At 55.9% G+C, this 115343-nt stretch carries 107 protein-coding genes, 1 tRNA gene and 2 pseudogenes (1 of these 110 running past the window's edge); 51 read left to right on the forward strand and 59 right to left on the reverse strand.

The window, feature by feature from the left end; all coding sequences use genetic code 11:
* Positions 1-92: 92 nt before the first annotated feature.
* The 4 genes from GOV90_RS17180 to GOV90_RS17195 all read right to left on the reverse strand — a co-directional run bounded on the left by GOV90_RS17180 (position 93) and on the right by GOV90_RS17195 (position 3913).
* Positions 93-545 carry a GNAT family N-acetyltransferase gene (locus GOV90_RS17180; protein WP_170353132.1) on the reverse strand — a complete coding sequence of 151 codons (453 nt, stop codon included), beginning with the start codon at positions 543-545 and terminating at the stop codon, positions 93-95.
* Between the two features lie 55 nt (positions 546-600).
* Positions 601-2667, reverse strand: a complete 2067-nt coding sequence (locus GOV90_RS17185; RefSeq protein ID WP_170463994.1) for an FAD-dependent oxidoreductase — start codon at positions 2665-2667, stop codon at positions 601-603.
* Between the two features lie 75 nt (positions 2668-2742).
* Positions 2743-3348 carry a TetR family transcriptional regulator C-terminal domain-containing protein gene (locus GOV90_RS17190; RefSeq protein WP_256367987.1) on the reverse strand — a complete coding sequence of 202 codons (606 nt, stop codon included), beginning with the start codon at positions 3346-3348 and terminating at the stop codon, positions 2743-2745.
* A 235-nt stretch (positions 3349-3583) separates the two neighbouring features.
* Entirely contained in the window at positions 3584-3913 is a 330-nt protein-coding gene (locus GOV90_RS17195) for a DUF6614 family protein (protein ID WP_171096778.1), read from the reverse strand.
* A gap of 77 nt (positions 3914-3990) precedes the next feature.
* Between GOV90_RS17195 and GOV90_RS17200 the strand changes: the two genes are divergently transcribed.
* Positions 3991-5283: an FAD-binding oxidoreductase gene (locus tag GOV90_RS17200; protein ID WP_170747559.1), complete on the forward strand. Its 1293-nt coding sequence runs from the start codon at positions 3991-3993 to the stop codon at positions 5281-5283.
* Positions 5284-5602: 319 nt separating this feature from the next.
* Here the strand turns inward: GOV90_RS17200 and GOV90_RS17205 are convergent, their stop codons facing one another.
* Complete coding sequence (locus tag GOV90_RS17205; protein WP_170494734.1) at positions 5603-6241, reverse strand: TetR family transcriptional regulator C-terminal domain-containing protein; 639 nt, start codon at positions 6239-6241, stop codon at positions 5603-5605.
* A 70-nt stretch (positions 6242-6311) separates the two neighbouring features.
* On the opposite strand from GOV90_RS17205, the gene GOV90_RS17210 reads away from it, so the two are divergent.
* Genes GOV90_RS17210 through GOV90_RS17225 form a run of 4 tightly spaced genes read left to right on the forward strand, consistent with a single transcriptional unit; the run spans position 6312 to position 12112 of the window.
* Positions 6312-8018, forward strand: a complete 1707-nt coding sequence (locus GOV90_RS17210; protein ID WP_254429089.1) for an NAD(P)/FAD-dependent oxidoreductase — start codon at positions 6312-6314, stop codon at positions 8016-8018.
* Complete coding sequence (locus GOV90_RS17215) at positions 8015-9547, forward strand: NAD(P)/FAD-dependent oxidoreductase (RefSeq protein ID WP_171096780.1); 1533 nt, start codon at positions 8015-8017, stop codon at positions 9545-9547. Before GOV90_RS17210 ends, GOV90_RS17215 begins: the two co-directional genes overlap by 4 nt.
* Positions 9544-10719, forward strand: a complete 1176-nt coding sequence (locus GOV90_RS17220; RefSeq protein WP_170463977.1) for an aminomethyltransferase family protein — start codon at positions 9544-9546, stop codon at positions 10717-10719. The genes GOV90_RS17215 and GOV90_RS17220 overlap by 4 nt, the downstream gene beginning before the upstream one ends.
* Positions 10720-10732: 13 nt before the next feature.
* Positions 10733-12112: an aminotransferase gene (locus GOV90_RS17225; RefSeq protein WP_170556619.1), complete on the forward strand. Its 1380-nt coding sequence runs from the start codon at positions 10733-10735 to the stop codon at positions 12110-12112.
* Positions 12113-12145: 33 nt separating this feature from the next.
* Here the strand turns inward: GOV90_RS17225 and GOV90_RS17230 are convergent, their stop codons facing one another.
* Entirely contained in the window at positions 12146-12925 is a 780-nt protein-coding gene (locus GOV90_RS17230; protein ID WP_170463981.1) for a class I SAM-dependent methyltransferase, read from the reverse strand.
* 186 nt (positions 12926-13111) lie between these two features.
* On the opposite strand from GOV90_RS17230, the gene GOV90_RS17235 reads away from it, so the two are divergent.
* Complete coding sequence (locus GOV90_RS17235; protein WP_171096781.1) at positions 13112-15571, forward strand: FAD-dependent oxidoreductase; 2460 nt, start codon at positions 13112-13114, stop codon at positions 15569-15571.
* A 24-nt stretch (positions 15572-15595) separates the two neighbouring features.
* Here GOV90_RS17235 and GOV90_RS17240 read toward each other — a convergent pair whose 3' ends face one another.
* The 5 genes from GOV90_RS17240 to GOV90_RS17260 form a co-directional block, all read right to left on the reverse strand.
* Entirely contained in the window at positions 15596-16228 is a 633-nt protein-coding gene (locus GOV90_RS17240) for a TetR/AcrR family transcriptional regulator (RefSeq protein WP_171096782.1), read from the reverse strand.
* Position 16229: 1 nt separating this feature from the next.
* Entirely contained in the window at positions 16230-17072 is an 843-nt protein-coding gene (locus GOV90_RS17245) for an ABC transporter permease subunit (RefSeq protein WP_170352665.1), read from the reverse strand.
* Complete coding sequence (locus GOV90_RS17250) at positions 17073-17966, reverse strand: ABC transporter permease subunit (protein ID WP_217350786.1); 894 nt, start codon at positions 17964-17966, stop codon at positions 17073-17075.
* Between the two features lie 65 nt (positions 17967-18031).
* Positions 18032-19174, reverse strand: coding sequence for an ABC transporter ATP-binding protein (locus GOV90_RS17255; protein WP_170352663.1), 1143 nt, complete (start codon positions 19172-19174; stop codon positions 18032-18034).
* Positions 19175-19262: 88 nt separating this feature from the next.
* Entirely contained in the window at positions 19263-20372 is a 1110-nt protein-coding gene (locus tag GOV90_RS17260) for an extracellular solute-binding protein (RefSeq protein ID WP_170352662.1), read from the reverse strand.
* Between the two features lie 466 nt (positions 20373-20838).
* Here GOV90_RS17260 and GOV90_RS17265 point away from each other — a divergent pair, with 466 nt between their 5' ends.
* The 4 genes from GOV90_RS17265 to GOV90_RS17280 all read left to right on the forward strand — a co-directional run bounded on the left by GOV90_RS17265 (position 20839) and on the right by GOV90_RS17280 (position 24933).
* Positions 20839-22044, forward strand: a complete 1206-nt coding sequence (locus tag GOV90_RS17265; RefSeq protein WP_170352661.1) for an aromatic ring-hydroxylating dioxygenase subunit alpha — start codon at positions 20839-20841, stop codon at positions 22042-22044.
* Positions 22041-22304 carry a hypothetical protein gene (locus GOV90_RS17270; protein WP_256367988.1) on the forward strand — a complete coding sequence of 88 codons (264 nt, stop codon included), beginning with the start codon at positions 22041-22043 and terminating at the stop codon, positions 22302-22304. The genes GOV90_RS17265 and GOV90_RS17270 overlap by 4 nt, the downstream gene beginning before the upstream one ends.
* Positions 22305-22431: 127 nt before the next feature.
* Positions 22432-23697, forward strand: a complete 1266-nt coding sequence (locus GOV90_RS17275; RefSeq protein WP_170463992.1) for an NAD(P)/FAD-dependent oxidoreductase — start codon at positions 22432-22434, stop codon at positions 23695-23697.
* A gap of 288 nt (positions 23698-23985) precedes the next feature.
* The gene (locus GOV90_RS17280; RefSeq protein ID WP_254429090.1) at positions 23986-24933 is read left to right on the forward strand and encodes a DMT family transporter; all 948 of its coding nucleotides are present in this window, start codon (positions 23986-23988) and stop codon (positions 24931-24933) included.
* A gap of 234 nt (positions 24934-25167) precedes the next feature.
* Here GOV90_RS17280 and GOV90_RS17285 read toward each other — a convergent pair whose 3' ends face one another.
* A complete protein-coding gene (locus GOV90_RS17285) occupies positions 25168-25875 on the reverse strand; it encodes an IS6 family transposase (RefSeq protein WP_170747563.1) in 708 nt (235 codons plus the stop codon).
* Positions 25876-26150: 275 nt separating this feature from the next.
* Between GOV90_RS17285 and GOV90_RS17290 the strand changes: the two genes are divergently transcribed.
* Positions 26151-26447 carry a hypothetical protein gene (locus GOV90_RS17290; RefSeq protein WP_171172874.1) on the forward strand — a complete coding sequence of 99 codons (297 nt, stop codon included), beginning with the start codon at positions 26151-26153 and terminating at the stop codon, positions 26445-26447.
* A 156-nt stretch (positions 26448-26603) separates the two neighbouring features.
* Positions 26604-27524: a hypothetical protein gene (locus GOV90_RS17295; RefSeq protein WP_171091433.1), complete on the forward strand. Its 921-nt coding sequence runs from the start codon at positions 26604-26606 to the stop codon at positions 27522-27524.
* Positions 27525-27754: 230 nt separating this feature from the next.
* Here the strand turns inward: GOV90_RS17295 and sstT are convergent, their stop codons facing one another.
* The 5 genes from sstT to GOV90_RS17320 form a co-directional block, all read right to left on the reverse strand.
* Positions 27755-28984, reverse strand: coding sequence for a serine/threonine transporter SstT (gene sstT / locus GOV90_RS17300; RefSeq protein ID WP_171091435.1), 1230 nt, complete (start codon positions 28982-28984; stop codon positions 27755-27757).
* 224 nt (positions 28985-29208) lie between these two features.
* Entirely contained in the window at positions 29209-29487 is a 279-nt protein-coding gene (locus GOV90_RS17305) for a hypothetical protein (RefSeq protein WP_171091438.1), read from the reverse strand.
* A gap of 216 nt (positions 29488-29703) precedes the next feature.
* The gene (locus GOV90_RS17310; protein ID WP_371732485.1) at positions 29704-29901 is read right to left on the reverse strand and encodes a DUF2892 domain-containing protein; all 198 of its coding nucleotides are present in this window, start codon (positions 29899-29901) and stop codon (positions 29704-29706) included.
* A gap of 72 nt (positions 29902-29973) precedes the next feature.
* Entirely contained in the window at positions 29974-30564 is a 591-nt protein-coding gene (locus GOV90_RS17315; protein WP_171091440.1) for a Crp/Fnr family transcriptional regulator, read from the reverse strand.
* A gap of 221 nt (positions 30565-30785) precedes the next feature.
* Positions 30786-31631 (reverse strand): LysR family transcriptional regulator, encoded by an 846-nt coding sequence (locus GOV90_RS17320; RefSeq protein ID WP_171091442.1) that lies wholly within the window; start codon positions 31629-31631, stop codon positions 30786-30788.
* An 86-nt stretch (positions 31632-31717) separates the two neighbouring features.
* Between GOV90_RS17320 and GOV90_RS17325 the strand changes: the two genes are divergently transcribed.
* The 4 genes from GOV90_RS17325 to GOV90_RS21090 all read left to right on the forward strand — a co-directional run bounded on the left by GOV90_RS17325 (position 31718) and on the right by GOV90_RS21090 (position 35137).
* On the forward strand, positions 31718-32185 hold the full coding sequence (locus GOV90_RS17325; protein ID WP_171091444.1) for a cytochrome c: 468 nt from the start codon (positions 31718-31720) through the stop codon (positions 32183-32185).
* A gap of 13 nt (positions 32186-32198) precedes the next feature.
* Positions 32199-33107, forward strand: a complete 909-nt coding sequence (locus tag GOV90_RS17330) for a cytochrome c (RefSeq protein ID WP_256367950.1) — start codon at positions 32199-32201, stop codon at positions 33105-33107.
* A gap of 165 nt (positions 33108-33272) precedes the next feature.
* Entirely contained in the window at positions 33273-34154 is an 882-nt protein-coding gene (locus GOV90_RS17335) for a cation diffusion facilitator family transporter (protein WP_171091448.1), read from the forward strand.
* 158 nt (positions 34155-34312) lie between these two features.
* The gene (locus GOV90_RS21090; RefSeq protein WP_217352341.1) at positions 34313-35137 is read left to right on the forward strand and encodes a hypothetical protein; all 825 of its coding nucleotides are present in this window, start codon (positions 34313-34315) and stop codon (positions 35135-35137) included.
* 74 nt (positions 35138-35211) lie between these two features.
* On the opposite strand, the gene GOV90_RS17350 is transcribed toward GOV90_RS21090, so the two are convergent.
* The 3 genes from GOV90_RS17350 to GOV90_RS17360 all read right to left on the reverse strand — a co-directional run bounded on the left by GOV90_RS17350 (position 35212) and on the right by GOV90_RS17360 (position 37761).
* The gene (locus GOV90_RS17350; protein ID WP_171091450.1) at positions 35212-35859 is read right to left on the reverse strand and encodes a response regulator transcription factor; all 648 of its coding nucleotides are present in this window, start codon (positions 35857-35859) and stop codon (positions 35212-35214) included.
* Complete coding sequence (locus tag GOV90_RS17355) at positions 35856-37259, reverse strand: sensor histidine kinase (protein ID WP_171105583.1); 1404 nt, start codon at positions 37257-37259, stop codon at positions 35856-35858. The genes GOV90_RS17350 and GOV90_RS17355 overlap by 4 nt, the downstream gene beginning before the upstream one ends.
* A gap of 103 nt (positions 37260-37362) precedes the next feature.
* Positions 37363-37761 carry a MerR family transcriptional regulator gene (locus tag GOV90_RS17360; protein ID WP_171091453.1) on the reverse strand — a complete coding sequence of 133 codons (399 nt, stop codon included), beginning with the start codon at positions 37759-37761 and terminating at the stop codon, positions 37363-37365.
* 99 nt (positions 37762-37860) lie between these two features.
* On the opposite strand from GOV90_RS17360, the gene GOV90_RS17365 reads away from it, so the two are divergent.
* From GOV90_RS17365 to GOV90_RS17375, 4 genes are all read left to right on the forward strand, one after another.
* On the forward strand, positions 37861-38184 hold the full coding sequence (locus tag GOV90_RS17365; RefSeq protein WP_171091455.1) for a hypothetical protein: 324 nt from the start codon (positions 37861-37863) through the stop codon (positions 38182-38184).
* A 4-nt stretch (positions 38185-38188) separates the two neighbouring features.
* Positions 38189-38407, forward strand: coding sequence for a GDCCVxC domain-containing (seleno)protein (locus GOV90_RS21240; protein ID WP_253284643.1), 219 nt, complete (start codon positions 38189-38191; stop codon positions 38405-38407).
* Positions 38408-38875: 468 nt separating this feature from the next.
* Complete coding sequence (gene rsgA / locus GOV90_RS17370; RefSeq protein ID WP_171091457.1) at positions 38876-39958, forward strand: ribosome small subunit-dependent GTPase A; 1083 nt, start codon at positions 38876-38878, stop codon at positions 39956-39958.
* A 4-nt stretch (positions 39959-39962) separates the two neighbouring features.
* Positions 39963-40733 (forward strand): VOC family protein, encoded by a 771-nt coding sequence (locus GOV90_RS17375; RefSeq protein WP_253284644.1) that lies wholly within the window; start codon positions 39963-39965, stop codon positions 40731-40733.
* Between the two features lie 154 nt (positions 40734-40887).
* Here GOV90_RS17375 and GOV90_RS17380 read toward each other — a convergent pair whose 3' ends face one another.
* The gene (locus GOV90_RS17380; RefSeq protein ID WP_171091461.1) at positions 40888-41850 is read right to left on the reverse strand and encodes a PLP-dependent cysteine synthase family protein; all 963 of its coding nucleotides are present in this window, start codon (positions 41848-41850) and stop codon (positions 40888-40890) included.
* A 229-nt stretch (positions 41851-42079) separates the two neighbouring features.
* Positions 42080-42967: a LysR family transcriptional regulator gene (locus GOV90_RS17385; RefSeq protein WP_171091462.1), complete on the reverse strand. Its 888-nt coding sequence runs from the start codon at positions 42965-42967 to the stop codon at positions 42080-42082.
* Positions 42968-43069: 102 nt separating this feature from the next.
* On the opposite strand from GOV90_RS17385, the gene GOV90_RS17390 reads away from it, so the two are divergent.
* The 3 genes and pseudogenes from GOV90_RS17390 to GOV90_RS21410 all read left to right on the forward strand — a co-directional run bounded on the left by GOV90_RS17390 (position 43070) and on the right by GOV90_RS21410 (position 45049).
* Positions 43070-43960 carry a TauD/TfdA family dioxygenase gene (locus tag GOV90_RS17390; RefSeq protein ID WP_217350779.1) on the forward strand — a complete coding sequence of 297 codons (891 nt, stop codon included), beginning with the start codon at positions 43070-43072 and terminating at the stop codon, positions 43958-43960.
* Between the two features lie 135 nt (positions 43961-44095).
* Positions 44096-44404 (forward strand): annotated as a pseudogene (locus tag GOV90_RS21405) (alcohol dehydrogenase catalytic domain-containing protein); the annotation flags it as partial.
* A 138-nt stretch (positions 44405-44542) separates the two neighbouring features.
* Positions 44543-45049 (forward strand): zinc-binding dehydrogenase, encoded by a 507-nt coding sequence (locus GOV90_RS21410; protein WP_371732490.1) that lies wholly within the window; start codon positions 44543-44545, stop codon positions 45047-45049.
* 359 nt (positions 45050-45408) lie between these two features.
* Here the strand turns inward: GOV90_RS21410 and GOV90_RS17400 are convergent, their stop codons facing one another.
* The 4 genes from GOV90_RS17400 to GOV90_RS17415 are packed head-to-tail and all read right to left on the reverse strand — an operon-like array spanning position 45409 to position 49490.
* The gene (locus tag GOV90_RS17400; protein WP_171091464.1) at positions 45409-46320 is read right to left on the reverse strand and encodes a glycosyltransferase family 4 protein; all 912 of its coding nucleotides are present in this window, start codon (positions 46318-46320) and stop codon (positions 45409-45411) included.
* 13 nt (positions 46321-46333) lie between these two features.
* On the reverse strand, positions 46334-47320 hold the full coding sequence (locus tag GOV90_RS17405; protein WP_170636897.1) for a glycosyltransferase family 2 protein: 987 nt from the start codon (positions 47318-47320) through the stop codon (positions 46334-46336).
* 20 nt (positions 47321-47340) lie between these two features.
* Positions 47341-48255 carry a glycosyltransferase family A protein gene (locus GOV90_RS17410; protein ID WP_171091465.1) on the reverse strand — a complete coding sequence of 305 codons (915 nt, stop codon included), beginning with the start codon at positions 48253-48255 and terminating at the stop codon, positions 47341-47343.
* Entirely contained in the window at positions 48252-49490 is a 1239-nt protein-coding gene (locus GOV90_RS17415) for an oligosaccharide flippase family protein (RefSeq protein WP_171091466.1), read from the reverse strand. The genes GOV90_RS17410 and GOV90_RS17415 overlap by 4 nt, the downstream gene beginning before the upstream one ends.
* A 194-nt stretch (positions 49491-49684) precedes the next feature.
* On the opposite strand from GOV90_RS17415, the gene GOV90_RS17420 reads away from it, so the two are divergent.
* Positions 49685-50914 (forward strand): polysaccharide biosynthesis/export family protein, encoded by a 1230-nt coding sequence (locus tag GOV90_RS17420; RefSeq protein ID WP_171091468.1) that lies wholly within the window; start codon positions 49685-49687, stop codon positions 50912-50914.
* Between the two features lies 1 nt (position 50915).
* Here GOV90_RS17420 and GOV90_RS17425 read toward each other — a convergent pair whose 3' ends face one another.
* The 4 genes from GOV90_RS17425 to GOV90_RS17440 form a co-directional block, all read right to left on the reverse strand.
* Entirely contained in the window at positions 50916-53453 is a 2538-nt protein-coding gene (locus GOV90_RS17425; RefSeq protein ID WP_171091470.1) for an ATP-binding protein, read from the reverse strand.
* A 45-nt stretch (positions 53454-53498) separates the two neighbouring features.
* A complete protein-coding gene (locus tag GOV90_RS17430; protein WP_171091472.1) occupies positions 53499-54005 on the reverse strand; it encodes a molybdopterin-dependent oxidoreductase in 507 nt (168 codons plus the stop codon).
* Between the two features lie 101 nt (positions 54006-54106).
* The gene (locus GOV90_RS17435) at positions 54107-54988 is read right to left on the reverse strand and encodes a UTP--glucose-1-phosphate uridylyltransferase (RefSeq protein WP_171091474.1); all 882 of its coding nucleotides are present in this window, start codon (positions 54986-54988) and stop codon (positions 54107-54109) included.
* A 20-nt stretch (positions 54989-55008) separates the two neighbouring features.
* On the reverse strand, positions 55009-56382 hold the full coding sequence (locus tag GOV90_RS17440) for a WecB/TagA/CpsF family glycosyltransferase (protein ID WP_253284645.1): 1374 nt from the start codon (positions 56380-56382) through the stop codon (positions 55009-55011).
* A gap of 252 nt (positions 56383-56634) precedes the next feature.
* On the opposite strand from GOV90_RS17440, the gene GOV90_RS17445 reads away from it, so the two are divergent.
* The 6 genes from GOV90_RS17445 to mgrA all read left to right on the forward strand — a co-directional run bounded on the left by GOV90_RS17445 (position 56635) and on the right by mgrA (position 62527).
* Positions 56635-57249 carry a response regulator transcription factor gene (locus tag GOV90_RS17445; protein ID WP_171091476.1) on the forward strand — a complete coding sequence of 205 codons (615 nt, stop codon included), beginning with the start codon at positions 56635-56637 and terminating at the stop codon, positions 57247-57249.
* A gap of 114 nt (positions 57250-57363) precedes the next feature.
* Entirely contained in the window at positions 57364-58845 is a 1482-nt protein-coding gene (locus tag GOV90_RS17450) for a hypothetical protein (protein WP_171091478.1), read from the forward strand.
* Entirely contained in the window at positions 58842-60119 is a 1278-nt protein-coding gene (locus GOV90_RS17455; RefSeq protein ID WP_171091479.1) for an O-antigen ligase domain-containing protein, read from the forward strand. Before GOV90_RS17450 ends, GOV90_RS17455 begins: the two co-directional genes overlap by 4 nt.
* Before the next feature lie 204 nt (positions 60120-60323).
* Positions 60324-60593 (forward strand): HlyU family transcriptional regulator, encoded by a 270-nt coding sequence (locus GOV90_RS17460; protein WP_170636887.1) that lies wholly within the window; start codon positions 60324-60326, stop codon positions 60591-60593.
* Positions 60594-60809: 216 nt separating this feature from the next.
* Positions 60810-61334 carry a hypothetical protein gene (locus GOV90_RS17465; protein WP_253284646.1) on the forward strand — a complete coding sequence of 175 codons (525 nt, stop codon included), beginning with the start codon at positions 60810-60812 and terminating at the stop codon, positions 61332-61334.
* Positions 61335-61459: 125 nt separating this feature from the next.
* Complete coding sequence (gene mgrA, locus GOV90_RS17470) at positions 61460-62527, forward strand: L-glyceraldehyde 3-phosphate reductase (protein ID WP_170636885.1); 1068 nt, start codon at positions 61460-61462, stop codon at positions 62525-62527.
* A gap of 193 nt (positions 62528-62720) precedes the next feature.
* Here mgrA and GOV90_RS17475 read toward each other — a convergent pair whose 3' ends face one another.
* The 9 genes from GOV90_RS17475 to GOV90_RS17515 all read right to left on the reverse strand — a co-directional run bounded on the left by GOV90_RS17475 (position 62721) and on the right by GOV90_RS17515 (position 68771).
* Positions 62721-63071 carry a hypothetical protein gene (locus tag GOV90_RS17475; RefSeq protein WP_171136123.1) on the reverse strand — a complete coding sequence of 117 codons (351 nt, stop codon included), beginning with the start codon at positions 63069-63071 and terminating at the stop codon, positions 62721-62723.
* Between the two features lies 1 nt (position 63072).
* Positions 63073-63567: a hypothetical protein gene (locus GOV90_RS17480; RefSeq protein ID WP_171091485.1), complete on the reverse strand. Its 495-nt coding sequence runs from the start codon at positions 63565-63567 to the stop codon at positions 63073-63075.
* Between the two features lie 354 nt (positions 63568-63921).
* Complete coding sequence (locus GOV90_RS17485; protein WP_171091487.1) at positions 63922-64263, reverse strand: HNH endonuclease; 342 nt, start codon at positions 64261-64263, stop codon at positions 63922-63924.
* A 148-nt stretch (positions 64264-64411) separates the two neighbouring features.
* Entirely contained in the window at positions 64412-67126 is a 2715-nt protein-coding gene (locus GOV90_RS17490; RefSeq protein WP_171091489.1) for a phage/plasmid primase, P4 family, read from the reverse strand.
* A 67-nt stretch (positions 67127-67193) separates the two neighbouring features.
* Entirely contained in the window at positions 67194-67559 is a 366-nt protein-coding gene (locus tag GOV90_RS17495) for a hypothetical protein (protein ID WP_171091491.1), read from the reverse strand.
* The gene (locus GOV90_RS17500) at positions 67559-67909 is read right to left on the reverse strand and encodes a hypothetical protein (protein ID WP_171091492.1); all 351 of its coding nucleotides are present in this window, start codon (positions 67907-67909) and stop codon (positions 67559-67561) included. The genes GOV90_RS17495 and GOV90_RS17500 overlap by 1 nt, the downstream gene beginning before the upstream one ends.
* A gap of 91 nt (positions 67910-68000) precedes the next feature.
* The gene (locus tag GOV90_RS17505; RefSeq protein ID WP_171091495.1) at positions 68001-68180 is read right to left on the reverse strand and encodes a hypothetical protein; all 180 of its coding nucleotides are present in this window, start codon (positions 68178-68180) and stop codon (positions 68001-68003) included.
* Complete coding sequence (locus GOV90_RS17510; protein ID WP_171091497.1) at positions 68177-68554, reverse strand: hypothetical protein; 378 nt, start codon at positions 68552-68554, stop codon at positions 68177-68179. Before GOV90_RS17510 ends, GOV90_RS17505 begins: the two co-directional genes overlap by 4 nt.
* Before the next feature lie 19 nt (positions 68555-68573).
* Complete coding sequence (locus GOV90_RS17515) at positions 68574-68771, reverse strand: hypothetical protein (RefSeq protein ID WP_171091499.1); 198 nt, start codon at positions 68769-68771, stop codon at positions 68574-68576.
* Positions 68772-68932: 161 nt separating this feature from the next.
* On the opposite strand from GOV90_RS17515, the gene GOV90_RS17520 reads away from it, so the two are divergent.
* The 3 genes from GOV90_RS17520 to GOV90_RS17530 are packed head-to-tail and all read left to right on the forward strand — an operon-like array spanning position 68933 to position 70934.
* The gene (locus GOV90_RS17520) at positions 68933-69478 is read left to right on the forward strand and encodes a hypothetical protein (protein ID WP_171091501.1); all 546 of its coding nucleotides are present in this window, start codon (positions 68933-68935) and stop codon (positions 69476-69478) included.
* Positions 69478-69795: a hypothetical protein gene (locus tag GOV90_RS17525; RefSeq protein ID WP_171091503.1), complete on the forward strand. Its 318-nt coding sequence runs from the start codon at positions 69478-69480 to the stop codon at positions 69793-69795. The genes GOV90_RS17520 and GOV90_RS17525 overlap by 1 nt, the downstream gene beginning before the upstream one ends.
* Positions 69795-70934 (forward strand): site-specific integrase, encoded by a 1140-nt coding sequence (locus tag GOV90_RS17530; RefSeq protein WP_171091505.1) that lies wholly within the window; start codon positions 69795-69797, stop codon positions 70932-70934. The genes GOV90_RS17525 and GOV90_RS17530 overlap by 1 nt, the downstream gene beginning before the upstream one ends.
* A gap of 94 nt (positions 70935-71028) precedes the next feature.
* Here the strand turns inward: GOV90_RS17530 and GOV90_RS17535 are convergent.
* Positions 71029-71104 (reverse strand) — tRNA-Trp (locus tag GOV90_RS17535).
* Between the two features lie 142 nt (positions 71105-71246).
* Here GOV90_RS17535 and GOV90_RS17540 point away from each other — a divergent pair.
* Positions 71247-71951 carry a DUF374 domain-containing protein gene (locus GOV90_RS17540; RefSeq protein ID WP_171091507.1) on the forward strand — a complete coding sequence of 235 codons (705 nt, stop codon included), beginning with the start codon at positions 71247-71249 and terminating at the stop codon, positions 71949-71951.
* Here GOV90_RS17540 and GOV90_RS17545 read toward each other — a convergent pair.
* The 5 genes from GOV90_RS17545 to GOV90_RS17565 all read right to left on the reverse strand — a co-directional run bounded on the left by GOV90_RS17545 (position 71948) and on the right by GOV90_RS17565 (position 79121).
* Positions 71948-72193: a MoaD/ThiS family protein gene (locus tag GOV90_RS17545; RefSeq protein WP_171091509.1), complete on the reverse strand. Its 246-nt coding sequence runs from the start codon at positions 72191-72193 to the stop codon at positions 71948-71950. The genes GOV90_RS17540 and GOV90_RS17545 overlap by 4 nt on opposite strands.
* A complete protein-coding gene (locus GOV90_RS17550; RefSeq protein WP_171091511.1) occupies positions 72186-74441 on the reverse strand; it encodes a xanthine dehydrogenase family protein molybdopterin-binding subunit in 2256 nt (751 codons plus the stop codon). The genes GOV90_RS17545 and GOV90_RS17550 overlap by 8 nt, the downstream gene beginning before the upstream one ends.
* Positions 74441-74920, reverse strand: a complete 480-nt coding sequence (locus GOV90_RS17555; RefSeq protein WP_171091513.1) for a (2Fe-2S)-binding protein — start codon at positions 74918-74920, stop codon at positions 74441-74443. The genes GOV90_RS17550 and GOV90_RS17555 overlap by 1 nt, the downstream gene beginning before the upstream one ends.
* Complete coding sequence (locus tag GOV90_RS17560) at positions 74917-75783, reverse strand: xanthine dehydrogenase family protein subunit M (protein ID WP_171091515.1); 867 nt, start codon at positions 75781-75783, stop codon at positions 74917-74919. Before GOV90_RS17560 ends, GOV90_RS17555 begins: the two co-directional genes overlap by 4 nt.
* Positions 75784-75908: 125 nt before the next feature.
* A complete protein-coding gene (locus GOV90_RS17565; RefSeq protein ID WP_171091517.1) occupies positions 75909-79121 on the reverse strand; it encodes a reductive dehalogenase in 3213 nt (1070 codons plus the stop codon).
* Positions 79122-79196: 75 nt separating this feature from the next.
* Here GOV90_RS17565 and GOV90_RS17570 point away from each other — a divergent pair, with 75 nt between their 5' ends.
* Entirely contained in the window at positions 79197-80099 is a 903-nt protein-coding gene (locus GOV90_RS17570) for a LysR family transcriptional regulator (RefSeq protein ID WP_171091519.1), read from the forward strand.
* On the opposite strand, the gene GOV90_RS17575 is transcribed toward GOV90_RS17570, so the two are convergent.
* Positions 80090-80941, reverse strand: coding sequence for a LysR substrate-binding domain-containing protein (locus GOV90_RS17575; RefSeq protein ID WP_171091520.1), 852 nt, complete (start codon positions 80939-80941; stop codon positions 80090-80092). The genes GOV90_RS17570 and GOV90_RS17575 overlap by 10 nt on opposite strands.
* 103 nt (positions 80942-81044) lie before the next feature.
* Here GOV90_RS17575 and GOV90_RS17580 point away from each other — a divergent pair, with 103 nt between their 5' ends.
* The gene (locus GOV90_RS17580) at positions 81045-81746 is read left to right on the forward strand and encodes an SDR family oxidoreductase (protein WP_171091522.1); all 702 of its coding nucleotides are present in this window, start codon (positions 81045-81047) and stop codon (positions 81744-81746) included.
* Positions 81747-81748: 2 nt separating this feature from the next.
* On the opposite strand, the gene GOV90_RS17585 is transcribed toward GOV90_RS17580, so the two are convergent.
* The 3 genes from GOV90_RS17585 to GOV90_RS17595 all read right to left on the reverse strand — a co-directional run bounded on the left by GOV90_RS17585 (position 81749) and on the right by GOV90_RS17595 (position 85049).
* Entirely contained in the window at positions 81749-83020 is a 1272-nt protein-coding gene (locus GOV90_RS17585; protein ID WP_171091524.1) for an FAD-binding oxidoreductase, read from the reverse strand.
* A 167-nt stretch (positions 83021-83187) separates the two neighbouring features.
* Positions 83188-84345 carry an acyl-CoA dehydrogenase family protein gene (locus tag GOV90_RS17590; protein ID WP_171091526.1) on the reverse strand — a complete coding sequence of 386 codons (1158 nt, stop codon included), beginning with the start codon at positions 84343-84345 and terminating at the stop codon, positions 83188-83190.
* A gap of 140 nt (positions 84346-84485) precedes the next feature.
* A complete protein-coding gene (locus GOV90_RS17595; protein WP_171091527.1) occupies positions 84486-85049 on the reverse strand; it encodes a TetR/AcrR family transcriptional regulator in 564 nt (187 codons plus the stop codon).
* Between the two features lie 305 nt (positions 85050-85354).
* Between GOV90_RS17595 and GOV90_RS17600 the strand changes: the two genes are divergently transcribed.
* Together GOV90_RS17600 and GOV90_RS17605 are read left to right on the forward strand one after the other, a co-directional pair.
* A complete protein-coding gene (locus GOV90_RS17600; RefSeq protein WP_171091529.1) occupies positions 85355-85819 on the forward strand; it encodes a nuclear transport factor 2 family protein in 465 nt (154 codons plus the stop codon).
* A gap of 11 nt (positions 85820-85830) precedes the next feature.
* Positions 85831-86451 (forward strand): pyridoxamine 5'-phosphate oxidase family protein, encoded by a 621-nt coding sequence (locus GOV90_RS17605; protein WP_171091531.1) that lies wholly within the window; start codon positions 85831-85833, stop codon positions 86449-86451.
* A gap of 214 nt (positions 86452-86665) precedes the next feature.
* Here GOV90_RS17605 and GOV90_RS17615 read toward each other — a convergent pair whose 3' ends face one another.
* A complete protein-coding gene (locus tag GOV90_RS17615; RefSeq protein ID WP_171091535.1) occupies positions 86666-87328 on the reverse strand; it encodes a TetR/AcrR family transcriptional regulator in 663 nt (220 codons plus the stop codon).
* A 65-nt stretch (positions 87329-87393) separates the two neighbouring features.
* Here GOV90_RS17615 and GOV90_RS17620 point away from each other — a divergent pair, with 65 nt between their 5' ends.
* The 8 genes and pseudogenes from GOV90_RS17620 to GOV90_RS17655 all read left to right on the forward strand — a co-directional run bounded on the left by GOV90_RS17620 (position 87394) and on the right by GOV90_RS17655 (position 98370).
* Entirely contained in the window at positions 87394-88710 is a 1317-nt protein-coding gene (locus GOV90_RS17620; protein ID WP_171091536.1) for an NAD(P)/FAD-dependent oxidoreductase, read from the forward strand.
* A complete protein-coding gene (locus GOV90_RS17625; protein ID WP_171091538.1) occupies positions 88707-89609 on the forward strand; it encodes a bile acid:sodium symporter family protein in 903 nt (300 codons plus the stop codon). The genes GOV90_RS17620 and GOV90_RS17625 overlap by 4 nt, the downstream gene beginning before the upstream one ends.
* A complete protein-coding gene (locus GOV90_RS17630; protein WP_171091541.1) occupies positions 89606-90538 on the forward strand; it encodes an SDR family oxidoreductase in 933 nt (310 codons plus the stop codon). The genes GOV90_RS17625 and GOV90_RS17630 overlap by 4 nt, the downstream gene beginning before the upstream one ends.
* Entirely contained in the window at positions 90535-91299 is a 765-nt protein-coding gene (locus GOV90_RS17635) for an SDR family oxidoreductase (RefSeq protein WP_171091544.1), read from the forward strand. Before GOV90_RS17630 ends, GOV90_RS17635 begins: the two co-directional genes overlap by 4 nt.
* Before the next feature lie 78 nt (positions 91300-91377).
* Complete coding sequence (locus GOV90_RS17640; RefSeq protein ID WP_171091546.1) at positions 91378-93846, forward strand: heavy metal translocating P-type ATPase; 2469 nt, start codon at positions 91378-91380, stop codon at positions 93844-93846.
* On the forward strand, positions 93843-94232 hold the full coding sequence (gene cueR, locus GOV90_RS17645) for a Cu(I)-responsive transcriptional regulator (protein WP_171091548.1): 390 nt from the start codon (positions 93843-93845) through the stop codon (positions 94230-94232). The genes GOV90_RS17640 and cueR overlap by 4 nt, the downstream gene beginning before the upstream one ends.
* 75 nt (positions 94233-94307) lie before the next feature.
* Positions 94308-95195, forward strand: a pseudogene (locus tag GOV90_RS17650) (NAD(P)-dependent oxidoreductase); the annotation flags it as partial.
* Positions 95196-95304: 109 nt separating this feature from the next.
* Positions 95305-98370 (forward strand): aminotransferase class III-fold pyridoxal phosphate-dependent enzyme, encoded by a 3066-nt coding sequence (locus GOV90_RS17655; RefSeq protein WP_171091551.1) that lies wholly within the window; start codon positions 95305-95307, stop codon positions 98368-98370.
* A gap of 50 nt (positions 98371-98420) precedes the next feature.
* Here the strand turns inward: GOV90_RS17655 and GOV90_RS17660 are convergent, their stop codons facing one another.
* On the reverse strand, positions 98421-98897 hold the full coding sequence (locus tag GOV90_RS17660) for a hypothetical protein (RefSeq protein WP_171091554.1): 477 nt from the start codon (positions 98895-98897) through the stop codon (positions 98421-98423).
* A complete protein-coding gene (gene hemP, locus GOV90_RS17665) occupies positions 98894-99061 on the reverse strand; it encodes a hemin uptake protein HemP (RefSeq protein WP_083445319.1) in 168 nt (55 codons plus the stop codon). The genes GOV90_RS17660 and hemP overlap by 4 nt, the downstream gene beginning before the upstream one ends.
* Before the next feature lie 206 nt (positions 99062-99267).
* On the opposite strand from hemP, the gene gph reads away from it, so the two are divergent.
* Entirely contained in the window at positions 99268-99927 is a 660-nt protein-coding gene (gph, locus tag GOV90_RS17670; protein ID WP_171091556.1) for a phosphoglycolate phosphatase, read from the forward strand.
* A 322-nt stretch (positions 99928-100249) separates the two neighbouring features.
* Entirely contained in the window at positions 100250-101950 is a 1701-nt protein-coding gene (locus GOV90_RS17675) for a SulP family inorganic anion transporter (protein ID WP_171091558.1), read from the forward strand.
* 10 nt (positions 101951-101960) lie between these two features.
* Here GOV90_RS17675 and dld read toward each other — a convergent pair whose 3' ends face one another.
* The 4 genes from dld to GOV90_RS17695 form a co-directional block, all read right to left on the reverse strand.
* Entirely contained in the window at positions 101961-103640 is a 1680-nt protein-coding gene (gene dld / locus GOV90_RS17680) for a D-lactate dehydrogenase (protein ID WP_171091560.1), read from the reverse strand.
* 19 nt (positions 103641-103659) lie between these two features.
* Entirely contained in the window at positions 103660-104811 is a 1152-nt protein-coding gene (locus GOV90_RS17685; RefSeq protein WP_171091562.1) for an alpha-hydroxy acid oxidase, read from the reverse strand.
* 12 nt (positions 104812-104823) lie between these two features.
* The gene (locus tag GOV90_RS17690; protein WP_171091564.1) at positions 104824-106887 is read right to left on the reverse strand and encodes a TRAP transporter large permease subunit; all 2064 of its coding nucleotides are present in this window, start codon (positions 106885-106887) and stop codon (positions 104824-104826) included.
* Positions 106888-107003: 116 nt separating this feature from the next.
* The gene (locus tag GOV90_RS17695; RefSeq protein WP_171091566.1) at positions 107004-108053 is read right to left on the reverse strand and encodes a TRAP transporter substrate-binding protein; all 1050 of its coding nucleotides are present in this window, start codon (positions 108051-108053) and stop codon (positions 107004-107006) included.
* Positions 108054-108387: 334 nt separating this feature from the next.
* On the opposite strand from GOV90_RS17695, the gene GOV90_RS17700 reads away from it, so the two are divergent.
* The gene (locus GOV90_RS17700) at positions 108388-109161 is read left to right on the forward strand and encodes a FadR/GntR family transcriptional regulator (protein WP_171091568.1); all 774 of its coding nucleotides are present in this window, start codon (positions 108388-108390) and stop codon (positions 109159-109161) included.
* A 14-nt stretch (positions 109162-109175) separates the two neighbouring features.
* Here GOV90_RS17700 and GOV90_RS17705 read toward each other — a convergent pair whose 3' ends face one another.
* Positions 109176-109658, reverse strand: a complete 483-nt coding sequence (locus tag GOV90_RS17705) for an Lrp/AsnC family transcriptional regulator (RefSeq protein WP_171091570.1) — start codon at positions 109656-109658, stop codon at positions 109176-109178.
* A gap of 108 nt (positions 109659-109766) precedes the next feature.
* Between GOV90_RS17705 and putA the strand changes: the two genes are divergently transcribed.
* Positions 109767-113165, forward strand: coding sequence for a bifunctional proline dehydrogenase/L-glutamate gamma-semialdehyde dehydrogenase PutA (gene putA / locus GOV90_RS17710; RefSeq protein WP_171172875.1), 3399 nt, complete (start codon positions 109767-109769; stop codon positions 113163-113165).
* A gap of 42 nt (positions 113166-113207) precedes the next feature.
* Positions 113208-113951 (forward strand): rhomboid family intramembrane serine protease, encoded by a 744-nt coding sequence (locus GOV90_RS17715; protein WP_171091573.1) that lies wholly within the window; start codon positions 113208-113210, stop codon positions 113949-113951.
* Between the two features lie 12 nt (positions 113952-113963).
* Here the strand turns inward: GOV90_RS17715 and GOV90_RS17720 are convergent, their stop codons facing one another.
* Both GOV90_RS17720 and GOV90_RS17725 read right to left on the reverse strand, forming a co-directional pair.
* Complete coding sequence (locus GOV90_RS17720; RefSeq protein WP_171091575.1) at positions 113964-114749, reverse strand: inositol monophosphatase family protein; 786 nt, start codon at positions 114747-114749, stop codon at positions 113964-113966.
* 98 nt (positions 114750-114847) lie between these two features.
* Positions 114848-115343, reverse strand: the 3' portion of a protein-coding gene (locus tag GOV90_RS17725) for a LysR family transcriptional regulator (RefSeq protein ID WP_171091577.1). 410 nt of this gene lie beyond the right edge of the window; only the last 496 of its 906 coding nucleotides appear in the window; the start codon falls outside the window, past its right edge; its stop codon occupies positions 114848-114850.

Consider the following 115343-nt stretch of genomic DNA (forward strand, 5'->3'; position numbering starts at 1 on the left):
GCAAAAGCTACGCAACCGTCCTGCCTGCCTCAAGACAAGTTCTTCTGACAAGACCAGCGCTAAGACGAGTTTTCCTGGCAAGTCGCTACCAATTATTCATCTTTTTCATAAACTATAAATGGCGTTCTCTTAGCGACTTTGTCGTACAGAACTCGACCGGGATAATTAAATTCTTGAGTTGTCCAGTAGGTGGTCGGAACACCGTCCTGCTTGGCGATCTGGAAGACAGTTTCGATTAGAGCTCGACCAACACCTTTTCCTCTAACCTGCTGATCAGCGAAGAGATCCATCAAATAACAGGTATCCTCCACCGACCACATGAACCTATGGTAAAGGTAGTGCGCTAGTCCAACCGGTTTCCCTTCTAACTCAGCGATGAGGCAATTGTATTCACCTGCATCTGTTGACAACAATCTGTTGAACGAAACCTCGTAGACTTCTTCTGAGACAGAGGTCTCGTAGAAATCCAAGTATGCCGTCCATAAGCGCCGCCACTCTTCGTTGTCTTTCAATTCAAGCGGACGGATGATTAAGCCTTCCGGCATGGGTGATTTCTCCTGCGTTCCCTTGAGTGCGTACAACCGAGTTCGTCCAGCGCAGTCAAATCGGCTGCTGCCGGACATCCAGACGATCATGTCTAAGTGGAATGTCCTCATCCACTGCTTCGTCCAATTCCTGCGCGTATCGATGGCCTGAATAAACCGCTGCCGCAATTATCGCCGGAGCGTCGCAATCTCCTATGCGACGAAGGCTGAACGGCAAATCCTCGGAACTCGCCCGCCCCAGTAATCCCCTGTAGAGACCATCATTTGGCTTCCGAGCAGTAACCATCACTATGTTGGCAACCGGAACATTCACATTTGGACCGCCATAGGCGCACTCCAACTCTGCGATTTCGCCATCAAATTGCTTAAGCGACTTTGACGGCAGGACCTCGACCCCTAAGCGAAGCAAATGCGTTCTGATGCGCCAACGTTCGGACGTATTTCTTGCCCAGTCAGAAACACTGTCAAACGGTGTGACCAGCGTGACGGCATGTCCCTGCGTTCTGATTTTTTCAGCAACAACACTGGCCATGTAGTAGCCATCACCATCAAAAACGAGCGTTGGTCCAATGGGAAGATTCCCATCCATGATGTCATCGGGAGTAAAGACCCGACCTAAGGCTGACCCTTTTGCGACCGGGGCGAAACGTTCTTCGTCAAAATACTCTTTTCGCCAAGTCGCGCCGGTTGCGATCGCAACGTGGTCAGCATCGACGGCCAAGATATCGTCAACTGTCAGCGGGCTTTCACGGTAGATTTCAACGTTGGGCATCTCCATCAATTGCTGCTCGCGATAATCTTTGACGCGAATGTACTCGCTCATTCCAGGCAGAGCCGCTTCGCGCGAGACCCTGCCACCCAACTCACGAGTAGCTTCCGCCAATTGGACATCATACCCACGCACGCCAAGTGCCCGTGCCGCTTCCAGTCCGGCAGCGCCTGCCCCGACAATCAAGACGCGCGCATCTGAGGATTTCTTACGAATGATTTCAGGGTGCCAGCCTTTGCGCCACTCCTCTCCCATTGTTGGGTTCTGAGTGCATCGAATAGGTACCCCTATCGAGTCACTGGCGTAACAAACATTGCATCCGATACACTCGCGGATCGCGGACAAGCGTCCTTCTTCGATCTTCTTTGGAAGGTAAGGATCAGCGATTGAGGGGCGTGCAGCCCCAATGAAATCCGTAATCCCCCGCCTGACTTGCGAGACCATGGTATCAGGTGACGTGAAGCGACCAACGGTCACGACGGGCTTATCCGTCACGGACTTGACCCAATGCATATAGGGTTCAAGAGCAGCTTCTTTAGTAAAACGGGAGACACCCATCTCAACCGAGTAATCTGCGATGTTGATATCCCACAAATCCGGAAGATCGGAGAGCATCTCAAACATCTCTCGTCGCTCACCATAGATTGGCTGGCCATCCTCGCCGATCTCTTCGTCAGCCGAGAACCGAACGGCCACGGCGCACCGGTCGCCAACGGCGTCCTTGGTTTCCTGAATCAATTCTCGGGTGAGACGCACCCTATTTTCTAAGTTGCCACCATATTCGTCACCGCGCGTATTCACGCGCGGATGCAAAAAATTCGAGATCAGGTATCCGTGCGTTGCATAGACATAGACAACGTCAAATCCAGCGTCCCGTGCCCTCAATGCGGCCTTTCGATGCCAGCGGCGTAGATCCCGGATGTCCTGCTTGTCCATTGCACGGGTCTGAAAAGGGTGCCCTTTCGTATTGGGACGGCTGTCGACGTCCATGCTCGGCAACCGGGAAAACAAGTTGTTCGAGTTGGCGCCTCCGTACCAAAGCTCAGCACCTGCCAGGCTACCGTATTCGTGTACGGCATCGGTCATAAGTGTGTGCGCCCGAACATCACTTTCATCCCAAAGCGAAGCATAAGGATGCGGTAGGTCATCAGACGACGGGTGGATCGAGTTATACTCTGTGCATATGACGCCCCACCCCCCTTGCGCCTTCACTTTTCGCATTGCAGCAAGAGTACGCGGATATTGCCAACCCATACCTGTACAGTGCGGCACCTGATAGAACCGATTTGGCGCAGTAACTGGCCCGATTTGAACCGGTTCGAAAAGGATATCGTAGCGAGGGTCCCTATCCATTTTTTGATCCCTGGTTGGCTGCGCCATGCGCTGGCTGATCTTGTCTGGAGTGTCCGGTTTGAAAGCCGCTCTGTTTCAACCACCGTTTTTGAACGCGGGCATTCGAAAGTGATCTGGGTAGACCTTGGCAAGAAAGGCGGCAATGTGATCCCGGGCAACCGAACGTTGAAAGTTCTCGGGATAGGTCAAAAGCTCCAACCAGATTCCGTCGTACAGAGATTCCAGAATATTGACGACTTGCCTTGGCGGCATGTCCTTGTATCCACCGTCTTCAGCAATCTCTGAACACAGTCTCAGTGCTACGTCGTACCGCTCCTGATCGATGTCATTGATCAGACTGCGATAGACTTCGCGCCGTCCTGCCTCTCCAAAAAACGCAAACCAAACAGCTAGCTTTTTTGGCGTGCAAATCTGAGGGTAAAAGTGCGCATCGACGATCGCCAACAATTTTTCAGGCGCTGACAATCCTGCATTGTCAAAGGCTTCCAACCACTGTTTGTGGTGCTCCTTTGCTAGAAACAGCAACGTTTCTTCCAGCAAGTTCTGCTTACTTTTGAAGTGGAAGTTGACGATGCCCAATGACAAACCTGCAATCTCGGTCACTGTGGACATGGTCGTTCCACCAATCCCGTTTTCGGCAATCGAGTCGATTGTCGCATCGATGAGTTGTTGTCTCCTCACCTCCTTGGACTCGGTACGACGCCGTCCCTCAGGGTTTGTTTTTTCGATTGGCGATTGTCTCACCAAAATGCATCCCATCTACTAAGCACTTCTTTTGTCTTGCCTGCCCCCAACAGCCGTTCTCACTCAGCGTGTGGACGATTGACATCTAAGCGATAGATGCCATTGATTGAACGATCATTCAATGGAAAAGAGAAAATGATGTGAAAACATCCGGACGTACGCAATCGCAGATCTAGAGTTCCGACCAAAAAGTGAAAACCGGATCGTGCACCAAAGAAATAACTCTACGATGCAAAGCCCCCAAAGGCTCAACGCGGCCTTTAATGGCGGCCCAAGCCGCGTCTGCCTGCGATTGATCCCTGAACTCTACAACAGCCATAAGCGTATGGTTGCGCAGCTCGTCGGTATCGTAACCACTTGCGGGGATGCGCCTGCACAAAGGCGTACCCTCGGCGGCAAGGTCCGTCTTGATCAAGTGTTCGACAAACGCGTTCCACGCCTGCTCGAATGCATCGAGCTCGACGGTTGGTTTCAATTCGAATTGGTTCAAAAGTCTGGGCATTCGTCACATAATATCCGGCAAGTATCACGAGCCAAACCTACGTAGTTCCCCCCACAAGGCAAGCGCGAGGCCACTAGATGATCCGAAACGAAAACCCAGTCATTGCAAATAGCCTGTGGTCAGCAACAGCAGGCTATTCGTCAGAATGTCCACAATTGGTTGGCGAACAGCACTCTGACGTGACCGTGATTGGCGCCGGGTTTACCGGGCTTTCGGCAGCACTTCACCTGGCCGAGAAAGGCGTCAAAGCTGTTGTCATCGATGCGCATCATCCGGGCTGGGGAGCTTCTGGACGTAATGGCGGTCAAATCAATGTAGGCCTAAAGGACGGGCCGACGGGCATCAAAACCAAATTTGGTGACATCTGGGGAACCAGAATGATCCGAATGGCCGGTGACGCCGCCGATCTTGTGTTTGACTTAATAACTCGGCACGGGATTGAGTGCGACGCAAATCGTCCTGGCTGGCTGCGCGCGGCGCATAGTAAAAAAACACTCAGTGAACTACACAAACTAGCCGAGGATTGGGACAACCACGGCGGGGGTATGGTATCGCTTGATCAAAGCGAAATGCAGCGACTGACCGGGACCGAAGCTTACCTTGGCGGCGTTCTGGATCGCCGCGGCGGTGTTTTGCACCCGTTAAACTATGCACTTGGGCTGGCCGAATCAGGTCGCCGCAATGGCGTGCAAATTTTCGGTGGAACGCCTGCCAAGCAGATTTTGTCAGAGGCCGGTCGCTTTCGGATTGAAACCCCCAAAGGAGCGGTTATCTCAGAAAAAGTGCTGATCTGTACGAACGCCTATTCTGGAGATCTGCATCCGCGCTTGGCTAAATCCGTTTTGCCCGTTCGCTCGGTCCAAGTCGCTACGGCGCCCCTGTCCGACAATGTCCGCCAGTCAATTCTGCCAGAAGGCAACGCTTTGTCAGACGCACGACGCCTGCTTCTGTACTTCAGGCAAGACGCGGAAGGTCGCTTTCTTATGGGAGGACGCGGTACCTACAACGACAAGTCCACTCTCAAACAAATTGAGCGGTTGAAACGCATTTCTGTTGAACTTTTCCCCCAATTATCTGGAGTTCAGTGGGAATACGAGTGGGGCGGCTTTGTTGCTTTGACTAAAGATCACTATCCGCATCTGCATGAGCTCGCACCAGGGATTGTGACAGGTTTGGGATACAATGGGCGCGGCGTTGCCATCGCCACGGCAATGGGGCGCGTCCTCGCCAAATGGGCGACTGGAACCAAATCAGACGAGCTGGAATTTCCTGTCACCCCTCTCAGACCACTGCCTTTTTCCTTCGCGAAAGAGACTCTGGTCGAAGCAGAAATCCTGCGCCTGAAACTCTTAGACAAGTTGGGCCTTTAGAAGGCCCGCAAACAGCGCCGCCTAGCGGTTTTGGGAAAAGAAGCGATAGGTCAACGCGATAGCGGCCGTAGAGCGCTGAATAGAAAATGATCAGCACCGAGGCCGTAATTGAGACCGCCGCCAGAGGAAGTGTGCCCAACGGGGCCACCATCACTGTGTCAACGACACCAATCAAAGCAGCAGCAGCAAGAGAAATGACTATCGGAAGAGCAAGCCGCGCAAGGTAACGCGCCTCTTTTAAGATCGCACCCCAGGATGGCCGAGGCTGCTGCGATATCCGCACTCGCGTCATATTGCTGGGCCTTTCAGTCGAAATTGACTAAGCCGTATCTCCAAGTAATTCTGGAACCAAACGAACAAGGCATCCCCAGGCAGCTTGCTCCGCCTGCTTTCGGCTCAGGCCTTCCGGAGCGAGATGCAATCGTTGCCAATAGCCATCCGTTAATGTCTCCATCCATTCAGCCATTTGATCTGCTGAAGTAACGTCGTCTGCTGAGAGCAATTCTTTCCAGATCAACCTCAAGGTCTCTCTTCGACGTGTCTCAAAATGCTCGGCAACTTCATCATACTGCAGTTGAAATCGAAGCTCGCCCCAGAATGCATACCAAAGGGGTAAGACATCCGGACCACACGCATCAGGGTGGAAGTCAGCTTTTATCAAAGCCCTTATCTTTTCGGCGGGCTTGTCCCCTGCTCGCTCTAAAGAAGCTGTCCAGTGCTCCTCGTAACGCTGGTACAGGTCACGCAAAGTTTCGGTCAGAAGACCTAGCTTTGATTTGAAATAAAATGCCGCAACACCCTGAGAAAGCTCTGCCTCAGACGCGACTGTTGCAAGCGTCGTTTTTGCCAATCCATGGGTCAATATTGAGCGGCAAGCTGCGTCCAGCAGCTGCCGGCGACGACGATCTGCGTTCTCCTTCCTCTCTTTGCGAGGACGTTTCCGCTCAGCTTCGACCAATTGTCGCTCCTCCTACGAATGCAGCCATCTACAGCGCGCAAAAAAGATGCGTCAATAGCTTGAAATTTATTTGAGCGCTCAAATAAACTTTACGAACGCGCACCCGATCTGTAAACGGGAGAGAAGGGGATGGAGAAATTTGACGGTTGAGAACAGATACGATGTGATTGTGGCCGGCGCTGGTCACAACGGATTAACCGCTGCAGCCTATTTGGCGCGCGCTGGCATGCGTGTTTTGGTGGTCGAAAAGAACGACTGGATCGGTGGCGCCGCAGTCAGCCGGTCGCTACACGAGGGCTGGACATACTCGAATTGCTCATACGTTTGCTCTCTTTTGCGGCGCGAGATTGCCAGGGACCTTGAGCTACCAAAATACGGACTTCAGGTAATTCCGTATGAAGGCGGCGCGAGCTTTACGCGCGATGTGGATTACTTCGCCTACTATTCCGATCACAACGCACTGAAGCGTGAGATGGCACGTCATTCCGCAAAAGATGCCGACGCCTATCGCCGCTATTCGCGAGCCATCATGCGGCAATGCCGTTTTATCCGTCCGTTTTTACTTCGGGACGCACCGGACCCCGCTTCTCTCCATCCGCGCGATCTCGGCGAACTGGCGTACCTCGTAAAAAAAGCACATGGTTTGGGCAGTCGGGAGCTTGGTGAAACGCTGAAATTCTGGACAATGTCCATTGGTGACTTTCTGGATGAGCATTTCGAAAACGACTTGATTAAGGCCCATTTGGCAGGCTCAGGCATTATCGGCACCGGCCTCGGAGTGTACTCACCCGGAACGGCATATGTGCTGCTGCACCACTACATGGGTGACATTGACGGCGGCATCGGAGCATGGGGCTTCGCGCGTGGAGGGATGGGTGCAATTTCGAATGCCATTGCTGCCTCTTTCAAGGATCACGGCGGCACTATCCACACAGGTTCGGGGATTGAGAAAATCCTCAGCAAAGACGGACGCGTTGAAGGCGTAGCTTTGGAGGACGGCAAGGTTTTTCATGCCCCTGTCGTTGCCTCCAATATGGATATCAAACGCACAATTCTGCACCATTTAGATATGGCCGAGTTGCCGGATGATTTCACCAAGGCGGTGCGAAACTTCAAAATTCGGGGGTCCTCGGCAAAGCTCAATATTGCGCTTGACCGCTTTCCAAATTTCCCTGCAGCACCCGAGCACACCAGCTTCCTCAGGGGTGATTTACATGTGTCGCAGAGCCTCTTTGAACTTGAAAAGGCCTATGATGATTGGAAAGTCGGACGCTGGTCGGAAAAGCCTTATATCGACATGCTCATCCCAAGCCAGATTGATCCGACTATGGCGCCGACAGGTGCCCACATGATGACGGTTTTCGTCCAATATGCGCCTTATGACTTAGTAGTCGACGGCGTTAGATCTGCCGAGAATTGGGACGACAAACAGCGCAACGCGATGGCAGAAACTGTACTCGACCAGATGTCTGTGGCGTGTCCCGACATTCGCGAGCGCGTTGTTCATATGGAAGTTCGTTCACCATTGGAAATTGAGCGCGAGGTCGGTCTGACAGAGGGCAACATTTTCCAAGGCGAACTAACTTTTGATCAGCTTTTCTTCAATCGGCCCGTCCCGGGTTGGTCGCAGTACAATTTACCCATCAAGGGGCTTTATCTGTGCGGGTCGTCCGCCCATCCCGGCGGTGGGGTTATGGGGGCCCCAGGTGCAAACGCTGCCCGCGCTATTCTCAGGAAAGAAACACGGCATGGCCGAATGAAGGGGTATGCCGCATGAGCCAATTTGATGCGATTGTCATTGGCGGCGGTGTAAACGGCCTGATTGCCGGAACACTCCTTGGTCGACGCGGCAAGAATGTCTGTATCATTGAGAAATCCGACAGGTTCGGCGGCATGGCGTCTTATTCTGTGGACGGCGGTCCGACCCTTGCACATTCGCTATACAACCTGAGCCCGCGGGCATTGGGTGACATCGGCATAGATATTCAACACCCTGTCCTGTCCAGCAAACCCGTCTCCACGGTCTCTCTGTCTGAGGATGGGCGGCACATCGTCTTCAAGAACGACGGCGTGTATTGGAGCGACGGGACAAAACACCGGGAATCAGATGCCTGGTCTGATCTGACACGCCAGCTGATTACATATGGAGACCTTTTGCGCCAACTCGCCGAGGCTCCACCTCCCGGGGGGCAAAAGGCCATCCTTTCCCGGGGTGCGCTCAACGAGTTCTTGCGCCTGGCGAAACTGGGCATAGGCCTGAAAAAGCTGGGCAAATCTGAAATGCGGCGTTTCCTGCAGGTCGTCTTATCTAATGTCCACGACATTATCCTAGATGACCTGTCGGAAGGACCGGTGGCTGGAATGCTTGCTGCTGATGCAATCTGGGGGACAGCCACTGGTCCAAGATCTCCGGGCACTGTGTTCAATCTGATCTATCGTTTGGGTCACGGAGGGACCATCACTCAACCAGCAGGCGGGATGTGCGCGTTAACCTATTTGATGGTGGAAGCTGCGCAAAAGGCAGGTTGCCTGCTGATGCCGGACACTGAAGTATCCCGCATTCTGTTGGACAACGATGCAGTCTCCGGAGTGGAAACCACCGATGGACGAACCATTGCCGCGCCTAATGTGCTCAGCAGCCTTGCCCCGAAACTAACAAACCGAATGACCGGTCCCTCTGCCTTTGACATCGAAACGATGCGGCGAGTGCGAAATATACGGGCGCGTGGAACAACGGCTAAGGTCAATCTACGGCTCAAGGATAGCTCCGCCCTGCCCAGCCTGAGTGACGAATTGGCACACGAACGTCTGATCTATGCTCCTTCTGTGGAATACGTCGAAGCTGCGTTCAATCCGGCTAAGTATGGTCAAATGTCCAAAGCACCTGTGATTGAAGCTTTCAAAATGCAGACAGCCGACGGGGCAAGCTGGCTGTCAACCATAGTGCAATATGCGCCATCTGACCTTGAAGGCGGCTGGACTGAGACTGCAAAGGAACAGCTTGCGGAAATTGCAGTCGAAACTCTTAGCCGCGCCCTGCCCGGCTTGGGTGATCAAATTGCAGGTAAGCAGGTCATAACACCGGATAAAATCGAAAGCGCAACCGGAGCGCCCGGCGGGCACTGGCACCATGCAGAAATGTCTTTGGACCAGCTCCTGACACTTCGGCCCACGAACGGGATGTCCAGATACTCCATGGGGCCGAAAGGGCTGTTCCAATGCGGTGCAGCAACGCATCCCGGTGGCGACGTCATGGGCCTCGCTGGTCGCAATGCGGCCCTGGCGGCGCTGGAGGCTCAGCCATGAGCATCTTTACCGATCCAAAACTCGGTTTGATACCCGGGCCATTTCACAAAAAACTCGAAGAGCAAAATCGCGCACAAAATTGGTACGATTGGGCCGGTTATGCTGCCCCGGGTGTGCTGGACAGTGTCGAGTTCGAGTACTTCGCGCTGCGAAATCAGGCCTCTTTGTTTGATATCTCACCAATGCACAAGTACCGATTGACCGGGCCGGACACGACCGCGATGCTCAATCGCCTCGTGACACGGGACGTCCGAAAAATCAGCGTTGGTCGCGTGGGGTACGCGGTCTGGTGTGATGAAGAGGGTATGGTCATCGATGACGGGACTCTTTTCCATCTTGGCGACAACGATTGGCGCCTTTGTTGTCAGGAACAAATGCTGACATGGCTACTCGACGCTGCATGGGGTTTTGACGTTTCAGTCGTCGACGAAACTCACAGTGTTGCTGGACTTTCGCTGCAAGGGCCGACCTCTTATGCAGTTTTGGAAGCCGCTGGTTTAGATGTCAGCAAGCTGAAGCCATTCGATCTCGCTCAAATTGAACACAGTCTCATGATCTCGCGGACGGGTTTTACTGGTGACTTAGGTTACGAGCTCTGGTGCGACTGGGACAAGGCAGAAGCGCTTTGGGACAGAATTTGGAAAGGTGGCACACATCAGGGACTCCGCGCCATTGGATACGAAGCTGTAAACTTGGCCCGCATCGAAGCCGGTTTTCTGACCGCAGGTGTGGATTTTCAACCGGTTCATGCGACCGAACGGTTGCACCGAGGCCAAACACCCTTCGAACTTGGTCTGGGTCGGCTAGTCGATTTCAACAAAGGACATTTCAATGGCCGGCGAGAGCTGCTGTCCAAGCGAGAGAATCCAAGAAGCCTCCTCCTACGTTTCGATGTCGAAGGATTCAAACCCTCGGAAGGGTCGTTGATCTACAATCGACGCAAAAAAGAAGTTGGGCACATAACATCCGGGATATGGTCACCGACCGCCAAGCGCAGCATTGCGTTGGCCCATGTCCGTATGCCGGATGCTGGCCGGTCATCTGGCTTAAAGGCCGAGATTTACACTCTGCAAGAAGGCAAATGGCGCACCAGGATGGCGCGCCTCACTCCTGTCACCAAAGCCTTTTTCGCACCGCCCCGCGCACGAGCTACGCCACCGGCCCGCACCTAAAGGAGAAGCAGACGTGAACACCCTGGATAATACACCAACCGACGGCGACCTTGTCGCTTGGGATCGCGACCATCACCTACATCCTTGGGCCGGAACCGACGGCTTTGGGTCCGACGAGTACATGCGGGTAAATACAGCGGATGGTATCTATCTCTGGGATGCTGCCGGGAAGCGATATATTGATGGCCCTGGCGGAATGTGGTGCACACAGATCGGATACGGGCGTCAAGAGATGGCCGATACCATTTCCCAACAGGTTATGAAGATGCCCTATGCGTCGCCGTGGTCGTTTACGACCGAACCCGCGGCCGTTCTGGCGCGAATGATCGCGGAACGTACACCAGGCGATCTGAACACGGTGCACTTCACGACCGGTGGGTCTACCGCCGTTGACACCGCACTGCGGACCGCACTTTTCATGAACAATCGGCTTGGCCGACCGGAGAAGAGGATCGTGATCGGCCGGGAAAAAGGCTACCACGGATCAACCTTTCTCGCCGCGACTGTCACTGGAAAAGAACGTTTCGAAACAAGCTTTGAAAAAGCTCAGGATCTGGTGCGTTTTCTGCCCGACGTGAATCCCTACCACCGGCCAGAAGGCATAACAGTTGATGTATGGTGCGACGCCAAAGTTGCTGACCTTGAGAGCCTGATTGCTGACGTAGGCGCCGACCGTGTTGCCGCCTTTATCGCGGAACCGATCCTGTGTTCCGGTGGCGTGATCGTTCCACCTCCGGGTTATCACAAGCGCACGCTCGAAATTTGCCGGGCAAACGACATTCTGTACATTTCGGATGAAGTCGTAACCGGCTTTGGTAGGTTGGGACACTGGTTCGCCTCAGAAGACGTCTTTGGCATCGTCCCTGACATTATTACCTGCGCAAAAGGTTTAACCTCGGGCTATCTGCCGTTAGGTGCCTGCATAATCTCGGACGCAGTAATGAAACGCATTTCAGACGCACCGGGCGACGATGTTTTCTACAACGGCTACACATACTCCGGGCACCCTGTGAGCTGCGCGGCTGCCATTAAGAATATTGAAATCATGGAGCGCGAGGACATTCTAGGACACGTTCAACGCGTCACACCGCATTTCCAGGACCGCCTAAATCAAATAAAGGAGAAGTTTCCGATAGTTGGGGATGTGCGCGGTGACGGGCTCCTCGGGTGCATAGAATGTCGCCCTGGACTGAACGTCGAGAGTTACGAAGCGCATGTGAAGTTTGGACAGAAACTGGACGATGCGTGCGAGGAGATGGGACTCCTCTTGCGACCATTTGGAAACATGGCCGTGTTCTCGCCCCCTCTGATCATAACTCCGTCGCAGATAGACGAAATGTTCGACATCATGGAAGCTGGTATGGCGCAGGTCAGCAAGGACTACGACGCATAACGGTCATCGCGTCCATTCAAAGTTCCAGTCAGATCAGGCAGGTTTCCGACCACGGATGTGATGCGGGCAATGCTCTCCGGTTTTCAACACTGGCTGCATAGCGTCCCAGATCTCGATCTGATGTTCAATAAACTCCTCACCATGACGAGCTTCCCAGTCGGCTCGGTTTGGCCCGGTCAATTCCTCCAGCTCATCAGCTGATACCTGAGCATACCAAGCGTTGCGGTTGACTAACTCTACGTCTTCAAAGCCAGCCAGCTCCATAGCAGCTCGGTACTTAGAGGGCGACGCCATCTGAAACTCCAAGGCTTCCATCTTTACGTAGTGCGCCATTTCCGGTGACATCTCACCATCATGATTGGTCAGCCAGTCAGAAGCAGCGAAATAACCGCCTGGTTTAAGCACACGATAAGCTTCCGCAGCCATCGCTACTTTGTCGGTGATATGGATGATCGAGTCCTTCGAAAACACTACGTCAAAAGTACCATCTTCGAATGGCATTGGACCTGGAGTGACCTGTTTGATATCGACCTTTCTCTCCAGATCCGCCTGCCCAACTCGCTCTTTCGCAGCCGCGCAAACCGGGGCCTCTACATCAATCCCCGTAACTCTAGCGGCGCCGAACTCCCGTGCCATCAACACTGCAATGGCCCCAGATCCGCATCCGATATCAAGGATATGCTTATCTTTCAGATCAATCCCTTTAACAACACGCGCAACTTCTTCAGGGCCTCCCGGTGAAAGAAACCCCTCTCCCCAGAGCTCCTCCAGAAAGCTGATTGCCTGTTGGTCATATAGGATCTCGTCTGACATAGGATTCCCCCGCATCTGATTGTCAGTCAGTCACTGCAGTGAAACCTTTTCTCTCATCTCAGACAAGCTTTATCGCGAAATCGCAGGTCATAGATTCAGCTATAATTGAATGATCATTCAGTCAGTAGACGGCAAGTGATTTGGCTGGTATTCGGAGAAAAGAACGCCTAAAAGGATTTTCTCGCAATGGCTGACACCCTACCGACGCATGCCCAAACCGTGATTATTGGTGGGGGGTCGATCGGCGCGAACACGGCCTATCACTTGACTAAGCTTGGCCATACCGATGTTGTCGTTCTGGAACAGGGACAACTGACATCAGGGACCACTTGGCATGCCGCCGGCCTGATAGTAGCCGGCCTTCTCAAATCCGAAGCTGAGTGCGCTATCTACACGCACGGTCGAGACCTTTATGCGAAACTAGAGAAGGAAACCGGTATATCCACAGGTTTCCGCGACGTTGGATATCTGCAGATTGCAACCAATGAAGAACGCCTGCATGAGATGCGTCGCGTCGCAGCCTTCATGCGGCGTTTTGGGATAAACAACCACGAAGTCTCAGTAAAAGAAGCGCAGGATATGTTCCCTATAGGGGACCTCTCAGACGTCGTTGGAGCGTTCCTCATTCCGGAGGACGGTCGGGCCAACCCGGTGGACGTGACAATGTCTCTGACCAAGGGAGCCAAAAACAGAGGCGCACGTTTCTTTGAAGGTGTGCGGGTTGAAGAGATTTTAGCCAGGAACGGCACTGCGACCGGGGTCCGCACTGCGAACGGTCATACTATAACAGCCGAAAACGTTGTGATCTGCGGAGGCATGTGGTCTCGCCAACTTGGTGCAAAACACGGTGTAAATCTACCGCTCCAGGCGGCTGAACACTACTACCTGATAACGGAAAGTATCCCGGGCCTACCTCGCGATCTACCCGTTCTCGAAGACCCTTCCACCTACACTTATTACCGTGAAGAAGTCGGCGGGATGATGTTAGGGCTTTTTGAGCCCGGCGCTGCGGCTTGGAAGCTCGATGGTATCCCGGATGAATGGCAATTCGGAGAGATTGAACCAGATTGGGAACGTGTTGGGCCCGACCTGGAGAAAGCCTATTCGCGCGTGCCTGACACCATGAACTACGGTGTCAAAAAACTATTCTGCGGCCCTGAGAGCTTTACGCCTGATCTTGCGCCGCTTGTTGGCCCGACGCCTGAACTGCGCAATCTCTGGGTTGCATGTGGGATGAACTCACTTGGCATCCTGAATGGCGCGGGTACGGGAATGGTTTTGGCCCATTGGATGGTGGACGGCTTGCCGCCCATCGATGTTACCGGCATCAACGTCAATCGCTTTTCCCGTGAAATGGCGACACCGGCCTTTCGACGCGACAGAACACCTGAGTTGCTGGGAAAGCTCTTTGGTCAGCACTACCACAATGAGAACTACAAAACGGCCAGGAACGTTAAGCGTTCAATGCTCTATGACCGTCTCAAAGCGGCCGGAGCCTTTTTCGGCGAAGGAAATGGTTGGGAACAACCTGATTGGTTTGCTCCGACGCCCGAAGAGGCCAAAGTCGAGAAATACAGTTGGCATCGCCAAAATTGGTTTGAATGGCACGCTGAAGAACACCGGGCAGCACGCGAGGATGTCATCGTAATGGACATGACATCAATGGCGTGTTTCAGCGTCGAAGGACCGGATGCCTGCGCCCTCCTCTCTCGCCTTTCCTGCAATGACGTTGATGTTGAACCCGGTCGCGTCGTCTACACGGCCTGGGTAAATGAACGGGGTGGGTTTGAGGCAGACCTTACGGTTACCCGGCTATCCGATCGGAAATACTGGGTCATCGTGGGAGAAAACTCGACGGGTCATACCGAGATGCGCATGCGACGGCACGTCCTGGACAACGAGAACGTTGTTATAACAGACATCACCGCAGGGCGCTGCCAAATCAACGTTCACGGCCCAAAGTCGCGTGAACTATTGAGCAGAATATCCGGAGCTGATTTGTCGGACGAAGGTTTTCCCTTCATGACGGCGCGTGAAATCGACATCGGGTACGCCGTAGTTATGGCCTATCGCGTGACGTTTATTGGCGAACTCGGCTGGGAACTTCACGTACCGGCCACTCAGGCCATTCAGACCTACGATCTGATTATGGAAGCAGGTCGAGATCTGGGTGTTCGCAATGCTGGAATGCAAACTCTCAACTCCCTACGGCTAGAGAAGGCTTATCGTGATTTCGGAATTGACGTGGACAACACGGACAACCCAATTGAGGCCGGGCTTGGTTTTGCCGTCAAATTGGACAAACCCGGTGGCTTCATCGGCAGGGAAGCACTCGCCACGATCAAGGCGAAAGGCACGCCCAACAACCGGATGTTGCAGTTCCTGCTAAAAGACCCAGAGCCTCTCATGTACGGCAATGAGATGATTTATCTAAACGGCAATGAAGTCGGATATATTCAAGTTGGCGGATATGGGCACACGCTCGGCGCTGCCGTCGGCATTGGTTTCGCCGAGATTGACGAACCGTTGACCGCGGACATAGTCGCAACTGGGCATTGGCAGATCGAAATCGCAGACGAGAAATACGACGCGGCAGCCTCGTTAAAGCCGCTCTATGACCCCGGCATGCACAAAATAAAGCGCTGAAGCCATATTGTTCGATGCTTTCGCTCAGACTGGAAAGTGTTTTGGGAAGAACCGCGACAGCGAAAGCATGCAAACATCCCTGAATTCCCGACGATCAGCCACTTTTGGATACAACATCAAACTTAGCCAGGCCCCGTCTGACATCGCCTCTACGGCCCGAGCTGTTTTTTCTGGATCAAGATCGTCGTAGCCGCCGTCGGCAATCAATTCACCACATAGGTGCAAAATTCTATCATATCTTTCGTTGTCATATTTATTATGAATCTTCAAGTAATTAGGCCGATACTTCGCTTGCCCCCAGAAGGCAAACCAGACGGCCAACCGCTTGTGGGTACAAATGCTCTTGTCAAAGTCCGCTCGAACAATCGCAGCCAGCCGATGTGCGGCTTTAGGTTCCGCAGCCTCATAGTATTTGAGCCAATTTTCATAGTGTTCTTGTGCAAGGAAACCCAGCGCGGCGTCATACAAAGCTTCCTTACTGTCGAAGTGATAATTCACCACGCCATGGGACAGATTGGCTGTTTCTGTCACGTGTTTAAGCGTCGTGTCAGAAAACCCGCGTTTCGAGATCGAGTCTATGGCGGCCATGATCAACTGTAAGCGACGAACTTCGGGAGGTTCGGTGCGTCGTTTTTTCTGAAGCTCATGCGTCTCCAATTTAACTCTCCTCTCGTTCAGCCATTTGCCTGTCCAACAAATCCGCTCTCTGTTGCCGGAACATAATTATTGCTGCGATAGCGACACAGATAGCGATCACAAGAATCATGATGGTTGCTAGCGCGTTGATGTCCGGCCTGAGGCCCAGTCGAATGCGCGAAAAGATCAAAATTGGCAAGGTATTTGCGCCTGGGCCGGTAACAAAACTTGCTATGACCAAGTCATCGAGAGACAGCGTGAAGGCCAGCAACCATCCCGAAATTAGTGCCGGCGTCAGCTGTGGGATCGTTATGGCCGTCAGAACTTTGAACGGTTTTGCGCCAAGATCGGCGGCGGCTTCTTCCAGTGTTTGCCCCACACCGGTTAAGCGTGCCTGAATTGTTACCGCCACATAGGCCATGGAAAAGGTAATATGCGCGATCGTAATCGTCGCAAAGCCGCGCTCAGCAGGCCATCCGATCAGCTGGTTCAGCGAGATGAAGAAAACCAGCAAGGACAATCCGGTTATCACCTCGGGCATCACCAAGGGCGCGACCAACATGCCACCGAACAAGGTCCGCCCCTTGAACCGTCCAAAGCGCACCATAGCCAGACCTGCCAAGGTGCCAAGCGCCGTGGCAAAAGTAGCGTTGACAACGGCAATCTGAAGACTGAGTGAAACAGCGCTCCAGACTTCCGCAGATTGAAAAAGCTCTTTGTACCAGCGCAACGACCATCCACCCCAAACCGGTACCAGCTTGGAGTAGTTGAATGAGTAAATAACCAACAGGATCATTGGGATGTAAAAGAATGCCAGTCCCAAGGTCAGCATGATGGTTAAGAAACGGGAGCGTTTGGCGTACATCTATTGCTCCTCCGCTGCTTTGCCTTGGTAGTGCTGGAAAACCATGATTGGCAGCACCAGTATGAACAGCAGAACAATCGCAACTGCGGCGGCCACTGGCCAATCGCTGTTTCTAGAGAACTCATTGTAGAGAACCCGCCCAATCATCTGCACGTTGCCGCCACCTAACAGATCGGGGATAACGTACTCGCCGGTCGCAGGGATAAAGACCAGCAGTGAACCAGCGACAATTCCAGGCATCGTCAGAGGCAATGTGATTTTGAAGAAAGTGTTCGTTGGTTTGGAACCAAGGTCGGCGGCCGCCTCGTTCAGGCTGTTGTCCAGCTTCTCCATATTCGCGTACAGCGGCAGGATCATGAACGGCATATAGGTGTAGACGATCCCGATATAGACGGCGAATTCCGTGTAAAGCATGCGGATCGGCTCATCGATCACCCCCAGCGCTATCAGAAGGTTGTTGATCGTGCCTTGATCCGCAAGCAGGCCCATCCACGAATAGACCCGCAACAAGAAAGACGTCCAAAACGGAAGAATGATTGCAAACAACAAGAGCGGCTTCGCAACCGGCCCCGATCGTACAATTGCATAGGCAATAGGGTAGCCAAACAAGAGGCACAAGAACGTACACGTTACTGAAATCTTGAGTGAATTTACGTAAGTGTCAAAGTACAGGCTGTCTTCCCAGATGTAGACAAAATTGTCGAAGACCAGGCGGATTGTTATGATCCCGTCACCTGTCCACTCAATTAAACTTGTGAATGGCGGGCTCGCAATCGCCAGTTCAGCTAAGCTTATCTTGGCGACAATGAAGAACGGTGCCAGAAAGAATACAAGCAACCAGAAGAACGGTATGACGGTGACGATCTGACGCCATCTGCTATGGATACGCCGCATCACTAAACGGATCATGGGTTGTCGTTCAACCTGCGGCGGTTCGAACATATCCTCGGTGAAATCCGTCATGAGTGGAGCAACATGGCGCTAGACGGATCCCAGCTGATATTTACCTTGTCTTCCCAGGTTAATCGCTGCGCAGCATGCGTCGGACGTGACTGGTTGGGCTGAGTGACGTCGAAGATTTCGCCATTGGGAAGCCTTACCTTGTAGATCGATGTCTCTCCCAAATACCCAACATCGTCGATAACGGCCGCTGTCTGGTTCGCGCCCTCAGCAATTGTATCAGATTTCTCAAGTCGAATTTTCTCGGGCCTCAGCGCAACCCAAATCTTGCTGCCAGCCTTAACAGAATGACCGTGATCAATATAAACTTCGCAGAACTCGGTTTCGACCCGAACATGGTCGACCCCATCCTCGGTCACCCTGCCCTCAAAAATATTTGCTGATCCGATAAAGTCAGCCACAAAGCGGGATTCTGGAAACTCGTAGATCTCTGTCGGAGTTCCAATCTGTTTGAAGCGACCCGCGTCCATAACGGCCATTCGCGAAGACAGGGTCATTGCTTCTTCCTGATCGTGAGTCACGACGATGAACGTGACGCCGACCTTGTCCTGAATGTTGGCAAGCTCAAACTGCGTTTGCTTACGCAGTTTTTTGTCCAGAGCAGCCAAAGGTTCATCCAGGAGCAGCAACTTGGGACGTTTGACCAAGGCCCGCGCCAATGCAACACGCTGGCGTTGCCCACCGGACAATTGTTTAGGTTTTCTCTTTTTGAAATCTTCCAACTCAACAAGCTTGAGGATGTCGTGAACTCTGTCCGCAATGTCTAGCTTGGGGACATGGTCTTGCTCCAACCCGAAAGCCACGTTTTTTTCGACGGTCATATGCGGAAACAGCGCATAGCTTTGGAACATCATATTTGTCGGACGTTCGTAAGCTGGCACATCGGCCATATCGACTCCGTCGATAGTGATTGTACCACTGTTCAAATCCTCAAACCCAGCAAGCATTCGAAGTAGTGTCGACTTTCCACATCCAGATCCGCCTAAAAGGCAGAATAACTCTCCTTTGTAGATATCCAGATCAACGTTATCGACAGCAGTCACTGCACCGTATTTTTTGGTTACGCCTCTGATTTTGACCAGAGGTTCCTGTTCTTTTTGATCGAGCCATGGTTCTGGGCTGACAGCCGTGGAAACAGTCAATTTGGGCCTCTTAGTCTGCCAGTCGGGATCTGGGGATGCAGTAGCGAACCGGTCTGGTCCGCTACTTCATTTGCCAGTGTGAGTGGATTTAGTTTCCGGCCTTAAAGTCAGTCCAGGTACGTGTCTGCAAGCGCTCGACCTTGGGAGGAAGAACGGCAGTCGTGTACATCTTGGCAACCTGATCCGATGTTGGGAACGCGGCTGGGCTGGAGGTTACAGCCTCATCAACCATGGGCTTGGCCGTCAGGTTGGCGGTCGCATACCAGGTGAAGTTACTATCATTGGCCGCAACCTCGGGGCGCATCATATAGTTCAGGAAAAGATGAGCGTCTTCTTTGTTCGCGGCGTCTTCCGGGATCAGCCAACCATCAATCCACAGCTGCGCTGTACGATCACCTTCGGGCAGGAAGAAGTCTAGCACTACACCAGTGTCGGCTTCCGCTGCGCCAGACATGGCAAGGAGACCGTCAGGGCCCCATGTGGTTGAGACACAGAACTCTTTCTGAGGCATCCGTTGATAAGCATAGTTATCGAAGGTTTTGATGTATGGCCTGATTTCCGCCAACATCTCCCCAACCTTCTCATAGTCTTCCTTGTTTGTGGAGTTCGCATCCAGGCCCATATGCGCTAAAGCCATCGGAATGATGTCGCCCGGGGAATCCAGGAATGAAACTCCACACTTGGACAGCTCTTTCATGTGAACAGGATCGAAAACCATATCCATCGAGCCTATGGGGGCATCTGGATACGTCTCTTTCACCAATTCTTCGTTGTATGTGACGCCGTGCGTTCCCCACATATAAGGAATGAAGTGTTGGTTGCCTGGATCCCATTCACTTGACAACTGCTCCATGATTGCCGGGTCGATGTGCTTGATATTGTCCAGCTTCGACATATCCAACGGTGCAACAATTCCCGCCTTAATCAGACGAGCCGTATCACTGCCGGCATGACTAACCACATCATATCCGCTGTTTCCCGCGAGTAGCTTGGCATCAATTGCTTCGGCAGAGTCATACGGATCATAGATCACCTTGATACCGTATTCTTTTTCGAAGTTCTCGATTGTGTCTTCAGCGATGTATTCTCCCCAATTCGTAACCTTCAACACACGCTCTTGCGCGTAAGCCGATCCCGAAACTGCAGTAGTAGTTGCTGCTATAACTGTAATTCCGGCGATTTTCCTGATTGAGTTCATAACTTCGCTTCCTCTCCCTGAGTGGTGGCTGAATTTGTCTTGCCTTGTTTGCTAGTCTGTCTTCTCGAATGATCGCGCCTGCGTTGCGGGCGCGATCACCAAGCACCCCATTCCCCCAAGTCGCTATGTTTTTATCTGACTGGTCATTCAGAACGGTAGTCCGCTGAAATCTGCACTGTCAAGCTTGGCTGAATGAATTTTGATCATATCTCTACGTATCACTGGTTTTGCACCTGATTTGAGCAGGTAAATCGAAACCCATCGACCAAGGAAACCTCACAGGCGTGACTAGCAGCACATTTCTGAATGATCATTCAGTCAGAAAAAGTTGACGAGCAAGTCAATTTAAGCGACACCTACACTCAGTCGAAGAGTGGCGGATCCAGCAAGGCCAAATTTTCACTCCTGGATACTGTCCCCATCTGAGACCCAAACTGACCAAACCAAAACTATGCGGGTTGTTCCGATGCGCGACGAAGTAAGAAACACAGAAATTCCTACCAATTGGGACCGTCGCGGGTTGCCCGGTTGGTGCTATCACAGCAATGCCCTTCTTGAACTTGAGAAGAGCGAACTTTTCAAAACGCATTGGCAAATCGCGTGCCATGTTTCGGATGTTCCGGAACCCGGTAATTTTCTATGTTTTGACATGTGCGGTGAGCGCGCCCTGATCTTGAAGGACAGCAACTCGGACATCCGCGCGTTTCTAAACGTTTGTCGTCACCGCGGTTCTCGGCTGGTCTCGAAAGAGCAAGGAAAATGTGCAAACGCTCTAGTCTGCCCATTTCACGGCTGGGTTTACAATCTTGATGGAACGCTACGCGGCGCCGCCCGTCCGGAGTCGTTCCCCGATCTAGACAAGCACGAGTTTGGCCTGAAAGAGATTGAAATGGAAATCTGGCAGGGTTTTGTCTTCGTCCGATTCAAACCTGGACCCCAGCCATCAGTAGCCGAACTGCTAGCCCCGATTGAACAGGAAGTCTCTGCCTACAAAATGGCCGAACATGTCCCGACGGACGGAATCTGGACCGAGGAGACTCCTGTAAACTGGAAATCGATCAGAGATGTCGACAACGAAGGGTATCATGTCCCGCTCGCGCACCCTGCCCTTCAGGATCTGTATGGCTCGACCTATTCAGACGAACCATATGTCGATGGTATCTCACGTTCTGACGGAAAATTCACTCCGACAAAGGGCCGGAGGTGGGCCGTTCGCAACTACAAGAAATTCACTAAACCACAGCCTCACCTGCCAGAACACTTGCACAAAACTTGGCTTTACTACGGCATTTTTCCAAATGCGGTCATAGCCGTCACACCTGAGACGACCCTCTTTTATCAAGAGTTTCCGATCACGACGGATAAATCCATTCTACGGAGCGCGACATACCGAAACCCGAACGAAGACCGCCAACAAAGAGCGGCACGCTACCTTGCCGCCCGGATTGATCGAGAGACAGTGGAAGAAGATATTCAGCTCACGATATGGTCCAATGAAGCCATGGCTTCGGAGGCGTTTGAAGGCTTCTATCTTTCTGATCTCGAGTACGGCGTGCGCTCTCATCATGACCATCTCAGGAACATTCTGCCAATCTACAACTCTGAATCAGCGCCTGGAGAAGATGAAGTTGCCGCGTTGAATGATGCGATGTCCGCTGAGCCGAAATCGTGACTAAAGGTATATTCAAAGTGGAGGAAGCAGAAGCTCAAACGCAGTTCCTGGTAACAGCCATCGGAAAACCTGGCTCTGGCGCCACAAGATATGCTGCCGCGATGTATTTTTTTAAGAGCGGCGAGCTTTCTGCCGAGATGCTGGAAATCTACCGAAGATGCAGCAAGCTTGACACGGAAGATCCGCTCGATCTGGCTGGATACGAGGGCGTTTCAATTCCAGAATTCGTTTGCAATCTAAACTCAAGAACCAATCAATGACTGCTTCCGCGCAAACGACAAAATCCTTGGATAACTCAAATCCTTGTAAATTCTCAAAATGTAAGGAAAGCGCAAACCCACTCCGAAAACCATCTCTCATGCCAATCTCATTTCTGGAGCGAAAGCATTGAAAGTTCACGACTTTGACGTCGTTGTCGTTGGCGCCGGAGCAGCAGGAATTGCAGCTACTCACGCTCTCAAATCCGCGGGACTCTCAGTAGTCTGCATCGAGGCATCCAACCGCGTCGGGGGGCGCACACACACGGACACGGAAATCTTTGGCGTCCCGTTCGACATGGGTGCGCACTGGATGCACACCGAACATGCAAACGCTCTGAAAGCTCCAGGTCTCGCACTCGGCCTTGATCTCTATGCAGCCCCAGACAACGCGGTGACATATGGCTTGGAGGATGACGCTGTTCTGTGGGACGAAGTCGACGAGCTTCATAGCGCGATCACTGAAGCGGCGCGCATCGATGCAGAAATTGAAGCAAGTACCGGAATTCCAACAGACCGGTCCTTGGCAGACATTTGGCAGAACAAAGGGCATTGGTCGTTCACGGCAGCGATGACATTTGCCTTGTCGATTGCCAGAGATTTGCCGGATACATCTCTGCGAGACATCAGTGCCTGGGAGGGCGGAGACGATTGGTTTTGTCGCGAAGGCTTCGGACACCTAATTGCATGCACTGCAAAGGGGCTGCCAATTAAATTGGCCACTCCGGTCACAGAAATAAAATCTCTCACTGAAGGGGTGCAGATAACTACGGCCACTGGCAAGATCAAAGCTCGAACCGTAATTGTTACAGTTTCCGTCGGCGTCCTAGCCGAAGACATCATCCACTTTGATCCCCCGCTAGAATCCGACCGACGCTCAGCGCTCGAGCTCATCACTATGGGAGACTACAATCACGCTGGCCTCCTTTTCCGCTCCGGAGCTTTGCCAGTGCAACCCGATACTTGGTTGACGTACCACTTAGAACCCGACGCCAACGGGGTAGCCCGCGGAGGCGGTTTTCTTTGCAACATCTCAAACACCGGCCTTACCAGCTTTGAAAGTTCTGGAAGCTTTTCCAGACTTTTGCAGGACGCGGGGCCTGAAAGCGCCATAGAGCACGCGCTCGAAACATTGGTTGGCTTTTTCGGCACAACAGTCAGAAAAGCCTTCATCAAAGGCCACGCTACCGCTTGGCGAAATGAACCCTATGTGCGTGGTTCTTACGCTGGAGCCAAGCCGGGAGGCCACAACAAACGCGCTGTCTTACGCCAGTCTCATGCTGAGCGGGTGCACTTCGCCGGTGAAGCTACACATCCTAACCAACAATGCTCGGTCAGCGGAGCCCACCTAGAAGGATTAAGGGCCGCGGAAGATGTGTTGGCGCAGCTACGCTGAACACCTGGCGATCAACTTGCTCCAGCAAGTGGAACAGTCTTAGAATTTCGAATGAACCTTTGACTATAAGTCACAAGGCCAAGTTCATCTTTCGCATGCTCCGCGACCAGTTCAGGGTAAGCTAGCTGCCCTTTGGCCGGGCCACCTGATGCGGCTGTGCGGCCCTTCAGAGGAGACATTCGCCACGAGCGCTATATCTAATTCAACTCGAACTCTTGGATTGCCGGACTTTTGCCTGTCGTCGTATTGAGAACAGACACGCATTTGGCGACATCTCTAAATGAAACGATGACTTCTGCTGAACCCATACCTCAATCTCCGGATCGCACCCTTGTCGGCGTTGCGCTGATGCTGGGGTTTTGCCTAACCGCTCCTTTGCTGGACGTGTCTGCGAAACTCGCGTCGACCAGTGTGCCGGTTGGGCAGATTACGGCTGCGCGGTTTGTGGTGCAATGCGCGCTAATGGCGCCCTTCATCTGGATAATGGGACTGTCGTTGCACGTGGCGAAAGGTCAGGTGATGGTGCTGATTTTCCGCTCATTGCTGCTGGTGTTCGCAACATTTTGCTTCATTGCCGCAATCCGAGTGATGCCCCTTGCCGATGCGCTGGCAATCGTGTTCGTGGCCCCGTTCATCGTCTTGTTGGTTGGTAAGTTCTATTTTGGTGAAGATGTCGGCCCGCGTCGCGTCGGCGCGGCGCTTGTGGGGTTTGTCGGGGTGTTGTTCGTCATCCAGCCCAGTTTCGCAGCTTTCGGCGCGGTTGCCATTATTCCGCTTGGCACAGCAGTTGCCTTCGCTTTCTACATTCTTTTGACCCGGGGGTTGTCGCGTCGGGTGCACCCTGTGACCCTGCAATTTCACACCGGCCTGATCGCCAGCCTGTTTTGCATTCCAGCACTATTTGTTGCGCAAGGTTCCGGCTCTGATTTGTTTGATCCCGTTTGGCCGACAGACATCGCGTTATTGTGGCTTTTAGGCGCTGGCTTTTTCGCGACGGTGAGCCACATGATGATGACCTATGCGCTGTCTTTTGCGCCTTCCGTCACGCTGGCACCGCTGCAGTATTTTGAGCTGCCGGTCGCGACCTTGTTCGGCTATCTTGTCTTCAATGACTTCCCGAACACGCTTAGTCTGCTTGGCATTGCCATCATCATCGGTGCGGGGCTGTATATGATACATCGTGAAAGGGTGGCGGCCAGACAGTTGGTCGCCGTGCGTGCCGTGCCTCCAATCTAAGGCTACACGCCCGGCCCTAAGCTGCTGTTGGCTGCCTGTTGGTGATGCTGCGACGCATCCCTTCGAAGCTGCCATTCGCTAAGGGAGCGAAAACTTTAACGCTAAGCACCCACATACTTCAGTGTTATAGCAAATTGACATTATCTCACGTGCTTCGATGAAAGTAGCTAACCAACAAAAAGTTGCTGTCAGACGAATTCGAACCAGTCTCATTTTGCCGCGGAAACCGCGAACCTATCCGGAACAAAGTTGACGCCACTCGGCGAGAGCGTCGGCGCGTGTCAGCTTGAAGGAGTCTCTGCTGGTGAGCGATCTTTCCTGGTTGAAGTGGTTGTAGACAGATGAGTGGACGGCGGCGAATTTCTGTAGACTTCGCATGCGCCTGAAACGCTGCATCGCGCGTTCGCGTCGTCGGAAAGGAAGGTGTGAATTCTCGACGCGGTTGTTGAGCCACCTGCCCGTTTGTTGTTTTTCGAGAGCACCCAAATCTCTGAGCGCCGCCTTGTACGATGCGAAACGGTCTGTGACGATCTCTTCGGCGCAACCGTGCCGCTTCACCAATTTCCTGAGGAATTTAAGTGCTGCAGCCTTGTTTCGGCGTTTGGTGACAACAGCTTCCAGCACCTCGCCTTCGTGATCAACAGCCCGCCAAAGATAATGCCGCTTGCCATTCACGTTCACGAAAACCTCATCCACGTGCCACTTAAATTTTGAGAATGCGCGCAGCTGCTGAACACGCTTCTGTCTGATCTCAGCAGCAAACATCGGGCCAAACCTGTTCCACCAATATCGGACGGTTTCGTGGCTCACGTCGATGCCGCGTTCGTGCAGCAGATCTTCGACATTCCGAAGCGAGAGCGGGAAACGGATGTATAACATCACTGCAAGGCGGATGATCTCGGGGCTGGTTTTGAAGTACTTGAAGGAGGCAGGTTTGGTCATGGGCAAAAGCTACGCAACACCCCTGCCCGCCTCAAGCAAAGTTCTTCTGACAAGACCCTTTGCCCAACAGTCAGTCGTTCCTGTTCCCGGAAACAGGGCACGGGGCCCTTGTGTTCAGTCAATGCGCCCGCGATATTGGCGAAGCGTTTCTGGAAAACCCCGGGGCAGGCATCGATGGCACATGCGTCTCGAATCTAAGGCTACCGTATTTGATGCCGGACGGCAGCATGCATAGTGTCGAGAATTGAAGACTGCGTAAGCAAATGGAGACTCCAATGAAGGCCCTGATCACAGCAACGATTTTGGCGGTTGGCTTTGCATCGTCTGCCCATGCATTTGATCGTCAAACGACTGACGCGCTTCAACTGTGCCACGACTATTTGTGGGATGTACCCAAATATGCTGACCTGCCAAACGCCGCGATTTCCGTATTTCCGGGCATTTTGAACGATCAAAGTATCGTCGTTTTCTGGAATGTGTATTGGGACGACCCAACAATACGCGCGGCAGGTAACTGTACGATCATTGACGGCGCGGTGAAGGGTTTTGAAGATTATCTGGCGCAGGAATAGGACAAGACCCGTGCCGTCTTTTGCAAAAACGTGGCGCGGGTCGGGGACTTCATGAAGCGGTCAGCGTTTCTCTGGCTAGCGGCTGCGCTTCTTATAGCGGCGGGCACGATTTGGCTTGTATCTCGCCCTCTTTTACGGATTGAAACACTCAGAGACTTGGCGGAGGCAGTACCTCCTGAACCGGCGCTCCTGAACGCATCAGAGTTGGAGCAACGCCTTCTGGCAGTCGGCCTTCACCCGACCGGTCAGCTAAGCGATCTCGGCGTCGATGACCACCTTGCTCGGCTGGAAGCCGACAAGGTCGACGCAGCTACACTGAGCGCGTATGCCGATGCCATAGGGGAATTGTCGGCAGTCAGCGCGGATCGCGGTCAAGCCTTGCCACCGACGCTTTGGGATGTGAGCACGCCAGCGCTTCGTGAGGCGGGCTGGACTGTATACACACTCACCGAAGCAATGGCATCAGATGCCGGAGCAATTCACGTCGCACTTCTATCTGATGCTTACGCGGCTTTTCTCGAGCGCAAGCCCAATGCATTGGAAGGCGCATTGGCGCTGCTGCCGCTTTCCCGTAACTATGTCGAAACGCTGCCAGAGAGTGCGCGAGCAGAGCGCGAACGCCATGCCAAGACAGAGGGACAGGCCACTCTGTTGATCTGGCAAGCTCTGTTATCAGGCACAAGCAGGTACAATCCCTTAACGCACCGCCCCCTGTGGAGCCACGGCTATATCGGCCACTTTAGTGTGCCTCACATCCATCAATATGCAACGGGCGAAGGCCTTACCGCGAGCCAGGTTTGGGGAGTTGACGGGTTCAATCCCGCGTTCGTCGGCCCCCCTACTAATAGCAATCAAGTGGAACATTTAGGCATTAGCGCATTGCTACAGGGCGTGGCGCATGTGCCGGGCGCAGTCTTAACCGCCACTGAAGCATTCGAAGTCTTCGTCGATCACGATGAGCCAGCCGCTGCCCAAGCGGATAGGGCATTGAACGACGTCGTGAGAACAGTACTTCTCCCCCGCATGGAGGAAGATCCGAACGCGCTGGTCTCTGCATTGACTAAAGCACTCCAATAGCGTTGCCACTTTGTCAGGCCGACTTTGATGCCGTTAGCCGCATTATCGAGATAGTCTGTTTCTTTACCCTGGGCGGCAGTCCGGAAGCGGACATTCGAAATAGGTGCAGCAATCTGCCGCTTTGGGCTCGATACGATCGTTCAGTGACTTGCACCCGATGCCTGTCTTGCGTACCGATCCGTTCTTCAACCGCCGACCAGTGCCAGCGGTTGAAGTCTTTCGGGCAGTGCCTAAGCGGGTAGCTGTGCCTCGGCCAGCTTTCGTGGGTAAGGATCTCCTTGTTTGTACGATCCCGCCGCGGTGAACAGAACGTCGGTCGATGAGTTCAGGCCGGTCTCCGCAGAGTCTTGCAACACGCCGATAATGAAGCCGATGCTCACCACTTGCATGGCCGTTGCGTTGTCGATGCCGAACAAGCTGGCGGCCATAGGGATCAGCAACAGTGATCCTCCAGCCACCCCCGAAGCCCCGGTGGCGGCAATCGAGGCAATGATGCTCAGGAACACGGCTGAGATGAAATCAACCTGAATACCCATTGTATGAACGGTGGCCAGCGTCATGACAGTAATGGTGATCGCAGCGCCAGCCATGTTGATGGTAGCACCGATTGGAATCGTGACCGAGTAAGTCTCTTCATCCAAGTCCATTCGGCGGCAAAGATCCATGTTCACAGGAATATTTGCGGCCGAGCTGCGCATGAAGAATGCGGTAACACCGGACTCTTTCAGGCATGTGAAAACCAGCGGATATGGGTTTTTACGGATGCGCAGGAACACGATCAGCGGGTTAACAACCAGCGCCATGAAAACCATGCAGCCAAGCAACAACGCCAGAAGTTGGCCATAGCTGGCAAGTGTGTCAAAGCCGGTCTCAGCAATAGTCGAAGCCACGATGCCGAATATACCGATTGGAGCCAGCCGAATGATTGCTGCGACGATCTTGGTAATCGCGCCGTCCAGATCCGACATCAGGGTCTTGGTCGAGTCACTGGCGTGACGAAAAACAAGCCCGAGACCAACGGCCCAGGCTAGAATGCCGATGTAATTAGCAGTCGCCAGAGCATTCACTGGATTGTCCACGATTTTAAGCAAGATATTCTTAACTACCTCGGCAAGACCGCCCGGTGCTTCCAAAAGCTCGGGCGCGCCGGTCAGATGCAAAGTAACCGGAAACATGTAGCTCGCCGCAACCGCAACCAGAGCAGCTGCGAAGGTTCCGATTAGGTATAACAGCACCACGGGGCCCATACGGGCATCGCTGCCCTTTTTGTGGTTGGTGATCGCAGCGCAAACCAGGATCAGCACCAGAACGGGTGCAATTGCTTTTAATGCGTCGACGAAGAAATCGCCAAGCAAGCCGACGGCTGACCCGGCTGAGGGCCAAACGGTGGAAAGCAGAACACCCGCGACTAGGCCGATGGTGATTTGGGTAACCAGGCTACCACGCAGAATAAAATTCATGGGGACCATCCTGTTTGAGTAGGGGCCATACGGACGAAGCTCACGCCCGCGCAGGCACAGTTGAAGTTCAAAGGCTGATGGCTATTTGGAGGTCTCGGCTAAAAATAAAACATCTCTAGATGGCTTAGGACTTTGCCGCACATTTCTGAAGTGGTTGTTTTTGCGATCAAAAAGAGTCTGATTTGTTGATGCATTACAAAGGCTTACCTTGCGTCAATTTGATCTCAAAATCCACCTAAATATAAATGTTTATTAATGAATTCCCCGAAGTTCTTTTTCTCCAAAACGGGCTCTAACTTGCCCTTCTGGCCAAATGATGAGCCCGTGACTGGATTGGCAAAGACGGTGTGCTGAAGTCTATTTTGGAACTGCGCCAACCCTTCTTTGACTGCCATAAGCCTTAGCAAGGAAAGCATGCCAAAAACGTCCGCTTTGGGCTCGGAGCAACCGTTCGCTGCGCCGTTCATCAATGTCTGCTCTGCGGACATAGCTGCCGTTTGCATTCTTGCTCTTAAGGGCTGCAGTCAGCCCGAAGCGGACATTCAAAACAAGACCCTGCGAATGTGGCTTCGCGGGACGAAGCGGACTTACGAGGTTCGCAAGATTCTGAGATCGCCCTCAGTCCAGTTGGGATCGACAACGCCAAGGTGAACTGGGCTTCAACTTGAGAATCTATGAGGGCGTGACGTCGCCCCCAATACCGAGATATGCAGCTTCCATTAGTTCGTTTTCACGCTGCACGTTTTGATCCCTAGAGCGGAGTAGATCGGGCAAACGCCAAATAGACCTGTGATGAGTGGGATGATGCCAATAAGCCCCCACATCGTCTGAGGACCGACAAAGATCAAAGACAGCAGCACAAGGCCGAGAATGATACGCAGTGAGCGATCAAGTGTTCCTTCATTTCTGGACATCATTAAATCCTCCTTGGTTGATTGATGCCCAATTCTAACCTTTTGCGTCGTCGACAGACGGTGACAGAGTCACCGTTAACCTGCGGCAACATGTTCCAGTTCCTTGCGATCAAGTATGGCGATGCCGTCCTCATGCTGCTTTACCCAGCCTTTCTTCGCGAACGCCGCCAATCTGCGAGTAACGTAGGCGCGACCTGAGGCTGTTTCGCTTGCGAGTTCGGAGTGGGTTGCTTTCACCCTGCCTTTTGAAGAGGCAAGCCTTATCAACGCCTTGGCGAGCCGCGCATCGAAGTTCGTAAGCGCCACATCTTCAATCAACTGCTGGTACTCCGAAAACCGCGAGGAAACGGACAACATAATCATATCTCGGAACTCAGCGTCCTCGGCGAGCTTTTTTCGAAACTCGTGCGCTAGCACGAGTTGCCCGGTCAGGTCGGTCTCTGCAACACCTTCGGCGCCGTAGGCCTCGTCCTTTATCAGGCATGACAAAGTCTGGAGGCATACATCGCCCGGCGTGACACGATAAAGGACCGCTTCGCGTCCGCTCGGGCCTGTAAGCGTTACACGAATTGATCCCTCTGACAGAATGATGAAGCCTGGACATGCTTGACCTGGTTGAAAGACTGTTGCGCCCCGTGACGCGGCAAAACTGCGGAGGATACTCATTCTCGCAAATCTCCCAAATTCCCGAAGATTAGAAACTTGTGAATCGATCAATTCAAGCCGGATCGCCTTAGATTCTTCTCGTGTGCAGTTTGGGCTCAGTTTTGCCGTTCTCCGTAGCAATCATAGTTGATTGGAGTAGCCCAATGCGAACGTTTCCGACTGGGCTTTGCAAACTTGGAAAGTCAAAAATTTAAGAACTCGAAAGTCTCAGTTGCCCAAAATCACTTAGCTAGCGCTTCCGATATGCGTTCGACTAGTGCCTTCTGAACTACAGCAAACCTTGGAGTTTTCGAGATTTCTTCTAACGTTGCGACCCACAGCGGAACCTCGATCTTAGGATTCACGTCCTGTGACCGTTTAAGGCGGGTATCCACGTTGCCAAAAAATGACGGCAGAAAGGTTTTACCAGCTCCCGAGGCCGCCATCTGCTGTAGCACCAGAAAACTGTCTGCTCCATTGGTCATTTCGTCGGCGCTTACATTCTGCGCCAGCCATTTGGCAGGAAGTGAACGACTCAACGCCCCGTCTAGCCTCATCCACCTGCGATTGGGGCTACCATCGTCAAAGACACCGAAGGACAGCGTTCCTGCACGCTCCCCAATCAGCCCTTCCCCGAGCTTTATCGAAGGGCGCACAGCAATGTCTGCTGTCAGTCGGGAAAGATCATGGTGGCTGTTCTGGCTTAGCAGAGTCAGGTTCAAACCTGGGTAAAGGCGTGAGATTTCGTTGAGTATTCTAGGGAGAACAATCTGACAAAGACTATCGGTAGACGTAATTCGCACGTGACCCATAGGAGACCGGTTTGCCCCGACAACCGCTCGCTCCACCGACAGCACTGCGTCTTCGACGCTTCCCATTGCAGAAAAGATCGCACTAGCTTCGGGCAGAACGGAATATCCTGACGGGTTTTTTTGAAAAATCCGGCAGCCATTGCGCTCTTCGAAAGCGGCCACTCTGCGCAAGACTGTGGCGTGCGTGACGCCCATGGCTGTTGCGGCTGCATTAAGTGAGCCGTATTTGCTTACCGCCAGCGCGTATCGAATGTCGTCCCAGTTTTCGTTGTTCATAAATTAACAAGAGACGACCAATAACAAACAATTACAAGAAAATTCGTTCAAGCTAACATTCGGAGCATTGAACAGGGAGACACATCATGATGAAGCAGTTCTCAATCTTCGCGGCGGGTCTTTTGTCATTGACCGCAATTGGCACAGCCATCGCCCACGAAAGTGAAAACCCGGCTGTGAAAGCTCGAACCTCAATCATGCAGCTCTATGCCTTCAATCTTGGTACGCTTGGCGGCATGGCCAAAGGCGAGGTGGATTATGACGCCGAGGCCGCAACACGGGCTGCAAACAACCTTGTTGTACTAACGCAGATCGACCAATCCGCAATGTGGCCACAGGGATCTGACAATGTTTCTGATCCGTCCTCCCGAGCGCTTCCTGCGATCTGGGAAAACTTCCCTGACGTTGGTGCGAAAGGGCAGGCCATGGCAGACGCCGCTGTTGCGATGCAGGCTGCGGCTGGCCAAGATGTTGATGCCCTGAAAGCGGCTATGGGCGATCTGGGTGGAAGCTGTTCGGCATGTCACAAAGCGTACAGAGCACCGAAAGACTAAATGGTAGAAAGCTGTGAAGCGGTTTTTCCTTTTCACTGCTTTCGTTGCACTTTTGGTTGGGTTGGCCGGTCTGGTGCTGACCCGACCACAAAGAATGGATCGATCTCAACTTGACGGTTTGAACCCAGATCTCGCCAGAGGTGAAATCGTTTTCCACGCCGCAGGATGCGCATCCTGTCATTCAGCGCCGGACGCGGTTGGTGAAGAAAAGCTCATGCTCTCCGGTGGTCGCCAGTTTGAGACGGAGTTTGGCACTTTCATCGCCCCCAACATTTCCAGTCACCCACAAGTCGGTATTGGGTCCTGGTCAGCCATGGATCTGGCCAACGCCTTGATCCATGGGACCGGAGCCGAAGGGCAGCACTATTTTCCAGCGTTTCCCTACACATCTTACGCCAACATGTCAGCGGATGACATCGTTTCGCTTCACGCATTCCTCAGCACTCTGCCACCAGCCACAACTGCAAGCGTTCCGCATGAGGTTCACTTTCCCTTCAACATTCGACGCGGACTGGGGGGATGGAAGCTTTTGTTCATGTCGCCAGGCTGGGTAGTCGAAGGTGATCTGACCAACCAACAAAGGCAAGGCCGGTATCTGGTGGAGGCGTTGGGTCACTGCGCCGAATGCCACACGCCGCGAAATGGCTTAGGTGGTCTGAAACGAGACCTTTGGCTGACAGGTGCACCAAATCCAAACGGGAAAGGTCGAATCCCAGGCCTCACCTCAGACCAGCTTGATTGGTCCGAGGCTGACATCGCCGAGTACCTGAAATCCGGTTTCACGCCGGATTATGACAGCGCAGGTGGTGAGATGGTGGACGTCATCGAAAACACATCGCGTCTCACGGATGAGGATCGTCTGGCGATTGCTGCCTATCTCAAAGCTGTTCCTGTTTCGTCAACGGGGTTTCCATCCGAGTAACAGTCGTTTGGTGCCATGCTGCGGGGACCAGATGCCGTTGCCGATCGCCAGTTGGAAGCTGTGAGGCCTATTCCCTTTTCACCAAACACCTGTTTTACGTTTTTAACATCGGAGCTCACCAATCCCCCGAGTTTCTGTTCATGATTGACTGAGGGTCGCGGCCAAATGACACAAAAAATCGCTCTTTGGTCCATTCCGATATCCATTGCGGTACTGGCCCTAAAACTGTTGGCTTGGTGGCTGACAGGCTCGGTGGCACTATTGTCGGACGCGATGGAATCTACCGTAAATGTTGTTGCGGCACTGCTGGCGTATTTTGCGGTTCGGATTGCCAACATACCCCCTGACGAAAACCACCCCTTTGGTCACAAAAAAGCGGAGTATCTTTCCGCCGTCGCCGAGGGCGTACTGATTGTGCTGGCGGCGTTTTTGATCATCAGAGAAGCCGTACTGGCGCTCCCAAACCCACATCTTGAGGATGCGCCGCTTCTTGGAATCGTCGTCAATGTCATTGCAACGGGCGTCAATGGCGCATGGGCCTACCTTTTGCTCAAAACCGGCAGGCGCGAGGGTTCGCCTGCATTGGAGGCAAGCGCCCGGCACATTTTCACAGATGTCATGACCTCAGTTGGTGTCATCGCAGGTCTGATACTGGCGCTTGCCACCGGCTGGTTGATCCTCGACCCGATCCTGGCAATTCTTGTTGCGCTGAACATCTTGTGGGAGGGCTGGAAAGTTATTCGGTCGTCCGTCGATGGCCTGATGGATGTGACACTTTCGGACCATGACTTGCAGACTGTTTCCAACGCAATCGAAGCAAATCTTGGCGCCGCCTTAGAGTACCACGACCTCAAAGGGCGCAGATCCGCAAATGTCATCTTCGTAGAGTTTCACCTTGTTGTGGACGGCACCATGCCAGTCAGTGCAGCGCACGATATATGCAATGACATTGAGGAAGAATTGGATCGTTTGTATCCGGGTTCGGTCTTTGTCATTCACCTCGAACCTGATGACGAGTTGAAGGGTGACGGGGTTAGTTCCCACTGAACTGGTCAAATGGCTCAGCGAAACTCTCTAGGATTGACTGATCAGACTAAGACGTTCGGCTTGAAATTCGTCAGACCTAAGCCCGATGTGGGAAAGCCGAACCAGAAGTAACCTGTCTTCAATGTCACGAAGCGTGATGATCAGAATTGGAGGCGAAAATGAAAATTCAAAGAAAGCTGGGTCAACTTCTTAGTACAGCGGCGTTGGCTTCGTTGATTGCGGCGACACCTTATGTGCCAGCGTTTGATGCCGATGGTCGCCTACACTTTGAACCGTCATATGCCTTTGCCAAAAGCGGCAGGGGAAGCGACGGGGATGGTCGCGACGACAGAGATGATGACCGAGACGACAACTCAGGGTCCGGTAGCAGCGGCCGAGACGATGACCGGGATGATGATCGTGATGACGATAGAGATGATGATCGCGACGACGACAGAGATGATGACCGTGATGACAATTCGGGGTCAGGAAAAAGTGGTCGCGACGACGACGATGATGATGACGATGATGACTCCAAACGTTCCAATGAAGGTAGCGGAAAGAAGGATCGGTCTCAAGCAGGGGGCAAACCGTCGGGTTCGGCGGGGATAACGAAGGTCGAAACAAGCGCTAACGGCATTGAAGTGCGTTACGCCGACGGAACCAAGGAAGAGATCGAAAACGGTCGGTATGAGAGAAAGAATGCTCAGAACCGAACTGTTGAGGAGCGCCCCGCGACTGGCGCTGACGTCTCTAGGCTTCGGTCTTTGGCGAATGGTATCTCAATCGACAGCGTGCGTTCCTCTGGGCAAGGCGGCACTGCCGGAAGTCGGCCCACGAAAGTGGAAATCCAAGGCAACAACATCGAAGTTAACTATGCCAATGGTTGGAAGGAAGAGATCGAGTTCGGGCGCTACGAGTTGAAAGACCCGTACAACCGGACTGTTGTTGAGAGAAACGCAACGGCATCTGATCGCCGGAGGCTACAGGCGGTTGCTAACTGAACAGCAACTCCAGTCGAAGATTCGTTGGCGGCTTCTCTTGGTGAGGGCCGTCATCGTCTTGAAAGAAAAAGAAGTTATTCTGCTTTGTTCCATACATCATGGGCGATGATTGCAGCCTCTACCCGATTTCGCGCATGAAGCTTGGACAGTATTGCCGTCATGTAGTGCTTCACGGTCTTTTCCTGAAGGTCTAACTCGTCAGCGATTTCACGATTGCTCAGTCCTTTGGCCACGCGTCGAAGTATTTCTTCCTCACGATGCGTAAGGTCATCGAGAATGCTGCTGTTAATAGACATGCCGGTGTCAGCATTGATTTGCAGCAATACCCGCGAGGCCAAGCCCGGAGAAACGAACCCTTCACCTGCGGCGATGCTGCGTAAGGAAGCGGTTAGTTCGCTCGCGGTTACTCCCTTCACAATGTACCCAATAGCGCCCGCCTCCAAGGCGTCCGCGACATCGCTGCTGTTCTCTGAGACCGTCAAGATTGCAATGACGGGTGGATTTTCCATTGCCGCAATTTTACGTGTCGCGCTTATCCCGCCTCCGGGCATCGAGAGGTCGAGAATAGCTATGTCCGGCTGATGCGTGCCGACCAGCGACACTGCCTCTTCAGCATTGGAACCGGCAGCCAAAACTTTGAAACCATCAGCTTCATCTAGTGTGCGTCGCAAACCATCCCTGAATATCGGGTGATCATCAGCTATTACGACGGATGTAGTCATGATGTGCCTAACTTTCTGGGAAAGAGTGTCATAGCAATGGTGGTGCCTTCGCCCGGTCTCGATACGACTTCAAACTTGCCGCCAATGCTCTCGACTCGATCTCGCAAGCCCATAAGCCCCTGGCCTCCATCGTCACGCAATGCGGATTCTTCTGACTTTCTAAATCCAGGCCCGTCGTCCTTGACCTTTATAATTATGCGGTCGGTTTGCACCTCAGAAGTAACAGTGCAGTTGGAATCTGGGGCATACCTCGCGGCATTGGAAAGCGTTTCCTGAAGGAACCGAAAAATGCACAGCTTGTCGGACAATGACAACTCTGGGGCGTGGCTACCCAAGAACGAAATCTCCGGTCGCAACGGGCTGTGTTCGGCGTGATCCTCCACTGCTCTCTTCACAACATCGGCGAATGACAGGCTGTCGATATCTGGCGCGGACAGCCCTCGCGATATTGCACGAATTTCAGCAAGAGATTTTTGCAGGGATTGCTGAATTTCCTCTGCCTCTTTAGGTCTTTCGGACCCTTTGGAAAACGCCGCCTCCAGTCTAAGGGCGGCGAGCGACAGGTATTGCGCAGGGCCATCATGTAGCTCAGCTCCAAGATTCTTGAGGAACCGATCTGTTTGCGTGGCATATCTTTCTGACGCCTCGACCACACGCGACCGCAGCAGCGCATTCTGCTCAGCCATCCTCTCACTTTCTGTCAGGCGCTGTTTAAGAAGAGCCCCCTGTCGTCGAATTGTTTTGTCGCCAATTGCAACGATGGAATACAGAACAATCGTACATGCCAGAAATGCGGAACCGACGACCAACCAACTTGTTCGCCTGGCCTGGGCTAAGTCTAACTCAAGCTGATCAGCTCTTTCGTAGAACTCAGCAACAGCGATGATTTCGCCGGACCAGAGTTCGCGGATGGGGCTGTAAACTTCAAGTAATGGTATTCCCAATGCCGCCTCTGCGGCGCTTTCGGCATGATCAAGCTCTTCGAAAGAGCCGGAGATATCACCGCTCCACGCCCGCCTTAAGTCATCTGTTGGATTGAAACTGTTTCCAATGATGTCTGTATCCGAGGCATGCGCAATCACACCGCCTTGCTTCCAGAATTTGTAGGAAACGATGCGGTCACGCATTGGTTGGGTCATAAAAATCTCGTCCAGCGCCAGGCTCGCCTGTTCTGAAAGGCGGTCGCCATGTGCCAATTCCTGGCTGAGCGGGGATACTACGCTTTCCATATATAGAGCCGCAGAGTTAGCGGAGTTTTGCACGACTGCGTTCTGGATTCGATTTGACACCCACACCCCGACGATTGCAGTAGCAGTGCCCATCACAACGATGCTGGCCGCAAGAAACACTCGCGACAACGACCAATTGCCAATCGTCAGGTCAGCTACTTTCACTCTCATCGTGAAATCGACTATGAACTACAATCTGTTACCGCACCACAGACCTTGGTCTGACGCGATCTGGCTAAATCTCAGACTCTTTGCTTCCGCCCAGCGGCAAGAGTCAGATTTCATCCATCGTTCTAAGTCTTTGCAGCATCGGGCATTGAACGTTTCCGCTATCACAATTGGCCGTGAGCTCACTCAAGGCGCGCTCCAGACGTCTGAGCTCATCAATCTTGCTTCGAACGCTGGCAATGTGTGCCTCGGCCAGTTCTTTCACTGATCGGCAGTCTTCGGTACTTCCTTCTGACAGCTCCAAAAGCGCCTTTGCGTCAGATAGAGGAAACCCCAGGTCGCGGCATTTCTTCAAAAACCGAAGTCTACCCACATCGTTTGCTGAATAGAGGCGACGATTGTTCAGAGCTCGTGCGGGTCTTGGTACGATACCTTCGCGTTCGTAGTAGCGGATAGTTTCTATGCCGACCCCGCTTTGCCGAGAAGCCTCACCTATCGCAATCATGTGAAGTGCCTCCACTTGATCCTGTAGTTACTACAGGAGTTATACGCTCTGAATGCCGGTGCCTCAACACAATCAAATCGAGTACCTCGGGAGCAGAAGATGAAGAAATATGTGAGCCTCAGCTACTTGGGATCGGTTTCCGCTCTGGGGGTCGCGACATGCTGTGTTCTTCCAATGGCCATGATGTTGCTCGGCTTGGGTGGCAGTTGGTTGGCGATATTCGGAAAAATTGCGGCAGCAAGCTACTATGTTCTCGCCATCTCAACAGTGCTGGTCGCGGTTTCGTGGTTCGTAGCGCATCGAAACGGGACGTTGGCAAATCTGAAATGGTGGCTTGTCGGAAGCACGGCGATCACCGCGCTGGCATGGGTCCTCGTGTTCAATGAGGCGCAAATCAACAATTATCTAATCATGCAGATGTGAGACAATGACAAAACAAACTGTGGTGCTAGATAGCATTTTTACCTGCCCTCGGTGTGGGCACGTTGAAACCGAGACAATGCCAACTGAGTCGTGCCAGTGGTTTTATGAATGCAAATCATGCAAGGCAGTCTTGAAACCATTGGAAGGCGATTGCTGTGTCTTTTGTTCCTACGCAACTGTCCCGTGTCCGCCAATTCAGTTAGGTGACTCCTGTTGCGGATAAGCAGGCCGCAACCGCAACATCCGAGAAAGGTGTTGATTGTCCGTATTGGCTCGTCCGCCAAAGTTTGCAAAGTCAGCTTTCTGCGCATTGCTGTCATTGGGGCTTCGCGCAGCATCGGTCAATGTGGGCTCGTAGCAGCCGTTCGCTGCACCTTGCTTGAACGTCCACCTTGCGGACAAAGCTGACATAGTCTTTTTCCTGTTGAATGGCCGCTACGGTAACTGAAGAAGAGTTCCAAATCAGCCGTCAACTGTTGTGTTGTGCACGCGTTCATCCTATGTGCACATAATCTGAAATGGAGATTTCATGTCCCGGTAAGGAAGGGAGGCAGCACGCCTCCCGGAGCACATTCAACATCTGAAGAAACACCGTCACATCATGGCCGACGGTGAGTGTTGATGTGCAAACTTTTTTCTCACCAACGGCGCCCAGATCAAACTCGGGCCAGAGACATGAAAGTGACACCCTATGATAAGGGATTACTCAGACTTCCTTCCGCTTCGCGCACGCAACGCCGGAAGACACTCCGACTTCAACCCTCTTCAGGCATTGGGATGGCAACAGTTTTTCGCCCAGCAGATCAGCGTAGAAGATTTGTCGGTGACACCGCCCGTTCGAATTGTCGAAGTGCAACGCAATGGACTGCACGCCCTCGGTGACGGCATCAATACGATACTTCCTCCCAGAGTCGATGTAACTGTCGGGGACTGGCTGATGCTGGATCCTTCGCGCCCGCGATCCAGTCGGGTTCTAGAGCGCACGAGCCTCATCAAACGGCGTGCGCCAGGAACCGACCGGCAGGAACAACTGATCGCTGCGAACATTGATACCGCCTTTATCGTCACGTCCTGCAATCAGGACTTCAAAGTGGCCCGGCTGGAACGCTATGCAGCTCTGACTTTTGAGGCAGGGATCACGCCTGTCATCGTCGTCACAAAGACCGACCTCCTGACGGACTCGCAAAGCTACATCGACACGGCCCGCACGGTGTCGGACATGATCGATGTAGTCGCACTTGACGCCCGCGGAGACGCGCCCCGGACAAAACTGACATCTTGGTGCAGGCCCGGCAAGACTGTGGCGTTTCTCGGCTCATCTGGCGTTGGGAAATCGACGTTAGCCAATGCATTGCTACAAAGCCAATCCCTCGAGACCCAATCTATTCGCGAGGACGACGCCAAGGGGCGGCATACCACAACGCGGCGCGAGCTTCATGCGATGCCCAATGGATGTCTGATACTGGACACCCCGGGTATGCGGGAATTGCAGCTCACCGATGCAGCGGACGGCATTAATGATCTCTTTGCCGACATTCAGGAGTTGGCCGTGCGGTGTCGATTCAGGGACTGCCAGCACGAATCCGAGCCGGGATGCGCTGTTCTGAAGGCTATCGATGAGGGTGCTCTTGATGGCGGTCGTCTTAGCAGATGGCGCAAGCTCATGGCCGAAGACGCCTTCAATTCCGCGAGTCTTGCGGAACGCAGATCGCGCGACAAGGCGTTCGGGAAGATGGTCCGCGGTGTCAAAAAGCTCAAATATGTCAGGAAGTAAGACGATGACACAGTCGAAAGCAGGTCAATTCGTATGGCATGATCTTTTCACATCGGAGAGCGCGTGTTCGATGGCATTCTACCAGCACGTTGCCGATTGGACGTATGAAGTCGAGCGGGCATCGGATTTTGCATGGGGTGGCGGCGAGCAGGATTTCGTCCTTGCCCTCTCCGGTGACGAAGCGGGTCCGGGATTGATTGAGACGCCCCCGGAGCAGGAAAATGGCTGGATCGCTTACATCGAAGTCCCCGATGTGGACATAGCGATCAACCGCGTCGGTACACTCGGAGGTCAGATCGTTCGGGAGCCATTCGAGGTGCCGGGTGTCGGTCGCAATGCACTCGTCCGCGATCCGTTCGGTGCTCTAGTGGGGATTTCGCTGTCTCGGCACGGTTTCCCCGTGCCGAAACGGCAGTTCGGCCCTGAAGTGTATGTCAGCAACCGGAATGACTTTCCGCAAGCGTTCTACATCGAACTCTTCGGATGGCAGGCTTCTTCCGAGCGGGACAAGGATTGCGTCACGCTCCTCGGGCCTCAGGGCCATCTTGTTGCAATCCAGCATGCCGCGACTTGGTCACCTGCCTCAAATGCATCTTGGGTTCCGTGCATCAAGGTTGCTTCAGTCTCTGATGCCTCCCGTGCTGCTGAAACCAAAGGGGCGCGTCTGGCTCCTGTGGATTATAATGAATCCGTTCAAGCCGATAGTCCCATCCTGTGTGATCCAGTCGGTGCGCCGTTTGCTCTCGGCGTCAAGCAGAAAACAAATTTCTATTAGCTCGCCAAATTCTTCACAGGAATTGCAGAGCGGACATTTGCCCGCTCTGCAGCATCCGTGACTCAGGGCTCGAAGTAGACATTCGCTGCACTCGGCCTGAACGACTGCTATGCGGACGAAGCAGACGTTTAGCACCCTAAGTCAAAGGGCAGTTCTACGTGAAAAGATCTGTAGAAAGGTACTTCAGCCCGGAGTCGCAAATGATCACGGAAACGGTCTGGCCTTTGTGAGGGCCTTTTAGTAGCTCGACAGCACCCGCCACGTTAGCGCCGGCAGAAAACCCAGCGAAAATGCCTTCGAAGCGCGCCAGATCGCGACAGGTCTTACGCGCGGTGTGGCCATCAATTTGAAGAAACCCATCCCACACGAAACCTCGAAGGAAATCGAGATCACCCATAACATACCCTCCTCCCTGAATGGGATGTTCGGGGCTTGTCACTTCCTGACCCGCGATCACGGCAGCGCCTTCAGGCTCAATTGGATAGCATTTGATCTCTGAATTTCGCGATCGCAGGTACTTGGACGTCCCAGCCAAAGTGCCACCCGATCCGACAAAATCACAGAATGCATCGATGTTGCCGCCGGACTGTTCCCAGAGTTCTGGGCCAGTCGTATGTTCATGAGCACTCGGATTACCTGCTCGTTGGAATTGGTCAGCTCGAAATGCGTTGCGTTCAATCGTCAGTTTTGTAGCCACGCGATCAACCTCTGCGAGGTCAGCGCCTGATACTTCCCCAGGGCGACTTCCCGGCATTTGATCTACCAACACGACTTCAGCACCAAGAGCCTGCATCATTTGTGCGCGCTCAGGCGAGTTGCCCTTGGACATGACAGCAACGAATGGGTAGCCCTTGATACTGCAGATGATGGCAAGGCCGGTGCCCATATTGCCACTTGTCAGCTCAACGATTGTCTGCCCTTGCTCCAACGTGCCATTGGCCTCAGCTGCTTCAATGACACCGAGCGCCGCGCGGTCTTTTTTGGAGAATCCGGGGTTCAAGTAATCGAGCTTGGCTAAAATTTTTCCCTCGCAACCATAATGCTTTACCAGCCGATCAAGACATACCAAAGGTGTGTTTCCAATTGCTCCGAGAATGGAACAAACTGTACCAGTCATTTTAAGAGCCCCAACTCTGTTTCGAAGCGAACTTTGGTAGACAATGCAGAGTTTTGCAACATGGGCGCTTGGCGCTCTTCCAGCAAAAAGTAACGGGAGGCTGCTCTGTAGACGACACAGCCTATCGCGGCAATCAGGTATGGCGTTAGAGACCGGTTCAAAACTGATTTCCAGTCTCGGTTGTTTGAGTGGAAAATAATTTCTTGTGGATATCTATTGGAGTGCCAACTCACAGATAAACCCGCTGGCTATCCGCTGCTTCCAATAGCGCCGCCGTAACTGCCTCGATCATTTTGGTGTGAGGCGACGCCGTCATACTTGCCAGGCCAACAATGCGCTTAGGTCCGTTCTGTTCAAGGGAAATCCTTTTGAGCCGCAAGTGGTCATATGCAGTTAAGCGGCTGTCTGGTATGATTGATACGCCAAGTTCAGCGGCCACCATACTTGAGATTGCTTCAAGGCTCTCTAGTTCCATGGCGTCTTTGACTTCAATGCCCTTTCTTTGCAGCCAAGTCTCGATTTGCCTTCCTACAACCGCATCACGCGTAAAACGAATAAACGGTGACGCACCAAGCAGTTCTCTCGAAGGTAAATCTGGGGTGTTTTCCGAGACAAGCAGGACTAATTTTTCGGATACGATTTCAGAGAATTCCAACGTGTTTGGCAGAACGTCTGGTCGGGAAATGATAGCCGCTTGAACCTGCCCGCGGTCTAACTGGAGCAAAAGCTGATTGGTCAAACCTGGAACAATTCTCACACGGATATCTGGATGCTCGGATTTTAGCCTCGCTAACGCAATCGGCACTAGTCCAGTCAGGGTCGTTGGAACGGCGCCCAAAGTTATCTCACCAGAGAGTTCATTGTTCGACTTCACCCTTTCCGCCAAACCGTCATATGCAGCCACCACCGCAGCAGCCTCTCCGACGAACGTTAGCCCGGTATGAGTAAGTTTGGGCGACTTGGCTGATCGGTCAAATAAATCGAGCCCCAACGCGACCTCCAGATTCCGCATCTGGTGACTGACCGCCGACGGAGTTAGATGCTCCGCCTCTGACGCGGCACGAAAGCTACCATGTCGATGAACTGCGATTAGAGTTCGCAGTGACCGAATACTCATTCCGATAACCTCGCTACCGCTTAAACCGTGATCCACATGTGAAAGAATTTCACTAATTAGTCAAAGATTTTTCGTTTTTGTTCATTTTTGTTGATGTGTACCATGCGCACAGCACGCCTTATGAAACCAAACCCAGAGGTGCTTATGGTTGCTCCCAAATCCAACGCCTATACTTCCATAGTCGCCAAACCCTTCGCTCCAAACCTCGGGGCTGAGATCTACGGAGTCGACCTAAGCCGGCCTGTGCCTGACAACCAGTTTGCGGAGATCTGCGACGCTTTTCACACCTACCAAGTGCTATTTTTCAAAGAGCAAAAGGAAATACCACCTGCGCAGCACATTGAATTTGGGAAACGCTTTGGGCCGCTTCACGCACACCCCGCAGCTCCAACGATGGACGGGTATCCGGAGATTTTCGAAATCCATGCAACAAAGAATTCCAAGGTGGCAAACGGTGAGTTCTGGCACTCTGACGTCTCTTGCGATGAGATACCGCCCCTTGGAACCATGCTACAAATCCATATCGCTCCAACCTGCGGCGGGGACACCATGTTCAGTGATATGTATGCGGCCTACGATGATCTTTCCGAACCGATAAAAGATATGATCAGCGGGTTATCTGCACTTCATAGTTCCGAGCACATCTACAAAGGCCGCTATAGCGACCGCGGGCAAAAAGACAACGAAATTGACTGTCCCGAAGCAGTTCATCCGATCGTTAGGACTCATCCGGAAACGGGCCGGAAATCGCTGTTTGTGAATCGAACATTTACAACAAAGATTTTGGGCTTGTCGGAAAAGGAAAGCGACGCGATCCTCAACTTGCTTTTTGAGCATGCGGAACAGATCAACTATCAAATTCGGTTCAGGTGGTCGCTTAACGACATGGCCTTTTGGGACAACCGGTGCTGTATGCATCGTGCGATCTGGGACTATTGGCCCGCAGAGCGAAAAGGGCGACGTGTGACCGTGAAAGGCGATAGACCTGTTTAAACTCGACCGAACCGAATTGCTCGATCAAAGAAACCAGATCTTTAGGAGCGCTAAGTGCGAGCTGCAGTCGTAAGAGAGTTTTGTGAAGACCTTTCGATTGAGACGGTCCCAGATCCAACCTGCCCAGACAATGGAGTGGTCCTGGAGGTTGCTGCCTGTGGCGTATGCCGCTCAGATTATCATGGATGGTCTGGCGCACACCCCAAAGTTCAAAATGGCTCCATCTTAGGGCACGAATATTGTGGAATTGTAGTAGAGGCAGGGCCTCAAGCGAAGCACAGTGTTGGTGACCGCCTTATAGCGCCATTCATCTTGGGGTGCGGCAGCTGCAACGCTTGCCAAACAGGCGTATCAAACACTTGTGCTAACCAAATCGTTCCTGGATTTGGAACGCCAGGTGCTTACGCAGAATACGTTGCCGTGCCTTTTGACCACAACTTGGTTCACTTGCCAGAGACGCTGTCTTCTGCCTTAGCAGCAGGGCTCGGGTGTCGTGTAACCACGGCTTGGCATGCTTTGACTGACCGTGCAGATGTCGCAGCTGGTGAATGGGTGGCTGTCCACGGAACAGGAGGGATTGGCTTGTCCGTTCTTCTATTGGCAAAAATGCTTGGATGCCGAGTTGTCGTAGTGGATGTGGTTGAAGAGAAACTTGAGCATGCAAAGCTCATTGGCGCAGACGCCACAGTAAATGCAAGCAAACAAGACGCCGCGGCAGCGATCCGAGATATAACGGATGGGGGAGCACAGGTTTCCGTAGAAGCACTGGGCATCGAAACAACGACGAACGCATCCTTAGAGTGTCTCGCCACCCTTGGTCGACACGTGCAAATTGGTATGCCGTCGAGAGACGGCCAGATGCAGGTGAACATGCGGGCAATCTATTCCAAACAACTCTCGTTTTTCGGCACTCGTGGTATGCCTTCATGGAAATACCCGCGCCTTCTGGGAATGATTGAACGTGGTAACGTCGACATCCAACCAATGGTGGCTAGGGAGGTCCGCTTGGAGGAGGCAAGTAGTGAACTTCGGGCAATGAGCGGACCGACTTCCCCAGGAACCGCTGTAATCACAAGGTTTCAGCCTTGATCAGCCCAAACTCCTGACAGTTTTTTAACAGTCATTCTGTTTATCATTTTGCGCCCCTATGCAAATTCAGTTGCTCGCGCAAACTGGCTGTTCAGGGTAACGCAATAAACGGCCGCTTTGGGCTCACAGCGGTCGTTCGCTGCGTTCTATCAGAATTACCGCTTTGCGGACATAGCTGCCGTCCACTTGGCACAAGGCAATAACCGCTCGCAGTCCACAGAGGGCACCAAGATTTACTGCGCTAAGTAGGCTCGCGCACAAAACGCAAAGCTGGCCTCAGGCAATTTCTTTGAAATCACAATTGATTTTGCAGCGAATGGCTCGGCTAAAACACAAAAGATCCAGTGTCAAATTTTGATTCAGCTGCTTTTCTCAATAGTGTTGGAAAGCAGAAAATTATTGATCGCAAGTCGCCAATCATAAGGGTCAAGGTTGCAGAATGAAACTCTCGTATCTCCTTCACGGTCACGTAACCCATCAACTTTACTGGCGATCACATTGCGCTTCGCGGCAAGCGCTTCGTCCAGCACAAGTCCGTAGGCCTCCCAACGCGACGGAATCGCAACGATATCGACGGCTTGATAGGCCTCTGCAGGGTCCTCGGCGTGGCCCCGAAATTCTATGCGCGGGTCACCCTCTGCCAGTGTCTCAAGGTATAAACGCTGACTGCCTTCGCCAAAGATCAACAAACGCGCGCCCGGCGTTCGGGTTAACCGAAAGCCTTGGATCAGGATGTCGAAGCCTTTCTGCTGCTCGAGCCGCCCGATGGCACCAATTGTGGTCTTTGACTTGGGAGGCATCGTGTTGCGCGACAACTGCTCAAAATCAACGGTCGGAGGAATGACGGTCAGCTTTTCCGAGGCGGCCAGGCGTCTTTCCTTCATCCAGCCCGACTGCGAATGGCTGACCGCGACCACCTGATCGAAGAAGGAATAGATCACCCTCAGCATTGCAAAGAACCGACGTTTGTGTGGGACATTCAGAGTGGTGAATGCCCGGGTGTAACTGTGCTCGACATGGACCAGTCGAGTGTCCAGATGCATTGCGCGAAGCGCCGAGAACGCGGGTAAGCTTCTCCAGCTTGGTACGACGTGGGACACGATGACATCCGCATTCAGTTTGCCCCAAGAAAATGCAGTCCGTTTGACCTTCAACACCTTTTGATCGACCGTTTCGGACAGATCTGATTGCGCCAAAAGATGGTCGAGCATCCGCATCACGCCGCCCGCTGTCGTGTCGTCCACCAGGTGGAGTATCTTTTTCTGTTCCATGATGACGCCTCTCTCAGATCGATTGCAGTTTGGATTTCATTTGTCCCAGCCGGGTGATCGGGCCGGGTCCAAACGTTTTCAACACAAGGGCTGCGGCGAAAGTGCTGAACGTTTTCATAGGTTCCTCAAACACCGGGCGGAGGCTTTCCTGGACGCTGCGTGCAAACAACTCCCAAGCTTTGTCCCGATCGAGGTTGGTGATAGCCCGCCGCGCCAGATAGCGCAGCTGATAAGCACGGGACGAGGGTTCGTGCTGGGCAAAGAATTCAGGGTTCAGCGGGCGCAGCTTCGCGACCATCCTCTCCCACGCCTCTAACTGGCGATCTAAAGCCGCCGAAAGCCCGCCTGCATTGATCCGGTAGTGGGTCAGCAGCCCCGGAACACCTTCGATCTGCCAATCGGTCTTCAACATCAGCCGCATCCAGCATTCGATATCTTCGGACTGCCGGAAGGTCTCATCGAAGACCCAATCCCGCTCGGTTTCAAAGCTCGGGCGGTAGGCCAAAGCCTCCAGCACTGTCTTTCGAATAACGGCCGCCGATCCGTTGCCGATCGGGTTGCGGTTCAGAACATGTGCTGCGGTCACATTCTTCAGGCGGGGTGCTTGTTTGATCCCCATCATGCACCCCGCTTCGTCGATCAAGGCACTGCCGGAGTAACTAACCCCCACGTCCGGTTCGGCCTTGAGATGGTGAACATGAGCCGCCAGCTTCTCGGGCATCCACAGATCGTCGGCGTCGCAAAAGCCGATTAATGTACCCCGCGCGGCAGCGATGCCAGTATTTCTTGCCCCCGCCAGCCCACGATTGGCTTGCCCGACAAGTCGTACGCGTGTGTCGCCTTGGTGCGCGCGAGCAATCTCGGAGGTCGCGTCCTGCGATCCATCGTCGACGATGATGATTTCGAAATCGTCATAGGTCTGCGCCTGCAGTGAGGCGAGCGTTTCGGCCAAGGTTGCTTCGGCATTGTAGGCGGGTACGACGATGGATGCCGTGGGCATGGTGATCTCCTTCGGAATTCTCATGAAAACAACGCGCGTTTGATTGCTTGCGGCAGGATTGGGGCCAGCGTGGCCCCTGCGGCGGTGGGCAGACCTCGGCGTAGGGGCAGCAGGAAACTGCGCGTATGCAGGCTCAAGCCTTTGCGTGTGTAAGACAGCGCCTGACCCTGATGCCCTAACCGCAGCGCCCGGCGTGCGAGATAGCGCAGGTAGACGGCCTCGGACGATCGGGACGGGAACACGCCATATGATGCGGCTGTTTTGACCGCGTAGGCCCGCCCAGCGCGCATTGCGTGCAAGTCCGACGACAAGCCCCTGACGCTGGTGCGATACCAGACCTGAAACTGATCGACCCCTTTGATGGTGAACCCTTCACCTGCGAGGCGGATCAGCAGTTCCAAGTCTTCGTTATGCACGGTTCTCGTGTCCAACCCGCCGACGGCGTTGAAGACCTCACGGCGGATCGAAAGATTGGACATGGTGCAGACCGGGTTCTCAGCCAACAGCTCCGAAATGGCCAGGGGTGCGTTAGGAACGGTCGAGCATGTCTGAGAATCTCCGGGTTGATGGGCGAAGAACCGGATCTGCCCAAAGACCGCATCCGTCGAGGCGGGTTGGAAGGCTTCGTCTAGCTGCGCCAGCTTATCCTTGTGCCACAGATCGTCCGCATCACAAAACGCCAGTATGTCCCCTTTGGCCAGCTCGGCCCCATAGTTGCGGGCGGCACTTGGGCCATCCAAGGGGCTGCTCGCGACCCGGATACGTTGGTCTTGCGCGATGTGATCCAGCACGACGGACAGGCACGCGTTTGAGGGACGGTCGCCGACGCAGATCGCCTCCCATTCTGTGAAGCTTTGTGCGCGAATGCTGCTCAGCGTGTCGGCAATTGTATCCACATCGGCGTGAAACGGCACAATGATGGTAAAGCGGGTCATTGGAAGCCGAACCTTTCTGTTGTTTTGTGATCCCGAGGCAGCAGCACCCAAGATGCCGTTAGCATCAGGACAGCACTGGTCAGCAGGTATCCGATCGCCACTGGCATAAGCCCGAATGGGGCCATGATCGCGGTGTTGAGGATCAGTGCGAAAGCCAAGACCGCGCTGACCCGCAACTCGGTAATCGCGCGGTTTTCGGACCGCAGCCAACCGGCCATGGCCGACCAGATGACGCTTGGCAATGCGGCAAGGCACAAGATCGAGACCACCGGCGAAATCTGCTGCCACTCGGCCCCCAGCAGCAGCGGCACATAGACCGGCGCAAGCGCAGCTTGCAGTAAAACCAGCGGGCTCAGCACCAGGAGGGACGTGCCGAGCCCTTGATGCAGCGCCTTGGTTTTGTTTGGGGCTGCGCAAAGATGTGGGAAAAGAACAACTGAAAAGGCCTGCGTGAACGATGTCGCCAAGCCGAGCCCAGCGTTGAACGCCATGAAGTAGATGCCAAGGCTCTCAGCCCCCAGCATCGCGCCGACGACAAGCTTGTCGGCCTGCAGGCGCAGAACTTTGACGATCTCGACCCCCAGAACGGCCCAACCGAAGCCAACAAAGGGGCGAAGGGCGGCAAACCCTTGTTTGGTGTCAGATGTCCAGGGACGCAGGCGGCGCATCAGGACCAACCAGATCGGAGCAGCCAGCAATCGGGGCAGCACCAAGGCCAGCGGAGAGGCCCAGAGCAGCGCCAGTAGCGCCGCCATAACATTCGCTCCAACCACCTGCCCTCCGGCAATGGCGGCGGTCTGTTGCAGCTTGCCCTCACGCATCGCAAGCGCGGCCTGTACCAGACCGGCAGGCATGAACAGGTACTCTCCGGCCAGAATGGCAAGAAGCAGCGCCAACGTCTCGTGCCCCATCGCGTAGAGAAACGCAGCGATAGCCAGTTGCAGCACAAACAGCGCCCCGCACCAGACCCAGAAAATACGATGCGCGGTGTTGCAGCGCTGTTGCAGCTCGGCCTGCGGGGCTAGGATAATCCTCTGCCCCACGCCGTTCTCGGTCAGCGCCTTTAAGATATCCCCGGCCGCTAGTGCAGCAGCAGCCAGACCGATCGCCTCGGGGCTGAGGTTGCGGGCCACGACGACAACGACCACAAGACGCGACGCCTTTGCAACCACTTCGGACGCAGCATAGGCCAGCAGATGCCGCAAGAAACTGGTATGTGCCAATCGCTGAGTCATGTCGCCAAATGTCCAAAACAGTGTCGGGATCAGTTCTAATTGGTGGCGGCATCCCTGTCCCAGACGCGGGAGGACAGCTGGGCGGACCATCGGGCGAGCGACCTATCCGAATGGGATAAACGGCAATCCCGATGCCGGTCTGACGCACATCAAGACACTGCTGTAGCTGTGGACGCAGTTCAGGAGAGTTCAAAATGACACGACATTTCAAAGTTTTGGTTTTAGGGGCCGTCAGCGCGATTGCTCTATCGGGTTGCAGCAGCATGAAGACCCCGCGCAACATCGAACCCGTCGCAAAAGGCGAAAGCTATCAGGCCCAGTACCGTGCCCCATCACGGCGCCGGGCAATTGCGCCCTTGCTGCAAGCGGAACACTTGAACGGGCGCGCCTGTATGCCTCCGACCGGGGATCAGGGCACAGACGCCTTTGCCAAATGGTCTAAACCCGCGCTTAGCCCTTTGCTGGGCGAGAAACTTTCGCGCAATGATATGGTGCAGATCACCATCGACGGGGATGAGCTTCTCAGCGACACCTATGTTGTGTCCCGCGATGGCGACCTGAAGCTGCCGTACCTGCCGCCGGTGCGCGCGCAGGGCAGAACGACCGAGCAGGTCGAGCGGGACGTGGCCCGGGTTCTGGTAGCCGCACAGTTCTACGACAGTACCCCGCGCGTCACGGCGCGCATCAGCGATTTCGCCTCGGTCACTGTCGGCGTGAAAGGCGCGGTGTTTGAACCCCATTCGGTCGAGATCGGAGGCATCCCCGGCGACGCACTGGATCGAGGGCGTCAGGGCGTGCTGGGTGCCTCGACCGAGGCGCGCAACCTCTCGGTCGCCATTCGCGCTTCCGGAGGTGTGCGCCCGGATGCGGATCTGTCAGCAGTTGAGCTGCACCGGCAGGGCACGATCTACCGGATGGACCTGCGCGGGGTGTTCGAAGGCTCGGATCCGACCGACATCATGCTGCTGACCGGGGATCAGATCGTGATCAACAGCCGAGGGTGTTTCCAGGATGATTTGATGCGTCCCAGCCCGATCAGCCCGCCCGGCGTAACGCTTTATATGTCCAACCTCACGCAACCTGCCACCGGCAACGCAGAGTCGGCCATTGGAAGAGACGTGCGTGAGGTACCCTATGGCACGCGCTACCTGCAGGCCGTAGTCGATACCAATTGCGTCGGTGGGGCCAAGACCACCAATGCCAATCGCAGCGCGGTCCTGTTCACCCGCAACCCGATGACCGGGAACTCGATCGTTATTGAACGCAATATCGAAAAGCTGCTGCGACGTGGGGATCGCGATGACTATGACCCCTATGTTCTGCCAGGAGATGCGATTGCGTGCTACGACAGTAAGGTTACCGGCCTGACCGAGGTCGCCCGCGCGGTTGGCATCGTCGGCGCAGCGGCGCTGCTGGCGCCCTAAGTCAATCCCAAGCGGGCGATGATTTCGCCCGCTTCCAAGCAGTGGAGACTGCAGCGAGTTTGTTCGTGATGTCTTTGTGTTCTTTGGCTGCAGTCTCTACCGCAACCAACGCCTCTCGAAACTCTTCCACGCCGAAGGTTGCTGCACTCCCAGCCAGTTTGTGACAGGCCTGAGCTATTTGATTTAAATCTGTCTGGTCAAATGCCCCGGTTTCTAGCTGTTCAACCAATTCATCCCCTTCGGCAATGAACTTGGCATGCAGGCGGGCAAAGACTTCAGGGCCGAGGCTGCCTTTCAACTCCGCTAACGGATCTGGCTGCGCATGCTCCGAAATCTGCCCGTCGGTGCGCGTGACCACCGAAAGCGCCCTGCGCAGGGCATTCAGCGAAATCGGTTTTCCAATGAAAGCCGTCATACCGGCGGCGCGAAAGGTCTCAACCGCATCTGGCAGGACATTGGCCGACACAGCGATAATCGGCACATCGGTCGACTGCCCCTGACCGCCACGAATATGGCGTGCAGCGGTTGGTCCATCCATCACCGGCATGCTGATATCCATCAGGATCGCGTCGAACCGCTGACTGCTGGCCTTGTCGACGCCGACCTGCCCATTTTCCGCTGTCGTTACACAATGACCGTCCAGCGCCAGCATGTTGCAGATGACCTCGAGGTTGATCTCGTTGTCTTCGACCACCAACAAGTTCAGAGGGCGAACGGTCTCGGTATTGATCTGAGCAGCTTCTAGCAGTTGGTCGCGCGCCGACGGCTGCAACGGTATCCGCAGCCAGAAAACACTGCCTTCGCCCAATGTGCTTTCCGCCCCGACCTCACCGCCCATGGTCAGCGCGAACCTACGGGCAATTCCCAAGCCAAGCCCGGTTCCTCCGACCGTGCGACCGATAGAGGGATCGCTGGTGTAGAAGTCATCAAAAATGGCGTCGATCTCATCATCGGCGATGCCAGCCCCGGTATCGATCACACGCACTTCGTATACATGTGCCTTACCCTGATCTTCAGGTTCACATCTTTCGACCTCAATAGAAACACGGCCATTTTCGGTAAACTTGATCGCATTACCCACGAGGTTCAGCAGAATTTGCCGCAACCTTTGCGCATCAGTCGCGACATGCGGATAGGCTCCACCCACCCATTGCCAAGAGATTGAGTTGCCGCGCGAGGCCGCATTGCCGCTTTGACCATCCACTAGGTCCTGCAGCATCGCGTTCAGGTCGGTTGGCTCGTGCGCGACTGACAGCTTGCCGGCCTCGAACCGAGCAATATCCAGCACCGCATCCACATGGCTTTGCAGAACCTGGCCCGAGATCTCCATGTTGCGGACAAACTGAGACTGCTGTTTGGTCGTGCGCGTATTCTTGAGAAGGGTGAGGTTGCCCAGCAGCCCGTTCAACGGGGTTCTGATCTCATGGCTCATAACAGTCAGAAAATCCGACTTGGCCTTTTCCCCGGCAAGGGCACGGTCGCGGGCCGAGACAAGCTCTTTTTGATCCGCAACGCTTTGTGAGATATCGCGGACGAAACCGATGACGATTTCCTCATCCCCGGCCTGGGCGGATTGCAACGCGAGTTCAACGGGAAAGACATCCCCATTCTTGCGCATAGCCTCAAGTTGGACGCGACCCTTGCCAACGACGTGACGGTCGCCTCCGCTCTGCATCCGCTCCATGCCTTGGTTGTGGGCCTCGCGTAGATGCGAAGGCACAATCAATTCACCGATCGAATGCCCTTTGGCCTCTGCCTCGGAATACCCGAAAATCGATTGTGCAGCCGCGTTGAACTCCAGCACTGTGCCGGCGGCGTTCACCACGATCACGGCATCCAATGAGGTCGACAGGATTGTATTCATGCGTTGGTTTGCCTGCTGAATCGCCTGCCCCCGCCGATCAGCTTTGCGGTTGACCACCAAGAGGTAGGCGCTGACCGCAGTCAGCGTCAAAAACAACCCACCGGACAAAACGGCCAGTTGAAACAGGCTGAGCGCGGTTTCCTCACGGCGATGATCCGACTGGCTTGCAAAGTACGAGATCGCCGAGACCGAAAGCTCTCGCACCTTTGGAGCGATCCCCTGCGCGCCGTCATAGAGATCCGGCAGCCCCGCAATGAGCCCAGGATCCCTAGCGTCGATTGTAGGCACCGAGGCCTCCAGATAGGCGGAGACGTCACTCAGAGGTTCAGTGAATTTCGGGTCACTTCGCAGCGTTTCAAACAGACGCGAGGTGTCCAGAATATCGATACGGCTGTAAAAAAGATCGAAACGGCGGCGGATAAGGTCCAGGTTTTCGGTGCTTGCCTCTGCATCCGATACACCAGCCTCTAGCGCGTTGAGGTAGAACAGGAACTCGACCTCGACCTGCGTCAGCGTCCATTGCACGTTGTCTGTCCGGGCTGACTGCCGGTCGCGCAGATCGGATATCACCTTGACGGACAGCAACACGACCAAAGCTAGGGCACCCAGAACGGCGATGCCGATGAGCCCGAAAGCCCACCGGCGACGCGAGTGGTTTTGGAAATTTCTTGTCAATGTTTGGCCCGCATCGCCCACTTCATACTGTATAGTAACCCCACGCTATTTAACGATTTCCAACCTGTCGAGTTGCCAAATGCTGCGAGAGTAAATCACCTCGGTCTGGTACTTGGTGTCACTGTCGTATGGATATACGATCCATAGCGGACCTTTCTGCCGCCGTGACATCGCCGCACCGTCCATCTCATAGGCGACAATTGGGTCCTGTTCCGAGATCGAATCCACAGGGATCTCAACCGCGTAGTCGTTGATCGCCGTTGCCCGGATCGTCTCACCTTCTGCTCCGATCCGTTCCAGCAATACAGACAGGGGAACGCCGACAAAGCTGATCTCGCCTTCAGTCCAGATCGTCGAGGTTTCAAAGCTGCGTTGCGGCAGCGCCTGCAACATTTCCATATCGAACTGCGCCGCCCCGTCGGGCCTGGTCTGCGCGATGTTGCCTGAAATGGTCAGAATTACCTCTCCTGACGGAGCCGCCAAGTCTTCGGCGTGCGCAGACGTCAGGCAAAAGGTGAACGCCGCTGTGAGGATCGCAAAAAACAGACGCATCTTAGTCTCCATTTCTTTGACCGTAAGAAACCAGAAAGAGGTCCACAGCGACAGATGGGCATGGGGATACGCACCTATCCGAACGGATAGGTGCCTCGGTCTCATGCAGCAGCAGACAGGAGGTTCATGCGCTGACGCAACATGGATTTGAACCCGTCCCGCAGCTCGGCACGTTCCAACGCAAAAACGGTGGTTGCCTCAAGGTATCCGGCGACCGATCCACAATCGAAACGCTCTCCCTGAAAGGCGAAGCCGTGGCATCCGGTCCTTTTGATATCGGCCGCGATCGCATCGGTCAGTTGGATTTCGTTGCCTGCGCCAGGTGCCAAACCTTCCAGCTGATCGAAGATCGACGGGTGAAGAAGATACCGCCCGACAATGCCAAACTCGGACGGTGCCTCATCGGCGGATGGCTTTTCAACCAACCCTTTGAGATGTTGCACCTGCCCTTTGCTATGCTCGATATCGACCACGCCGTAGGCACTGATCTGGTCGAATGGAACCTCTTCGGTCGCGATCATGTGGCTGCCTTCAAAGTTCTGGACCATTTGTACCAGGACCAGGCGCTGCGCGTGGATCACATCATCCGGCAGGATCACCGCGAAGGGTTCATCACCGACATAGTCTCGCGCCAGAGAGACTGCGTGGCCCAGACCACGCGGGCTCTCTTGTTGGATAAAGCTGTATGTCTCATCCTCAAGGTTCGTGCTGCGCAGACGGTTCAGCAGGGTGGTTTTGCCGCCATCCTTCAGTTTGCGCTCAAGCCCCGAGTTCCGCCCGAAATACGTCTCCAGCGCGGATTGGCCGGTTGAGGTGATGAAGATGAATTCATCAATCCCAGCGGCACGGGCCTCGTCCACTGCATATTGGATCAAAGGGCGGTCGATCAGCGGCAACATCTCCTTGGTCACCGATTTGGTGGCGGGCAGAAACCTTGTGCCCAGACCTGCGACCGGGAAAACAGCTTTGCGAATACGTGTCATATTAATGCTCCTAGGGTTGATTAGTAAGCGCCGCGCCCCGACACGACGGCACGTGCGGTCAATGCGATGAGGAAGAGGTTCAGAAGGGGCGAGCGGGAGCGAACATAGGCTGTATCCAGTTCGATCATGCGGTCGAAGCCGATGCCCGCGCGGCCCGAAACCTGCCACAGGCCAGTGATACCGGGACGAACCTGCAGGCGCTCCAGCGCTTGGTCAGGATATGCGGCAACCTCTTCGGGCAAAGCCGGGCGCGGTCCGACCAGCGACATATCCCCTTTCAGCACGTTGAAGATTTGCGGCAGTTCATCCAGAGAGAACCGACGCAGAACCTTCCCAACGCGAGTGATGCGTGGATCATTTTTGACTTTGAAGCACACGCCCTCACGATCCGAATGGTTGAGCAGATCCGCACGCCGCGCTTCTGCGTCTTGCGTCATCGAGCGGAACTTGTACATCGCGAAGGGCACCCCGTTTCGGCCGATACGTGTCTGCCGAAAAAAGGCGGGGCCGCGACTGTCCAATCGCACCAATGCGGCGATTGCGGCCATGGGCAGGGCCAGAAGAGACAGCGCGACCACCGCCAAAGTGAGGTCCAGCAGGCGACATGCTGAGACCTTAGGGACAGAATTCTGCGCGGCGCGCCCGAGGAATTCGAAATTGCCCATTAGATATCTGCGGGCCATGCGGCGGGGCTCCATCGCCAACCGCCATGCCCACTCCATTCGGGCGTGCCGAACGATGCGCGGTGCCCGACGTACATTGCCGGCCAGGAAGTCGAACAAAGCCCCCACGCCCAGCACGATGCGAGGGTCAAGCCGGTGGCGGTTCCGCGTTATCCACAGCTCCTGCAGTGGGACGCCCATTGCGACCATCAGAATGTCTGCGCCAGATTGGTTGATATCGTCGATCGCCTCATCAACCCGCGCGGCCTCTTCAAATCCATCGCGCGTGCCAGCCACGGCCAAATCGGGGATCATGTGCTGCAACCGCGCCGCCGCTGCCTGAGCTGTTCCGGGACGTCCCCCCAACAGGTAGACCGACTGCCCAAGACGCGCGGCCCGTTTCAGCAGCTTGGGCACAAAATCAGTGCCGTTCAGATTCTCAGCCAGCTGGACACCTTGCAACTTTGCCGCGACCTCCACCCCAATTCCGTCAGGTAGGACCATATCTGCCCGGGCCAAAGCTGCTCGATATGTATGGTTGCGGGCCCTTATATTTGTGCAATGTGCATTCAGGAAAAACACAGTCCGGCGGGTCCCATCCAGCAGTTTTGAGATCACCTGTCCGGATCGGGCGTTCACAACTGGCAGACCCAAAATCTCAGGCTTTTCCAAAGTTGGTATGGGTGTTGGCTGCGCGCCTTTATGCATATCTTGGACTGACAGGAACTGCATGGAACTCTCCGATCAACGATGACAATCTGTGGCTTCAGACTGCCAATGAGACCCTGCAACCGATAGGCGAGCATCCGGAGAGGGATCGGAGAATAGGTCTATTCAAACGACCCCGCAGCACATAGCGTGGTGAAAACGGCCCGCTGACCTATCCGATTGGATATTCACCTGTCCGTCAGGAAGGCTTCATGCCATGGGTTCAATGTTTTACTAACGCATTTGGGTGTGTTTGGGGGCAGACGGAGATTTGAGATGAAAGTTCTTATTGCTGACGACCACGACCTTATTTTGGATACGCTCGTTGCCTTCATAGATGCAGCAGGCGGGATCGAGGTGGAGACCGCGCCGGATTTCCCAGCCGCGAAAGCTTTGATTGAGAACGACGGAGCCTTTGATCTGGTTCTTCTGGACCTGAACATGCCCGGCATGAACGGGTTGGCCGGACTTGAAACCTGCATCGCTTTGGACGGTGCCCAGCATGTGGCCCTGTTTACCGGCGACACCTCGCGTGATCTGGCGCAACGCGCGCTAGAGCTTGGTGCAGCCGGTTTCGTCCCAAAAACTTTACCGGCTAAATCTCTGGTCAACGCGATCCGCTTTATGGCGATGGGGGAACAATACCTTCCTGCGGGTTTCATGAACGCAGAGCAGCCGGAAGACTCCCACCCCATGGCTCAAAAACTGACAGAGCGTGAGCGGCAAGTTCTGAAAGGGCTGACTGAGGGCAAATCCAACAAGGAAATCGCTCGTGATCTGGATCTGTCAGAGCCGACGATCAAACTGCATATGAAGACTTTGTACCGAAAAGTTGGTGTCAGCAATCGAACGCAGGCCGCACTGGCCGCGCGCGAGGCTGGGTTGTTCTAGGCCTAACTATCCGAAGGGATAGGGGACGCTCCCAATCCCCTCGGCCCCTAGCCTGCTGAGCGAATGATCAGCAATCAGATGCGGTGTATCACCCTTGTAAGAAAGGGTTTTTCCATGCCGCAACAGATTTCGAACTCCTCTGAGTCCACGCGCGACATGCAATTTCTGCATTGGGTGCGCATTTCCCGATCCAATTTCAGAACGCTCGGGTGGCGCCGCATCTTAAAGGGCGGGCACCTTAGCGACGTAGGCCGCCTGCCTCGTTACGTGGCATTATACCTTCTTGGGGCGAGTTGCATCTGGGCCCCGATCAGCGGCTATTTGGCGACCGCGCCTGTAAAATACACCTCTCACGCATCATTAATCCTGCCAGGATCTGGCGCTTCGGCATCGGTCAATCTGGCCAATATCGGTCAGGCATCATCATACGCGAATTCCGCCTTTGCCAACGGGTCAATCAGCCCGACCGAGACGTATAAACGTTTGTTGTCGGCCGACCGTATACTCGACGCGGCAGCCAAGACGGCAGAGGCTGACCGGGACGCGTTTGGAAAGCCGCGGGTGCAACTGGTCGATCAAACCAGCCTGATCCATATCGAGCTTCAAGCGGCCTCTCCGGCAGACGCTCAACAATATGGAGACGCCTTGGTGGCCGCCTTTTTCGCTGAGATTGACGCCCTGCGCGCCGATGAAATTGCCACCCGTGAGGCCAGCAATACCGGCGCGATCGAAGACTACACGAGCGCAATTCAGGCCACGCGGGCCGAGATCAAACAGCTGCAATCGCAAAGCGGTCTGATATCAGTCGCGCAATACCAAGAGCAGGTCGCCGCTAATGACCGTGCAAAGCAGGAGCTGCGAACGCAGGAGAGCGAGCTGGCACGCCAATCGGAACGTGTCGCCGCGCTTCAAGTCGCGTTGAATCTGCCCTCTGACGCAGCGGCGGCAACGCTGAAACTCTATGCTGATGCGCAGTACCTATCGTTGCTTGCGGATGTGTCGGTGGGGGCTGCAAAGCTGGCGCAAGCCGACGCGACCTACGGATCGCGCCACCCAATCTATGTGAATGCCCAAAACGAATATGAAGGGGCGCGTTCGGTTGCTTTAAAACGCGCGGCGCAGGTGACTGGTCTTGAGGTCGAGCAGCTCGGTGGACTGGATCGCGCGCCGGAAGGGCAACGGGCGCAGTTGCTCAGCGAGTTGGTGCGCGAAGATGCCTTGCGCGCCGGATTGGAAGAGCATGTCGCGACACAGCGCGCGCAAGTTCGTTTGGAAACCCTGCGCCTGTCAGACCTCGCCCCCATCGCCGCTGAATTGGAGGACCGGCAGAGAGATTTCGCCGTGGCAGAAGCCGTGTTCGCCTCTGCCATCGCGCGGTCCGAGTCGAAAAAGACCGATGTCTATGCCTCCTATCCCTTGATCCAAGTTCTGGAGAACCCGTCTCTGCCGACTCGCCCGTCTTCGCCGAACAAGAAGATCTCGATTGCCGCCGGGATCGTTGCAAGCCTTATGCTGCTGATGGGTTTGGTTCTGGCATGGATCCGAAACCCGCTGATCTCAAAGCTGCTGAAAGACCAGAAAGAGGCCGCAGTTTGACGCGTGTTGCCCCTCAAACGCCAGCCGAAAAGATCGTCTGGTGTACGCTGATCTGGACATGGCCGTTCTACGGGCTTGGCGCGCTGTATGTTGTCGGTCCAGTGCTAGGTTGGATGTTGGCTACGATAGCCGGGGTGTCACTTTATCTCGGCCCGGTGATCCGTTTGGATATGCGTGCAACGGGCCCTGTACCTGCTCTGGTCTGGATCTGGAGCGTTGGCATGCTGGTGATGCTGGCCTCACTTTGGGCAGGCCACGCGGACTGGAACCTTGGCACCACCAAAACGATCAAATCGAGTATCGGATGGGCAAAGGGTTGGGCGCTGATCCCGTTGTTTATCCTAGCAGGGGCGGTTTTGCCAATACGGCGCGAGGTTTTGGTTAGAGGGCAATGTGTAGTGGGCCTTTGGACCTTGTGCCTTCTGCCGTTGCTCATTGCCGCCCCCTATGCCGGTCTGCCGCATCTGCTGTTTACATCTCCCCTTAAAGCAGTGGGCGGCCCGGGACCTGAATATTTCTCGGTCTACCTGTATACAATCGACCCCGCCAGCGGCACGCCGCGGTGGCAGTTCTTTGCGCCCTGGTCGCCATTCGCAGCCTTGTTGGGTGTCTGCATGGTCCTATTTGCCCTGGAAGAAAAGCACGGCAGCTGGAAGGTCATCGGCTTGGCTGCCGGAGTTCTGATGATCCTTATGTCCAAGTCCCGAATGGGTATGGTCGGATTGGTGATCTGCTCGCTGTCACCCCGCCTCTTGCCAATTGTCGCCCGCAGCTTGGGGTGGATTCTATTGTCTGCAGTCACCACCACCGTAGCCGTTTGGGGCGCAATCTTTGTCGAATTCGGCAACCGAGCCCTTTACAGGTTCAAATCCGCGCGCGCCGATAGTACCCGCGTACGCGAAACTCTGCAGCGTATAGCGTATGAGCGCTGGCAATCGGATGCGATGGTTTTCGGGCACGGCACAGTCAGACCCGGTGCGCATCTTGTTGAGTACATGCCGATCGGCAGCCATCACACCTGGTACGGATTGCTATTCGTGAAAGGGCTGACCGGATTTGCCGCGTTTCTCGTTCCCTTCCTCGGTCATTTAGCAATCGTCACCCTGGACGCCATAAAGTCGGAACGCGGGAGGCTGCCGCTCGGGCTGTTGCTCACAGTTCTCCTGCTGACCTTTGGAGAGAACGTTGAAATCCAAACCTATCTACTCTGGCCGACCTTACTGATGCTCGGATTGCATTTGCGAGAGGTCAAATCAGTGTGTCTGGGAAGCTGATACGCCGCTAGGATTGTTGCGACACCAGCGTAGTGTCAGACGTCGCTCTTTTGGGTTGGTTCTTCACTGCTGATAGGGACATTTTGACCTTGTAAAGTGAGTACTTTCACATCGGGCAACCAACGAATTGACCGTGAAATGCTCTTCAGCCCGGCATTTAGTGGCACTAGTCGCCGACTAGAGCCGGCTGAAAGGAGCCGCCCGTTGTCTCTCTACTCAAAACTCTTCGGCGGCGTTGAGAAGTCCAAGCCGGACCCGCTCTCTTACAAAGGGTTCGAGATCTTCCCCGACCTGATGGCGGAAGGCAGCAAATACCGTCTGTTGGTCCGTTTGGAGAAGACCATCGACGGAGATCGAAAGACCCATACTTTGATCAGGGCGGATGTTTTTGAGACCCGGGATCAGGGCGAAAGCTTCAGCATCGCAAAGGCGAAACAGGTGATCGACGAGCAGGGCGAACGCATTTTCGATTAAGCAAACAGACAGCCTAATGTATGCGATGCAATCGACGGATGGTTCCGCAAAGTAGACATCCGCCCCGATCTGGCGAAAGAACGCTAAGCAGTCATTGGATGTCTTAGATACCCGATACATGCAGCTGCAATCTGGGTCCCAATTTCGTCTATTTTACAGCCTGTGCTACCCTGTTGCATTTATCGTATGCAATTGGGGGCTGAAGATATGTGGAACATGGAACAGTTTGTAGCGGACTGCCGGACCGCAGTAGATCAGGACGATTCTCACAAATCGGTGGCTGAGGTGGTGGACCGGGCGATGCGCGATCCCGCGGGCGTGACGCAAGCCTTGGGAGAGCCGACCGAAAGCGGTATTTTTCCCATTTACAAGTCAGGTGATCTGACAATCGTCAACGTCGTATGGAAGCCAGAAATGACCATAATGCCCCACAATCACGAAATGTGGGCCGTGATCGGTATTTATGGTGGTAGAGAAGATAACATTTTTTGGCGGCGCGTAGCAGATGACCCTAACGGGCGCATTGAAGCGGCGGGGGCTCGGGCATTGTCGACGGGTCAATATGCTCCGCTTGGTAAGGACCTCATTCACTCGGTTACAAACCCTATCCCTAAGTTGACCGGAGCAATCCATGTATACGGCGGGGATTTTTTTGAAGCTGAGCGAAGCGAATGGGATCCTGAAAACCTGACGGAACATGCCTATGACATATCGAAGGTTCGCGCGTTATTCGAGGACTAGTTTGCAGTTTGACAATCTACGCTGGCAATGCCTGAGGCATGTTCCGTCTATACGGCAGGCTTCGCCGATTGCCGATTTCTATCTCGTTGAATTGACACGGGGTGATGATCTCGGATTATGGACAGATGAGCAAATTACAACGCCCCCCGAAGCCTCGGCCACGCCCATTTCTTCCCAATCCGGACCGCTACGAGCAAATGGTCTATCGCCGTTGTGGGCAGTCTGGCATAAAGCTACCCGCGATAAGCCTTGGGCTATGGCACAACTTTGGTGGAGATACGCCACACCAGACAAAGCGCGATCTCTGCCGCACTGCTTTTGACTTGGGCATAACGCACTTTGATTTAGCAAATAACTATGGCCCACCGCCGGGATCGGCGGAAGAAGCATTCGGTGAAATTTTAAAAACTGATTTCGCAGGCTATCGGGACGAACTCATCATATCTACCAAGGCAGGGTACGATATGTGGCCGGGCCCCTATGGGGAGTGGGGATCACGAAAGTATCTTGTGGCCTCTTGTGATCAGTCGCTCAAGCGGATGGGGTTAGAATACGCAGATATCTTTTATTCCCACCGCTATGATCCAGATACCCCTCTGGAAGAAACTATGGGAGCTTTAGACTATATAGTGCGCTCTGGGCGCGCACTTTACGTCGGAATTTCAAGCTACAACTCGCAACGAACGCGCGAAGCGCTGGCCATCTTGAAAGACCTTGGCACGCCGTGCCTGATTCATCAGCCGTCGTATAACCTACTCAACCGTTGGGTTGAGCGGGACGGGCTGTTGGATACGCTTGACGAATTGAACGTGGGATCGATTGCGTTCACGCCACTTGCCCAGGGTATTTTGACATCGAAGTATCTGAACGGCATTCCCGAAGACAGTCGTGCGACCCAAGGCAAGTCTCTATTGGACGGCATGATCAATGAACGTTCATTGACGAGTGTCAGGGCTCTAAACGACATAGCGGCGTCACGCGGTCAATCATTAGCTCAGATGGCGCTTGCTTGGGTGCTGAGAGGGGACCGGATTACGACAGCCCTTATTGGCGCTTCGCGACCTGAGCAGATCGTGGATTGCGTAGGTGCGGTCCAGAATTTGGAATTTTCCGAAGCGGAACTCGCTAAGATTGATGAGGTCAGTTCGGAAGAGGAAATCAATCTCTGGGCGCGATCCTCGGAAATTGAGTAAGATTGTTGACCACTGATTTCTGGTGCTAGCAGGTCTTTCTGCTTAATCGCATGGCGTTTCTGCTTTGGGCTCACTGCCGTCATCTGAGGCTTTTCGTCGGATGACCGGTTCGCCGCTCTGAGCGGCCATCCGCGCTGATGTGGTTTAGGTGATGTCTTCGCATTGGCTTGTCTCTCACTTTTGCGCTTGGTCATCAGATCAACCCGTACTGTTTGGGCGTTGCGGGCCATTCATCCGGGTCCGTCTTGATCAGTTTGATGATGCCTTCCAGACCGGTCGGCCAGGTGTGGTATCGGTGATAGCCGTTGATCTTGGCCAGCGTGCGCAGTGCAGTGTGAACCTTATGGGCGGAATCGGGGTTGCCGTGACTGCCGATCATGAACGCTTGGTTCAGCCGGTCCTGATCAACGAAAGCTTTCAGGTTGTTCCTTAGCCAAAGTGTGTACGCGATCCGGTGAAGCGGGTCGTTCGGCCATTCGAGCGGCTTGCCCCCATTAGCGCGAACCATTTCTGTTTCGGTAATGTCCGATGGTAAATGAACCACATTACCCCCTGTTGATTGCGTCGTTCAGGAACGCTTCAAAGCTGGTGACGTTTTCACCCCCTGGCTCTGGTTCTGCGGTCGATGGTGCTTTGGTCGCAGATGCCGCCAAGGCGATGCCATCCTTGGTGCGCAATCCCAGATCGCGGGCCAGTGCTTGCATCTGTCGGCTTAGTTCCTGCTGATGTGCATGGATCGGGCTTCGACCTGACGATCCGTTCACGTGCGTGACGATGGCGGGTGTCATCATGCACAAGATGCGGTTGTCGGCCATCTGCTGCGTCACGAACGCCAGTTCCATGATCATATTCAGATCGGCTGTCGTCCATTTGTCCGGTGCGGATCGGTACAGGTCGGCAAAGGTCTGTTTGCCCAGATCGTTCAACACTTCCAATCCGGCCACATCCGGCACGGCCACGCTGGCGGGTTCATCGGCCTGTGCGGCCTGTCGTAAGCCGGTCAGGCTGTCATTGCGTGTTTTGTGCTGTTTACGGGGCATTCGTGCAAATCCTGTCTGATTGCGCGTAAATCATCCTGAATCGTTGTATTCAGACGGTAGTATTGTGGCGTCAAATTGCCATTTGTTGCAAGATTTTTGCGTGAACCCCGGTCAAATCTGAAATTAGCATGGAAAGTTTTGGACCCACGCCGGTGACGCACTCCCTAACTTTGTTTCCGACTACCCCGCCCCAGCTTGATCACGCGACCGACCATCAGCGATCCGTCATTGATCCGTTGACGATCAGTGATCAGTCATCATCGTTGCGTTGTGTGAAGATGGTGATGGGGATGGATGTTGGTGGTGGGGTGAGCACGGATGTGCTCAAGATCACAATCAATCAAAGAACGATCTTCACGTGTCGTTGTCTTCATCATCGTTGCCGTTGCAGACCGTTGACCATTCACTACCAACAGGAAATCCATCAGGTCCGATCTGTGGCGTATCCCGACGCCTACCCTTTTCCCGGTGCCGTGCGTTGTCACATGACCGGCACAGTGTCCGAAGGTTAGGTAGCCACAGGGCAAGGTCAGGGAACTGGTCGCGTGGTTTGACGTGATCCACTATTGCAGCACCAGAACGCCGAACGTCGGCACCGCAGTTCGTGCATCTGTAATTGTCACGACGTTTCGCCAACGTCCGTAGCTTCTTCCACTTTGGTGATGAATAGAACGGGTGCGTCTTCTTCTGTGCCATTGCTTATAGATTTCCAGCTAGATGATTTGGTGATTGATCGGCAGGACACCTAGGACACGTTTCGGAAACTTATTGGTCACCGGGGTATATAAGGGACTCTTTTTTCCTTACGCGTAGTAATTTCAGAAAGGTGTCCTAGGTGTCCTATTCAGGACGGTATCGGCAGTATTTTTAATTTTACGCCGCGAAAACCGCGCTGTGTTTGGGTTTTATTTTTACCAGAGGTAATTTTCAGCGGTTTGGTTTTCAGTGTTTTTAAAAAACCGTCCTGTGTCCAATCACCAACATCCCGCCCATCGATGTACGCTTTGAACACACCGAACAACATTTCACTGCTCATGAAGTCTTCCTGATCACCGGTCACGACCAATCGTTCTTCAACGAATTGACCAACTGGGTTCATCCTCATTTCCGCGTCGGCCTGCATCTGAGCGTTGATTTCTGTCACGGTGAAACGCTTCTGGCTACGAACACGCTGCCAGCCTTCTACAGCCCAACGCAGGATCGCGGACCGTTCGGCCAGTAACGCGTCGAATAGTTCCGGGTCTTCCCGCCCATAGAACGAATTGGGGAAGGTCAGATAGATGAACCGGCTGGCCAGCACACCGTCAGGATCGCGCAGCAACGGAATGCTGTTGGACATAAGGATCAGGCGCACGGTCGTCTTGCCGGTCCACACGGGCTTGTTCTTGCGCTGCACGTCCACATCGTCTTCACCGGTCACGGTCAGGATCAATTCACCAATGGCACTGAAGTCCGAGTCCTTGCTCAAGCGCACGTCGGGTACCACCATCAGGCTTTTGCCCACCGCGCCTTCCATGACGAACTGATTGGCCAACAAGCTGGACCGGATCGAATAGACCAGATTGCCTTCCAGTGCCTTCAGCAACTTGATGTTGGTACCTTTGCCGGTTCGTTTCTCGCCAACGAACATGAACCCCTTCTGAAGCCACGTCGCACCGGACAGCAAGTATCCGTAAATCTCCTGCATCGACCCGATCTGATCGGGCGTGTCCAACGCTTCGTTAAAGAACGCTTCGGCCCGTGTCCCGGTCCAGACCGCATCGGCCTGCCAGTCAGCGTCGATCCATGTGTGATTGAAGAAGTCAGGCGTGTGCGCCACCAGCTTGCCGGTGTCCAGATCAAGGATGCCATTCTGAACGGATCGCCATGTTCCTGGCTCCGGTTTGTTCCATCCCGGTTCAATGGCTGCGGATCGCTTCGTGACCGCCCGCAGTGCCGCGACATAGTTCGACACCAGCACTTTGGTCGGGCTGACTTTGTGGCGTGTGATCCCGTCCTGCGTCTCTTTCTCGTAACAAACGATCTTGCTGAAGAAGTGGAACAGCACGTCTTTAATATCATCTTCGGCCATCACTTCCCAATGCGTGCCGATCCACCGATAGAAGTCGCCCCGCCAGTGGGTCAATGCGCGCCGGTCATTGTCCGTGAAGTACCCGGCAACGATCAGACGCGCTGTGTGTTCCAGATCATGGGGGTTGATGACAGTGCGGCAAGCCATGTCCACCTGACCGCCCGAAATCAGTTCGGCCACCTTGTCCACGACCGGGTCGATTTCGACCGGGACGACGCCCGGTGGCATCTGTCCAAATTCCGGCCCGCCTGCGGCCTGCATCATGGAACCGATCACGTCAGGCGGTGGTGTCATTTTGTAGACAGCACCACCATGGGCGTAAGAGTTGATCAAACCGGAATTGAAAACCATCGCCTTACCGCGACCGTCATCCGGGTCCATCGGATCGGCCAGTGACTTTTCGTGATAAAAAATCAGATCACGCATCACTTCACCGACCGTCTTTAGCCCAATCTCAGGATCATCGAACTTCAGAACGTGATCGACAGCCAAGACACCCTTGTCAGCCATGGCCAATTCGTTGCGGATCGTCTCAATCGACTTGCCGGTACGTTGCGCTTCATCTTGTGCAAAGGTGTTGCGAACGGCTTGCGCTTCATCGCTCACTTCCGCCTTCGATTGTCGGACCAGATTGTCGAATTGCGCTTGTTCTTCCGGTGTCAGGTCGGGCAACGCGATCCGTGTATCCAGCACCCCCACCCCCGGTGAAACGACAGCAGCACGGCTGGCTGCGTCCTGCACCAAGGGTTCAGCCACAAATGGCGCACCTTCAAAGATCGGGCGTTCCGGTGTTCCGACGGAACGGTCCACCAAAGACCGTTCCATCAACGCACCCCGACTGGCGACCCAATGCCAACCGAACCCAGCCAGGAACATGTGCTGGTGAAGGACTTTCAACGCTCTGTCTATGTCTGCGCTGTCCGCAACGGGCAGATACAAATGAAAGCCCCCATTGTGCGGGTAGGTTTCGCCGGTCTGGATGTTGCGCAATCCTGACGACGTGCTGTTGCGGAACACGTGACCGACTTGGGACGCGCCCGGAATATGGCCTAAAATTGCATCAACCGCCCGCACTGATTGCAGCTTTTGGCGCACTCGGTCCGGCATTCCTTTCTGGTCGAAGTCGATCAGCATCAAACCCGGCAAACCTTCGCGGTATCCTATGTGATCTTGTGACCGGGTGATGTGCGTGCCGGGTGGCATGGTCCGTGCAACCGCTTTGGTCACAAGTGGCCATAGCGTGTCGCCTGACGGGTCATTCGAGATAATCCCCAAGGTGATGCACTGGTTGGATGGCATCGTGTTTAATAGGTCTGCCAGATGGGTCAGTGTCGGCAATTGAATGGTCTGTGCTGTGCCGGTTTCCAAGGCGCATTGTTTGCTGTCGTTGTGCGGCTTCCCGCTGCCGTTCAAATAGATCGACTTCGACATGATGCCTTCGTCTTTGGTGACTAGGGTCAGGGCGAATCCTGTGGTATCGTTGGGCATCTTTAGTTGTCCTTCATCGAAGGGTTTCAGTTGGCCCGGTCCTGCCCCATGCGGTGACCGGGTCGTTTTATTTGAACGTTTGCCGCAGAACTTCAGCCGCCAGTTTACCGCCACCGAAATGGTCGCGGATCGTTGCGGCCAGCATCAGTAGCTTGGGGTCCATCGGGATTGATTGGGTCGATGGTGGCCGTGGCGGCACGGGCTCTGGTTCCGGCATCGGCTTGGCGTACTCATAGAAGCCGCCATAAGCCGGTCGATCCGTCTTGCGCACCACCGTGAAGCCAAGGTCTTTCAAAATGCGGGTCAGGCTCTGACTGACCGACATGTTCCATTCATCAGCCGGGCAGCCCATCTGGTCATACAGTTCCCGTGCGCAAACGACCGTCTTGCCGAGTGTGCGTTCGCGGACTTGGTACCGGTCAAACTCAATCATCAGCACATCCCCCGGTTCGTCATGGCCTGCGCGACCACATAGGGACACATCAACCAGCCCTGATGCACGGCAAATCCGCAGTGGAAATCATCCCACATGTGGCAGAACACAGACGCCTTCTTCATCATCTGGAACGACTGATAAGTGCGCATACCGGGCGCGACATTCTGGACAACGACCACCCAGACATTCCCCTCGGCCGGTTTCGGGGCGTCATCGTCCAACACGACGGCCATTTCGTCCTGGCTCATACGACGCAGGCGGAATTGTCGATCCGGGTGGCGTTGGAAGAACTTGCGATCCCCGGCTTGGAAATCTTGCTGGCGGCGGCGGGTTTGTGTATTACTCATTTCATACTCATGATGATGGTGGGTTGCCCGTCGGCAAAAACTGACAACCCGGTTTCAATCAGCACCCGGCCCATGTGGTCGGGTGTTCGCTTTAGTGGGTTTCGCCTTCGACCAGATCGGTAAGTGCGCTTTGGATCGGTCCAATGATTTCATCGATCATTTCCAGATGCAGGATCAATCGCGGGTAGCCGGTTTCGTCGGCAACCTTCTTCGCGCCTTCAATCGCGTCGTGAAGTTGTTGGCCGATGGCATCGATCTGTTCAGGGCTCATGCTGCCACCCGGTCAGCAAAGGTCCGAACCCACGGCCAATCACCCCATCCCATTCGGTAAGCCGTCGGCTCGTTCTCGGAACAGAAAGACCAGCGATACGGTCCGGCTTCCCAGATGACGCCCCATGCGGTCGGATCGTCCAACATGTCGTGCGTACCCGGCACGCAAAATGACAATTCAGTCGCCGGGTCTTGGCCGAACCAAGAGTCTTCCGGCTTGGCGTCATTGATGAATTTGAGCAAAGCGGCGTAAAAACCGATAGCGGCCTGCATAGCATCTGTGTACGCGTTCGGGTCAAAGTCGAACGGGCGTTCGATCAGAACGTCTTGCGGGCATCCGCCCTTCATAACGCAGTCGTAGTAACGAATTTTCATGTGTCAGTTTCCTTCTGCTTCACGCGGCCAGTTCGCCGTTGGCCATCGCCGTAATGTCCCGGCCTTTCAGGCGGTACGTGCGCTGACCGGGCTGGCGAAAAGCGGGCAGGTATCCGTCACGGATCAGACGCCGGATCGAATGCGTAGCTTCGCCGGTCACTTCAGCCGCCACGCCGATGCTGTACGTCTTGTCAGGGTGAATATCGCTCAACTGCATTGCTTCAGTTCCTTTCCATCAGTGTCGATGGATCAACCGTCATTCAGCTATACTGTAACTGTCAATTATTTTCTGTACGGTAACAGGTTACGAACTACGGTCTTGCGACTCGCGTATCGTTACTGTACGTACTGTACGTAGAATTAACTGATGGAACTGACATGACACACCCAGAAACATGGGCGGATCAGGCAATACCGGGGCTGTTTGCGCGAATCGCAACCGGTCAGATGGACCCTGATTCCGCGTTCGGCCCGCCCGGTCGGAACTTGGATGAACCGCTGAAAGACGCGCCGTTCATTCCCCAATTCAACGATTGGCCCGAAGTGACGAAGACCTGTCAGATGGTCGCCGCTTCGTTTCCAGAACTGGCCGCTGACGGTGGCGTGACCGATGCCGACCAGATTGTCCGGTACCGGGAATATGCAGACCGGATCACGCCAACCCTGATGAATGCCGTTATCCAAAGCCAGGAATTGCACCTGTCGGTCGATCCCAAAGACATGCTGTTTATCGCCACGCCTCTGACCGTGCGGGCGCATCTGGCCAATGAAATGCTGTCAGCCGTGCGTGACGGGTGGAATTTCATGCAATGCGACCACTGTGGCGCGTGGCACCGCATCCGTCGCACCCGCCCCGTCAGCATGTGCAGCAACCGCTGCAAGACCGCTGCGCACCGCGCACGGCAAGCTGAGGAGGCAAACTGATGGCACTATTCAAAAAGAAGCCGACCCGACCTGATTACGTTTTTGTAGTAACGGGCCGCGAGTATGGTGAAGACGGGACGGTACATCATTGGGTTGCACAGGTCACAGATAATGAGAAGGCAGCAATTGAGTCCGGGAGACAGGTCGCGTGCATAATTGCCGACACAAAAGTGGTTGATATGCGACAGAACCCAGAATGGCCTGAAACTGTCGCCGTGTTTCTGCACAACGGTAAACACTATTCGTTTGTTGACAAAAAGCCTTTGCAGGACTGGCCCATAAACGGTTGGGACTGGGTGTGGGAAAGGACCGACTAATGGCATCGATTAAGCAGAAGTCACCGGGCGTCTGGAAAGCCCGCTACCGTGCGCCCGACCCGGCCAAGGGTGGCGCAATGGTCGAACGGTCCTTCACCGTCAAGGCGGACAGCAAGCGCGAAGCGCAGGCCATCGCGGACGAAAGGGAACTGGACGAACGCCGGGTGCAAATCTCGGCAGATGCCACCAGCAGCGTGGCCGACTTTCTGGTGCATTGGGCAAACAACCGGCCCGACACCTACAAAGGCAAGCGGCCAGCACCCAAAACCATCGCGCGGGACAAACAGCATGTGGAAGTGATCAACCGCCATGTCGGGTCTGTGCGGATGCGTGACGTATCGGCCAAGACCTTCGACAAGCTGGTGCAGGGTCTTCGGGCGGATGGTCTGGCACCGCGCACGATCAAAAACACATGGGCTGTTCTGAAGAAGGCACTGCGGCAGGCATGGCGCGATGATGTGATCCGCGACGATCCATCTGCCAAGGCCATCGCGCCCCATGTGCCGCGCACTGAAGCGGCCTTCGCCACCTTCGAAGATGTGGATGCCATCACCGACCATCTGGAAGGCTGCATGGATCGTTTTGATCTGGCGGTCTATGTGCGCCTGCTGTTCTTCACCGGGTGCCGACCGGGTGAAGTGATCGCGATCACTTGGGATGACATTGACCTGAACGCCGGGACACTGAACATCAACAAAGTCGCGTCTGAAGCGGGTGACGATTACCTTGTCCGTCACGAAACCAAAACCGAAGGATCGACTGCGGTCCTGGCTCTGCCCGACCCGGCCATTGCCGATCTGGAAAGGCTGCGCAAAGCGTATCTGGCCGCGAAGGGTGACAAGGGTCTGGGGTGGAACCCGGAAGGCTATGTGTGGCCGGGTGCCGATGGTCTGTTGCCCATCAGGCCAACCAGCCTAGCCCGCAAGGTTCGAGTCGCAATTCGGGCCGTTGGCCTGTCTCTGACGCTCTATTCGTTCCGTCACGGTTCTGGCACTTACATGCTGGAACAGGGTGCTTCGATCAAAGAAGTTCAGGACCATCTTCGGCACTCAACTGCCCAGCTGACGACCGATACTTACCTGCATGTCACCGACCGACTCAAAGAACGTAAGGTGTCCATGTTCAACAAATTACGTTGATTTAATACTGTCGCTGTGGACCGATCTGCGGACTCGGCACCCACAGACAACGGCCCGAAAGTCGCTTAAACGTCTGTAATGTATGGAAGTTTAATGGCAGGGGCAGCAGGGTTCGAACCCGCGACCTACGGTTTTGGAGACCGTCGCTCTACCAACTGAGCTATACCCCTGTGGTGAGCACTCAGATATGCCAGCCGCGCGGCGGACTCAAGAGGCTTTTTCAGATTCCACACCACTATCTGATCCGACAAACAAGTTGCGCAAAATGTGCAGTGCGCTAAGACAAGGTCCGGCCAGCAAAAGGAAGCCCGTGTGAACCTCCGCAAGAAGATCGCAGACAGCGAAGTTGTGCTGAACTGGGTGGCACGACGGATCGCCAGCTATATTAGATGGGTCAACCGCAACACGCGCTGGCAACGCATCGGGTACGAAGAACTGGACCAATTGGCCGAACAGGGAGAGCCGGTAATCGTTGTACTGTGGCACCAGCGGTTGGCGCAGTCCCCGTATTTCTTTCCACTGGACAAAGGCAGGATCTGTTCGATCACGTCCGCAGCCCGCGCCGGCAGCATGGTGGGCCGGGTGCAGGAACAGTTCGGTATGGACACAATCGCCATGTCCAGCCACAAGCGGCACGTGGCACTGTCGCGTGAAGTGCTTGGTAAGATGAAGCAGGGCATTTCCATCGGCATTGCTGCGGATGGGCCACGCGGACCAGAACGGGTGCTGTCGACTGTACCTCTGGTCTGGGCGCGTACATCGGGCAAACGGGTATTTGGCATCACCTTTTCTGCGAAACACGGGCGCGAGGCCGGTACATGGGACCGCCTGCTGATGCCACGCCCCTGGCGCAATGAAGGTGTGTTTTTGTGCCGCGAATGGACGGAAACGGTGCCACGCAAAGCCAGTGAAGAAGAGTTCGAGACCCTGCGCCTGAGCCTTGAACAGCACATGAACGATATCACAGCCGAAGCCGACCGAATGGTGGGGCGTGAGCCTTGGTCGCCTGATGCCTAACCGCCCCTGAGGCGTTGCATCAAATAGACTTCGCTGCCCTCGGGGATTGATTCCGTAAGCCCGGTGGCAATGACGCGCCCGTCAATCGCGATAGAGACCCCCGCATCGATGGGGGCCTGCAATTGCGGGTGGGCCTGAACCAACGCCCGCAAAAGTTCGCCAGTGGTTTTGGCCTCAACCTCCACCACTTGTTGGCCCCCGGTCAATGACCGGAGGCCGGACCAAAGGTGGACTTCAACCATTGTCCTTGAGCGCAGCCAGAATGCGCGGTGGCGACATGGGCAGTTGCTTCAACCGCACGCCCGCCGCGTTGGACACAGCGTTCGCGATAGCAGCCAATGGCGGCACGATGCCTGTCTCACCCACGCCGCGCACACCAAATGGGTGGCCGGGGTTGGGTACTTCGACAATCACCGTGTCAATCATCGGCAGGTCGCTGGCAACGGGAATGCGATAGTCGAGGAAGATCGAGTTCTGCAAGCGCCCGTCCTCGCCATAGATGTATTCCTCGTTCAGAGCCCAACCGATGCCTTGGGCGGCTCCACCCTGGAATTGACCCTCAACATAGGTCGGGTGGATCGCTTTACCGGCGTCCTGAATGACCGTGTAACGGGTGATCGAGGTCTTGCCGGTTGCAGGATCGACTTCGGCATCGACAATATGAGTGCCAAAAGACACGCCCGCACCTTCCGGGGTGGCTTCAAAGTGGCCCGAGATCGGGCCGCCGGTTGACCCCATATCCGCAGTGATGTCGGCCAGCGGCATCGGATCGAAATCGCCTGCATTGGGGCCCGAAGGCACCGCGCATCCGTCTTCCCATTTCACCGCATCAACCGGGATGCCCCACTTGGACGCCGCGCGTTCGCATAGTTTCTCGACCGCATGTTTTGCGGCTTTGATCGTGGCCAGACCCGAGGCATAGGTCACGCGCGAGCCGTGGCTCACGTCGTTGTAACCCAGTGTCGCGGTGTCGGCGACGGTGACACGGATGTTCTCATAGGCAATGCCCAGAACCTCGGCCGCCATCAGCGCCATCGACGCGCGCGACCCGCCAATGTCAGGCGTTCCGACCATCAGCTGGGCCGAGCCATCCTCAGACAAGGCCAAAGATACGCTGGTCTCACCACCATGGTTGAACCAGAACCCGCAGGAAATCCCCCGCCCCTGCCCCGGTTTCAGCGGTGCTGCGTAATGCGGATGCGCCTTGGCAGCCTCAAGCGTTTCGACCAGACCGATGCGTTCATAGGTCGGGCCATAGCTGGCCTTGGTACCCTCATGGGCGGCGTTTTTCAGGCGCACGTCGACGGGGTCGAGACCAAGCTTGTTGCACAGCTCATCGATGACCGATTCAACCGCAAACGCCCCCATCGGCGCACCAGGTGCCCGGTAGGCCGCCTGCTTGGGCCGGTTCGACATCACGTCATAGCCAATTTGCTTGACGTTGGTCAGGTTATAAGGCGCGAAGGCGCACATAGCGGTCATGTCGCCCGGTGCGCCGGGGAACGCCCCACCTTGCAGGCGGAACACGCCTTGAGCCGCCGAAATCGTGCCGTCCTTCTTCATCCCGATCTTTACGTCCATCGATGCGGAAGACGTCGGACCGGTTGCTCGGAATACCTCGGATCGCGTCATGACGATCTTAACCGGACGATTGACCTTGCGGCTCAGCGCCAGTGCAACAGGTTCAATGAAAACTGTGGTTTTGCCACCAAACCCCCCGCCAATTTCAGACGCGGTTACACGCAGTTGCGAGGTTTCGATGCCCAGCAACGCGGCACAGGTTTTCTGCGCAATCCAGTGGCCTTGCGTTGTGCACCACAGTTCGCCCTTGCCGTCATTACCCAACATGCCCAGACAAGCGTGCGGTTCGATATAACCCTGGTGGGTCGCCTCGGTCACAAAGCTGTCTTCGATAACCAGATCGGCCTCGGCAAATCCGGCCTCGACATCGCCGTGACCGCTTTCATGGTAGCGGACCACGTTGGGGTGCATCCCTTCGGGTACGGAATAGTCTGCCGCGCCTTCGCGGATGATAGGTGCGTCCGAAGCCATTGCCTTGTCCACGTCGGTGACATGGGGCAGTACTTCGTATTCGACCTCGATCAGCTTGAGCGCATCACGGGCCGCCAGCGCAGATGTCGCCGCCACGGCAGCTACCGCGTGACCGTCATAAAGCGCCTTCTCACCAGCCATGACGTTTTCCAGAACATTCCAGAACTCGCCTTCCAGCCCCGGCTTGAAGGGCACGTCCGCAAAATCCGCACGGGTCACAACGGCTTTGACATCCTTATGAGCCTCGGCCTTTGACGTATCGATCTTCACAATCCGTGCATGGGCGTGAGGAGAGCGCAGAACAGCGCCGTGCAACATTCCAGGTGCCGAAATATCCGCGCCGAACTTGGCACGGCCTGTAACCTTGTCCAGACCGTCAGGGCGGTTTGGGCGAGTGCCCACAAATGTGAAACCTGATTTACGATCGTCCAGAGCCATTACGACGCCTCCCGCATCTCAGCCGCCGTATCCATCACGGCGCGAATGATCTTGTCATACCCGGTGCAGCGGCACAGGTTGCCTGCCAGCCAATACCGGGTTTCCTCTTCGGTCGGGTTCGGGTTTTTCTCCAGCAGCGACTTGGCCGCCACCAGAATACCCGGAGTACAGATACCACACTGCAAAGCAGCGTATTCGATCATCTTCTTTTGCAGCGGATGCAGAACGTCGCCGTCTGCAATGCCTTCGACGGTTTCGATTTGCCTACCCTCGGCCTCGACGCCCAGCATCAGGCAAGAACAGACCAGACGGCCATCAACGGTGACGGAACACGCACCGCAATCCCCGGTGCCGCAGCCCTCTTTCGCGCCGGTCAGGTTCAGCTTGTCGCGCAGACAATCCAGCAAAGTTTCGCGCGGGTCACAAAGGTATTCAACCGTGTCCCCGTTCACGGTAGTGGATACGTGGAGCTTGCTCATTCGTTTTCTCCCTTTGCGCGGGTATAGGCGATTTTTGCGGCGCGCTTTGCCAGAACGCCAGCAACCTCTGTTCGGAATGCGATCGTGCCGCGTTTGTCGTCGATCGGATTGCAAGCGGCAGAGGCGGCGGCCGCCAGCGCATCCTGCGCGGCATCGTCCAGCGTGCTGCCGATCAGGGCTTTCGCGCAATCTTCCACCAGCAGAACCGTGGGGGCAACCGCCCCCAAAGACACCCGAGCTTCGGTGATGGTGTCTCCGTCCAGTCGCAAGCTGACGCCGACGCCAACCACGGCGATGTCCATTTCCGTACGCGGGATGAATCGAAGATAGGCATCACCCGCGTTGTTACCCCGAGCAGGAATATGGACGGCCGAGATGACCTCGCCCTTCGTCAGTGAGGTCTTGCCGGGGCCGGTTGGGATGTCCTCGACCGCAACCTCACGGGTGCCGTCAGAGCCAGTGACTGTAACGGTCACACCCGCTGCGACCATCGCGGGCACGGAATCAGCGGCCGGAGATCCGTTGCACAGGTTCCCGGTTAAAGTCGCGCGCCCCTGCACCTGAGTTGACCCGATCAGGTCCATCGCCTCAACCACGCCGGGCCAGTCCTTGCCCAGATCAGGATGCTCGCTCATCTCGGCGCCTGTTGCGGCCACGCCCAGCGTCCAGCTGCCATCGGCATTGCGGGTGATGTCGTGTACACCGTTGATTTTCTTGATGTCGATCAGCGTATCGGGTGTCACCAGTTCCGAGCGCAACTGCACCAAAACATCGGTGCCACCCGCCAGAAATCGTGTAATACCCGTCGCATTTGCGGCCAGAGCCGAAGCTTCGGCAAAGCTGGCGGGGCTGTGATAATCCATGAAGCTACCTCGTACCTGTTGATCAGGGATATCTGGGTTCGGGGCGACGTTAATTCACCCCTCGTCCGGCGTCCATGGGCCGAGCGACCAAAATTCAAATTCCAGATGTCGCTTTTAGGAAGGGTTCAGAGATCGATTTCAATCACGCCGTCAGGTTCCGCCGCTCGGCTTTGGCACAGGATCATCGCGCCTTCGCGCTGTTTCCTGGACAAAACGAAATCCCGATGCTCGACCTCACCTGAAACGACACCGCATTTGCAGACGCCGCAGATGCCGTCAGCACATTTCACATCCACGTGAAACCCGGCTTCATTCAAGACCTGAGCGGCGTCCTTTTCTGCCGGCACGGACAGCGTTTTCCTCGAACTGGTAAGCTTGATTGTAAATGGATGGTTTTCGTATTCGGGCGTTTCGGGAACCGAGAAATACTCTAAATGTCGCGTCTCTTCAGGGAAACCTTGGCGCTCAGCGGCTTGCATCACCCCGTTCATGTAGCGATCCGGCCCACAGGTGTAGACATGCCATCCGTCCTGATAGCCAGACAGGATCGCATCCAAATCGGCGCGGGTATCTTCATCTGAGAAATGATAATGCACGCGACCTGCCCAGGGCATCGCGGCCAGATCATCCAGATACCCAGCCCCGCCCCGCGTGCCAGCCGAGTAATGCAACTCGAACTCTCGACCCAAGGCGTGCAGGCGATGGGCAAAGGCGATCATCGGAGTAATGCCGATACCACCGCCCATCAGGAAGGTCTTAGTTGCCGTTTCATCCAGTTCGAAATGGTTGATCGGCTTCGAGATGAAGACTTTGCGCCCCTCGTTGAAGATGCGATGCAAAAGCGCCGAACCACCGCGCCCTTTGTCTTCGCGCAATACACCGATCTGATAGGTCGACCTGTCTGACGGGTTGCCGGACATGGAGTATTGCCGCAAGAATTCCGGCGCGACCAATACGTCCAGATGTGCGCCCGCCGCCCATCCCGGCAGGGGCGCACCGTCCAGCGATGAGAATTCATACTTCGTTACGTCGGCGGTCATCTTATCGACCTTGGTCACGGCAACCCGCGTCACCGGTGCGTCACCGGCGATCTGATAGCGGTGGATGACCGACATATCCCCGCTGGCCTTGCGGGACTTGTATTCATCGGCTGTCACCATGGCCTCGTAGGCCGCAATCCCGGCCTCGCGATCCATGGCAAAGGGATAGGGCCACGGGTGTGGGGCCAGATAGGCGGGATAGACGGCCAGCGTCTGATCTTCGTATTTCAGGTTCAGATCCGTTTGCAGATCACGCCGGTTCAAAGGGTGCGTTGTGGGGCGATAGGACCCGTCCGGCTGCAGCTCAATATCCCACCACCATTTCTTGATGTCATTCAGACCGCCATTGCCGACCGCATCGTCCAGCTTGGCCAGTGCGGGCGCGGCAGAGGGGATGTTCATCGCGGCCCAGCGGAACGGGCGTTCCTTGAAGATGCCTTCAAGGTTCCAAGGGCAGGTCTTCATGCACCGCCCGCACATCGCCCCTCCTGGTGTTGTCACACGATAGGTGGCGCATTTCTGACTGTCGGATTTCCAGATTTCATAGCCGTTGAACATCAGCTTCGGCCCGGCCGTGATCGCGCCCGACGGACATTCCCGCGCGCACTTGTTGCAAGACTCGCAAAAGCTCTGCAGGCCGAAATCAATCGGTTTGTCGTGTTCCATCGGCATATCGGTGGTCACAGCCCCGGACTTCAGTCGCGGGCCGAGATAAGGGTTCAGGATCACTTCTCCGATCCGACTGACCTCACCCAGACCGGACAGCAACAGCAACGGAGGTTGCAGCACCTCACCATCCATCACCGTATGCGCTTTGGCCTTGTAGCCAAGGTTGCGGATTTGCTGTGCAATCACGCCCCCAAGCAGGGAAAAGCGCAGATAGGCACGCATAGACTGGGCAACGCTGATCCAGTCGTCACCGCTGGCCCCTTCCATCGTTTCATAGCCCTGATCGATGATCATGCTGATCGCCTGATCATGGGGTGGTACGATTTCTTCGCCCGTTGCGTCGTGGGAATACCACGCCCATTCTGGGCAGCGGCTAAGGCCCACCGCATCGACCCCGAGGAAATAGGTCGCCGCTTTTATATTCGCCGCATTCCGAGCGGCATCCGTTGGCTTTGCAGCCTCAGCGCTTTCACCATCCTGTAACAACACAAAGGCCCCCAACGCGCGGCGTTGCGCGAAGCTGGGCGCGGCCTTGCGAACGTAGTACCCGCCTTTCGCAGCGTCCTGCAGCGACTTGCCCATATCGCCGAACTGAGCACGGGCAAACATGTCGGCACGTTTGGGTACACGGGCGACGTTTTCTTCGTCGATATACGTGGTCGGCGTCTCGACCCGTTTGAGTTTCTCGAACGGATGGGCTCCGCCCACATAGCGCCGTTTGGAATACGGATCACGGTTCAGGGCATTTTTGGCAAAGCCAGTTCCCAGCCACCATGCCGGCCCATGTGTGTGAAACCAGGGCTGTTGCGCCATGGGCTTGAGCGGTCGGTCATGGGCAATGGGCATCTCGGTCGTGACGGCAGCCAGACCAAATCGTGTCCCCAGCCACGGAGCAATCAATTCCCCGTCTTCGACCGAGGCCAGCCCGGCGGCCACGGCCAACTTGCCCAAATCAACTTCTGACGACATCACGCTGTGCGCCCGCGCGTCAAAACCCAGCAGACGGATATAGTTGGCGATGACCACGGCATTTTCGGTGGCCAGCAAACAGGCGCGATGATCCTGCGCATCTGTGATCCAGTCTGCGCCGGGTTCTGATGGGTCTGGGTCGCGATTGTATTCGTACAGAAACACGATGCTGTTCCGGTGGCTGTCGATCGGCTTGGGCGCAGCCTCCATACTGTCTTTCAGATCCGCCATGATGACGTCGATCCCCGAGGCCAGAGTCTTGGTCTGGCGTGTGCGCAACGCATGGGCAAGCCGGTCGATATCCGGGTTGCGGCGCGGCTGCGTCAGCAAAGCAGCCGACGGCAAAGGCCCGCAGCCCATCATTGACGCATCGTTGAAATACCCAAACGCTTTCAGATGGTTGGCACGTTCCTGCGGATCTGAAGGTATCTCTGACGCAACCGGGTTCACCAGCCCGTCGCGAATGGCGTCCATCATCGCCTGAAATTCGCCCATCGCGTTGACGATGCTGCCCGGATGTTCCGGTCGGTGAAAACTCAGTTCAGCCATCGAAGGCACAAGCGACAGGTCCGGCCCTTCGTCCGTTCGGGCCAAGCGCTCCAGCGGGTAACGCCCCATGTGAACGGGCCGGTTTTTATCCGAGAAAAAGCGGATTCCCATTATGCGCCTCCTGTTGCTTACCATCTCCTATCCCGGCATGGACAGCAGAGCCATTCATGCATAATCATAAACGGTATGAGCAAAATCGATTTCACGGACCTCGATGGAAAGGTCCTGCGCACATTTCTCACTATACTCGAGGAAAGCTCGGTCTCGAAAGCTGCGGACCGACTGGGCGTCACACAATCCGCGATCAGCCATACCTTGGCCAAGCTGCGGCTGGTGTTGGGTGATCCGCTGTTTGTCCGTTCCGGTCAGGGCCTGATTCCGACCGAGCGCGCCTTGTCCCTGAAAGACCCGGCCCAAAGAGTGTTGGACGGGATGCGCGCACTGACCGAGGGCAGACCGTTCAACCCCTTGTCCGAACAGATCGACATACGCATCGCTACCAACGACATGCCGCGTGAGTTGATCTTTCCGCAACTCCTTCGCGAAACCCGCGCCGAAAAAGTGCGCCTGAAACTGGAGTTCATCCCCTCGGGCGTTCCAGATTCTGACCTGCTGCGCAGTGACCGGTGCCAGTTGATGCTTACCCCGCTGCCACCCGATGGGCCGGATATCTTTCAGAAACGCCTGATGACCAGCCCGCTGATGATGTTCTACGACGCCGCACAACGCAATCCGCCGGACAGTTGGCAGGCATATTGCGACAGCGATCACGTCGAAGTGCGCTTTGCCGATGGCCGCAACGCCCGCGCTGTCATGCGCGGCGTCGATCAAAGCCAGATCAGACCTGCCGTTGTGACCTTGCCGCACTTCAATGCAATTCCGGCCTTCGTACGGGGCAGCGACCTGATCTCGACCGATACAGCACTGATGAAACAGGGTCCGCTTGCCGCGCTGGATTGCGCACCGCTGCCTTTCGAATGCCCGCCTGTGTCCATCTACATGGTCTGGCATCAGCGATCAGCAAATGACCCCGCACACCGTTGGCTGCGCGCCCGGATCGAAGCCATCGCAGCCACCCTTCAGACCTGAGACAACAGCCAGTTGCGCATGATCTCAACCATTTGCGGCTGCCGTGGCTTGCGCAGCGCGACAATGTAAAACCCCAGATCTTCGATCAAGACATCCTCAAGTGGCTGGACAAGACGGCCCGAAGCAAGCTCGGACGCAACCAGCGGCGCATTGGCAAGTGCGATCCCTTGCCCGGACAGTGCGGCATCAATAGCAAGACTGGTCTGGCTGAAGCTCATCATCCGTGGCTTGCCGCTTACGCCCACCCTCTCAAGAAACAAAGGCCACAATCCATGAGTGTCATTGAGCAATACTTGCCCAAGCAGATCAGAGGGATGGGTCACTTTCCCGGCAATGGATGGGCTGCACACCGGGACGAATTCTGTTGAGAACAACGGCACGGCATCCAGGTCGGACCCAAAGGGCGCCCTGCCCTGCCTGACCGCCAGATCCACGCCATCCGATTTGAAATCCGCCAGACGTTCACCTGCGTCCACCTGAACCGAGATATCCGGATACGAGTCGATGAAATCCGATAGCCGTGGCACCAGCCATTTTGAGGCAAAGCTAGGCGTGACCGACAATATGATCTGACGATCCGGCGATAACTCCTCTACAGCCTCTTCGATTAACCTGAAGGCCCTTCGTAAAGGCGCGTGAAACCTGCGTCCGGCTTCAGTCAGCCGCAAACCACGCGGCAAGCGGTCGAACAGAACATCACCCAGCCTGGCCTCTAGCCCCCTCACTTGTTGCGCAACCGCGCCTTGCGTCACACCCAGTTCTTCGGCGGCCAGTCGAAAATTCAAATGTCGCGCAGAGGCTTCAAAGGCTCGCAAAGCATTCAGAGGAGGAAGAGCTGCCATGAAACGGTCCTGTAGATTTTCTACAGCATAGAGTCAGCATAACTGATTGGTCAAACCAGGCCTTGATCGCCATCTTGGGATCAAATGAAAACGGAGATTTCAGATGGAAAAAGTAGCTCTTATAACAGCCGGCGGTAGCGGCATGGGTGCAGATTCCGCACGCAGACTGGCAGCAGATGGGTTCAAGGTTGGTATTTTGTCGGCCTCTGGCAAAGGCGAAGCCTTGGCCCACGAGCTGGGTGGCGTCGGTGTGACCGGCTCGAACCAGTCCACCGTGGATTTGCAAAAGCTTGTCGATGCTGCGATGGCCCATTGGGGGCGTATTGACGTACTGGTCAATTCCGCTGGTCACGGCCCCCGCGCTCCGATCCTTGAGCTGACGGATGAGGATTGGCACACCGGCATGGATGTCTATTTCCTGAACGCGGTCCGTCCGACCCGACTGGTCACGCCGATCATGCAGGCGCAGGGTGGTGGGGCGATCATCAATATCTCAACCTTTGCCGCATTCGAACCTGATCCGGTATTCCCTACCTCGGGCGTGTTACGGGCCGGGTTGGCCGCATTCACCAAGCTGTTCTCGGACAAATATGCCGCCGAGAACATCCGCATGAACAACGTCCTGCCGGGCTTCATCGACAGTCTGCCCGAGAAAGAAGAGTTCCGCAGTCGCATTCCAATGGGGCGCTATGGGCACAGCTATGACGAGATCGCTTCGGTCGTGGCCCTGTTGGCATCTGAAGGGGGCGGCTACATCACCGGGCAGAATATCCGGGTGGATGGCGGCATCACCCGGTCTGTCTGACCTCAGAACCGTGCCTTTATCAGGTGTGTCAGCGCCGCGCCGGATTCAAAAAAAGCGCGGCGCACGCGTGTCCAGCTTTCGCGATGCTCGGGCACGGCGGGCACGGGTAAACGTGTGGGATCTTCGGCAAGAAGGCTTTCGGCCATCATGCGACCAAACACCGTGCCGGGTCCGATGCCGCGACCGGAATACCCGTGGGCGGCCAAAGCGTTCGGGCCGATCTGCGTGATCTTCGGGATATGGTCCGAAGTCATGGCGATCCGGCCGTGCCAACCCTGTTCAAACGGCTGGTCGGCCAGTTGCGGATAAAGCTCCGCCAGTTTGCGCCGGACCCAAGCGGTGTGCGCGCTCCGACCTGCGTTGCCCAGGTCGCCCATGCCGCCAATAATCATGCGCCCCGCCTGATCCAGGCGAAACGACGTCATGATCAAACCGGTATCCCAGCACCCTTCTTCTTGCGGCAGAATACTGGCGCGCAAGTTATGCGACAGCGGAGCGGTCGCGTATTGGAAATAATAAACCGGCACATAGGCGGGCGCGGTATTTGGCAAACCAAGGTGATAGGCGTTGGTCGCCTGAATGAGGGACTTGGCCCGCACCACCCCTTTCGGTGTGGTCAGCACCCATTGGCCGTTTTCATGGCGCATGGTCTGCACCGGGCTTTGCCCGTGTATCTGCGCCCCGGTCTGCGCCGCCGCTCGCGCCAATCCGACCACATAAGCCAGCGGCTGTATGGTTCCGGCGCGAGGATCGAACAACGCCCCATGGAAGGCATCGCTACCGGTTCTTTCCCGCGCCTGGTCCGCCGACAGCAGTTCAACCGGCGCACCTGACGCGCTCAGCTGTGCGTGACGTGTATGCAAGTCTTTCAGTCCGGCGGCGGAATGCGCGCAATGCAAGGTTCCGTTGCGCACAGGTTCACAGGCGATGCCGTGCTTCTCGATCAACGCGAACACGTCTGAGGGCGCTTGGGCCAGCAGATCAATTAGGCGGTCACCCGCCACTTGTCCGATATGAGCACGGATTTCTTCAGGCGGAAGCCAGAGGCCAGCATTGGCCAAACCGACATTGCGACCCGATCCGCCAAAGCCGATCTCTTGTGCCTCAAGCAGACAGACCGACGCGCCACTGCGGGCTGCCGTCAATGCCGCTGAGCATCCGGTATATCCGCCCCCAATGACCGCCAGATCAACTTCGGTGTCGACGCTCAGAGGCGGGGCTGAAACCGTCTCGGAGCATGTGCTGCGCCAAAGAGCATTTTCGGGATCGTTCACATCTGGCCTCTGAGTCTTTTGCGCGGATCATCTTACCGAAAACAACGCTTTGCAAGCGGACTCGTTCAGACGCAGTCGCAACAAAAAAGACCTCTTGATGCATACGCACCAAAGAGGTCTTTTTTTTGAGAAAGGACGCAAACGGGCGGGTCGCCGCCCGGAAACCGTCAAACGTCGATCGAGCGTGCGATCAACTCTTTCATCACTTCATTGGTCCCGCCGTAGATCATTTGAACCCGCGCATCCGCATATAGACGCGCAATCGGGTATTCCATCATGAAGCCATAGCCGCCGAACAGCTGCAGACATTCATGCATGATCTCGTTCTGCACCTCTGAACCCCAATATTTGGCCATCGAAGCGGTGGCAGCGTCCAGCTCGCCGGCTTCCAGCTTGGCAACACAATCGTTGATGAAGCTGCGCAGAACCTCGGCTTTGGTCTTGCATTCCGCCAGCTTGAACCGGGTGTTTTGGAAGTCCATCACCCGCTGCCCAAAGGCTTTACGTTCCTGAACGTATTTGACCGTTTCGGCGATGGCGAAATCAATCGCGCCCAGCGCCATGATCGCGATGTTCAGCCGTTCCCACGGCAGTTGTTTCATAAGCTGGTAAAAGCCCTGCCCTTCTTCATCCCCCAGCAGGTTGGTCATCGGCACCTTGACGTCTTCAAAGAACAACTCGGCCGTATCGTTGCCCTTCATGCCCAGTTTTTTAAGGTTCCGCCCCCGGCGAAAACCATCGGCCCCTTCGGTTTCGACCACGATCAAAGACACACCACGCGCGCCTTCGGATTTGTCTGTCTTGGCTGCCACGATGATCAGATCCGCAGACTGCCCATTTGTGATGAAGATCTTCGAGCCGTTCAGCCGATAAGAGTTTCCGTCTTTCTCGGCCGTCGTCCGAACCGCCTGTACGTCTGACCCGGTGCTGGGTTCCGTCATCGCCAAAGCACCGACCATTTCGCCCGAAGCAAGTTTCGGCAGCCATTTGTGCTTTTGATCTTCGCTGCCGTAGGCGGTGAGGTAATGCGTCACAATCGACTGAATGCCATAGCCCCAACCGGCATCGCCACGCGCGCCCTGTTCGTAGGCGGTGATTGCATCGAACCCCATGCCGCCGCCGACACCACCATACTCTTCGGGGATTGCACCCGCCATCAGCCCGGTTTCACCCGCCTTGCGCCAAAAGCCGCGATCCACCACGCCGTTTTCGACCCAGGTTTCGATATTGGGCGACAGTTCATCATCCATGAACCGGCCTGCCATATCCGCAAACATGCGGTGTTCGTCGGTGACCCACGCTGCGGTGGAAGTGAAAAGTGGCATCGAACGCTCTCCAGACAATCTTTCCAGTAAGCCTAGCGTTCCGCCTGATTCACGCCAATGCATGTGACGCCGCGTCCTGCCGTCGAACAACGCAACGTCTCATGCCCAAAACTGAAAGAACCATTTTTTCTTGAGCAGGTTCAGGACAATGCCGCATCCAGCAGATTTGCCGCTGCATCCTTGGCGTCTTGCGCCGGATCGCATTGTTGAAGCAGAACGGCCGAGACAATAGCCCCTTCTTGCAAAAGTACGATCTGACAGGCCAGTTTATGCGGATCCTGAGCACCGGCCTGCTCGGCAACCGAAGTGAAATGGTCCAGCAGGAATTGCTTGTGTTCGGCAGCCTGTACATGGATCGGGTGATCTGGGTCCTGGAATTCAGCGCCTGCCTTGATGAACATGCACCCCCGGAACTCATCTTCTTCGAACCATTCTTTCAGCGCATCGAAACTGGCGAGGATTTGCTCGGCTGGCGTTTCCGCCATGTCGTCAATTCGCTTTAGAAACCAATCACGAAAGCTTTCGTCCCGCAAACGCAGGGCCGCAAGGATCAGCTCTTCCTTGGTGCGGAAGTGCTTGTACATCGACGTTTTGGACACACCCGTTTCCACCACCAGCTTGTCCATGCCAGTCGCGTGAAACCCATCGCGGTAAAAGACCTTCAGGGCCTTGCTCACCAGTTCGTCCCGTTTGTTTGGGCGCATGATTCGGCTCCATAGTGTACCGTTCTGTACATATTAGCCCGAAACGCGAAGTACAATAACACCAAATCAAGCGTTTGATTTTAAAATGCTTTATTTGATTAGACAGCCCCAATCTGAAATTTTTTAAAGTTTGCCCTTGCAAAAGTTAACAGATCGGTACACTTTGAATTCGAAAGTTAACCGATCTGTACACCAGAGGATTTGACCGATGAAACGTCGCGCCAGCATCTTCCCACCTCAGTACGTTCCGTTCCTTCTAACCATGGCCCTTTTGGCCGCTTCACTTACTTGAAAGCCCTTGCCTCATGTCTCGCCCTCCTCTGCCCCCATTCACGTTCGAAACCGCAACTCAAAAAGTGCGGATGGCGGAAAACGCCTGGAACAGTCGCGACCCCGACCGGGTGACGCCCGCCTACACTGAGGACAGTCAATGGCGAAACCGGGCTGAGTTTCTGTCAGGCCATGCCGACATCCACGCCTTCCTTACGCGCAAATGGCGCAAGGAACTGGACTATCGCCTGATCAAGGAACTCTGGGCCTTTGCCGGACATCGCATTGCTGTACGCTATGCTTATGAATGGCGAGACGACAGCGGCCAGTGGTTCCGCTCTTATGGCAACGAGAACTGGGAATTTGCCGAAGACGGGCGCATGTCGTACCGCCACGCCTCGCTGAACGATCTGCCGATCACCGAAGAGGACCGTCTGTTTCACTGGCCGCAAGGTGAACGCCCCGAAGATCATCCCGGACTGTCAGATTTAGGTCTTTGAAAGGAATCACCATGCCCCGTGCCTTTTCCGAACGCGCCTTCACCCCTGCCGTCCGCGCCCATCAAGAGCGCATGGGGTCGGCAAAAACCTATGCCAAGTTCATCGAAAGCGGGCCACAGCAGGGCCACTTGATCGGCGAGCCCGAGAAAGAGTTCATTCAGGCACGTGACGGGTTCTATCAATCGACGGTGTCCGAAACCGGCTGGCCCTATGTGCAGTATCGCGGTGGGCCTGTTGGGTTTTTGAAAGTACTGGGGCCGCAGACCATCGGCTATGCGGATTTTTCCGGCAACAAGCAGTATATCTCGCGCGGCAATCTGGATGGGAATGATCGGATCGCGATGATCCTGATGGATTACGCCAACCAGCGCCGCCTGAAGATCCTGGGACGTGTCGAATTTACTGAAGGCGAAGCCGCTGCAGCCAGTTTGTATCCCGAAGGGGCCGAGGCCCCGGCGGAACGGGCAGCAATCATCCGTATCGAGGCACTGGACTGGAACTGCCCGCGTCACATCACCCCTCGCTTCACCGAAGCCGAGCTGCGCCCCCATCTGAACACTCTTGGACAACAGCTGGCCCAGCTGCAGGCCGAGAATGAGCGGCTGAAGCTGGAATTGGCAAAGTCCAGCTAACGCGTTGGGCGACCCGGGTTTACGAATTACAGGAAAGGATTTTGCGCAATGGTTCGTTCAGTCGTTCAACTCTCGGTCGTGTGTCTTGCAGCGGCGGCCTTGATATTGCTGATCCTGATGTTTGGGTTTTTCGCGTCACCCAGCGCCGTGCGCACATCGCCTTCCGTATTCAGCACAATGCTATTTGATCACCTGCAGCAGGATTGAAAGGCGATCAGCCTCGACCGGCTTGGACCATTGCTGCAATGCCTGCGGCGCAAAACTCGACCAGCGGCTCTATGTCAGGCTGTTCACCGCCCTGCGACAGCGCCCTGACGCGCCAGCCGCTGTTGAGATGCGCCAGCATGGCCGAAACCGAATAAACCTGACCACTGGCCAACACCGCCGGATCTATATCTGGGTAAAGCGCAGCAATCTCTGCGATAAAATGCTGGGCCGTCGGATCGAAACACTCGGCTGCTATGTCGCTCCACCGTGGATCGACGGACACGTGCGCAACCAGTCGACCATAAGCCATCCACCCTGGACCACCCGTTTCAGCCAGCTCCACATAGGGACGGATAAAACTGTCCAAAATACTGTGCAATGTCAGCGGCCCCTCGGCTCTGGCTTTGTTCAGTTTATCGACTCGTAACTGCGCCAGTTTATCCGCGCGGCGGGCGACGGTACGATAGAAAAGCTCCTCTTTCCCGCCGCCGTGATGGTGTACAAGGCCAATCTGCACACCCGCCAAAGCGGCAATATCGCGGATCGAGGCACCTTCGAATCCCCGTTCGGCAAAGATCAATTCCGCAGCATCCATGATCCGCGCGCGCGTCTCCAAGGACCGCTTGGATGGCGCTCTTTGCCTTGGTTTTTCTATGTTTTTTAGACTCATGATTTTCACCTTGCCTTATTTTGGTCGCTCGTTCAAGTTAAGCCTCACGAACTTCGGGAGGGTTCATGACAGAAACGCGCGACGCATTCGCCCTGATCGGGGCGGGACCGATGGGATTGGCCGCGGCCAAGGTGCTGAAAGAACAGGGCATCGCATTTCAAGGGTTCGAGCTGCATTCGGATGTGGGCGGTCTGTGGGACATCGATGCCCCCAGATCAACCATGTACGAGACAGCGCATCTGATCTCGTCCAAGCGCATGACCGAGTTCGAAGATTTCCCGATGGATGAGGCCGTGGCCGAGTACCCTTCTCACCGGGCGATGCGCGACTATTTCCGTGCTTTTGCAGATCATTTCGGGTTGCGTAAGGACTATAGGTTTAACACAGAAGTCACCCAGATCACGCCGCTGGGCAACTCGGGGGATGGTTGGCGTGTCAGTTGGAGGGATGCCGAAGGTGACCATCAGGCCGACTTCGCAGGTGTTATGATAGCAAACGGCACCTTGTCGGAACCGAACATGCCTGTATTTCCCGGAACCTTCGACGGAGAATTGATCCATGCCTCACACTACAGGTATCCCAGTCAATTCGACGGCAAACGAGTATTGGTTGTAGGTGCAGGCAACTCCGGTTGCGACATTGCGGTGGATGCGATCCACCATGCAAAACGCTGCGACCTGTCGATGCGGCGCGGATACTATTTCGTCCCGAAATATGTCTTTGGCAAACCTGCTGACACGATGGGTCACAAGATCCGCCTGCCCATGTGGCTAAAGCGAAAGGTCGACAGCCTGATCCTCAGCTGGTTCGTCGGAAATCCCCAAAAATACGGCTTTCCCAAACCCGATTATCAGCTTTACGAAAGCCATCCTGTGGTGAATTCACTGGTCCTGTATCACGCGGGTCATGGCGATTTGCGCATTCGCCCCGATATCGACCGGCTGGAGGGTCACACCGTTCACTTCAAAGACGGTTCCAGCGAAGACTATGACATGATCCTCGCTGCCACCGGATACAAGCTGCACTATCCGTTTGTCGACAAGGACCTGCTGAACTGGCAGGGCGATGCACCGCATCTGTACCTGAACACCATACACCCCGAACGCGACGATCTGTTTGTGCTGGGCATGGTCGAGGCCACGGGTCTTGGCTGGCAGGGGAGACACGAACAGGCCGAGATGGTGGCGCGCTATATCAAGGGTCTTCAAAGCGGTTGCCCGGCGGCGGCCGATCTGAAAACCGAAAAACAAAAAGACTACAGGCGCGCCACCGGAGGCATGAACTATATCGACCTACCCCGCATGGCTTACTACGTTGACAAGGCCACCTATAGAAAAGCCGTCACTGGCTGGATCGACCGGCTGCGGAAAGCCGCCGCATGAATGGTATCGACGAAGTCACGCTGAATTTCAGCCCGGCGTCGCTGACGTTGCTGAACTCTATTCTGGCCATTGTGATGTTCTCGATCGCGATCGACCTGACGCCTCGGGATTTTGATCGCCTGAGACGCGCGCCAAAACCTGTGATTGTCGGGCTGGTATCTCAGTTTGTGGTCTTGCCCGCACTGACCTTTGCGCTGGTCTGGTTCACAGAGCCGCGTGCTTCCATAGCGTTAGGGCTGATCCTTGTGGCAGCTTGTCCGGGCGGCAACATCTCGAACTTCATAACACATCGCGCGGGCGGCAATGCGGCGCTGTCCGTGTCGATGACCGCATTCGCCACCATTGGCGCAATCTTCATGACGCCTTTCAACATCGCGCTTTGGGGCGGGCTGTATCCACCGACCCGTGCGATCCTGCAGCAAACCCAGATCGATCCGGTGCAAATCGCCATTCTCGTCGGCTTTATGCTGATCCTGCCCCTTGTTCTGGGCATCACACTGAATCAGCGTCGTCCCGCCCTGACCGCACGTTTACGCGCACCGCTGCAATACTTGTCGATGGGTATCTTCGCGGCTTTCATCTTGCTTGCCCTGGCCGCCAACTGGGGATTCTTCCTCAGCTTTGCCGGGGCTGTCGCCGGGCTTGTGATCCTTCACAACGCCCTGGCACTGGGGGGCGGTTGGGTCGTGGCCACTCTGACCCGGCTGTCCCCCTTTGATCGTCGCGCAATCACCATAGAGACCGGCATTCAGAATTCAGGGCTTGGACTGGTCTTGATCTTCGCCTTTTTCCACGGGCTGGGCGGCATGGCCGTTGTGGCCGCGTTCTGGGGCATCTGGCACGCGATATCGGGCATTGCGCTTGCGTCGATCATGGCCCGAACCGAGGCCGCGCGATGACCCGTATTCTGATCACAGGCGCCGCCGGTATGGTCGGGCAAGCACTATTGCCGGAACTTGAAGGGCATGAGGTCTTTGCCACCGACCTCAAGCGCCCGGAGTCTTTGCCTGAATGTATCGCTTTCCTGCCGATGGACGTGACAAGCGATGCCCCTGCCCGCGTGATCACCAAGGTGAAGCCGGATGTCATCGTGCATCTTGCTTCCATCGTGACGCCCCCGCCCAAGACTGGACGCACCGCAGCATATGCAGTTGACGTCGATGGAACACGCAAGGTGGTGAATGCGGCGATTGCCAACGGGGTGCGACGGCTTGTGGTCACATCCTCGGGTGCCGCTTATGGCTATCACCCGGACAACCGCATTCCGCTGCGTGAGCGTGACCCGCTGCGGGGCAATCCGGAATTCCCTTATTCCGACCACAAGAGACAGGTCGAGGAATTGTTGGCGGAAGCCCGCAATACTGCCCCTGATCTTGAACAAGTGGTTCTGCGCGTGGGGACAGTTCTGGGGGCCGGAACCGAAAACCAGATCACCGCCCTGTTTCACAAGCCTCGCCTGCTGGCCGTAACCGGCAGTGAAAGTCCTTTTGTCTTTATCTGGACACACGATCTGGCCCGCATCCTGCGGCGCGCAGCGACAGACGGGCCACCCGGTATCTTCAATGTCGCCGGGGACGGAGCGATGGGTGTCACCGATCTGGCCGATGCCATGGGGAAATCGGTTCTGCGTCTTCCTGCTTGGGCACTGAAGGCGGCTTTATCCGTGGCACGCCCGCTTGGCTTGTCTCGCTATGGGCCGGAACAGGTGCGGTTTCTGCAATATCGACCGGTTTTGGACAATTCCGCCCTCAAATCAGAATTCGGCTATACACCCGAAAAAACCAGCGCCGAGGTGTTCGCGTTCTGGCAAAAGCAGGCCGGGCTATGAAGACAGCTGTCATATCAGGTGGGGCGGGCGGCTTGGGGCAAGCCCTGAGCCAAGCCCTGCAAGCTCGCGGTTGGCGGGTGGTGTTGCTGGACCTTGACGTCTCAGGCTTGGACACCCGACCAAACCAGTTGCCAATCGCTTGCGATCTGACAGACCCCGAGCAGCTTTCTGACGCAACCCAAAGGGTGATCGAATCCAGCGAAAGTATCGATCTGGTCATCTATAACGCCGGGCTCACGCAAATTCGGGGGTTTGATCAGTCTGACGCCACCAGCCACCGAATGGTGTTCGACATTAACTACTTCGCGGCCGTTGAAATGGCCCGCGCGTTTCTGCAAGCGGTTCGGGTATCACAGGGAACGCATCTTGCGATTTCGTCCGTGGCAGGGTTTGCGCCGCTCTATCACCGAACGGCCTATGCGGCCTCGAAACACGCGCTTGAGGGTTTTTTCAAATCGCTCCGTTCCGAAGAAGCACCTCATGGCGTTCAGGTTCAGATCGCGGCGCCGTCCTTCGTGGCCACCAACCCGGGCAACGCACAAGAGCAGGCCGATGGAACGGCAAGACCCGGATCGGCAAAAGATGGTATGGATGAGATGAGCCCTGAGGCCGCCGCCAAAGCAATCCTGCGAGGATTGGACAAATCGCAGCCGATGATTCCGGTTGGACGTGTGGCGCGTTTGTCTTGGTGGCTGAACAGCCTCTCACCGCGCCTGTATCAACGCATGATGGAGCGCAATATACGCGGGCCAGCAGAATAGATTTTTGCCATGACCCCTTGACCTTCCCGTGACTGGAACCCTCATTTGGAGGGCAAGGCAAGCTGCGGAACGAGTCGCATGGCACATAAAACACTCACAGAGCTAAAAATCACCGGCATGGGCTGCGCGTCCTGCGTGGGCCGTGTCGAAGCCGCCCTGCGCGATGTGCCAGGTGTCGATGCGGCCTCGGTCAACTTTGCAACCAAATCAGCGCAAGTGGCGTTTGACGGGCCGGTTACGGCTCTGACTGCGGCGCTGGACGCGGCAGGGTATCCTGCTGAAACCAAATGCGTTGATCTGAATGTCGACGGGATGAATTGCGCCTCGTGCGTGGCCAAGATCGAACGCGCGCTGGCAGCCAACCCGGGTGTGATCGACGCGCAGGTCAATCTCGCAACTCAAACCGCCACAGTGACATACGCGGCGGGGACAACCACGCCAGAGCAGTTGGCACAGGTCATCACCGGAATCGGATACCCCGCGCGCCTTCAAAACGCCCATGAACCTGAAAGCCGCGAAGATGACGAAATTCGCAGTCTGGTCCGCACCACGATGCTTGCCGCCGTCCTCGCGCTGCCCGTGTTTATTCTTGAGATGGGTGGGCACATGATCCCCGCATTCCATCACTGGGTACACGCCACCATCGGTGCGCAGACCAGTCAGCTTATCCAGTTTGCTCTGACCTCGGCCCTGTTGATCGGTCCGGGACGGGTGTTTTACCGCAAGGGCATCCCATCCCTGTTACGCGGCACGCCAGACATGAATGCGCTGGTCGCGCTTGGGACCGGGGCGGCCTATCTCTATTCCGTGGTGGCCACATTCGCCCCGGGTGTGCTGCCGCAAGGCACCGCGAATGTCTATTTCGAAGCCGCAGCAGTCATCGTTGTATTGATCCTTCTGGGCCGACTCATGGAGGCGCGCGCCAAAGGCAGAACCGGGGCCGCAATTCGGAAGCTGGTAGGCTTGCAGCCCAAGACCGCAAGGGTCGAAGTAGATGGCCGAACAGAGGACCGTCCTATTGCTGAAATAGTTGTGGGAGACATTTTGCGCGTTCGTCCGGGCGAACGGATGCCAGTGGACGCCGAAGTGCTAGAGGGCACATCTTACGTCGACGAAAGCATGATCACTGGCGAGCCTGTGCCGGTCGGAAAATCGCAAGGGGCCGCTGTTGTTGGCGGCACGGTGAACGGGACCGGCGCCTTGCGGGTACGCGCCGCGCGCGTTGGGGACGACACAGTTCTGGCTCAGGTTATCCGCATGGTGCAGCAGGCACAGGGGGCCAAATTGCCCATTCAAGGGCTGGTCGACCAAATCACCTATCGTTTTGTCCCAGCCGTCATTCTCGTCGCTGTGGTCACCGTCATACTCTGGTTGGTTTTCGGTCCCAGCCCCGCCCTGCCGCTGGCGCTTGTGGCAGGTGTTTCGGTGCTGATCATTGCTTGCCCCTGTGCGATGGGGCTTGCGACGCCCACTTCTATCATGGTGGGCACGGGGCGTGCAGCAGAACTGGGGGTATTGTTCCGCAAAGGCGATGCATTGCAGCAGCTTCAACAAGCACGCATTGTCGCGCTGGATAAAACCGGAACTCTGACACTCGGACGTCCCGAGTTGGAAAGCGTGATGACGACCAACGGGTTTGACCGGGATGAAGTTGTGCGGCTCGCTGCGTCCCTAGAAGCACAGTCGGAGCATCCAATTGCATCAGCTATCACTCGGGCCGGTCCTTCTGCTCTGCCCGAGGCGTCGAATGTCCAATCAATCACCGGACTGGGTGTACAGGGCCTCGTTGAAGGTCGAGAAGTGTTGGTCGGCTCTTACAGGCTGATGGAAAACCGGGGGATTGATCTTGGCCGTTTGGCGGACGAGGCCGAAGAGCGCGCCTCCGAAGGGGCAACGCCGCTATTCGTTGCTCTTGATGGGCAGGCCGCTGCGACGATTTCTGTGTCCGACCCGATCAAGACCGGCACCGAAGAAGCGCTGCAGAGGTTGCACCAGATGGGGCTAACTGTGGCCATGATCACCGGAGACAACGCGCGGACGGCACAGGCGTTGGCTGATCGGTTGGGGATCGATCACGTCACTGCCGAGGTGTTGCCGGACGGCAAGGTAGATGCGATCACGGCTTTGCGGGATAATTTCGGAACGCTGGCTTTTGTTGGCGACGGGATCAACGATGCCCCGGCGCTTGCATCTGCGGATATCGGCATCGCCATTGGGACAGGTACGGATGTGGCCATTGAAACGGCCGACGTGGTTCTGATGTCGGGCGATCTGCGCGGCGTTGCAAACGCGACCGAGATCAGCCGTCGCACAATGCGAAACATTCGCCAGAACCTCGGATGGGCGTTTGGTTACAATGTCCTGCTGATCCCGGTGGCGGCTGGCGCGCTGTATCCGTTTGGCGGTCATCTGTTGTCGCCTGCTTTGGCAGCTGGCGCGATGGCGCTGTCCAGCGTTTTTGTGGTCTCGAATGCTCTGCGTCTGCGTCGCGTCCGCGCCAGCGTGCCGGAAACCCCGACCTTGGAAACCAACGAGGTGCACGCATGAATATCGGAGACGTGTCTGCCCGCACTGGCCTGCCCGCCAAGACGATCCGGTATTATGAGGACATCGACCTGATCAAGCCTCTGCGCGACGACAACGGGTATCGCCGGTTTCGCGATCAGGACGTGCATAAACTGAACTTTCTGGGCCGCGCCCGCGCGCTTGGGTTTACCATCGAGGATTGCAGGACTCTGTTGGCGCTGTACGAGGATGAAACCCGCGCCAGCGCCGATGTAAAACAGGTTGCGCGGGATCATCTGGCGCAGATCGAGGCCAAGATCGCGGACCTGAACGCCATGCGCGACACGCTGAGTCATTTGGTTGACGCCTGCGCCGGGGATGACCGGCCCGATTGTCCCATATTACAGGATCTGGGTGGGAAAGGCTGACTTGGGGTTGCCCTTTGGGCGCAGCTTTGCTTTGTCTTCGTCAAAGATTTCGGCCCCAGACAACGGTCGAACAGCCGAGAGGATCACAAAATGGCAAAAGTCGCGTTCCTTGGCCTTGGTGTCATGGGCTATCCCATGGCCGGTTTTCTGAAGGCCGCAGGTCATGACGTCACCGTCTACAACCGCACCTCCACCAAGGCTGAAGCCTGGGTGGCACAGCATGGCGGTGCCATGGCAATTACTCCGAAAGATGCCGTCAAAGATGCAGAGTTTGTCATGGCCTGTGTCGGCAACGATGACGATCTGCGCATGGTCTGTACGGGAGAGAACGGCGCGTTTCATGGCATGTCGGATGGAGCCATCTTTGTTGATCACACAACGGTTTCCAAAGTTGTCACATTAGAGCTCTATGCGGCTGCGGCAGCGCAAGGATTTGCCTTTGTCGATGCCCCGATATCGGGTGGTCAGGCCGGAGCCGAAAACGGGGTCCTGTCTATCATGTGCGGCGGCGATCAGGACGCTTATGATGCGGCGGAACCCCTGATGCAGGTTTACTCTAAGATCTGCCGCCGTATCGGAGAGAGCGGCACGGGCCAGATGACCAAGATGTGCAATCAAATTGCCATCGCCGGTGTCGTACAGGGCCTCAGCGAAGCGCTGCATTTTGCGGAAAAGGCCGGCTTGGACGGGCGCTCTGTGGTCGAGGTGATCAGTCAGGGCGCGGCTGGAAGCTGGCAGATGGTGAACCGCCACGAGGCGATGCTGGACGATCATTTCGATTACGGCTTTGCTGTGGACTGGATGCGCAAGGACTTGGGGATTTGTCTGGATGAGGCCAATTCAAACGGGGCTTCTTTGCCTCTGACGGCTTTGGTCGACCAGTTTTACAAGGATGTGCAGAAACTTGGCGGCGGGCGCTGGGATACGTCGTCGCTGTTCAAACGCCTGCGCGCTTTGGATTGAGGGATCAGGGGGCTGTCTGCCCCCTCTTGGCCCGGTGGGCCAATTCACCCCCCGAAGGTATTTTGAGCCAGATGAATAGGATCCCGGGCGTGACGGGACGGAGAACGATATGAGCGAATTGGTGAAGTTCTGGGCGGATGCGCTGCGTCAGCATTGGGGGCTGGACGCACGGTTGACGCGGCTGGACGGTGAATATGACCTGAACTTTTTGGTGGAGGCCACCAATGGGCAGGATTATGTGCTCAAGGTTATGCGTGCGGGCTGTGAGGCGGATCTGGTGGATCTGCAGATACAGGCGCTGGCTCATATTGCTTCGGAAGCACCGGGTTTGCCTTTTCCCAAGGTGTTTCCCGATTTGAATGGCGCTCTGTTGCCCGAGATTGCGGATTCTGAGGCCCAGCCGAGGCTGACCTGGTTGCTGGAATGCCTGCCGGGGCAATGCTATGCGAAGGCGGCAGCAAAATCCGAAGAACTGATCCTGAAACTGGGGCGCGTGTTGGGGGCAACTGACCGGGCCCTGGAAGGGTTCCAGCATGAGGGGTTGCATCGGGTCGGCTTCAAATGGGACCTGATGCAGGCGGATTGGATTGCGGAAAAGCTAGGCGCGATTTCAGATCCTTCGCGGCAAGCCTTGCTAAAGGAAATCTGCGGCGGGTTTGCAGCGATTTCCGGTACCCTTGCGGATCTGCCCAAGCAGGCCATTCACAATGATGCCAATGACTATAACATTCTGGTCGAAGGGGAGTTGAGCGAACGGCGGCGAATATCGGGGCTGATTGATCTGGGTGACATGTGCGCGGCGCCGCGGGTTTGCGATCTGGCGATTGCCGGGGCCTATATCGTGTTGGACCATCCCAAGCCGGAACGGGCGTTGGCTGCGTTGGTGAAAGGGTATCACGCGGCCAACCGGCTGCGCGAGGATGAGGTGGATTTGATCTGGCCGTTGTTGCGGATGCGGCTTGCCGTGTCTGTTGTCAACTCGACCCTGATGGCCGCCGAGAACCCGGATGATCCTTATGTGACAATCTCTCAAGCGCCCGCATGGCGGTTTCTTGAGAACGCTTCGGTCAATGGTGGCCTCATGTCGGCGCGTTTGCGGGCGGCTTGTGGATTGCCGGTGGTCGATGGGGCCGAACGGATCCATGCCCATCTACAGGAGCATCGCGGTCAGTTCGCTCAGATGTTCGATCAGGATCTGAGAGATGTGCCCATGGGCTCGCTGTCGGTTGAAAACTGTGTCTGGCCGCAGAATCCGTTCCACATGCCTCTGGCCGAGGCCGCACGAGTGGGCGAGGAATATGGGCAAGATCTGTGGTTGGGCTACTACAACGAACCCCGCTTGATCTATGCCGAACCGGGCTTCCGCAAGGGTCCGTGGAAAGCCTCGGACCGGCGGACAGTGCATTTGGCCGTGGATGTGTTTGCGCCTGCCGGGACGGTGCTGCACGCGCCCATGAGCGGGCGGGTTGAGGTCGTCGAGAACCGCGACAGCCACCTCGACTATGGCGGGGTGATCATCCTGCATCACGAAACGCCCGAAGGTGATCCGTTTTATACGCTCTATGGTCATCTGGATCCAGAATGCTGTGACAGGCTGAAACCCGGCGATCCGGTAGCACAGGGGGCGGCGTTTGCCCGGCTGGGCGATGCCAGCCAGAATGGCGGATGGTCCCCTCATGTGCATTTCCAACTGGCCTTGACCACCGATGGCATGGAGGCGGACTGGCCCGGTGTAGGCGATCCTGACGAGATGGAGCTGTGGCACGCGGTCTGTCCGAACCCCGCCGCCTTGCTGAACCTGCCGGATGACAAGGTGTTTTACCAACCCACTGACAAGCAGGCGATCCAGCAAGGGCGACGCGATCATTTTGGTGGTAACCTGTCTCTGACCTATGACGATCCGGTCATGCTGGTGCGTGGGTGGAAACACCACCTGTTCGACGAATGGGGCCGCCCCTATCTGGACGCCTATAACAACGTTCCTCATGTCGGCCATGCGCATCCGCGTATTCAGGCTGTGGCAGCGGACCAGCTGAGGCGGATGAATTCGAACACCCGCTATCTGCATCCGGCCCAGACCGCTTTTGCCGACAAAATCCTGTCAAAACTGCCAGATCACTTTGAAGTCTGCTTCTTCGTCAATTCCGGAACCGAGGCTAATGAGCTCGCTCTGCGGCTGGCCCGTGCCCATACCGGATCGAAGGGGATCGTGACACCGGATCACGGCTATCACGGGAATACGAACGCGGCCGTGGCGATCTCGGCCTACAAATTCAACAAACCGGGTGGCGTCGGCAAAGCCGACTGGGTTGAACTGGTTGAGGTTGCGGATGACTACCGTGGTTCGTTCAAGCGCGACGATACCGATCGGGCCCAGAAATTTGCCGATCTTGTAGATCCGGCAATCACGGCCTTGAACGCGCGCGGGCAAGGCGTCGCCGGGTTCATCGCCGAGACCTTCCCCTCGGTCGGAGGACAGATCATTCCACCCAAGGGCTATCTGCCTGCGGTTTATGAGAAAATACGCGCCGCAGGTGGTGTTTGCATCGCCGATGAGGTGCAGACAGGTCTTGGTCGTCTGGGCGAGTACTACTTTGGTTTTGAACACCAGGGCGCACTTCCCGATATCGTTGTGATGGGCAAACCTATCGGAAACGGGCACCCTCTGGGCGTGTTGGTGACGACCAAAGAAATCGCCGATAGTTTCAACAACGGGATCGAGTTCTTTTCCACTTTTGGCGGCTCAACCCTGTCCTGCCGGATCGGCAAAGAGGTGTTGGACATCGTCGACGACGAAGCTCTGCAAGACAATGCCCGCCTGATGGGAGACCGTCTGATGAACGGGTTGCGTCAGATCGAAAACGACTTTGGCTGTGTTGGCGACGTGCGGGGCATGGGGCTGTTCCTTGGTGTGGAACTGATTAACACTGACGGATCAGAGGGAACCGAGATTTGCAGCTATGTCAAAAACCGGATGCGCGACCATCGTATTCTGATCGGTAGCGAAGGACCAAAGGACAACATCCTGAAGATCCGCCCGCCGCTGACCATCGAGGCCGAGGATGTGGATATGATCCTTTGGGCGTTGCGAGACGTGCTGTCAGAGGTGGGCGATTACACCCCTGCCCCGGTTTGCGATCACGATCATCATCATGCCGGATGTGGGTGCTGCTGAACAAAATAACCCCGGCGCAATGCCGGGGTTAAGCCGTCCTGAATCGGGGATCAGTGGAGAACGGCCGAGGGGGTATGGTGTCCCGTAGTAGGGATCCTGAACCCGGCCGTCATGCGTCTGAGGGCAAGGCCAAGTTCTTCTGACAACGCGGCAAGCGCAGGTGCAAAATCCGGGCGTACGATCAGAGATGCCATCATCATTGCGTCTTCACGCGCACCTTCAGAGGCGGCTGAAATCATCTGAGCGAAACAGTTTTCGTCCGCGCCAAGACACGCACATCCCAACCCATGCCTGATCAATGGACGACGACCGTAATTTGCGCAAAGTGAACACAGGCGATCCAGTGTCAGCATCGCGGCCTGCCCGCTCTCTGCCCCCAAAGCGATCTGAAAGTCACTGGCAGCATCGGCCCTTGCACCTTCACCCGCGCTCCACATGCGCAGATACATGACCGCCCCCGCCTCAACGAGGTCCAAGTCAGCAAGGCGACCTACCGTAGCGCCGCCGCGCGTTTTGCCAGCGCTCATTTCGTCAGGATCAGTTTGCCCGCGCGGGTAATGCGCAGGGTGTAGAGTTGGTCGCCCAATTCGATATGTGCCAGGTTGCCGCCTTTTGTCAGGTCTTCGGCCTTGTGCGCGGGAAGCATCGAGACAGCGTAACCTTGGGTTGGGGTCGGGTTCTGAACGTTCATCGGGACATCTCCAGAGCGTTTCGGCTTAGTGCCAATTCAGTTGCGTTTCATGTGATCTGGCTGACCTCGAATGGGCTGGCTTTCTGTTCCTGCGGTTAATCTGATTATTTTAGTAAGGATTGTCAAGTGTCGTTTCACCACAAGTGATTGCGCCCAGAAAAAGGGCGGGTTACCTCTGTGGGCAGAGGGGAAAAGGCAGGAAAAACATGACCGCAACTGTTGTATTTGATCTGGATGGAACGCTGGTGGACAGCCTGGGTGATTTGGCTTCGGCGACAAACCGAATGCTGGATGACACCGGGCAGGATCCCCTGTCCTTCGAGATCATCAAGGGATTCGTTGGAAATGGTCTGCCCAAACTGGTCGAACGCGTAATCCGCCACTGCGATCTGTCGATGGACCGTCACGCGGAATTGGCACAATTGACCCTCAAGCACTATAACGCCGCTGCCAGTGAGACGACCGTTCCTTATCCCGGAGTTCCCGCCGCGTTGGAACGTTTGCAACAAATGGGCTGCGTTCTGGGCGTGTGCACCAACAAGCCCGAAGCCCCGGCGCGGCATGTGCTGGAGGCGTTGAACCTGTCGCAATTCTTCGACGTCGTGCTTGGTGGCGACAGTCTGCAGACACGGAAACCAGACCCTCAACATCTGTTTGCAAGCTTCGACGCCCTTGACGGATCAGGACCGCGTATTTTTGTCGGAGACAGCGAGGTTGACGCTGAAACCGCTGTCAGGGCAAAAGTCCCGTTTCTTCTGTTCACGGAAGGATATCGAAAATCCCCCGTACAGGACATTCCGCATGATATTGCTTATGAGGCTGCCGCCGACCTGCCCGCTCATGTGACAACACTGGCCACGGCCTGAGCGCAATCGGTTTTCCAAGCCCGGCGCGTCTTCACGTCTCCAAAAAGTTAAGAGGGGCCGGCCGAGGGGGTGTGACCAGCCCCTCATCGGGGAAAGTAGTTACCGTGTGTTTGTGTGGTAAGTACGGTAGGTCATGTTTACCCTTGATAGGCCCCGCGCGAAATTGGGGGTTTCCCGTAGTTGTGTAAAATTCCCTGAAAACCTGTCGAAAACGGCTGCAAAGTCATCTCGATTTACCCCTCTTCCCTTGCATTCATCCCGGCCCGGCGCTCTGGTGGTATGCAAGGTGGAAATGAGGGACAAATCGGGCGAAAGGTAACCCATGGAAAAACCGGGCAGAAATCGCAAACTGTCGGCTTTGCCAGTGCTGCAAGGTGTCTTGCCTTTGGACCGATCACGCCTTCCTGCCGAGATGCTTGCAGGGCTTACATTTGCCTGCCTCGCGATACCCGAAGTGATGGGTTACACCAAAATTGCGGGTACGCCGGTCGTCACCGGGCTGTATACGATCCTGATTCCCATGGCCCTGTTCGCCCTATTCGGCTCATCACGGCACCTGGTGGTCGGGGCCGATTCGGCAACGGCAGCCATTACCGCCTCGGCCCTTGCGGGCATGGCGGTTACAGGCTCGTCCGAGTATCTGGCTTTGGCATCGCTTCTGGCATTGATGGCTGCCGTGCTTTTGATCGGCGCACGGATCATCGGATTGGGATTTCTGGCCGATTTCCTGTCTCGTACCGTTCTTGTTGGTTTCCTGACCGGCGTAGGCATTCAGGTCGCCACGGGTGAAATACCCGGTCTATTGGGGATCGAGGCCACGGGGCACGGCACGCTTGCGCGACTGACCGATGTTTTCAACAATTTGGCTCAGGTCAGTTGGCCAACCGTGTGTGTATCGGCGGCCGTTCTTGGAATTGTGCTTGCCTGCACAATGTTGTCGCGAAAAGTACCAGGACCTTTGATCGCGATCGTGGGGGTGATCTTATGCAGTTGGGCCTTTTCCTTCGAAACGGTGGGAATTGCCCTGCTGGGAACAGTGCCCGGCGGCTTGCCATCGATCTCGATCCCCGAGGTGGATTGGAGTTGGACCCTGTTCAAACAACTCCTGCCCACTGCACTGTCCATCTTCGTTGTCATTCTGGCCCAAAGCGCTGCGACCTCGCGCGCGTACGCGGCCCGATATGACGAGAGGTTCAGCGAGAACACAGACCTGGTCGGGCTTGGGCTTGCCAATTTCGGAGCGGCATTCACCGGCACATTTGTGGTCAACGGCAGCCCCACCAAAACCGAAATGGTCGCCAGCGCGGGTGGCCGTAGTCAGGTGGCGCAACTGACAACGGTTGCCATAGTCCTGCTTGTGATCCTGTTTCTGACCAAACCGCTTGCCTATCTGCCGAATGCCGCCTTATCCGCTATCGTCTTCCTGATCGGGTTGAAACTGATCGATCTGCATGGTCTGACAACGATTTACAAACAAGCCCGATCCGAGTTCTGGGTGGCCACTGCGACGGCAGCTGTGGTTGTCGTGGTCGGCGTGGAACAAGGCATCATCTTTGCAATGGTCCTGTCGCTGGTCGATCACACCCGCAGAGGGTATCGCCCAAAGAACGCTGTGATTGTCAAAACCCAGTCTGGTGGCTGGCATTCAAAAGATCTGGCCCCGCCTAACCAGTTCGAGCCCGGCCTCGTGATCTATCGGTTTTCGCACGGCATGTATTACGCAAACACGCAGCGTTTTACCGATGAAGTCACCGCCATTGCTCAAGGCCCGGACGCCAAACCTGAATGGTTCTGCCTTGACGCGTCAGCCATAGATGAGGTCGATTTCACCGCCGGATACGCCTTGCGCAACATGGCCGGGGTCCTGAATGAAAACAACATCCAACTGGTATTCACGCTGGTTGAGCCGGACGTAAAGGCCGAGTTGGATCGTTATGGCGTGACCGGCATTGTGGGTGAGACCGCGTTTTTCGACAGCGGCACTAGCCTCCTTGAAGCCTTTCACAAGCGTCAAAAGGTGTAACGATGTTCACTTAGTGATAGTGTTTCGCCTTCGACATCTTTCCAATGCCGGGATTGAACGAGTTGGTCGGGTCGCAGCACTTGTAATGCGCCGCCAGGTCCGGCTTGGCCGGGTACAAATGGCCCACATTGTGCTCGGCCGGGTATTCCGCACCGCGTTCGTCGAACAGCTTAAGCATCGCCGCCTTCAACGCCTTGGGGTCCGCGCCCTTTTTGACGATGTAATCCTGATGCATAACGTGGCACATGAAGTGGCCGTAGTAGAGTTTGTGCACCAGCTGGTTCTCGATCTCGGGCGGGAGTTTTTCAAGCCAGTCCTGATCGTTGCGGCGCAGCGCGACGTCCAATGCGATAATGTCTTCTACATCCGAGTTGTGCAGAGCCATGTAACGCACGGCGGCTCCGGCGGCGGCGAAACGATGCAAACCTGCAATCTTAGCCTCGCGGGCGTCGCATTCAAAATACCCGGCGTCGCGGTCTTCCAAGAAATCCGGCAACCACGCAGCGGCCTCTGCGATACCGTCATCTTTCATCTTCAGGATCAGGTGATGTTCGTACTTGTCGCGGAACTCGACCATCCGCTTGGGCAGAACACGCGGCCATAGCGCCACGGCCATTTGCATGAACCGGTCGGTGAAATTACCCAGCAACGGGATGCGCCGAAGACGTGCATCGACCGCGCCTTTCATTGCAAAGAAAAACGGTAAGCGGTCGGTGCCCAGTTTGTCGATCATCACAACCGTGTCCTTGCCGTATTTGGCAGTGATGTCGAACACCTCACGCTGCATATATTCGGCCGAGACGGGCAGAGATTTGAACCTGGACAGGATATGACGGCGCAAAGCGGCCAGATCATCGGGGTTGTTTGTTCCGATATAGAACACTTTTTCCGCGTCATTTTTCTTGAAGGTATCAAGACGTACGGCAAAGACCGCCAGTTTACCGGCAGAGCCAGCGGATTCGAACAGTTTGGCCTCGTCTGCGTTGAAGCGCGCAGGCGTTTCCGCGTCTACATCCCGCACGATCTGCGCATAATCGCTGGCTGAGGCGCGCTTGTTTGTGGCACCGGGGTTGCGGTCGAAAGTGCCGGCATCGAGGCTTGCCAGGATTTCCTCGGGCGTGTCGCCCAGATCAATGCCCAGATGGTTGACCAGTTCCAGTTCGCCTTGCTCGGATATCCGGGCGTACACGGACAGTTCGGTGTAAACGGGCCCACGCTCGACCAAAGACCCGCCCGAGTTATTGCAGACCCCACCCACAATCGATGCACCGATGCACGAGGAACCGATCACCGAATGCGGCTCGCGCCCCAGCGGAGCCAGCAGTTTTTCCAACGCGAAAAGGGTGGCACCGGGAAAGCTGACGATTTGCTCGCCATTGTTCAACGGGACCAGTGTATCCATCCGGCGGGTGTTGATCAGAACGACATCGCGGTCATAGCTGCCCGACGGTGTCGATCCTTCTGTCAGGCCGGTGTTGGCGGCCTGCATGATGACAATCTTGTCCGAGGCAACACAAGCTTGCAGAACCTTCCACTGTTCCGACAGCGTACCGGGCTGAATAACACAGAGCGCCTCACCCTCGCCCGAGCGGAAGCCACGCCGGAACCGTTCGGTCGCGCGCTCGCCAGTCAGGACGTGGCGCGATCCGACGATAGAACGGAAGTGTTTGATCAACTCGTCATTGGTCATGTCGGCTCCCATTTTGGGTTCAGGCGTTGCGGAAACGGATATTCTCGCGGCTCAACTGGTCAACGCTGGTGACGCCCATCAGTTTCATGTCGCGCTCAATCTCGGCCCGCATCAGGCCAAGCGCGCGCTCGACCCCCGCCTGCCCTGCGGCGGCCAACGGGTAGAGATAGTGCCGCCCGACGCCAACCGCCTTGGCCCCAATTGACAGTGCCTTTAGCACATGGGTGCCGCGCTGAATGCCGCTGTCCATCATAACGTCCAGCTTGTCGCCGACAGCATCGACAATTTCAGCCAGCTGATCGAAGGGCGTACGCGAGCCGTCCAATTGGCGGCCCCCGTGGTTCGACAGGATGATACCGGTGCATCCGATCTCGGCGGCACGCTTGGCATCTTCGACAGTCATAATACCCTTCAGGCAGAACTGCCCGTCCCAGTCGCGCACCATCTGTGCCACGTCATCCCAGTTCATCGACGGATCGAGCATGTCGGTAAAGTAGCCGCCAATCGAGCTGGCGCCGCCACCCATATCCACGTGCTCTTCAAGCTGAGGCAGACGGAACTTTTCGTGGGTGACGTAATTGATCCCCCACATCGGCTTGATCGCAAACTGGATCATGCCGCCCAGCGTCAGCCGGAACGGGATCGAGAACCCCGTGCGCAAGTCGCGCTCACGATTGCCGCCGGTGATGCTGTCGACGGTCAGCATCATGACCTCGACACCCGCCTCTTTCGCGCGCTGCATCATGGCGGCGTTCAGGCCCCGATCCTTGTGGAAATAGAACTGATAGACCTGCGGGTTCTTATGCTTTTTCCGAAGCTCTTCCAACGACACCGTGCCCAGTGAGGATACGCCGAACATCGTCCCGTATTTCTCGGCCGCAGCTGCCACCGCGCGTTCGCCCTGATGGTGGAACAGACGCTGCAAGGCAGTGGGCGAGCAATAGACGGGCATGTCCAGCTTTTGCCCCATCACCGTGACCGACATATCCACGTCTGACACTCCGCGCAGGACCGACGGCAACAGATCACACCGGTCAAACGCGTTGGTGTTTTCCCGATACGTCACCTCATCATCCGCGCCACCGTCGATGTAGTTGAAGATGGGGCCCGGCAGCCGCTGCTTGGCCAGCCGCCGGAAGTCGTGGAAGTTATGACATTGGCTCAGACGCATCGGGCAGGCTCCTTAGTAAGCGACCGAGGGCAACCAGGTGGCGAGCGTCGGCCAGAGGAAGACTAACGCCAGACCGGTCAGCTGCAAAAGCACAAAGGGGATGATGCCTTTGTAGATGTGGGTCAGCTTGATCTCCGGCGGGCAGACGCCTTTCAGGTAGAACAGGGCGAAGCCAACCGGCGGGGTCAGGAAGCTGGTTTGCAGCGTTACCGCGACCAGGATCACGAACCACACCAACGCCGGTTCATCCAATACGCCGAAGCCGGGGATGTCGATACCCAACCCGTTCACGATGGGGCGCATCAGAGGCAACACGATCAGCGTGATCTCGATCCAGTCCAGAACGAAGCCCAGCAAGAACACGATGAACAGGATGAACAGGATCGTACCGTTGGCTCCGAAACCGGTGGACTGCACCACATGTTCGATCAACTCGTCCCCGCCCAATTCACGCAGGACGTAGGAGAATACGGTCGCGCCAAGGAAGATCGCGAAGATGTACGCAGTGGTGTTGAAAGTCGACACCAGCACGTTCCACAGTTTGGCAAAGGTCAGCTTGCGATAGCCTAGCGCCAGCAGCGTGGCGCCCAGCGCACCGATGCCCGAGGCTTCGGTCGGTGTGGTCAGACCCGCAAAGATCGAACCTAGCACGGCGAGGATCAGCATCAGCGTCGGGATGACGGCGATCAGAACGTCCTTGACAGCGGCCCAGTCGGGGGCTTTTGCGCCCTCGGGCACAGGGGCTGCGTCACGTTTGATCAAGGCTAGTAGGAAGATGTAGGTCAGGTACAGCCCGCCGATGATGACACCGGGGAAAACGGCTGCCATGAACAGATCGCCGACAGACAAGGCCATCTGGTCGGCCATGATCACCAGCATGATCGAGGGCGGGATCAGGATACCCAGCGTACCGGACGCTGAAACAACGCCAGCAGCCAATGTCGGTTGATACTTCTGCTGCATCATCGACGGCAACGACAGCACGCCCAACAAGACCACCGAGGCTCCGATAATGCCTGTAGAGGCCGCCAGAATGATCCCAATCAGGGTCACGGTAATCGCCAGACCTCCGCGCACGGTGCCGAACAGGCGCTGCATCGAGGACATCAAACGCTCGGCCACACCGGATTCGTCCAGCATCAGGCCCATGAAGATGAACATCGGCAAGGCGACCAGAACCGCGTTGGACATGGTGGCATAAACGCGGTTCACCACAGCACCCAGGGTCAGGTAATCGAGCCCGGTAAAGGTGCTCTCAAGACCCGTCCACAGCATAAGATCGTTGTCGAACAGGTAAGCCAGACCGCAATAGGCCACACCGACACCCGCCAGCACCCATGCCACCGGATAGCCAGTGAACAGCAGCGCAATGAAGGTCAGGAACATCGCGATGACCAGCTTTTCCTCGGTCGTTTCGACAAGGAAGGTCAAGCCCACGCAAACAGCGGCGAACACGGCCAGAACCAGCAGGATACGGCGCAGCGGCGCGCCTTCCCGTTCCGAGGCCGGTCCATAGAGCAGCGCGTGCCCGTCGTGGATCAGCCGTGCGAGTGCAGCCAGTGCGAGCAGGATGAAACTGATCGGAATGACAGCCTTGAATGCCCAGCGTGCAGGCAGGCCAGTTGGGCTGTCCGAGCGTTCATTCACGCGGAAGCTTTCGTAGAAATAGTCATACCCCTGGTCGACCATCAAATAGATGAAAGGGGTCAACAGAGTCAGGATGCCGATCACTTCGATGATCCGCTGCGCCCGGCGGGACAACTGCATATGCAGGACGTCAACGCGGACATGGCTGTCGGTGATCAAGGCATATGAGATGCCGATCATCGTGACGACGCCGTAGAAATGCCACTGGATCTCATCCAGCTTGGGATAGTTCTGGCTGAACAGGTAGCGCAGCGAAACCTGGCTAAAGATCGCGGCCATCAGCAGGATATTCGCCCACATGACCACATGTCCTACCGCTTTGACGCTGGTGTCGATGGCGACGGCGATCTTCTGACGGTCGGTATCTGGATGTTCCAGGATGCCTTCATAGGCTTCGACCGGATCATTTGTATATTTTTCGTTGGCCATGGTCATTCCTCGCTCAGCACCCCGGCGCGCGGGACGGTGAAGGGTTAGAAATTCCGATTTCGGGAGAGTTCGGAGCGGCGGACTCCGCCGCCCCGGTTACGTCAGTTAGGGAGAGTTTACTGACGTGGGAGGAACGCGTTGGTCTTCCAGAGGTTATAGCCGTCGCGGAATTCGTTCATGTCCGCCAGGACTTGGGCAAAGAAAGCATCGTTTGCGGCTTCTTCAGCAGCAACCTCGTCCCACGTTGCGCGGAATGTATCCAGCATCTCGGGCGACCACTGCTTGATGGTGACACCGTTGTTTTCAACGTTGTCGATCAGTGCGGCATGCTGGATCGCTTCACCTTCGGCAAAGCTGTCTGCCATCGACGCTTTGCAGGCGCTTTCGATGATCGCCTTATGCTGGTCGCTGGTTTCATTCCAGACGTCTTTGTTGATCAGCAGCTCAAACACAGTCGCCTGCTGGTGCCAGCCGGGGAAATAGTTGAACTTGACCAGTTTATGGAAGCCCAGGCGCGCATCAATGGCGGGCATCGAGAATTCAGTCGCGTCAATCGCGCCTTTTTCCAGCGCGGGGAAGATCTCACCACCTGGCAACAGCGACGTTGCAACACCCAACTTCTGCATGACTTTGCCGCCCAGACCAAAGAAACGCATCTTCAGACCGTTCAGGTCTTCGGGCGAGTTGATCTCGGTCGCGAACCAACCCGAGGTTTCGGGTGCGATGATCGCGCAAGGCAGAACTTTTACGTTGTAACCGGCCTGATCATACATTTCCTGATACAGGGTCATGCCGTTGCCGTAATAGAGCCACGCCATGTATTCACCCGCTTCGGGGCCGAAAGGCACAGCCGAAAACAGCGGCGCAGCCGGGATTTTACCGGCCCAATATCCAGCTGTGGTGTAGCCCGAGTTGATCTTGCCAGTGGATACCGCGTCCAAAATCTCGAACGGCGGAACCAGCTTGCCCGGCTCGTACACTTTCATCTTCAGCGTGCCGCCTGACATCACGTCAAGCTGTTCGGCAACACGCGGGATCGGCGAGCCCAGGCCTGGCAATTCGGTCGAGAACGCAATCGGCGTTTTCAACAGCAGTTTGTCTGCGGCAACCGCAGGTGCGGCGATAATGCTGGCCGCCACGGCCAAGCTCGTCAGGGTCTTCTTCATGAGATCTCCTCCAGGGTTGGTCGGGGTTTCAGCCCGATCATTGGCGCAGGCTCTTCCAGCGCCGCTCCGGTGGTAAACTAACTTTACCATTACGATCCAGTCAACAATTTTGTTTACCACTGGATATGAAGCTGCTTTCACTCGCAGCGTGACCGCGCGGTTCGTCAGCGTGTTGCGTTTTTGGTTCAGATTTTAAAATCCTGCAATTTTCCCAATCAATTCTGGCAATTATGCCTAGGAATTCAGCGAACCGTGTTTTCTTGAAAATTACCGCGATATGGTTATATTTATTTACCAGTAATATGATCTTCGCATTTCATATGAGGCAAAACCCATGAGCACCAAGGCGATTTTTGAACCGGTCGGACACGAATCGCTGGCAGACGCTGTTGTCTCTCAAATCGAAGATCTGATCGCATCGGGCATACTTAAACAGGGGCGCAAGCTGCCTTCCGAGCGTGATCTGGCAGAGATGCTGCGCGTGTCGCGCCCGAAATTGCGCGAAGCGCTGGCCGTGCTGGAAGAGCGCGGCTTGGTGACCACTCAGCACGGAGAAGGTACATTTGTAGCCGCCCTGACAGGGCAGGCGATGCTACCGGCGTTGCTCTCACTTTATGAACGGCACGAGCCCGCGTTTTTTGACTATCTTGAATACCGTCGCGAGCAAGAAGGGTTTGCCGCCCGCCTGGCCGCCCGACGCGCGACCAAGGCGGACAAGGAGCGAATTGCCGAGATTCTGGCGGAAAACCAACGCGCCTGGGAAGAAAATGATGCCTTGGCCTCGCGCGAGGCTGATTTCGCGCTGCATTCAGCCATTGTTGATGCCAGCCAAAATGCAACTCTTATCCATATGATGGCCTCCATCTATGAATTGACCAAGCAAGGCGTCTTCTACAACCGCAGCTTTTTGAAGTCGATTGACGGGTCAGGCAAGAAATTGCTGGAACAGCATCTTGAATTGGGTCAAGCCGTGATCGACAGCGATGAAGAGCGTGCGGAACAGGCTGCGTTTGCACACATCGATTTCGTTGAAGATTCCTTCAAACTGGGAATCGAACAGCAACGCCGCGAAGCCATGGCTGAAAAGCGTCGGATATTGTCGCGCTGATGATTTGTGGGCGGTCAGCCCGTCACGTCCAATGCGCCCAACATGCCGGTTTCCTTAACCGCCTCCATCGCCACAAAGGTGGATGTACTCGCCACATGTGGCAGAGACGAAATCTTTTCTGCCAGCACCGCGCGGTATTCTGACATGGATCCGGTTCGAACCTTCAAAAGATAGTCGAAGTTTGACGCAATCATATGGGCCTGCTCGACTTCTGCGATCCGGCGAACGGCGGCATTGAACTCGGCCAGTGCCTTTTCTCGCGTGTCTGTCATACGCACCTCGACAAAGGCCACGTGATCCAGACCCAATCTGATCGGGTCAAGCATTGCCCGATACCCTTTTATCACGCCACTCGCCTCGAGCCGCTTTAGCCGCGCTTGCGTCGGTGATTTCGACAAACCGATCTCGCGCGCAAGATCAGCAACCGAAACACGGCCATCCTCAGCCAATATTTTCAGAATCGACCGGTCGAAGCGGTCCAGATTAGGGAAGTTCATTTACACTGCCTTTCACCGTAAATTCGGAACACTCGCCTGTTGATAGGTCAAACTCAGTCCGTTGTCCCGTTTCTTCCGACATATATTATCACAAAGACCGGAGGACCCATGTCACATAACCTGCGTACACTCATTGACACCCCAACCTATGCCGATCAGTCGGCTGTTCTTGATACCCTGATCACTCAGGCCAACCTGACGAACACAGATCGCAACGCCATCTGTGCTGCTGCCGCGCAGCTGGTTCGCGACATCCGGTCCAGCACCTCACCCGGCTTGATGGAGGTATTTTTGGCCGAATATGGCCTGTCCACCGACGAAGGCATCGCCCTAATGTGTCTGGCCGAAGCACTGCTGCGCGTACCCGATGCCGATACGATCGATGCGTTGATCGAAGATAAGATCGCGCCATCCGATTGGGGCAAACATCTGGGGCAATCCTCATCATCGCTGGTGAACGCATCGACCTGGGCGCTGATGCTGACCGGCAAGGTGCTGGACGAAGGCCAGGCCTCTCCGGTCGGTGCGCTGCGCGGTGCAATCAAGCGCTTGGGCGAGCCCGTGATCCGTACCGCCGTGGCGCGTGCGATGAAAGAAATGGGGCGGCAATTCGTTTTGGGTGAAACCATTCAGTCCGCCATGAAACGTGCGCGGGGGATGGAGGATAACGGCTATACCTATTCCTATGACATGCTGGGCGAAGCCGCACGCACCGAGGCGGACGCCGCGCGCTATCACCTGTCCTATTCGCGCGCCATTTCGGCCATTGCCGAGGCCTGCATCCATGACGACATCCGCGCCAATCCCGGCATCTCGGTCAAGCTGTCCGCCCTGCATCCTCGCTATGAGCTGGCGCAGGAGCAGCGTGTCATGGACGAGTTGGTCCCGCGCCTGCGGGCTCTGGCATTGCTGGCCAAAGCCGCTGGCATGGGTCTGAACGTCGATGCCGAAGAGGCAGACCGCCTTTCGCTATCGCTGCAAGTCATAGAGGCAGTCATGTCTGATCCAGCCCTCGCCGGGTGGCACGGGTTCGGTATCGTGGTGCAGGCCTACGGGCCGCGCGCCGGTCTGGTTCTCGATACGCTTTACGATATGGCGCAGCGCCACGACCGCAAGCTGATGGTGCGTCTGGTCAAAGGCGCCTATTGGGACACAGAAATCAAACGTGCGCAGGTCGAAGGGGTGGATGGGTTTCCGGTCTTCACCCACAAGGCGGCAACCGATGTTTCCTACATCGCCAATGCCCGCAAACTGCTGAACATGACCGACCGGATCTATCCGCAATTTGCGACCCACAACGCCCATACGGTCAGCGCCATCCTGCATATGGCCGACGATCAACCTTATGAGTTCCAGCGCCTGCATGGCATGGGCGAGACTCTGCATCAGATCGTCATGGGCAAGCAGAACACCCGGTGCCGCATCTATGCGCCGGTCGGGGCGCATCGCGACTTGCTGGCCTATCTGGTACGACGCCTGCTGGAAAACGGGGCAAACTCTTCTTTCGTGAACCAGATCGTCGACGAAAACGTGCCGCCGGAAGAGGTCGCCGCAGACCCGTTTATCATCGTACAGACGCCGCCGCCCGCCCTACCGACAGGGCCCGAGCTGTTTCAACCAGAGCGCCCTAACTCCAAAGGGTTTGATCTGCACCACACGCCCACTCTGGATCGGATCGAAGCAGCGCGGGATGGGTTCCGCGCGCATCATTGGTTTGCTCAACCCTTGTTGGCCGACAAGGCCAAGCCAGAGGCCGAAGAACCTGTTACCAACCCGGCCAATCCGCAGGACCGGCCCGGGTCCGTTGCGCCAGCCAGCGCGGCGGATGCAGAGCTGGCCCTGGCCTCGGCCAACCCCTGGGACGCACCGGCTGCTGAGCGTTCGCGCGTTCTGAACGCTGCTGCCGATCTCTATGAAGCGAACTATGGCGAGCTTTTCGCCCTTCTTGCTCGCGAAGCCGGGAAATCCCTGCCTGACGCGGTGGCGGAACTTCGCGAGGCGGTGGACTTCCTGCGGTATTACGCAGCCAATATTCCTGCGGCCAAGTCTGCCGGAATCTTTACCTGCATCAGTCCCTGGAACTTCCCTCTGGCTATTTTCTCAGGGCAGATCGCAGCGGCGCTGGCCACCGGAAACGCTGTGTTGGCCAAACCTGCGCCTCAGACGCCTTTGGTTGCGCATCGCGCCATTCAATTGATGCACGAGGCAGGCGTGCCTCGCGATGCGTTGCAATTGCTGCCAGGCGGGCCTGCTGTGGGCGCGGCGCTAACGTCGGATGAACGCGTTTCGGGCGTGGCCTTTACCGGGTCTACAGCCACCGCGCTCAAGATCAGGGCCGCGATGGCCGGGAACATGCGCCCCGGTACGCCGCTGATCGCGGAAACCGGCGGTCTGAACGCCATGATCGTCGACAGCACCGCCCTGCCCGAACAAGCCGTGCAATCGATCATCGAAAGTGCCTTTCAGTCGGCAGGCCAGCGCTGTTCAGCCCTGCGGTGCCTGTATCTGCAGGAAGACATCGCCGACGACGTTTTGACCATGCTCAAAGGCGCAATGGACGCCCTGAGCATTGGAGACCCCTGGCTCATCTCAACCGATTGCGGCCCGGTCATCGACGAACAGGCCCGGCAAGGCATAGCTGATCACGTGACCACGGCGCGCGGCGAAGGGCGGGTTCTGAAAGAGCTTCCGCTGCCGCCCGAAGGCACTTTTGTTGCCCCAACACTGATCGAGGTTTCTGGCATTACCGCGCTGGAACGCGAGATTTTTGGACCCGTACTGCACGTGGCCCGGTTCAAGGCGCAGGACATCGACAAGGTCATCGCCGATATAAACGCCACTGGATATGGCCTGACCTTTGGCCTGCACACGCGCATCGACGACCGGGTCCAGCATGTGACCGAGGCGATCCATGCGGGCAACATTTATGTGAACCGCAACCAGATCGGCGCCATCGTCGGTTCGCAACCCTTTGGTGGCGAAGGTCTGTCGGGCACCGGCCCCAAGGCGGGCGGGCCGAACTACATGGCCCGCTTCTGCGCGCCGGATCGTCAAAATACGGCGGATACTTGGAGCACCGTGGCCGACCTGCCAGCCCCTCAAGGGCAACCAGCGCCAGTCAAAACCCAATCCTTGCCCGGTCCGACCGGAGAATCGAACCGCCTGAGCGAATACCCTCGCCAGCCATTGCTGTGTATGGGGCCCGGAGAGGCCGCAGCGCGCGCCCAGGCCGAGGCTGTTCAGGCGCTGGGTGGCAACGCCATTCAAGCAACCGGAATGCTTGACCTGCATCGGTTGGAAAACCTGACCGGCATCTCAGGTGTACTGTGGTGGGGGGATGACGAGACCGCCCGGCAGATCGAGCAACATCTGGCGCGCCGCGACGGCCCGATTCTGCCCCTGATCCCCGGCAAGCCTGACCGTGCGCGGGTTCTGGGCGAACGTCATGTCTGCGTCGACACGACAGCTGCGGGCGGAAACGCCGCGTTGTTGGGAGGTGCGGCATAAGCTTGCCTTGACGCTGGGCGCGCAAAAGCCCAGCGTCGCACCATGTTTCCGATCCGTGACCATAACCCTTCGGGGCGCACGCCTTATGTTGTCTATGCTCTGATGGCGGCCAACATCCTGATCTTCCTCAGCTATGTGGGGATCATGGATGACGGGCCGCGGATCGGCAGGCTGTTCTTCGACTACGCCATCATCCCGGCGCGGGTCAGCGATGGGTTCGGGCTGGAAACACTGGTGACGTCCATGTTCCTGCACGGCGGCTGGATGCATCTGGCCGGAAACATGCTTTTCCTTTGGATTTTCGGTGACAACCTGGAAGACGAGATGGGACACCTGCCCTTCTTGCTGTTCTATCTGGCAGCCGGGATTGGCGCTGGCCTCATTCACATCATCACCGGGCCGGACTCTCAGGTGCCGACCGTCGGCGCCTCGGGCGCAATTGCAGGTGTGATGGGTGGGTATCTGTTGCTGTTCCCGAAAGCGCGGGTGGATATCCTGCTGATCCTGATTGTCTATTTCAGGGTCTTCACAATTCCGGCCTTCATCATGCTGGGGGTCTGGCTGGCGATTCAGTTCTTTGGCAGCGTCACCAGCAACCCCGACGAAGGCGGCATTGCCTATTGGGCCCATACCGGAGGGTTTGCTGTGGGCCTGATCCTGTGCATACCGCTTTGGTTGCGGCGCGGAGGCGTGCAGTTTTGGGACCGCACCCATGGCCACCCGCCCCACCCGGAAGCGAAATACAAGCTTTCGCAGTCACGTATTCCACGTGTTCCGCGTAAGTAAGCTGAGAACTGTTTAGCCCCGGATAACCTTAGCGAACTGATCAAAGATCGGCTCGTTAGAACAGATCACTTCACCATCCTCCAGCACATTGCCTTCGGGGTTCAGTGCCTGCACGAAGCCGCCAGCCTCTTTCACGATGATGATACCGGCCGCCAGATCCCACGCGTTCAGGCGGCGTTCCCAGAAGCCTTCGTACCGGCCAGCGGCGACATACGCCATATCAAGCGCAGCGGCACCCCAGCGGCGTACACCAGCGCAAGCGGGCATGAGACGTGCCAGATCCTGCAGAGTCGCTGGCAGGTCCGAACGACCGCCAAACGGCAAACCCGTCGCAAAGACCGATTCAATCATGCGGTGACGGCCCGACACGCGAATACGCATATCGTTCATCCATGCGCCCTCGCCTTTTTCGGCAAAAAACATCTCGTCCTTGGCGGCATCATAGATCACACCGGCAACAATCTTGCCCTTGTGTTCAAGCGCGATTGAGATCGCCCAATGCGGCAGGCCGTGCAGAAAGTTGGTGGTGCCATCCAGCGGATCGACGATCCAGCGACGAGTCGGGTCTTCGCCGTCAATCGCACCACCTTCTTCGGCCAGCCAGCCATAGGTGGGACGTGCGCCTAGCAACTCCTCTTTCAGGACAGCCTCGGCGGCGATATCAGCTTTGGAAACGAAGTCCCCCGCGCCTTTCATCGACACCTGCAAATTCTCGACTTCACGGAAATCTTTGACCAAAGAACGCCCCGCTTTGCGCGCGGCTTTGATCATGATGTTGAGATTTGCACTGCCAACCATTGTCAAAAGGCTCCTGTCCGGTCAAACCGCGCGTATACTGCCGCAATGCGCCATTGCCAAGAGGAATGATACGCATAACGGACCCGCAGGAAACGCCGTTACTGGGATTGCAGCTTGCGGGCTTCTTCCCGGGCCAGTTTCACCAGTTCCTGAACATAAGGCTTCTCAAGATCCTCCGACCGGATCGCAGCGTACAGGCGTCGCGTGATCCCTTCTTTCGTCAGGGGCCGGGTCACGTAGTCCGAATTGTACTTGACCTCGCGCACGACCCAATCCGGCAAGACTGAAATCCCCCGGTTAGACGCGACCAAAAGCAGAATGACAGCGGTCAACTCGACCTGCCGGATCGCGGCGGGTTCAACCCGAGCAGGGATCAGCAACTGGCTGAACACATCCAGACGCGTACGTTCCACCGGATACGTGATCAGGGTCTGACCGCGAAAATCCTCTGCCTCGATGTATTCTTTCTCGGCCAGTGGATGGGTCGAGGCGGCCACAAACACGGCGTTGTAGTCAAACAGCTCCACAAACTCGACACCCGGCAGGTCTTCGGGGTCGGACGACACCACCAGATCAACCTCTTCCTTCTGCAAG

Source organism: Ruegeria sp. HKCCA5929, from assembly GCF_013034525.1.
Classification (GTDB): Bacteria; Pseudomonadota; Alphaproteobacteria; order Rhodobacterales; family Rhodobacteraceae; genus Ruegeria.

What these genes read in the sequence shown, in the direction of transcription:
- GOV90_RS17530 (WP_171091505.1), top strand. Translation starts at nt 69,795, where the DNA reads ATGGCATCGATTAAGCAGAAGTCACCGGGCGTCTGGAAAGCCCGCTAC.
- GOV90_RS17315 (WP_171091440.1), bottom strand. Translation starts at nt 30,564, where the DNA reads ATGAGTATCCTCCGCAGTTTTGCCGCGTCACGGGGCGCAACAGTCTTT.
- GOV90_RS17675 (WP_171091558.1), top strand. Translation starts at nt 100,250, where the DNA reads ATGGAAAAACCGGGCAGAAATCGCAAACTGTCGGCTTTGCCAGTGCTG.
- GOV90_RS17385 (WP_171091462.1), bottom strand. Translation starts at nt 42,967, where the DNA reads ATGAGTATTCGGTCACTGCGAACTCTAATCGCAGTTCATCGACATGGT.
- GOV90_RS17250 (WP_217350786.1), bottom strand. Translation starts at nt 17,966, where the DNA reads ATGCGGCGTATCCATAGCAGATGGCGTCAGATCGTCACCGTCATACCG.
- GOV90_RS17450 (WP_171091478.1), top strand. Translation starts at nt 57,364, where the DNA reads ATGCCGCAACAGATTTCGAACTCCTCTGAGTCCACGCGCGACATGCAA.
- GOV90_RS17605 (WP_171091531.1), top strand. Translation starts at nt 85,831, where the DNA reads ATGCCCCGTGCCTTTTCCGAACGCGCCTTCACCCCTGCCGTCCGCGCC.
- GOV90_RS17690 (WP_171091564.1), bottom strand. Translation starts at nt 106,887, where the DNA reads ATGGCCAACGAAAAATATACAAATGATCCGGTCGAAGCCTATGAAGGC.
- GOV90_RS17420 (WP_171091468.1), top strand. Translation starts at nt 49,685, where the DNA reads ATGACACGACATTTCAAAGTTTTGGTTTTAGGGGCCGTCAGCGCGATT.
- GOV90_RS17280 (WP_254429090.1), top strand. Translation starts at nt 23,986, where the DNA reads ATGACTTCTGCTGAACCCATACCTCAATCTCCGGATCGCACCCTTGTC.
- GOV90_RS17390 (WP_217350779.1), top strand. Translation starts at nt 43,070, where the DNA reads ATGCGCACAGCACGCCTTATGAAACCAAACCCAGAGGTGCTTATGGTT.
- GOV90_RS17265 (WP_170352661.1), top strand. Translation starts at nt 20,839, where the DNA reads ATGCGCGACGAAGTAAGAAACACAGAAATTCCTACCAATTGGGACCGT.
- rsgA (WP_171091457.1), top strand. Translation starts at nt 38,876, where the DNA reads ATGATAAGGGATTACTCAGACTTCCTTCCGCTTCGCGCACGCAACGCC.
- GOV90_RS17365 (WP_171091455.1), top strand. Translation starts at nt 37,861, where the DNA reads ATGAAGAAATATGTGAGCCTCAGCTACTTGGGATCGGTTTCCGCTCTG.
- GOV90_RS21240 (WP_253284643.1), top strand. Translation starts at nt 38,189, where the DNA reads ATGACAAAACAAACTGTGGTGCTAGATAGCATTTTTACCTGCCCTCGG.
- GOV90_RS17220 (WP_170463977.1), top strand. Translation starts at nt 9,544, where the DNA reads ATGAGCATCTTTACCGATCCAAAACTCGGTTTGATACCCGGGCCATTT.
- gph (WP_171091556.1), top strand. Translation starts at nt 99,268, where the DNA reads ATGACCGCAACTGTTGTATTTGATCTGGATGGAACGCTGGTGGACAGC.
- putA (WP_171172875.1), top strand. Translation starts at nt 109,767, where the DNA reads ATGTCACATAACCTGCGTACACTCATTGACACCCCAACCTATGCCGAT.
- sstT (WP_171091435.1), bottom strand. Translation starts at nt 28,984, where the DNA reads ATGAATTTTATTCTGCGTGGTAGCCTGGTTACCCAAATCACCATCGGC.
- GOV90_RS17320 (WP_171091442.1), bottom strand. Translation starts at nt 31,631, where the DNA reads ATGAACAACGAAAACTGGGACGACATTCGATACGCGCTGGCGGTAAGC.
- GOV90_RS17595 (WP_171091527.1), bottom strand. Translation starts at nt 85,049, where the DNA reads ATGCGCCCAAACAAACGGGACGAACTGGTGAGCAAGGCCCTGAAGGTC.
- GOV90_RS17440 (WP_253284645.1), bottom strand. Translation starts at nt 56,382, where the DNA reads ATGCAGTTCCTGTCAGTCCAAGATATGCATAAAGGCGCGCAGCCAACA.
- GOV90_RS17290 (WP_171172874.1), top strand. Translation starts at nt 26,151, where the DNA reads ATGAAGGCCCTGATCACAGCAACGATTTTGGCGGTTGGCTTTGCATCG.
- GOV90_RS17410 (WP_171091465.1), bottom strand. Translation starts at nt 48,255, where the DNA reads ATGACCCGCTTTACCATCATTGTGCCGTTTCACGCCGATGTGGATACA.
- GOV90_RS17500 (WP_171091492.1), bottom strand. Translation starts at nt 67,909, where the DNA reads ATGAGTAATACACAAACCCGCCGCCGCCAGCAAGATTTCCAAGCCGGG.
- cueR (WP_171091548.1), top strand. Translation starts at nt 93,843, where the DNA reads ATGAATATCGGAGACGTGTCTGCCCGCACTGGCCTGCCCGCCAAGACG.
- GOV90_RS17565 (WP_171091517.1), bottom strand. Translation starts at nt 79,121, where the DNA reads ATGGGAATCCGCTTTTTCTCGGATAAAAACCGGCCCGTTCACATGGGG.
- GOV90_RS21090 (WP_217352341.1), top strand. Translation starts at nt 34,313, where the DNA reads ATGAAAATTCAAAGAAAGCTGGGTCAACTTCTTAGTACAGCGGCGTTG.
- GOV90_RS17515 (WP_171091499.1), bottom strand. Translation starts at nt 68,771, where the DNA reads ATGCAGTTGAGCGATATTCACCCTGACAAGACGTACAGCATCGGCGTG.
- GOV90_RS17180 (WP_170353132.1), bottom strand. Translation starts at nt 545, where the DNA reads ATGCCGGAAGGCTTAATCATCCGTCCGCTTGAATTGAAAGACAACGAA.
- GOV90_RS17695 (WP_171091566.1), bottom strand. Translation starts at nt 108,053, where the DNA reads ATGAAGAAGACCCTGACGAGCTTGGCCGTGGCGGCCAGCATTATCGCC.
- GOV90_RS17405 (WP_170636897.1), bottom strand. Translation starts at nt 47,320, where the DNA reads ATGCCCACGGCATCCATCGTCGTACCCGCCTACAATGCCGAAGCAACC.
- GOV90_RS17625 (WP_171091538.1), top strand. Translation starts at nt 88,707, where the DNA reads ATGAATGGTATCGACGAAGTCACGCTGAATTTCAGCCCGGCGTCGCTG.
- GOV90_RS17350 (WP_171091450.1), bottom strand. Translation starts at nt 35,859, where the DNA reads ATGACTACATCCGTCGTAATAGCTGATGATCACCCGATATTCAGGGAT.
- hemP (WP_083445319.1), bottom strand. Translation starts at nt 99,061, where the DNA reads ATGAACGTTCAGAACCCGACCCCAACCCAAGGTTACGCTGTCTCGATG.
- GOV90_RS17720 (WP_171091575.1), bottom strand. Translation starts at nt 114,749, where the DNA reads ATGGTTGGCAGTGCAAATCTCAACATCATGATCAAAGCCGCGCGCAAA.
- GOV90_RS17335 (WP_171091448.1), top strand. Translation starts at nt 33,273, where the DNA reads ATGACACAAAAAATCGCTCTTTGGTCCATTCCGATATCCATTGCGGTA.
- GOV90_RS17375 (WP_253284644.1), top strand. Translation starts at nt 39,963, where the DNA reads ATGACACAGTCGAAAGCAGGTCAATTCGTATGGCATGATCTTTTCACA.
- GOV90_RS17305 (WP_171091438.1), bottom strand. Translation starts at nt 29,487, where the DNA reads ATGCAAACGGCAGCTATGTCCGCAGAGCAGACATTGATGAACGGCGCA.
- GOV90_RS17195 (WP_171096778.1), bottom strand. Translation starts at nt 3,913, where the DNA reads ATGCCCAGACTTTTGAACCAATTCGAATTGAAACCAACCGTCGAGCTC.
- mgrA (WP_170636885.1), top strand. Translation starts at nt 61,460, where the DNA reads ATGAGCAAATTACAACGCCCCCCGAAGCCTCGGCCACGCCCATTTCTT.
- GOV90_RS17215 (WP_171096780.1), top strand. Translation starts at nt 8,015, where the DNA reads ATGAGCCAATTTGATGCGATTGTCATTGGCGGCGGTGTAAACGGCCTG.
- GOV90_RS17630 (WP_171091541.1), top strand. Translation starts at nt 89,606, where the DNA reads ATGACCCGTATTCTGATCACAGGCGCCGCCGGTATGGTCGGGCAAGCA.
- GOV90_RS17230 (WP_170463981.1), bottom strand. Translation starts at nt 12,925, where the DNA reads ATGTCAGACGAGATCCTATATGACCAACAGGCAATCAGCTTTCTGGAG.
- GOV90_RS17465 (WP_253284646.1), top strand. Translation starts at nt 60,810, where the DNA reads ATGGAACAGTTTGTAGCGGACTGCCGGACCGCAGTAGATCAGGACGAT.
- GOV90_RS17245 (WP_170352665.1), bottom strand. Translation starts at nt 17,072, where the DNA reads ATGTACGCCAAACGCTCCCGTTTCTTAACCATCATGCTGACCTTGGGA.
- GOV90_RS17550 (WP_171091511.1), bottom strand. Translation starts at nt 74,441, where the DNA reads ATGGCTCTGGACGATCGTAAATCAGGTTTCACATTTGTGGGCACTCGC.
- GOV90_RS17525 (WP_171091503.1), top strand. Translation starts at nt 69,478, where the DNA reads ATGGCACTATTCAAAAAGAAGCCGACCCGACCTGATTACGTTTTTGTA.
- GOV90_RS17700 (WP_171091568.1), top strand. Translation starts at nt 108,388, where the DNA reads ATGAGCACCAAGGCGATTTTTGAACCGGTCGGACACGAATCGCTGGCA.
- GOV90_RS17435 (WP_171091474.1), bottom strand. Translation starts at nt 54,988, where the DNA reads ATGACACGTATTCGCAAAGCTGTTTTCCCGGTCGCAGGTCTGGGCACA.
- GOV90_RS17590 (WP_171091526.1), bottom strand. Translation starts at nt 84,345, where the DNA reads ATGCCACTTTTCACTTCCACCGCAGCGTGGGTCACCGACGAACACCGC.
- GOV90_RS17495 (WP_171091491.1), bottom strand. Translation starts at nt 67,559, where the DNA reads ATGATTGAGTTTGACCGGTACCAAGTCCGCGAACGCACACTCGGCAAG.
- GOV90_RS17235 (WP_171096781.1), top strand. Translation starts at nt 13,112, where the DNA reads ATGGCTGACACCCTACCGACGCATGCCCAAACCGTGATTATTGGTGGG.
- GOV90_RS17580 (WP_171091522.1), top strand. Translation starts at nt 81,045, where the DNA reads ATGGAAAAAGTAGCTCTTATAACAGCCGGCGGTAGCGGCATGGGTGCA.
- GOV90_RS17485 (WP_171091487.1), bottom strand. Translation starts at nt 64,263, where the DNA reads ATGGCACAGAAGAAGACGCACCCGTTCTATTCATCACCAAAGTGGAAG.
- GOV90_RS17655 (WP_171091551.1), top strand. Translation starts at nt 95,305, where the DNA reads ATGAGCGAATTGGTGAAGTTCTGGGCGGATGCGCTGCGTCAGCATTGG.
- GOV90_RS17505 (WP_171091495.1), bottom strand. Translation starts at nt 68,180, where the DNA reads ATGAGCCCTGAACAGATCGATGCCATCGGCCAACAACTTCACGACGCG.
- GOV90_RS17480 (WP_171091485.1), bottom strand. Translation starts at nt 63,567, where the DNA reads ATGCCCCGTAAACAGCACAAAACACGCAATGACAGCCTGACCGGCTTA.
- GOV90_RS17615 (WP_171091535.1), bottom strand. Translation starts at nt 87,328, where the DNA reads ATGAGTCTAAAAAACATAGAAAAACCAAGGCAAAGAGCGCCATCCAAG.
- GOV90_RS17260 (WP_170352662.1), bottom strand. Translation starts at nt 20,372, where the DNA reads ATGAACTCAATCAGGAAAATCGCCGGAATTACAGTTATAGCAGCAACT.
- GOV90_RS17685 (WP_171091562.1), bottom strand. Translation starts at nt 104,811, where the DNA reads ATGCGTCTGAGCCAATGTCATAACTTCCACGACTTCCGGCGGCTGGCC.
- GOV90_RS17185 (WP_170463994.1), bottom strand. Translation starts at nt 2,667, where the DNA reads ATGGATAGGGACCCTCGCTACGATATCCTTTTCGAACCGGTTCAAATC.
- GOV90_RS17570 (WP_171091519.1), top strand. Translation starts at nt 79,197, where the DNA reads ATGAGCAAAATCGATTTCACGGACCTCGATGGAAAGGTCCTGCGCACA.
- GOV90_RS17380 (WP_171091461.1), bottom strand. Translation starts at nt 41,850, where the DNA reads ATGACTGGTACAGTTTGTTCCATTCTCGGAGCAATTGGAAACACACCT.
- GOV90_RS17575 (WP_171091520.1), bottom strand. Translation starts at nt 80,941, where the DNA reads ATGGCAGCTCTTCCTCCTCTGAATGCTTTGCGAGCCTTTGAAGCCTCT.
- dld (WP_171091560.1), bottom strand. Translation starts at nt 103,640, where the DNA reads ATGACCAATGACGAGTTGATCAAACACTTCCGTTCTATCGTCGGATCG.
- GOV90_RS17200 (WP_170747559.1), top strand. Translation starts at nt 3,991, where the DNA reads ATGATCCGAAACGAAAACCCAGTCATTGCAAATAGCCTGTGGTCAGCA.
- GOV90_RS17555 (WP_171091513.1), bottom strand. Translation starts at nt 74,920, where the DNA reads ATGAGCAAGCTCCACGTATCCACTACCGTGAACGGGGACACGGTTGAA.
- GOV90_RS17285 (WP_170747563.1), bottom strand. Translation starts at nt 25,875, where the DNA reads ATGACCAAACCTGCCTCCTTCAAGTACTTCAAAACCAGCCCCGAGATC.
- GOV90_RS17520 (WP_171091501.1), top strand. Translation starts at nt 68,933, where the DNA reads ATGACACACCCAGAAACATGGGCGGATCAGGCAATACCGGGGCTGTTT.
- GOV90_RS17705 (WP_171091570.1), bottom strand. Translation starts at nt 109,658, where the DNA reads ATGAACTTCCCTAATCTGGACCGCTTCGACCGGTCGATTCTGAAAATA.
- GOV90_RS17545 (WP_171091509.1), bottom strand. Translation starts at nt 72,193, where the DNA reads ATGGTTGAAGTCCACCTTTGGTCCGGCCTCCGGTCATTGACCGGGGGC.
- GOV90_RS17620 (WP_171091536.1), top strand. Translation starts at nt 87,394, where the DNA reads ATGACAGAAACGCGCGACGCATTCGCCCTGATCGGGGCGGGACCGATG.
- GOV90_RS17360 (WP_171091453.1), bottom strand. Translation starts at nt 37,761, where the DNA reads ATGATTGCGATAGGTGAGGCTTCTCGGCAAAGCGGGGTCGGCATAGAA.
- GOV90_RS17640 (WP_171091546.1), top strand. Translation starts at nt 91,378, where the DNA reads ATGGCACATAAAACACTCACAGAGCTAAAAATCACCGGCATGGGCTGC.
- GOV90_RS17660 (WP_171091554.1), bottom strand. Translation starts at nt 98,897, where the DNA reads ATGAGCGCTGGCAAAACGCGCGGCGGCGCTACGGTAGGTCGCCTTGCT.
- GOV90_RS17415 (WP_171091466.1), bottom strand. Translation starts at nt 49,490, where the DNA reads ATGACTCAGCGATTGGCACATACCAGTTTCTTGCGGCATCTGCTGGCC.
- GOV90_RS17355 (WP_171105583.1), bottom strand. Translation starts at nt 37,259, where the DNA reads ATGAGAGTGAAAGTAGCTGACCTGACGATTGGCAATTGGTCGTTGTCG.
- GOV90_RS17715 (WP_171091573.1), top strand. Translation starts at nt 113,208, where the DNA reads ATGTTTCCGATCCGTGACCATAACCCTTCGGGGCGCACGCCTTATGTT.
- GOV90_RS17600 (WP_171091529.1), top strand. Translation starts at nt 85,355, where the DNA reads ATGTCTCGCCCTCCTCTGCCCCCATTCACGTTCGAAACCGCAACTCAA.
- GOV90_RS17635 (WP_171091544.1), top strand. Translation starts at nt 90,535, where the DNA reads ATGAAGACAGCTGTCATATCAGGTGGGGCGGGCGGCTTGGGGCAAGCC.
- GOV90_RS17430 (WP_171091472.1), bottom strand. Translation starts at nt 54,005, where the DNA reads ATGCGTCTGTTTTTTGCGATCCTCACAGCGGCGTTCACCTTTTGCCTG.
- GOV90_RS17560 (WP_171091515.1), bottom strand. Translation starts at nt 75,783, where the DNA reads ATGGATTATCACAGCCCCGCCAGCTTTGCCGAAGCTTCGGCTCTGGCC.
- GOV90_RS17510 (WP_171091497.1), bottom strand. Translation starts at nt 68,554, where the DNA reads ATGAAAATTCGTTACTACGACTGCGTTATGAAGGGCGGATGCCCGCAA.
- GOV90_RS17325 (WP_171091444.1), top strand. Translation starts at nt 31,718, where the DNA reads ATGATGAAGCAGTTCTCAATCTTCGCGGCGGGTCTTTTGTCATTGACC.
- GOV90_RS17310 (WP_371732485.1), bottom strand. Translation starts at nt 29,901, where the DNA reads ATGATGTCCAGAAATGAAGGAACACTTGATCGCTCACTGCGTATCATT.
- GOV90_RS17490 (WP_171091489.1), bottom strand. Translation starts at nt 67,126, where the DNA reads ATGCCCAACGATACCACAGGATTCGCCCTGACCCTAGTCACCAAAGAC.
- GOV90_RS17445 (WP_171091476.1), top strand. Translation starts at nt 56,635, where the DNA reads ATGAAAGTTCTTATTGCTGACGACCACGACCTTATTTTGGATACGCTC.
- GOV90_RS17400 (WP_171091464.1), bottom strand. Translation starts at nt 46,320, where the DNA reads ATGGAACAGAAAAAGATACTCCACCTGGTGGACGACACGACAGCGGGC.